This window comes from Streptomyces angustmyceticus (assembly GCF_040701845.1).
Classification (GTDB): Bacteria; Actinomycetota; Actinomycetes; order Streptomycetales; family Streptomycetaceae; genus Streptomyces; species Streptomyces angustmyceticus_A.
Window position 1 is genome coordinate 519,045 of record NZ_JBFBHQ010000003.1, and the last position, 113,840, is coordinate 632,884.

97 protein-coding genes, 3 tRNA genes and 1 other RNA gene (2 of these 101 cut by a window edge) are annotated in these 113,840 nt (G+C 72.0%); 47 read left to right on the top strand and 54 right to left on the bottom strand.

All coding sequences use genetic code 11. From position 1 onward, the window contains the following. The 5 genes from AB0411_RS09695 to AB0411_RS09715 all read left to right on the top strand — a co-directional run. Nucleotides 1-964: the 3' portion of a glycosyltransferase gene (locus AB0411_RS09695; RefSeq protein ID WP_366416707.1), read on the top strand. It extends 359 nt beyond the left edge of the window; only the last 964 of its 1,323 coding nucleotides appear in the window; its start codon lies off the left edge, out of view; its stop codon occupies nt 962-964. Beyond that, entirely contained in the window at nt 961-3,267 is a 2,307-nt protein-coding gene (locus AB0411_RS09700; protein WP_366416708.1) for an ArnT family glycosyltransferase, read from the top strand. The genes AB0411_RS09695 and AB0411_RS09700 overlap by 4 nt, the downstream gene beginning before the upstream one ends. Before the next feature lie 198 nt (nt 3,268-3,465). Continuing rightward, nucleotides 3,466-5,064, top strand: coding sequence for an MFS transporter (locus AB0411_RS09705; RefSeq protein ID WP_366416709.1), 1,599 nt, complete (start codon nt 3,466-3,468; stop codon nt 5,062-5,064). Between the two features lie 46 nt (nt 5,065-5,110). Next, complete coding sequence (locus tag AB0411_RS09710) at nt 5,111-5,236, top strand: hypothetical protein (protein ID WP_366416710.1); 126 nt, start codon at nt 5,111-5,113, stop codon at nt 5,234-5,236. Next, a complete protein-coding gene (locus AB0411_RS09715) occupies nt 5,208-5,978 on the top strand; it encodes a TetR/AcrR family transcriptional regulator (protein WP_366416711.1) in 771 nt (256 codons plus the stop codon). Before AB0411_RS09710 ends, AB0411_RS09715 begins: the two co-directional genes overlap by 29 nt. 98 nt (nt 5,979-6,076) lie before the next feature. Here the strand turns inward: AB0411_RS09715 and AB0411_RS09720 are convergent, their stop codons facing one another. The 3 genes from AB0411_RS09720 to AB0411_RS09730 form a co-directional block, all read right to left on the bottom strand. Then, complete coding sequence (locus tag AB0411_RS09720) at nt 6,077-6,919, bottom strand: YceI family protein (RefSeq protein WP_366416712.1); 843 nt, start codon at nt 6,917-6,919, stop codon at nt 6,077-6,079. Between the two features lie 247 nt (nt 6,920-7,166). Further along, nucleotides 7,167-9,782, bottom strand: a complete 2,616-nt coding sequence (locus AB0411_RS09725) for an MFS transporter (RefSeq protein WP_366416713.1) — start codon at nt 9,780-9,782, stop codon at nt 7,167-7,169. Between the two features lie 11 nt (nt 9,783-9,793). Then, complete coding sequence (locus AB0411_RS09730) at nt 9,794-10,267, bottom strand: MarR family winged helix-turn-helix transcriptional regulator (protein ID WP_366416714.1); 474 nt, start codon at nt 10,265-10,267, stop codon at nt 9,794-9,796. Between the two features lie 357 nt (nt 10,268-10,624). On the opposite strand from AB0411_RS09730, the gene AB0411_RS09735 reads away from it, so the two are divergent. Together AB0411_RS09735 and AB0411_RS09740 are read left to right on the top strand one after the other, a co-directional pair. Then, nucleotides 10,625-10,843, top strand: coding sequence for a hypothetical protein (locus AB0411_RS09735; protein ID WP_366416715.1), 219 nt, complete (start codon nt 10,625-10,627; stop codon nt 10,841-10,843). Nucleotides 10,844-11,227: 384 nt separating this feature from the next. Then, on the top strand, nt 11,228-11,632 hold the full coding sequence (locus AB0411_RS09740) for a hypothetical protein (protein WP_366416716.1): 405 nt from the start codon (nt 11,228-11,230) through the stop codon (nt 11,630-11,632). A gap of 1,069 nt (nt 11,633-12,701) precedes the next feature. Here the strand turns inward: AB0411_RS09740 and AB0411_RS09745 are convergent. After that, the gene (locus AB0411_RS09745) at nt 12,702-14,027 is read right to left on the bottom strand and encodes an amidohydrolase family protein (protein ID WP_366416717.1); all 1,326 of its coding nucleotides are present in this window, start codon (nt 14,025-14,027) and stop codon (nt 12,702-12,704) included. 73 nt (nt 14,028-14,100) lie between these two features. Here AB0411_RS09745 and AB0411_RS09750 point away from each other — a divergent pair, with 73 nt between their 5' ends. Further along, entirely contained in the window at nt 14,101-14,652 is a 552-nt protein-coding gene (locus AB0411_RS09750; protein ID WP_366416718.1) for a MarR family winged helix-turn-helix transcriptional regulator, read from the top strand. Between the two features lie 82 nt (nt 14,653-14,734). Here AB0411_RS09750 and AB0411_RS09755 read toward each other — a convergent pair whose 3' ends face one another. From AB0411_RS09755 to AB0411_RS09780, 6 genes are all read right to left on the bottom strand, one after another. Continuing rightward, nucleotides 14,735-15,208 carry a VOC family protein gene (locus AB0411_RS09755; RefSeq protein WP_366416719.1) on the bottom strand — a complete coding sequence of 158 codons (474 nt, stop codon included), beginning with the start codon at nt 15,206-15,208 and terminating at the stop codon, nt 14,735-14,737. Between the two features lie 268 nt (nt 15,209-15,476). After that, a complete protein-coding gene (locus AB0411_RS09760; RefSeq protein ID WP_366416720.1) occupies nt 15,477-16,316 on the bottom strand; it encodes a hypothetical protein in 840 nt (279 codons plus the stop codon). A 660-nt stretch (nt 16,317-16,976) separates the two neighbouring features. Further along, on the bottom strand, nt 16,977-17,813 hold the full coding sequence (locus AB0411_RS09765) for an RNA polymerase sigma factor SigF (RefSeq protein WP_026169669.1): 837 nt from the start codon (nt 17,811-17,813) through the stop codon (nt 16,977-16,979). A gap of 190 nt (nt 17,814-18,003) precedes the next feature. After that, complete coding sequence (locus tag AB0411_RS09770; RefSeq protein WP_026169670.1) at nt 18,004-18,813, bottom strand: RNA polymerase sigma factor SigF; 810 nt, start codon at nt 18,811-18,813, stop codon at nt 18,004-18,006. 223 nt (nt 18,814-19,036) lie between these two features. After that, nucleotides 19,037-19,330 carry a Dabb family protein gene (locus AB0411_RS09775; protein ID WP_366416721.1) on the bottom strand — a complete coding sequence of 98 codons (294 nt, stop codon included), beginning with the start codon at nt 19,328-19,330 and terminating at the stop codon, nt 19,037-19,039. 131 nt (nt 19,331-19,461) lie between these two features. After that, complete coding sequence (locus tag AB0411_RS09780; protein WP_366416947.1) at nt 19,462-19,602, bottom strand: hypothetical protein; 141 nt, start codon at nt 19,600-19,602, stop codon at nt 19,462-19,464. Between the two features lie 829 nt (nt 19,603-20,431). On the opposite strand from AB0411_RS09780, the gene AB0411_RS09785 reads away from it, so the two are divergent. Beyond that, a complete protein-coding gene (locus tag AB0411_RS09785; RefSeq protein WP_366416722.1) occupies nt 20,432-21,211 on the top strand; it encodes a DUF2127 domain-containing protein in 780 nt (259 codons plus the stop codon). Nucleotides 21,212-21,244: 33 nt separating this feature from the next. Next, nucleotides 21,245-21,730, top strand: coding sequence for a hypothetical protein (locus AB0411_RS09790; RefSeq protein WP_366416723.1), 486 nt, complete (start codon nt 21,245-21,247; stop codon nt 21,728-21,730). 322 nt (nt 21,731-22,052) lie between these two features. Here AB0411_RS09790 and AB0411_RS09795 read toward each other — a convergent pair whose 3' ends face one another. Further along, nucleotides 22,053-22,268, bottom strand: a complete 216-nt coding sequence (locus AB0411_RS09795; RefSeq protein WP_366416724.1) for a hypothetical protein — start codon at nt 22,266-22,268, stop codon at nt 22,053-22,055. Nucleotides 22,269-22,667: 399 nt separating this feature from the next. Between AB0411_RS09795 and AB0411_RS09800 the strand changes: the two genes are divergently transcribed. Beyond that, on the top strand, nt 22,668-23,345 hold the full coding sequence (locus AB0411_RS09800; RefSeq protein WP_366416725.1) for a GAF domain-containing protein: 678 nt from the start codon (nt 22,668-22,670) through the stop codon (nt 23,343-23,345). Between the two features lie 135 nt (nt 23,346-23,480). Here the strand turns inward: AB0411_RS09800 and AB0411_RS09805 are convergent. The 4 genes from AB0411_RS09805 to AB0411_RS09820 all read right to left on the bottom strand — a co-directional run bounded on the left by AB0411_RS09805 (nt 23,481) and on the right by AB0411_RS09820 (nt 25,272). Continuing rightward, a tRNA-Ser gene (locus AB0411_RS09805) sits at nt 23,481-23,567 on the bottom strand. Nucleotides 23,568-23,646: 79 nt separating this feature from the next. Continuing rightward, complete coding sequence (locus AB0411_RS09810) at nt 23,647-24,225, bottom strand: nucleoside deaminase (RefSeq protein ID WP_366416726.1); 579 nt, start codon at nt 24,223-24,225, stop codon at nt 23,647-23,649. A 71-nt stretch (nt 24,226-24,296) separates the two neighbouring features. Then, a complete protein-coding gene (locus AB0411_RS09815) occupies nt 24,297-24,842 on the bottom strand; it encodes a tRNA adenosine deaminase-associated protein (RefSeq protein WP_366416937.1) in 546 nt (181 codons plus the stop codon). Nucleotides 24,843-25,053: 211 nt separating this feature from the next. Then, nucleotides 25,054-25,272 carry a hypothetical protein gene (locus AB0411_RS09820; RefSeq protein ID WP_366416727.1) on the bottom strand — a complete coding sequence of 73 codons (219 nt, stop codon included), beginning with the start codon at nt 25,270-25,272 and terminating at the stop codon, nt 25,054-25,056. Between the two features lie 175 nt (nt 25,273-25,447). Here AB0411_RS09820 and upp point away from each other — a divergent pair, with 175 nt between their 5' ends. Beyond that, the gene (gene upp / locus AB0411_RS09825) at nt 25,448-26,083 is read left to right on the top strand and encodes a uracil phosphoribosyltransferase (protein WP_086715806.1); all 636 of its coding nucleotides are present in this window, start codon (nt 25,448-25,450) and stop codon (nt 26,081-26,083) included. Between the two features lie 67 nt (nt 26,084-26,150). Here upp and AB0411_RS09830 read toward each other — a convergent pair whose 3' ends face one another. The 7 genes from AB0411_RS09830 to AB0411_RS09865 form a co-directional block, all read right to left on the bottom strand. Continuing rightward, nucleotides 26,151-26,801, bottom strand: a complete 651-nt coding sequence (locus tag AB0411_RS09830) for a LytR C-terminal domain-containing protein (RefSeq protein ID WP_403145942.1) — start codon at nt 26,799-26,801, stop codon at nt 26,151-26,153. Between the two features lie 173 nt (nt 26,802-26,974). Further along, entirely contained in the window at nt 26,975-27,271 is a 297-nt protein-coding gene (locus AB0411_RS09835; RefSeq protein WP_030084955.1) for a type II toxin-antitoxin system VapB family antitoxin, read from the bottom strand. 193 nt (nt 27,272-27,464) lie between these two features. Further along, nucleotides 27,465-28,070 (bottom strand): DUF4232 domain-containing protein, encoded by a 606-nt coding sequence (locus tag AB0411_RS09840; protein WP_366416728.1) that lies wholly within the window; start codon nt 28,068-28,070, stop codon nt 27,465-27,467. A 171-nt stretch (nt 28,071-28,241) separates the two neighbouring features. Beyond that, nucleotides 28,242-28,904, bottom strand: a complete 663-nt coding sequence (locus tag AB0411_RS09845) for a hypothetical protein (RefSeq protein WP_366416729.1) — start codon at nt 28,902-28,904, stop codon at nt 28,242-28,244. Continuing rightward, nucleotides 28,901-29,605: an RNA polymerase sigma factor gene (locus AB0411_RS09850; RefSeq protein WP_366416730.1), complete on the bottom strand. Its 705-nt coding sequence runs from the start codon at nt 29,603-29,605 to the stop codon at nt 28,901-28,903. Before AB0411_RS09850 ends, AB0411_RS09845 begins: the two co-directional genes overlap by 4 nt. A 39-nt stretch (nt 29,606-29,644) precedes the next feature. Beyond that, nucleotides 29,645-30,127, bottom strand: coding sequence for an LAETG motif-containing sortase-dependent surface protein (locus AB0411_RS09855; protein WP_366416731.1), 483 nt, complete (start codon nt 30,125-30,127; stop codon nt 29,645-29,647). 407 nt (nt 30,128-30,534) lie between these two features. Next, nucleotides 30,535-31,590: an NAD(P)-dependent alcohol dehydrogenase gene (locus AB0411_RS09865; RefSeq protein ID WP_366416732.1), complete on the bottom strand. Its 1,056-nt coding sequence runs from the start codon at nt 31,588-31,590 to the stop codon at nt 30,535-30,537. Nucleotides 31,591-31,708: 118 nt separating this feature from the next. Here AB0411_RS09865 and AB0411_RS09870 point away from each other — a divergent pair, with 118 nt between their 5' ends. Next, the gene (locus tag AB0411_RS09870) at nt 31,709-32,578 is read left to right on the top strand and encodes a helix-turn-helix domain-containing protein (RefSeq protein ID WP_366416733.1); all 870 of its coding nucleotides are present in this window, start codon (nt 31,709-31,711) and stop codon (nt 32,576-32,578) included. Here AB0411_RS09870 and AB0411_RS09875 read toward each other — a convergent pair. Both AB0411_RS09875 and AB0411_RS09880 read right to left on the bottom strand, forming a co-directional pair. After that, nucleotides 32,533-32,880, bottom strand: coding sequence for a hypothetical protein (locus AB0411_RS09875; protein WP_366416734.1), 348 nt, complete (start codon nt 32,878-32,880; stop codon nt 32,533-32,535). The genes AB0411_RS09870 and AB0411_RS09875 overlap by 46 nt on opposite strands. Before the next feature lie 148 nt (nt 32,881-33,028). Beyond that, nucleotides 33,029-33,592: a PadR family transcriptional regulator gene (locus tag AB0411_RS09880; protein ID WP_366416735.1), complete on the bottom strand. Its 564-nt coding sequence runs from the start codon at nt 33,590-33,592 to the stop codon at nt 33,029-33,031. A 104-nt stretch (nt 33,593-33,696) separates the two neighbouring features. On the opposite strand from AB0411_RS09880, the gene AB0411_RS09885 reads away from it, so the two are divergent. Then, nucleotides 33,697-34,128 (top strand): nuclear transport factor 2 family protein, encoded by a 432-nt coding sequence (locus AB0411_RS09885; protein ID WP_366416736.1) that lies wholly within the window; start codon nt 33,697-33,699, stop codon nt 34,126-34,128. Between the two features lie 47 nt (nt 34,129-34,175). Here the strand turns inward: AB0411_RS09885 and AB0411_RS09890 are convergent, their stop codons facing one another. The 4 genes from AB0411_RS09890 to AB0411_RS09905 form a co-directional block, all read right to left on the bottom strand. Then, the gene (locus AB0411_RS09890) at nt 34,176-34,853 is read right to left on the bottom strand and encodes a TetR family transcriptional regulator (protein WP_366416737.1); all 678 of its coding nucleotides are present in this window, start codon (nt 34,851-34,853) and stop codon (nt 34,176-34,178) included. After that, nucleotides 34,850-36,349 carry an MFS transporter gene (locus AB0411_RS09895; protein ID WP_366416738.1) on the bottom strand — a complete coding sequence of 500 codons (1,500 nt, stop codon included), beginning with the start codon at nt 36,347-36,349 and terminating at the stop codon, nt 34,850-34,852. The genes AB0411_RS09890 and AB0411_RS09895 overlap by 4 nt, the downstream gene beginning before the upstream one ends. 205 nt (nt 36,350-36,554) lie before the next feature. After that, nucleotides 36,555-36,752 carry a ferredoxin gene (locus AB0411_RS09900; RefSeq protein ID WP_366416739.1) on the bottom strand — a complete coding sequence of 66 codons (198 nt, stop codon included), beginning with the start codon at nt 36,750-36,752 and terminating at the stop codon, nt 36,555-36,557. A 104-nt stretch (nt 36,753-36,856) separates the two neighbouring features. Beyond that, nucleotides 36,857-38,113: a cytochrome P450 gene (locus tag AB0411_RS09905; protein WP_366416740.1), complete on the bottom strand. Its 1,257-nt coding sequence runs from the start codon at nt 38,111-38,113 to the stop codon at nt 36,857-36,859. 347 nt (nt 38,114-38,460) lie between these two features. Here AB0411_RS09905 and AB0411_RS09910 point away from each other — a divergent pair, with 347 nt between their 5' ends. After that, complete coding sequence (locus AB0411_RS09910) at nt 38,461-38,958, top strand: MarR family winged helix-turn-helix transcriptional regulator (RefSeq protein WP_366416741.1); 498 nt, start codon at nt 38,461-38,463, stop codon at nt 38,956-38,958. A 46-nt stretch (nt 38,959-39,004) separates the two neighbouring features. Here the strand turns inward: AB0411_RS09910 and AB0411_RS09915 are convergent, their stop codons facing one another. The 3 genes from AB0411_RS09915 to AB0411_RS09925 form a co-directional block, all read right to left on the bottom strand. Then, complete coding sequence (locus tag AB0411_RS09915) at nt 39,005-40,183, bottom strand: SPFH domain-containing protein (protein ID WP_366416742.1); 1,179 nt, start codon at nt 40,181-40,183, stop codon at nt 39,005-39,007. 11 nt (nt 40,184-40,194) lie between these two features. Beyond that, nucleotides 40,195-40,446, bottom strand: coding sequence for a hypothetical protein (locus AB0411_RS09920; RefSeq protein ID WP_350252357.1), 252 nt, complete (start codon nt 40,444-40,446; stop codon nt 40,195-40,197). Nucleotides 40,447-40,630: 184 nt separating this feature from the next. Continuing rightward, entirely contained in the window at nt 40,631-42,094 is a 1,464-nt protein-coding gene (locus AB0411_RS09925) for an MFS transporter (RefSeq protein WP_366416743.1), read from the bottom strand. 164 nt (nt 42,095-42,258) lie between these two features. Here AB0411_RS09925 and AB0411_RS09930 point away from each other — a divergent pair, with 164 nt between their 5' ends. After that, a complete protein-coding gene (locus AB0411_RS09930) occupies nt 42,259-43,188 on the top strand; it encodes a helix-turn-helix transcriptional regulator (RefSeq protein WP_366416744.1) in 930 nt (309 codons plus the stop codon). Nucleotides 43,189-43,215: 27 nt separating this feature from the next. Here AB0411_RS09930 and AB0411_RS09935 read toward each other — a convergent pair whose 3' ends face one another. The 4 genes from AB0411_RS09935 to AB0411_RS09950 all read right to left on the bottom strand — a co-directional run bounded on the left by AB0411_RS09935 (nt 43,216) and on the right by AB0411_RS09950 (nt 46,971). Next, entirely contained in the window at nt 43,216-44,766 is a 1,551-nt protein-coding gene (locus AB0411_RS09935; RefSeq protein ID WP_366416745.1) for an IPT/TIG domain-containing protein, read from the bottom strand. Between the two features lie 337 nt (nt 44,767-45,103). Continuing rightward, nucleotides 45,104-45,562, bottom strand: coding sequence for a nuclear transport factor 2 family protein (locus tag AB0411_RS09940; protein WP_366416746.1), 459 nt, complete (start codon nt 45,560-45,562; stop codon nt 45,104-45,106). Nucleotides 45,563-45,615: 53 nt separating this feature from the next. After that, complete coding sequence (locus AB0411_RS09945) at nt 45,616-46,500, bottom strand: pyridoxamine 5'-phosphate oxidase family protein (protein ID WP_366416747.1); 885 nt, start codon at nt 46,498-46,500, stop codon at nt 45,616-45,618. A 15-nt stretch (nt 46,501-46,515) separates the two neighbouring features. Next, nucleotides 46,516-46,971: a VOC family protein gene (locus AB0411_RS09950; protein WP_366416748.1), complete on the bottom strand. Its 456-nt coding sequence runs from the start codon at nt 46,969-46,971 to the stop codon at nt 46,516-46,518. A 143-nt stretch (nt 46,972-47,114) separates the two neighbouring features. Here AB0411_RS09950 and AB0411_RS09955 point away from each other — a divergent pair, with 143 nt between their 5' ends. After that, the gene (locus AB0411_RS09955; RefSeq protein WP_366416749.1) at nt 47,115-47,660 is read left to right on the top strand and encodes a CGNR zinc finger domain-containing protein; all 546 of its coding nucleotides are present in this window, start codon (nt 47,115-47,117) and stop codon (nt 47,658-47,660) included. A 45-nt stretch (nt 47,661-47,705) separates the two neighbouring features. On the opposite strand, the gene AB0411_RS09960 is transcribed toward AB0411_RS09955, so the two are convergent. Continuing rightward, complete coding sequence (locus AB0411_RS09960; RefSeq protein WP_366416750.1) at nt 47,706-48,386, bottom strand: alpha/beta hydrolase; 681 nt, start codon at nt 48,384-48,386, stop codon at nt 47,706-47,708. A 434-nt stretch (nt 48,387-48,820) separates the two neighbouring features. Between AB0411_RS09960 and AB0411_RS09965 the strand changes: the two genes are divergently transcribed. Beyond that, a complete protein-coding gene (locus AB0411_RS09965; protein ID WP_366416751.1) occupies nt 48,821-49,219 on the top strand; it encodes a hypothetical protein in 399 nt (132 codons plus the stop codon). A 114-nt stretch (nt 49,220-49,333) separates the two neighbouring features. Here the strand turns inward: AB0411_RS09965 and rocD are convergent, their stop codons facing one another. From rocD to AB0411_RS09985, 4 genes are all read right to left on the bottom strand, one after another. Continuing rightward, nucleotides 49,334-50,569, bottom strand: a complete 1,236-nt coding sequence (gene rocD / locus AB0411_RS09970; protein ID WP_366416752.1) for an ornithine--oxo-acid transaminase — start codon at nt 50,567-50,569, stop codon at nt 49,334-49,336. Continuing rightward, a complete protein-coding gene (gene ddaH / locus AB0411_RS09975) occupies nt 50,566-51,390 on the bottom strand; it encodes a dimethylargininase (RefSeq protein WP_366416753.1) in 825 nt (274 codons plus the stop codon). Before ddaH ends, rocD begins: the two co-directional genes overlap by 4 nt. 198 nt (nt 51,391-51,588) lie before the next feature. After that, the gene (locus tag AB0411_RS09980; protein WP_366416754.1) at nt 51,589-52,119 is read right to left on the bottom strand and encodes an Lrp/AsnC family transcriptional regulator; all 531 of its coding nucleotides are present in this window, start codon (nt 52,117-52,119) and stop codon (nt 51,589-51,591) included. A 134-nt stretch (nt 52,120-52,253) separates the two neighbouring features. After that, nucleotides 52,254-53,786, bottom strand: coding sequence for an amidohydrolase family protein (locus tag AB0411_RS09985; protein WP_437041561.1), 1,533 nt, complete (start codon nt 53,784-53,786; stop codon nt 52,254-52,256). Between the two features lie 349 nt (nt 53,787-54,135). Here AB0411_RS09985 and AB0411_RS09990 point away from each other — a divergent pair, with 349 nt between their 5' ends. From AB0411_RS09990 to AB0411_RS10010, 5 genes are all read left to right on the top strand, one after another. Beyond that, nucleotides 54,136-55,182: an ATP-grasp domain-containing protein gene (locus tag AB0411_RS09990; RefSeq protein ID WP_366416755.1), complete on the top strand. Its 1,047-nt coding sequence runs from the start codon at nt 54,136-54,138 to the stop codon at nt 55,180-55,182. Then, entirely contained in the window at nt 55,179-56,147 is a 969-nt protein-coding gene (locus AB0411_RS09995; RefSeq protein ID WP_366416756.1) for an ATP-grasp domain-containing protein, read from the top strand. Before AB0411_RS09990 ends, AB0411_RS09995 begins: the two co-directional genes overlap by 4 nt. 156 nt (nt 56,148-56,303) lie before the next feature. Next, a complete protein-coding gene (locus AB0411_RS10000) occupies nt 56,304-58,604 on the top strand; it encodes a family 2 encapsulin nanocompartment cargo protein terpene cyclase (RefSeq protein WP_366416757.1) in 2,301 nt (766 codons plus the stop codon). A 152-nt stretch (nt 58,605-58,756) separates the two neighbouring features. Next, a complete protein-coding gene (locus tag AB0411_RS10005) occupies nt 58,757-61,018 on the top strand; it encodes a nuclease-related domain-containing DEAD/DEAH box helicase (protein WP_366416758.1) in 2,262 nt (753 codons plus the stop codon). 280 nt (nt 61,019-61,298) lie between these two features. Then, nucleotides 61,299-62,486 (top strand): hypothetical protein, encoded by a 1,188-nt coding sequence (locus tag AB0411_RS10010; protein ID WP_366416759.1) that lies wholly within the window; start codon nt 61,299-61,301, stop codon nt 62,484-62,486. Nucleotides 62,487-62,669: 183 nt separating this feature from the next. On the opposite strand, the gene AB0411_RS10015 is transcribed toward AB0411_RS10010, so the two are convergent. Beyond that, nucleotides 62,670-63,242 carry a TetR/AcrR family transcriptional regulator gene (locus tag AB0411_RS10015; protein WP_366416760.1) on the bottom strand — a complete coding sequence of 191 codons (573 nt, stop codon included), beginning with the start codon at nt 63,240-63,242 and terminating at the stop codon, nt 62,670-62,672. Between the two features lie 126 nt (nt 63,243-63,368). Here AB0411_RS10015 and AB0411_RS10020 point away from each other — a divergent pair, with 126 nt between their 5' ends. From AB0411_RS10020 to AB0411_RS10040, 5 genes are all read left to right on the top strand, one after another. Beyond that, nucleotides 63,369-64,271 (top strand): MBL fold metallo-hydrolase, encoded by a 903-nt coding sequence (locus AB0411_RS10020; RefSeq protein ID WP_366416761.1) that lies wholly within the window; start codon nt 63,369-63,371, stop codon nt 64,269-64,271. A 615-nt stretch (nt 64,272-64,886) separates the two neighbouring features. Beyond that, nucleotides 64,887-65,021 (top strand): hypothetical protein, encoded by a 135-nt coding sequence (locus tag AB0411_RS10025; RefSeq protein WP_366416762.1) that lies wholly within the window; start codon nt 64,887-64,889, stop codon nt 65,019-65,021. Between the two features lie 372 nt (nt 65,022-65,393). Then, nucleotides 65,394-67,238: an ABC transporter ATP-binding protein gene (locus AB0411_RS10030; RefSeq protein ID WP_366416763.1), complete on the top strand. Its 1,845-nt coding sequence runs from the start codon at nt 65,394-65,396 to the stop codon at nt 67,236-67,238. Between the two features lie 302 nt (nt 67,239-67,540). Then, complete coding sequence (locus tag AB0411_RS10035) at nt 67,541-69,196, top strand: APC family permease (RefSeq protein WP_366416764.1); 1,656 nt, start codon at nt 67,541-67,543, stop codon at nt 69,194-69,196. A gap of 278 nt (nt 69,197-69,474) precedes the next feature. Next, complete coding sequence (locus tag AB0411_RS10040; protein WP_366416765.1) at nt 69,475-70,233, top strand: hypothetical protein; 759 nt, start codon at nt 69,475-69,477, stop codon at nt 70,231-70,233. A 90-nt stretch (nt 70,234-70,323) separates the two neighbouring features. Here AB0411_RS10040 and AB0411_RS10045 read toward each other — a convergent pair. Further along, a tRNA-Ser gene (locus tag AB0411_RS10045) sits at nt 70,324-70,411 on the bottom strand. Nucleotides 70,412-70,541: 130 nt separating this feature from the next. On the opposite strand from AB0411_RS10045, the gene ffs reads away from it, so the two are divergent. The 10 genes from ffs to AB0411_RS10095 all read left to right on the top strand — a co-directional run bounded on the left by ffs (nt 70,542) and on the right by AB0411_RS10095 (nt 82,343). After that, nucleotides 70,542-70,640: signal recognition particle sRNA small type (gene ffs, locus AB0411_RS10050), an RNA gene on the top strand. A gap of 45 nt (nt 70,641-70,685) precedes the next feature. Then, nucleotides 70,686-73,259, top strand: coding sequence for a DNA polymerase III subunit gamma and tau (locus AB0411_RS10055; RefSeq protein ID WP_366416766.1), 2,574 nt, complete (start codon nt 70,686-70,688; stop codon nt 73,257-73,259). Between the two features lie 178 nt (nt 73,260-73,437). After that, nucleotides 73,438-73,788: a YbaB/EbfC family nucleoid-associated protein gene (locus tag AB0411_RS10060; RefSeq protein WP_086718527.1), complete on the top strand. Its 351-nt coding sequence runs from the start codon at nt 73,438-73,440 to the stop codon at nt 73,786-73,788. Between the two features lie 51 nt (nt 73,789-73,839). Further along, on the top strand, nt 73,840-74,439 hold the full coding sequence (gene recR, locus AB0411_RS10065) for a recombination mediator RecR (RefSeq protein ID WP_086718526.1): 600 nt from the start codon (nt 73,840-73,842) through the stop codon (nt 74,437-74,439). After that, complete coding sequence (locus tag AB0411_RS10070) at nt 74,432-75,094, top strand: DUF5063 domain-containing protein (RefSeq protein WP_366416767.1); 663 nt, start codon at nt 74,432-74,434, stop codon at nt 75,092-75,094. Before recR ends, AB0411_RS10070 begins: the two co-directional genes overlap by 8 nt. A gap of 571 nt (nt 75,095-75,665) precedes the next feature. Further along, the gene (locus tag AB0411_RS10075) at nt 75,666-76,937 is read left to right on the top strand and encodes an aspartate kinase (protein WP_088799022.1); all 1,272 of its coding nucleotides are present in this window, start codon (nt 75,666-75,668) and stop codon (nt 76,935-76,937) included. Next, complete coding sequence (locus AB0411_RS10080; protein WP_366416768.1) at nt 76,934-78,049, top strand: aspartate-semialdehyde dehydrogenase; 1,116 nt, start codon at nt 76,934-76,936, stop codon at nt 78,047-78,049. The genes AB0411_RS10075 and AB0411_RS10080 overlap by 4 nt, the downstream gene beginning before the upstream one ends. Nucleotides 78,050-78,622: 573 nt before the next feature. After that, nucleotides 78,623-79,285, top strand: coding sequence for a SigE family RNA polymerase sigma factor (locus tag AB0411_RS10085; protein ID WP_366416769.1), 663 nt, complete (start codon nt 78,623-78,625; stop codon nt 79,283-79,285). Between the two features lie 593 nt (nt 79,286-79,878). Further along, nucleotides 79,879-81,135: a hypothetical protein gene (locus tag AB0411_RS10090; RefSeq protein WP_366416770.1), complete on the top strand. Its 1,257-nt coding sequence runs from the start codon at nt 79,879-79,881 to the stop codon at nt 81,133-81,135. A gap of 284 nt (nt 81,136-81,419) precedes the next feature. Then, complete coding sequence (locus AB0411_RS10095; protein ID WP_366416771.1) at nt 81,420-82,343, top strand: SURF1 family protein; 924 nt, start codon at nt 81,420-81,422, stop codon at nt 82,341-82,343. A 56-nt stretch (nt 82,344-82,399) separates the two neighbouring features. Here AB0411_RS10095 and AB0411_RS10100 read toward each other — a convergent pair whose 3' ends face one another. Then, nucleotides 82,400-82,786, bottom strand: a complete 387-nt coding sequence (locus AB0411_RS10100) for a hypothetical protein (RefSeq protein WP_366416772.1) — start codon at nt 82,784-82,786, stop codon at nt 82,400-82,402. A 30-nt stretch (nt 82,787-82,816) separates the two neighbouring features. Between AB0411_RS10100 and AB0411_RS10105 the strand changes: the two genes are divergently transcribed. Beyond that, a complete protein-coding gene (locus tag AB0411_RS10105; RefSeq protein WP_437041624.1) occupies nt 82,817-83,791 on the top strand; it encodes a cation diffusion facilitator family transporter in 975 nt (324 codons plus the stop codon). Nucleotides 83,792-84,304: 513 nt separating this feature from the next. Here the strand turns inward: AB0411_RS10105 and AB0411_RS10110 are convergent. Next, nucleotides 84,305-86,134, bottom strand: coding sequence for a S9 family peptidase (locus tag AB0411_RS10110; protein ID WP_366416941.1), 1,830 nt, complete (start codon nt 86,132-86,134; stop codon nt 84,305-84,307). Nucleotides 86,135-86,386: 252 nt separating this feature from the next. On the opposite strand from AB0411_RS10110, the gene AB0411_RS10115 reads away from it, so the two are divergent. Next, nucleotides 86,387-87,220, top strand: a complete 834-nt coding sequence (locus AB0411_RS10115; RefSeq protein ID WP_366416773.1) for a class I SAM-dependent methyltransferase — start codon at nt 86,387-86,389, stop codon at nt 87,218-87,220. 179 nt (nt 87,221-87,399) lie between these two features. Further along, complete coding sequence (locus AB0411_RS10120; RefSeq protein WP_366416774.1) at nt 87,400-88,491, top strand: hypothetical protein; 1,092 nt, start codon at nt 87,400-87,402, stop codon at nt 88,489-88,491. Nucleotides 88,492-88,641: 150 nt separating this feature from the next. Here AB0411_RS10120 and AB0411_RS10125 read toward each other — a convergent pair whose 3' ends face one another. Both AB0411_RS10125 and AB0411_RS10130 read right to left on the bottom strand, forming a co-directional pair. After that, nucleotides 88,642-89,934 (bottom strand): cytochrome P450 family protein, encoded by a 1,293-nt coding sequence (locus AB0411_RS10125; protein WP_366416775.1) that lies wholly within the window; start codon nt 89,932-89,934, stop codon nt 88,642-88,644. A 251-nt stretch (nt 89,935-90,185) separates the two neighbouring features. Continuing rightward, nucleotides 90,186-90,884 (bottom strand): TetR/AcrR family transcriptional regulator, encoded by a 699-nt coding sequence (locus tag AB0411_RS10130; RefSeq protein ID WP_366416776.1) that lies wholly within the window; start codon nt 90,882-90,884, stop codon nt 90,186-90,188. 815 nt (nt 90,885-91,699) lie between these two features. On the opposite strand from AB0411_RS10130, the gene AB0411_RS10135 reads away from it, so the two are divergent. Further along, nucleotides 91,700-93,796, top strand: a complete 2,097-nt coding sequence (locus tag AB0411_RS10135) for a bifunctional polysaccharide deacetylase/glycosyltransferase family 2 protein (protein ID WP_366416777.1) — start codon at nt 91,700-91,702, stop codon at nt 93,794-93,796. 479 nt (nt 93,797-94,275) lie between these two features. Next, nucleotides 94,276-95,517, top strand: coding sequence for an LCP family protein (locus AB0411_RS10140; RefSeq protein WP_437041627.1), 1,242 nt, complete (start codon nt 94,276-94,278; stop codon nt 95,515-95,517). Between the two features lie 148 nt (nt 95,518-95,665). Here AB0411_RS10140 and AB0411_RS10145 read toward each other — a convergent pair whose 3' ends face one another. After that, nucleotides 95,666-96,115, bottom strand: a complete 450-nt coding sequence (locus tag AB0411_RS10145) for a DoxX family membrane protein (RefSeq protein WP_366416942.1) — start codon at nt 96,113-96,115, stop codon at nt 95,666-95,668. A 189-nt stretch (nt 96,116-96,304) separates the two neighbouring features. Here AB0411_RS10145 and AB0411_RS10150 point away from each other — a divergent pair, with 189 nt between their 5' ends. Continuing rightward, nucleotides 96,305-97,522, top strand: a complete 1,218-nt coding sequence (locus tag AB0411_RS10150) for an amidohydrolase family protein (RefSeq protein ID WP_366416779.1) — start codon at nt 96,305-96,307, stop codon at nt 97,520-97,522. Nucleotides 97,523-97,547: 25 nt separating this feature from the next. On the opposite strand, the gene AB0411_RS10155 is transcribed toward AB0411_RS10150, so the two are convergent. The 3 genes from AB0411_RS10155 to AB0411_RS10165 all read right to left on the bottom strand — a co-directional run bounded on the left by AB0411_RS10155 (nt 97,548) and on the right by AB0411_RS10165 (nt 105,592). Further along, entirely contained in the window at nt 97,548-98,336 is a 789-nt protein-coding gene (locus tag AB0411_RS10155; RefSeq protein ID WP_366416780.1) for a GntR family transcriptional regulator, read from the bottom strand. Nucleotides 98,337-98,709: 373 nt separating this feature from the next. Continuing rightward, the gene (locus tag AB0411_RS10160) at nt 98,710-102,702 is read right to left on the bottom strand and encodes an nSTAND1 domain-containing NTPase (RefSeq protein WP_366416781.1); all 3,993 of its coding nucleotides are present in this window, start codon (nt 102,700-102,702) and stop codon (nt 98,710-98,712) included. Between the two features lie 1,135 nt (nt 102,703-103,837). After that, a complete protein-coding gene (locus tag AB0411_RS10165; RefSeq protein ID WP_366416782.1) occupies nt 103,838-105,592 on the bottom strand; it encodes a DUF262 domain-containing protein in 1,755 nt (584 codons plus the stop codon). 197 nt (nt 105,593-105,789) lie between these two features. On the opposite strand from AB0411_RS10165, the gene AB0411_RS10170 reads away from it, so the two are divergent. After that, nucleotides 105,790-106,572: a hypothetical protein gene (locus AB0411_RS10170; protein ID WP_366416783.1), complete on the top strand. Its 783-nt coding sequence runs from the start codon at nt 105,790-105,792 to the stop codon at nt 106,570-106,572. 1,096 nt (nt 106,573-107,668) lie between these two features. After that, nucleotides 107,669-107,968 carry a LacI family DNA-binding transcriptional regulator gene (locus AB0411_RS10175; RefSeq protein ID WP_366416943.1) on the top strand — a complete coding sequence of 100 codons (300 nt, stop codon included), beginning with the start codon at nt 107,669-107,671 and terminating at the stop codon, nt 107,966-107,968. A gap of 320 nt (nt 107,969-108,288) precedes the next feature. On the opposite strand, the gene AB0411_RS10180 is transcribed toward AB0411_RS10175, so the two are convergent. The 3 genes from AB0411_RS10180 to AB0411_RS10190 form a co-directional block, all read right to left on the bottom strand. Further along, a tRNA-Pro gene (locus tag AB0411_RS10180) sits at nt 108,289-108,362 on the bottom strand. Between the two features lie 12 nt (nt 108,363-108,374). Beyond that, nucleotides 108,375-109,097 carry an integral membrane regulator gene (locus AB0411_RS10185; protein ID WP_366416784.1) on the bottom strand — a complete coding sequence of 241 codons (723 nt, stop codon included), beginning with the start codon at nt 109,095-109,097 and terminating at the stop codon, nt 108,375-108,377. A gap of 1,062 nt (nt 109,098-110,159) precedes the next feature. Continuing rightward, on the bottom strand, nt 110,160-111,086 hold the full coding sequence (locus AB0411_RS10190; protein WP_366416785.1) for a metallophosphoesterase: 927 nt from the start codon (nt 111,084-111,086) through the stop codon (nt 110,160-110,162). Nucleotides 111,087-111,213: 127 nt separating this feature from the next. On the opposite strand from AB0411_RS10190, the gene AB0411_RS10195 reads away from it, so the two are divergent. After that, entirely contained in the window at nt 111,214-111,678 is a 465-nt protein-coding gene (locus AB0411_RS10195) for a GatB/YqeY domain-containing protein (RefSeq protein WP_366416786.1), read from the top strand. Nucleotides 111,679-111,924: 246 nt separating this feature from the next. Here the strand turns inward: AB0411_RS10195 and AB0411_RS10200 are convergent, their stop codons facing one another. Continuing rightward, nucleotides 111,925-113,840, bottom strand: partial view of a transglycosylase domain-containing protein gene (locus AB0411_RS10200; protein ID WP_366416787.1) — the 3' portion only. 283 nt of this gene lie beyond the right edge of the window; the window shows 1,916 of its 2,199 coding nt (coding positions 284-2,199); its start codon lies beyond the right edge, outside the window — the gene reads right to left on this strand; it ends in the stop codon at nt 111,925-111,927.

Below are 113,840 nucleotides of genomic sequence, written 5' to 3' on the forward strand. Positions count from 1 at the left end.
TCTGTCCACCGACCTCAACGCCCTGCTGCCGCTGGTCGCACCGCTGATCTCCGGGCACTCGGATCTGGCGATCGGCTCCCGGCTCAGCCGCAGTGCGCGGGTGGTGCGCGGCCCGAAGCGGGAGTTCATCTCGCGGATGTACAACCTCATCCTGCGCGGCTCGCTCGCCGCCCGCTTCTCCGACGCGCAGTGCGGCTTCAAGGCCCTCCGCGGCGATGTCGCCGCCCGGCTGCTGCCGATGATCGAGGACACCGGCTGGTTCTTCGACACCGAGATGCTGGTGCTCGCGGAGCGGGCCGGGCTGCGGATCCACGAGGTGCCGGTGGACTGGGTCGACGACCCCGACAGCACCGTGCAGCTCGTGCGGACCGCCACCGACGACCTCAAGGGCGTCTGGCGGGTGGGGCGGGCGCTGGCGACCGGCGCGCTGCCGCTGGACCGGCTCGCCCGGCCGTTCGGGGACGATCCGCGGGACCGGGAGCTGTCCGGGGTGCCCGGCGGCCTGGCCCGTCAGCTCGTCGGCTTCTGTGTCGTCGGCGGACTCAGCACCCTGCTCTACCTCGGCCTGTACTCGCTCCTCCGGCTCGGGGCGGGGCCGCAGGCCGCCAACGCCGTGGCGCTGCTGCTGTCGGCGCTGGCCAACACGGCCGCCAACCGGCGGCTCACCTTCGGGGTGCGGGGCCGGGACCGGGCGGTCCGCCACCAGGCCCAGGGGCTGGTGGTATTCGCCATCGGACTGGCGCTGACCAGCGGCTCCCTGGCCGCCCTCGACTCCACCGGCGGCGACGCCTCGCACGGCACCGAACTCGCGGTGCTGGTCGCCGCCAACCTCGCGGCGACCGTCCTGCGGTTCCTGCTCTTCCGCGCCTGGGTCTTCCCGGACCGCGAGCGGCGCGACGACGCCGACGGACCGCAGCCGCAGCCTTCGCACGATCACCACGACCTGACCAGGAGCGCTCGATGACCCCGCACCCGCCCGCTACGCCGGCCCAGCCGTCGTACCGGCCCCCGTCCACGCCGCACGGAGGCCCGCCGGGCCCGGCCGCCGTTTCCCCGGCGGCCGCGGACCCCGCCGCCCCTCCGCGCTGGGCGCGGCCCGCGCTGTTGGCGTTGTTGCTGGTCACGGCCGTGCTCTACCTCTGGAGCCTGTCCGCATCCGGCTATGCCAACCAGTTCTACTCGGCCGCCGTACAGGCCGGCAGCGAGAGCTGGAAGGCGTTCTTCTTCGGCTCCTCCGACGCGGCGAACTCCATCACCGTCGACAAGCCGCCGGCCGCGCTGTGGCCGATGGCGCTGTCCGTACGGCTCTTCGGGCTCAGCTCGTGGGCGATCCTGGTGCCCCAGGCGCTGATGGGCGTGGCGACGGTCGGGGTGCTCCACGGGGCCGTCCGGCGCCGGTTCGGCGCGGGGGCCGCGCTGCTGGCCGGCGGGGCGCTCGCCGTCACGCCGGTCGCGGCGCTGATGTTCCGGTTCAACAACCCGGACGCGCTGCTCTGCCTGCTGATGGTCTGTGCGATCGCCGCCGTCCTGCGGGCACTTGAGGACGGCCGCACGACGTGGTTGGTGCTGGCCGGCGTCTGCTTCGGTCTGGGGTTCCTCACCAAGACGCTGCAGGCGTGGCTGATCCTGCCCGCGCTCGCCGTGGTCTACGTCTTCTGCGCGCCGGTCGCGCTGCGCCGGCGGCTGTGGCAACTGCTGCTCGCGGGGCTGGCGATCGTGGTGTCCGGCGGCTGGTGGGTGGCCGCCGTCGAGCTGTGGCCCGCGGCCTCCCGCCCGTACATCGGCGGCTCGCAGCACAACAGCTTCCTGGAACTGACCTTCGGCTACAACGGCTTCGGGCGGATCACCGGCAACGAGACCGGCAGCGTCGGCGGCGGTGGCCGTCCCGGCGGCGGCGGCGGTGGCGGATGGGGGGAGACCGGCATCACCCGGCTGTTCTCGTCCGACATGGGCGGGCAGATCTCCTGGCTGCTGCCCGCGGCGCTGGTCCTGCTGGTCGCGGCCGTGTGGGTGCTGCGGCGGGCCCGGCGTGCGACCGATGCCGAACGGGCCGGGCAGCAGGCGGAGTTCCTGGTGTGGGGCGGCGCGCTGCTGATGACCTTCACGACCTTCAGCTTCATGTCCGGGATCTTCCACCAGTACTACAACATCGCCCTGGCCCCGTACATCGCGGCGCTGGTGGGGATGGGCGCCGGGCTGTTCTGGCGGCGCGGCGGGCGGGCCGCCTCGCTCGTGCCGGCCGCGGCGGTCGCGGTGACCGCCGGCTGGTCGTTCGTGCTGCTGAACCGGTCGCCGGGCTGGCTGCCGTGGCTGCGCTGGACGGTCCTGGTCCTCGGCGCGCTGTCGGTGCTGGGGCTGCTGCTGTCGGCGCGGACGGGAGCGCCGGTACGGGAGGGAGCCCCGTCCGGGGACGGGGCGTCCGCGCGGCCGACGCTGCGGAAGGGCCCGGGCCTTGCGGTGCTGGCGGCCGGGCTCGGAGTGGTGACGGCGCTGGCCGGGCCGGTCGCGTACACGCTCAACACGGTCGACACCCCCAAGGGCGGGTCGATCATCACGGCCGGTCCCGCGGTGCGGGGCGGCATGGGCGGTCGCGGCGGCTTCCCCGGCGGCCGGCCCGGGATGTGGCGCGGCGCCCAGGGCGGCACCAAGGGCGGCGCGCCGGGCGGACGGGTCCCGGGCGGTCCCCTGGGCAACAACCCGGCCGGCAAGCAGGGCACCAACCAGGCCGGCAAGCAGGGCACCGGACAGGGCAACGGTCCCGGAGCCTCCCGGGGCCGGTTCCCCGGGCAGGCCGCCGGCGGCGGTCGGCGGGGCGGTCGGCAGGGCTTCCCCGGCGGCCCGGGCGGCCTCGGGGAGCGGGGCGCCGGGCGGATGGGCGGCATGGGGGGCCTGCTCAACGGCAGCAAGGTGAGCGCCAAGGCCAAGGCCCTGCTGGAGAAGGACGCGGACCACTACACCTGGGCCGCCGCGGCCATCGGCTCGCAGAACGCCGCGAGCTACCAACTCGCCACCGAGAAGCCGGTGATGGCGATCGGCGGCTTCAACGGGAGCGACCCGTCGCCGACCCTCGACCAGTTCAAGAAGGACGTCGCGGAAGGGAAGATCCACTACTTCATCGCGGGCGGGCAGGGCGGCCCCGGCGGCGGACGCGGCGGTCCCGGCGGCGGCCGGGGCGGCTCGTCGAAGATCACGTCCTGGGTGGAGAAGACCTTCAAGAAGGTCACCGCCGGCAGCGCCACCTTCTACGACCTGACCCGGAAGGCGTGACCCGGAAGGCGTGACCCCCGGGGGCGCGACCGGGGAGCGTGACCCGGCCGGCGCGCTCGCGCCGCCGGCCCGCCGCTCCGGCCGCGCCCCCGCCCCGCTTCCCCGCCCCGCTCCCCCGGCTGGCCGAAAGGGAAATGTACGGCGTATAGCGCGCCCTGTACGGTGTAAGTCACCGCTCGCACCGTACAGGGAGCCCGTATGACCTCCGTGGCCTCCGATGCCACCTCGGCCGGCCTCCGGCCGCCGGGGAAGCCCGCCGCCCGCTGGCTGATCCTCGCCGTCATCTGCCTGGCCCAGCTGACGGTCGTCCTCGACAACACCGTCCTGAACGTCGCCATCCCCTCCCTCACCGGGAACCTGGGCGCGACCACCGCCGACGTCCAATGGATGATCAACGCCTATTCGCTGGTCCAGTCCGGTCTGCTGCTCATCGCGGGCAACTCGGCCGACCGCTACGGCCGCAAGAAGATGCTCCTCGTCGGCCTGGCGCTGTTCGGTGCCGCCTCGCTCGGCGCCGCCCTCGCCCAATCGCCCGGTCAGCTCATCGCCGCCCGCGCCGGCATGGGCATCGGCGGGGCGCTGCTGGTCACCACCACCCTCGCCGTCGTCATGCAGATCTTCGACGACCAGGAGCGCCCCCGGGCCATCGGCATCTGGAGCTCGGTCAACTCCCTCGGCTTCGCCGCCGGCCCGCTGATCGGCGGTGCACTGCTGGACCACTTCTGGTGGGGCTCGCTGTTCCTGGTCAACCTCCCCGTCGCGGTGGCCTCGCTGGCGGCCGTCGCCGTCCTCGTCCCCGAGTCCACCAGCCGCGGCGAGCGCCTCTCCCCGGCGGGAGCGGCCCCGGCGGAGCGGGCCCCCGTCGACCTGCCGGGGGCCCTGCTGTCCATGATCGGCATGGTCGGGGTGGTCTTCGCGATCATCTCCGGGCCGCTCCACGGCTGGCGCTCCGGCCAGGTGCTGGTCTCCGCGGCCGTCGGCGTCGCCGGGCTCGCCGTCTTCACGCTGTGGGAGCTGCGCGTCCCGCACCCGATGCTGGACATGCACTTCTTCCGCAACCGCCGCTTCATCGGCGCCGTCTCGGGCGGCATCCTCGTCGCCTTCGGGATGGGCGGCTCGATGTTCCTGCTCACCCAGCACCTGCAACTCGTCCTCGGGTACGGCCCGTTGGACGCGGGGCTGCGGATGGCGCCGCTCGCCGTCACCGTCGTCCTGGTCAACTTCACCGGCCTGGGCGCCCGGCTGATCCGCCGGTACGGCACCCCCGCGATGATCGTGTCGGGTATGTCGCTGCTCGCGGCCGGGCTCGCCGTCGTCTCCCTGCTGGGCGGCACCGGCTACGGCGGCATGCTGAGCGGCCTGGTCGTGATGGGCGTCGGGGTCGCGTTCGCCATGCCGACGATGGCCAACGCCATCATGTCCGCGATCCCGCCCGCCAAGGCCGGAGTGGGGGCCGGCGTGAACGGCACCCTGATGGAGTTCGGGCAGGGCCTCGGCGTCGCCGTCCTCGGCGCGGTCCTCAACTCCCGCTTCGCGGCGCTGCTTCCGCTGGTCGCCGCGGGTGCCGGGTCGCTGCCCGCGGCGCTCGCCCGGACCCGTACGGACGCCGAACGGTCCGCCGTCCACGACGCCTTCGCGTCCGGCATCGGCACCAGCCAGCTGGTCGGCGCGGCCGCGGTGTTCCTCGGCGGGCTGCTCGCCGCCGTCCTGCTGCGCCGGGCGGAGCGCGACGGCGCGGACGCGGCGCGGCCCGCCCCGCCCGCCGGCGCGCAACCGGCCGCCGCCGCGGCGGAATAGCATCGGCTCGGTATGTGATCGTGAACGGCGCGTACCGGCGGCGCGTATGACACCCGTACGTGCCGTCACCGATGACGACACCTACGCCGACCTCGACGACGGCACCCACGACGTCGAAGACGCTCAGGACAGGGAGGGGCGCCATGGCAGCGACGGACGAGCGCGCCGGTAAGCGGCCGAACAGCGTCTGGCTGACCGAACGGCCCCCGCTCAAACGGAAGGCGGAGCAGCCGGCCGGACTCGACCTCGACAAGATCGTCGCGGCGACGGTCCGGCTGCTCGACGCCGAGGGCCTGTCGAAGTTCTCGATGCGCCGGCTCGCCGCCGAGCTCGGCGTCACCGCGATGTCCGTGTACTGGTACGTCGACACCAAGGACGACCTGCTGGAACTGGCCGTCGACGCGGTGGCCGGCGAAATGGTCCTGCCCGACGAGTCGGACGCGGACGCCGACTGGCGCGACCAGCTGCGCACCCTCGCCGTCGGCTACCGCGACATGCTGCTGGGCCACGCCTGGGCGGCCCGGCTGCTGGGCGAGTTCCTCAACATCGGCCCGTATTCGACGGCCTTCTCCAACGCCACCCAGCGGGTGATGCGCCGCAGCGGCCTGGCCGCGGACCGTACCTCCGGCGCGCTGGCGTCCCTCTTCCACTTCGTCTACGGCTTCTCCACCATCCGGGCCACGCACGAGGCCCGCTGCCGGGCCGTGGGCATGAGCCTGGACGACTACTTCGAGCAGGTCGTCGCCGCGCTCTCGGACCGGCCGGAGTTCGCCGAGATGCTGGAGCCGTCCACCCGGGCCGACCACGTCCGCCAGGGCCGCAGCGCGGTGGAGATGCTCGACCGGGACTTCGCCTTCGCCCTCGACCTGCAGATCGCGGGGATCGAGGCGATGCGGGACCGGCCGGGGCACTGACGGCGGCAGGCCCGGCCGGGACACCGGCACGACGAAGGCCCCGGGCTTCACGGCCCGGGGCCTTCGTCGTGCCCGCCGGTGGGTGCAAAGGAGATGCCTCACCCCATCGGCAGGGTCTCCCCCTGCACCGCCTGGATGTCCAGCTCGACCTTCAGGGTCGTGCCGATCGCCGCGATACCGGCCGCGACGACCTGGTTGTAGTTCATCTTGAAGTCCTCGCGGCGCAGTTCCGCGGTGGCGCGGAACGCGGCGCGCACCCCGCCCCAGGGGTCGGGGCCGGTGCCGAGGTAGCTCAGCGAGAGGTCCACCGGGCGCACCACGCCGTGCAGCGACAGCTCGCCGTGCACCGTCCAGCGGTCCGGGCCGGCCGGCGCCAGGCCCGAGCTGCGGTAGGTGATCTCCGGGAACTCCTCGACGTTCAGGAAGTCCTCGGAGCGCAGGTGTCCGTCGCGCATCCCGTTGCCGGTGTCGATGGACGTGGCCTTGATGGCCGCCTCGACCCGCGAGGCGCCGAGGTCCTCGGCGATCTCGATCCGGCCGCTGAACTCCGTGAACCGGCCGTGCACGCTGGAGATCCCCAGGTGCTGGGCGACCGCGGCCACCGTCGAGTGCATCGGGTCGATGGTCCAGGCCCCGGGCGGCGGCAGCTCGGCCCCGCCCTGCCGCGCCAGGACGACGCTGCCGACGTCCATCCGGCCGCTCTGCGTCACGATCGCGCTGGAGGCGACCGGGGCGTAGCCGACCGCCGTCACGATGACCGTGTACGGCCCGGCGGGCAGCGGCTGTTCGCTGCGGATGGTGCCCTCGTCGTCCGCCGCGGCGCGCAGCACCTGCGCGCCCGTCATGTCGGTGACGGTCAGCACGGCGTGCTGGACCGCCCAGCCGTCGCGTGTGCGGACCTGCGCTCTCAGTCCCGCAGCTCCCGCGCCCGTCGAAGTCATTGCCTCTCCCGTTTCTTGCTGGTGGGTGCCCCGTGCTCGCCGGCTCCCCGCGCCCGGCCGGAGCCGGGAGCGGGGGAGAGCCGGGAGCCCGGGGGTCGGGCTCCGGACGGCGGCGTGCAGGCCGTCCCCTGCCTGTGCGCAGCGCCGCCGCCGGAGCCCTCGGGTCCGGTCCGGGGCGCGTCTCCGCTCAACACGCGCCCCGGTCCGGGGTATTGCTCCCGGGGTGGATCCCCGGGGCCGGGGTGTTTCAGTCCCCGGGGTGCGCGAGTTCGACGTCGTAGCCGTCGACTCCCTGGGCACCGACCGCCAGCCCGGTGGCGACGGGCGGGTAGCCGCTCGCGATGACCGTGTAGTCGCCGGCGTCCAGGTCGGTGAAGCCGTAGGCGCCGTCCTCCCCGGTCGTCGAGGTGGCCACGACGTTGCCCGCCGCGTCCACCAGCGTGACCCGCGCGTCGGGCAGCGGCCGGGCGCCGCCCGGGCCGCCGGCCCGCACGATGCCCTGCACCCGCGCGCCGGACAGCAGCTCGATCTCGATCCGGGTGGTGCCCTGGCCGCCGATCTCGACCGGCAGGGCGGCCGGGCGGTGGTTCGCGGCGTTCACCGCGACGGTGAAGGTCCCGGGCGCCAGCTCGTCGAAGGCGAAGTGGCCCTCGGCGCCGGTCGTTCCGGTGGCCAGCACCTCTCCGCGGACGTCGGTGACGACGACCATCGCGCCCTCGACCGGCGCGCCGGTGGCCGCGCTGCGGACCTGCCCGCCGAGGCCGCTGGTGCCGCTGAGCAGGATGTCGTAGCCGTAGGGCTGGTCGCCGACGACGACCGTGGACGCCTGCGGCTGGTGGCCGTCGGCCGCGGCGATCAGCACGTACGAGCCGGCGCCGGGGGCGTCGAGCACGTACGAGCCGTTGGCCTGGGCGACCGCGCGGCCCAGCTGACGCCCGCCGAGCGAGATCAGCGTCACCGCGGAGCGCGGTACGGGGTGGCCCTCCGCGTTGCGGACGAAGCCGTGGATCGCGGAACCGGCCGGGGTGGCGTCACCGCCGCCCGCCGAGGCGTACGCCGCCAGCGGCCGGGTGGCCGTCGCCGCGGCCGGCTGCGCCCAGGAGGGGGTGTGCGCGTCGTCGTCGGTGGCCACCGACGGGGCGCCCACCAGGGCGGGCTCCAGGTCCTCTACCGGTGCCGCGGCGGCGGCGAGGTCCGGGACGGCGGCATCCGCCGCCGGGGTGGCCGCCGGGGCGTCCGCGGCGGCCGCGGCCTCCGCGCTCTGGGACAGTCCGCCACGCGTCTTCAACGCGACCTCCTTGATGAACAGGGTGAAGAGGAAGGCGAGCAGCGCACAGGGCGCCGCGTAGAGGAACACGTCGCCGACACCGTGACCGTAGGCGCTCTCCATGACGGTGCGCAGCGGCGCCGGGAGGGAGTCCAGGTCGGGGATGCCGCCGCCGCTGTTGCCGGCGCCGTGGGCGGCGGCCTTGGCGGCCTTCGGGCCGAGGTCGGCCAGCCCGTCCTTGACGTAGTGGGTGACGCGGTTGGCGAGCACCGCACCGAGGGCCGAGACGCCCACCGCACCGCCGAGGGAACGGAAGAAGGTCACGACGGACGAGGCGGAGCCGAGGTCCTGGGGTGCCACCTGGTTCTGCGTGGCGAGCACCAGGTTCTGCATCATCATGCCGATGCCCAGGCCCATCAGGCCCATGAAGACCGCGATGTGCCAGTACTCGGTGTCGTAGCGGATGGTGCCCAGCAGGCCGAGACCCGCGGTCACCAGCACACCGCCGGAGACCAGCCAGGCCTTCCACCTGCCGGTCTTGGTGATGACCTGGCCCGAGACGGTCGACGAGATGAACAGGCCGCCGATCATCGGGATGGTCATCACGCCGGACATCGTCGGCGACTTGCCGCGCGCCAGCTGGAAGTACTGGCTGAAGAAGACGGTGCCGGAGAACATCGCGATACCGACGAACAGCGAGGCCACCGAGGCCAGGGTGATCGTCTTGTTGCGGAACAGCCGCAACGGGATGATCGGCTCCTTGGCCTTGGTCTCGACGAAGACGAAGACGGCGCCGAGCACGACCGAGCCGCCGACCATCGCGGCGGTCTGCCACGACATCCAGTCGTACTTGTCACCGGCCAGCGTCACCCACACCAGCAGCAGCGAGACCGCCGCGCTGATGAAGAAGGCGCCCGCCCAGTCGACCTTGACGCCCTCGCGCTTGACGACGGGCAGCTTCAGGGTCTTCTGCAGCACGATCAGCGCGATGATCGCGAACGGCACACCGACGTAGAAGCACCAGCGCCAGCCGAGCCAGTCGGTGTCGGTGATGACGCCGCCCAGCAGCGGGCCGCCGACGGTGGCGACGGCGAAGGTGGCGCCGAGGTAGCCGCTGTACCGGCCGCGCTCGCGCGGCGAGATCATCGCGGCCATCACGATCTGGGCCAGGGCGGACAGGCCGCCCACGCCTATGCCCTGCACCACGCGGCAGGCGATCAGCATGCCGGTGTTCTGCGACAGACCGGCGACGACCGATCCCGCCACGTAGATGATCAGCGCGAACTGCACCAGCAGCTTCTTGCTGAACAGGTCCGAGAGCTTGCCCCACAGCGGGGTGGTCGCGGTCATCGCCAGCAGCGAGGCGGTGACGACCCAGGTGTAGGCGCTCTGCCCGCCGTCGAGGTCGTGAATGATCTCGGGCAGCGCGTTGGAGACGATCGTCGACGACAGGATGGCGACGAACATGCCGAGCAGCAGCCCGGACAGCGCCTCCATGATCTGACGGTGCGTCATAGGGGCTCCGTCGGAGGCGTGGTGTCCGCCTCCGTGCCTGGCGTGGCCGCCCCGCACACCGGCTGGTGTGGTCGTAGCCATGTAGTTCCTTTTCATCCTGCGGGTGTACGGGTGGTGGAGTCGTGATGCGCCCTGGTGCGGCAGTCGCCGAAGCTCGTACGGAGCCTGGCGAGCAGTTCGACGAGGTGTCCGACATCGGCGTCGGACCAGTCGTCCAAGTACCGGGCGAGCGTGGCGGTGTAGCGCTCGGCGAGCTCCTCCAGGAGCGCGGTGCCGCTCGGCGTCAGGCGCAGCAGCCGCGACCGCTTGTCCACCGGATCGGGCTTGCGCTCGATCCACCCGCGCTCGGCGGCGTGGGCGACATGCCGGCTGGTCACCGACATGTCGATGGCGAGCAGCTCGGCGAGCTGGCTCATCCGCATCTCGCCGTGCCGGTCGAGGAGGGTGAGCACTCCGGCCGAAGCCGGCGGGCACTCCTGGGGCAGCATCCGCCCCATTTCGCGCTTGACGGCACCGATGGCGCTGAGTTGCCTGGCCAGCTCCTCGTACTGACTGTGGGCGGCCACGGGTTCCTCCACGCATCCATCGCACATCGCATCAACATCTTTTGTTGCTTCGGGCAACCATAAACAAGGTTGGTTGCTGAAGGCAAACGAATCGTCCAGGCTTGAAGTAAAGGGAGGGGAAAGTCTGCGTCGGCAATTGGTCAATCGGGGCGACGCGGCGCGTAAAGGTGCAGGTCGGCAGCCGGATGGCGGGCCCCGGCCGATACCGGCCGGTAGCGGGACACCCCCAGACGACCCGCCCGCACCCCCGCCCACGCCCCGTACCCGGCCCGACCCCGCTCCGTAGGCGCCGTCCCGGGCGTCCCGTGCGCGCCCCAGGGGTGCCCCCGGGCGCCCGGTTCGCTAGGGTCCTTCCCCATGGCGACCAACCCGCAGAACCAGGCCGGCGGCAACTACGACCCGGCCGGCAGCACGCAGATGTTCCGGGCCTTCGTGGACGAGGGCGGCACCCCGCAGACCGGCAGCCGCCGCGCCCCCGCCCCGCAGCAGTCCGCCGGTCCCCGGGTGGGCGTCATCATCGGCGTGATCATCGCGGTCCTGGTCGTCGCGGGCGCGGCCTGGCTGGCGCTGGCCTGAACCCCTCCTCAACGCACGGGCCCGGCATCGCGATGCCGGGCCCTTACTGGTTTGCACTGCTTTTCCTCCACCTCCTGCGCAGCCCGTGCGCACCGGGTCGGGATTCCTCGGTTGATGCCATTCCGGAGCCGTCTGTGCCGATATCTCCGCCACTTCTCTGTGTCCATCTCGGAATTCCGTGGATATTTGGCGTGCGGAGGTCCGGTGGGAAATAGCGGAGGTGTCAGCAGTGGGTGCGCATGCTGGGGAGGGTCCGTTTTGGCCAAGCGAATGTGGCCAAAAATGCCCCGTCGTGAACTTGCCCGGTACCGGGCTGTCGTGTTGAATTCGAACAGGCTTCCGCGAGGGGGCCGTGACCGTCATTGCTTCATAGGGGGAGATGTAGTGAATTACGCAAGAGTCGTTGCTGTGGCGGCCGGGGTCCTGCTGTCGAGCAGTGTGGGCGCCGGCGTCGCGATGGCTGCCTCGACCGCTGCTCGACCGGACTTGGAAGTGAACGTGGGCCAGCTCATCGACTGGGACCCCACGAAATTCCCGGGTAAGAAGTGCGTCACCAGTCCCGGCGTCAAGGTGTGCTATGACCGTAGCGCCGACCAGGTCTACGTCCTCAACCGAGTGAAATCCGCTCCTGCTGGTTGGTGGAATACTCCGAAGCGTCGGGGTCAGTGCATCAACAACCACGGTAAGGGGAAGTGGGTCGTGTGCCAGAAGGATTTCCCCGAGGGTCAGAACATCACCATTTGGACGCCGTGGGACGGTAAGCACTACAAGGTGACCACGCGCACGTGATCAACGAAAGCGGAATCCACTTCGAGGTTCTGCCTTTCCCCCAGCGGTAATTGCAGCCAGTCAGGTCTGTGTGCCGAGGCTCGGCTCGCCCCGTGCCCCGCCCGATGTGGACGGGGCACGGGGCGGATCCGGTGCCGAGGGAATCGAGGCCGGCCCCGGGCCGGTCTCCTGGCCGCCCGCTCTCCGCCCGTTACGCGAGGCGCTCGCCCGGCCGGCCTCGACACCAGGGCCCGCCGGCAAGACGGCGGAGAGGTAACACCATTGCCCGTCCGGGACGACCCGGGGCAGCAGCCGCATCATTCCCTCACGAGGCCACCGCCGTCTCACGCAGGAATGCCTGCCCGTGTCGCGGCCGGCGCCACCCCGGAGCCCGCGGCCGTAGCCCCAGCAGTCGGCCGGCCCCCGCGTGGGCCTCATCGTCGTCATGCCGGCCGTATGGGGCGCCGCCTGGCCCGCGCTCCTGAGCACTTCCTCCACGCACCGGGCCCGGCATCGCGATGCCGGGCCCTTGGCCTGTCCGCCCAGGTCACGTCGTGCGCCCGGTCCCGCTCTCCGCGCTCGGCGGCGCGCCCCACAGCGCTGCCCACTGCCTGTGGACACAGCGGCGGAGTTCCCGGGCGGTCCCGTCCCCCGGCCCGTTCGGCGGTTCGCTCGGCCGGGTGCCGGAGCAGCTCCTCGCCGGGGACGAGCGGAGCCTCCTCCATGGCGTCGGCGAACCGGCCCGCCGCTGCTCACCGCCCGGCCCGCCAGGCCACCCCTCCAGGCATGCGCCGCCCGCTGGGGATTGGTCCGCGCCACCGACTTCAGCCGCGCCTATCGCGCCTCATCCGGCACCAGGCTCTCCACAGCCACAAGTGAACTCATTGCCAACACAGTTGTGCACGCTGAGCTAACAACTCACCCGTCACATCCGACATCATGGAGGAGCCGCCGGACAGTCCCTAAGGGCTGTCCCGGAATCCCTGGCGGATGCACGACGACGGCTTCGGCAGGTGCCCGGCTCTCGCCGGTAGGAGCCCCCGCGCGGCCGACGCCGTGCGCTGATCCACCAGGGATTACGGGACAGCCCTTAGGGACTCGACGCCCCGAGGCGTTCGGTCGTGCGGTGGGCCTCGGCCAGTACGCCGCCGAGGTTCTCGTACAGCAGCCGCCCGTCGCGCTTGACCGTCCGCCCTGCCACCAGGACCGTGTCGATGTTCCCGGGGTGTGCGGCGGTCACCACCGCGCCGACCGGATCGTGGGTCACCGGGGCGAGGTTGACGGCGTCGGCGCGCAGCAGGACGAGGTCGGCGCGCTTGCCGACGCCCAGTGAGCCCACCTCGTCGCCCAGGCCGAGGGCCGTGGCGCCCTCCGCGGTGGCCATGCGCAGCACGTCGGCCGCCGTGACCGCGGACTCCTCCGCGGCGGTGTCACCGTCGAAGTGACTGCTCATCAACGCGGCGCGCATCTGCGAGAACATATCGCCCGCCGCCGAGGTCACCGCGTCAGCGCCCAGCCCCGTGGTGACGCCGGCCCGGCGCAGCCGGCCCGCCATCGGCGCGCCGAACCGCATCGACGCCTCGATCGCCGGCGTGATCGCCACGGCTCCGCCGGACTCGGCGATCAGCCGCAGCTCGGAGTCCGGCAGCGAGTTCCCGTGGACGTACAGGGTGCCGGCGGTGAGCAGCCCCTGTTCCCGCAGGGCGGCGATCGGCCGCTCGGCCACCGGCCCGGCGCTCACATGGACCGCGACGGGCAGCCCCAGCTCGCGGGCGAGCAGCCAGTCCTCCCGCACCGCCTCCGGCGGCGTGAAGGAGGGGCCGACCGGGGCCAGGGCCATCGTGACCAGCGCGTCGCGCGACGCGAAGTGCGTGGTGCGGGCCTTGCGCACCCAGTCGGCCTGCCGGGCGGTCTCGTCGAAGACGGGGTAGCCGTAGCCGAAGACGGCCCGGATGCCCGCTTCCCGCAGGGCCTCGACGGCGGCCGCGGTGTGCTCCGGCGAGTACTGGACGTGGGAGAAGTCCTGGACGGTGGTGATCCCCGCGTCCAGGCACTCCAGCGCCCCGAGGAGGTTGCCGGTGTACACGTCGGCGGGTGTGAAGCGGCCGGCCAGGTCCCCGAGGATCCGGCTGAAGTAGCCGTCGAGGCTGGCGCCGACCGCGGCGGACCGCAGCACCCCCTGCCACAGGTGCCGGTGGGCGTCGACGAAACCGGGCAGCACGATCATCGTGCGGGCGTCGATCACCGCCAGGCCGGCGTCGGTGTCGTCGAGCGGCAGATCGCGGCCCACCGCGGCGATCCGGTCGCCCTCGACGAGGACATCGGTGTGCGGGTGGACGACGGGGTGGGGGGCGGTGTCGATGACCAGGCCGCCGCGCAGCAGCAGGCGCGGTGCGTGGTGGTGCTCGATACCCATGGCGCATCACCTTCCACACGTTCGGAAGAAAGCTTTATAGAAAGCTATCATGGTGGTGATCTATCCTGCCGAGGTGACTGCGGCATCCGGACCGGCCCCCGACCCCGTCGATGCGCTGCTGAGCGCCTGGCGGGCCGAGCTGCCGGATGTGCTCCGCCCGAGCACGGAACTGTCGAAGCGGATAGCGCAGCTCGCCGCGGCCCTGGACGCGGCCACCCGCGGCGTGCTCCCCGACCTCGGTCTGACCGTCGCCGAGTTCGACATCCTCGTCGCCCTGCGCAGGTCCGGCGAGCCGTACCGGATGAAGCCGAACGAGCTGGTCCGCGTGCTGCTGCTGTCCTCCGGCGGCCTCAGCAACGTCGTCAACCACCTCGCCGGCCGCGGACTGGTGGTCCGCGAGCCCGCACCGGACGACGGTCGCAGCACCATGATCCGGCTGACACCGGACGGGGTGGGCACCGCCGAGCGCGCCGTCCGCGCCCATGCCGACGCCCATGAAGCGGTCTTCGCCCAGGCGTCCCCCGCCGCCGTGCAGGCCGCCGCCCGGGCGCTGCGCGAAGTGGGCGTCCAGCGCCGCTCCGTGCCGCGCCCGCTGCGGGCGGGACGGAACCGCAGCCGGTCCTGAGGCGCCGACGGCCCCGGCCGGCACCCGGGGGGCGGGTGCGGGCCGGGGCCGGCTGCCGGAAGAGTGGCCCGGGGCGCCCGGCCTACGCCTGGTCGGCCGCCGCCTGGAGGGCGGCGATGTCGATCTTCTTCATGCCGAGCATGGCCTTCATGGCGCGGGCCGCGCGCTCCTGGTCCGGGTCGTTGAGCAGCTCCGCCATGCCGCCGGGCGCGACCTGCCAGGACAGGCCGTACTTGTCCTTCAGCCAGCCGCAGGGGCCCTCCTCGCCGCCTTCGGAGAGCTTGGTCCAGTAGTAGTCGATCTCGTCCTGGTCGGCGCAGACGATCATCAGGGAGATCGCCTCGTCGAAGGTGAACTCGGGTCCGCCGTTGATCGCGGTGTACTCCTGGCCGTCGAGCGCGAACTCGACCGTCAGAACGGTCCCCGCAGGGCGCGGGCCTGCCTCGTTGTAATAGGTGACGTTGTTGATCTTCGAGTTCGGGAACACCGAGCAGTAGAACTCTGCGGCTTCCTTGCCCTGGGTGTCGAACCACAGGTTGGGGGTGATCTGGGGCATGGTCTCTCCCTGGGACGGGGTCGCTGCCGGCGGCTGCGTCTGTGCCTCTTCAGACCGTGCCACCGGTCGGAACTCATCGCCCTTCGGGAAATTCTCCGGGGTGGCCGGTTCGGCCCGCTGTCCGGCTCGCCTTCCGGCCGTCTTCGCCGCGTCCGCCGGCTCGTCCCGGGCCTTGTTCTCCAGGGGCGAGTTTCAGCCACTGACGGGCCCGGCTGGCAGGCGGCGCGGGGCGGGCCGGCCCCCTGCCGACCGGGCCGCCCGCGCCCCCTCACTTCCAGGTGAAGGTCACGTCCTCGGTGTCGAGGTGCATGCCCGGCGGCACCCGCCAGCTGTCCACGCACACCCGCCAGGTGCCGGTCTTCTTCTTGCCCGCGGCGAGCGGCAGCGGAAGGGCATGGGTGGAGGTGCGGGTGGCCCAGTCGATGCCGAGGGCACCGATGATGTGGGTGCCGAAGGTGACGGAGCCGGTGGTGACGGGGCGGTCGCCGTTGTTGAGGAAGTCGAGGGTGACCTTCTGGCACCAGCGGACGTCGGTGCCGGCAAGGGCCGGCTTGCCTATCAGGAGGCCGCCGGGGGCGCCCGGACCGGGCGGGATGGTGGGGGAGGGCGGTTCGGGGGCGGGGGAGCCGTGTGGCGGGGTGGAACCTCCGGGGTGGGTGGGGGAGTTGGGTGCACTCGGCGAGGCCGGGGGCGTGACGCCGCCGGGGCCGTGGCCGGTGTGCGCTCCGGCGGGCGGCGCGGAGGTCGCGCGCGGGGCGCCGGACGCGCCGGGCCTGCCGGGATCGCCTGCGCCGTCGGCCTCGTCCGCCGTGCCGGGTCCGGTGGCGGAGCCCGCCCCGGACGAGCCGGCACGCGCACCGCCGCCCTCGCCGTGCCCCTCGCTCCTGCCGTCCCCACTGCCGCTCCCGCGGCCGCCCGCGCCGTCCAGCGGCGTCAGCTCGACACCGCCCTCCGGCGGCACGCCCCGGGACGGCGCACGTCCCCCGGCGGGGCCTGCCGCGCCCACCGCGACATACCCCTCGCCGTCCGCGCTGCCGCAGCCGGCCAGCAGGGAACCCAGGCACAGCACGGCCGCGCAGGCGGCGGCCACAGTCGTCGTCCGTCGCATCGGGCCAGTGTTGCTGACGGTACGTCAGGTGTACAGGGTCAGGGCGCACGGCCGAGGTCTGTCCGGATCGCAGCCCTCACGCGACCGGAAACCGTCCCGTGCAGCCCCGCACCAAGTCCCCGCGCGAAAGGCTGCGTTCAGATCCCGCGAGGCCGTCAGCCGCAGGGAGCCATGACGACGGCAGGGAAGGCGCCCGCGAAGGCGGCCGGAGGAGACGGCTGCACAGGCGGCAGTGAAGGGGGTCGCAAATACGGTGGTCGGCCGACGCCGCGGGCCCGCGCACGGGTCGCCCGCACGAGGTGCGCGGACGGGGCGCACGATTGACGCGCCCGTACGGGCCGTATGAATGATCCGCCCGAAGGGGGCATATGGCCGACGCCGCACGAAGGGCGCCGCATGACCGGCGGGGGGCGTGGCGAACACGAACGACCCTCGCCGCATGACCAACGCCGCATGAAAGGCGGCGGGTCCACGACGACGCGCGCAGGGCAACGCCCGCATGCCCACGCGCGAACGAGGCCGTACGACCGGGCCGTACGACCGGAAACACACAGCTGGGGCGGGCGCCCTCCGCGCCACGCCCCCGCGTCCCTCTCCGCGTCCTTGCAACTGTCCGCCGAGCGGCACGGAGCGCCTTGCGGCCCCTCGGCGGACCGTTCCTCAGTCGGAGATGAGTCCCTCGCGCAGCTGCGCCAGGGTGCGGGTGAGCAGGCGGGAGACGTGCATCTGGGAGATGCCGACCTCTTCGCCGATCTGGGACTGCGTCATGTTGGCGAAGAAGCGCAGCATGATGATCTGCCGCTCGCGGGCCGGGAGTTTGGCCAGCAGGGGCTTGAGGGACTCGCGGTACTCCACGCCCTCCAGCGCGCTGTCCTCGTAGCCCAGGCGGTCCGCGAGGGAGCCCTCGCCGCCGTCGTCCTCGGGGGACGGGGAGTCGAGCGAGGAGGCGGTGTACGCGTTGCCGACGGCCAGGCCGTCGACGACGTCCTCCTCCGACACCCCCAGGCACAGGGCCAGTTCGGGGACGGTCGGGGAGCGGTCCAGCTTCTGGGAGAGCTCGTCGCTGGCCTTGGTGAGGGCGAGCCGGAGCTCCTGGAGCCGGCGCGGGACGCGGACCGACCACGAGGTGTCGCGGAAGAAGCGCTTGATCTCACCGACCACGGTCGGCATCGCGAACGTCGGGAATTCCACGCCGCGTTCGCAGTCGAAACGGTCGATCGCCTTGATCAGGCCGATGGTGCCGACCTGGACGATGTCCTCCATCGGCTCGTTGCGGCTGCGGAAGCGGGCGGCCGCGTAGCGCACCAGAGGGAGGTTCAGTTCGATGAGCGTGTCACGGACGTACGTACGTTCCGCGCAGTCCTTGTCGAGCGAGGCCAGCCGCAGGAACAGGGAGCGGGAGAGCGTGCGGGTGTTGATGGCGTCGTCGTCATGCACGTGTGGTGCGGGCGCGGGAATCGCGGGAAGCACCTTCGAGCTGCCCAGTTCTACGGACATGCCACCCCCTTGAGGTCGCGGTCGGGTCGCTGCGGCGTCCTCGGACCGGGGCGGACCGAGGAGTGATTCCTCCACCTGAATACCGGAGGCAGCGCTACGGCAAACGCGGTTCCTGCAGAATGTCACATGTCGGCAACACGCTGTAGCGCCTTGTCGACATATCTGTGCAGGATCGGGTCGCTCGTCCCGGCTATGCGTCGATCCTGTTTGCGGATCGCAGTCGGGCGAAGCTCCGCGACAGTAGCCGCGACACATGCATCTGCGACACCCCCAGCTCCGCACTGATCTGTGACTGCGTCAGATTGCTGTAGTAACGCAGCAGAAGGATCCGCTGCTCGCGCTCGGGCAGCTGGACCAGGAGGTGCCGCACGAGGTCGCGGTGCTCGACGCCGGCCAGCTCCGGGTCCTCGTAGCCGAGGCGGTCGAGCAGGCCGGGCAGACCGTCGCCCTCCTGGGCGGCCTCCAGCGAGGTGGCGTGATACGAGCGGCCCGCCTCCAGGCAGGCCAGCACCTCGTCCTCGCCGATCTTCAGCCGCTCGGCGATCTCGGCGGTGGTGGGGGAGCGGCCGTGCAGCACCGTCAGGTCCTCCGTCGCGCCGTTGACCTGCACCCAGAGCTCGTGGAGGCGGCGCGGTACATGGACCGTGCGGACATTGTCTCGAAAGTAGCGTTTGATCTCGCCGACGACGGTGGGCATGGCGAAGGTGGGGAACTGGACGCCCCGGTCCGGATCGAACCGGTCGATCGCGTTGATCAGGCCGATGGTGCCGACCTGGATGACGTCCTCCATCGGCTCATTGCGGCTGCGGAAGCGCGCCGCGGCATAGCGGACCAGCGGCAGGTTGGCTTCGATGAGTGCGGCACGGACCCGGGTGTGCTCGGGGGTGCCGGGCTCGAGGTCCGTCAACTCCGCGAACAGCACCTGCGTGAGCGCCCGCGTGTCCGCGCTACGGCTCTCGCGGGATGGAGCCTTGGGCGCAGTACGGGCCGTCACGGTCACGCCACCCTTCACAGTGCATGTATCCGGCAAAAGCGGTCATAGCATCACAAGACATGTGCACTGTGTGCAAGCACCCCATAACGCCGTGTTGAACAGAGAGTTGGGGCGGGTGCGGGCCGGCCGGGGGGCCGGTGGGCGCCGGTGGGCGCCCGGGGGTACGGCGAAGCCCCCCGGCCGCGGGGGACGGGGGGCTCGGCGGAGCGGGGGGCGGCGGTGCCGCGGCTCAGAATTCGTAGTCGGCGATCACCCAGGTGGCGAATTCGCGCCACTGGGCGGCGGCCGCCTGGTGGGCCGGGTGCTCGATGTAGCGCTTGAGGGCGTCCGTGTCGGCGACGGCGGAGTTGATCGCGAAGTCGTAGGCGATCGGGCGGTCGGTGATGTTCCAGGCGCACTCCCAGAACGCCAGCTCCGGAATCTCGCCCTCCAGCGCCCGGAAGGCGCGGACGCCGGCCTGCACCCGTTCCTCGTCGCGGGAGACACCTTCGTTGAGCTTGAACAGGACCAGGTGGCGGATCACTGGGGGCCTCCGTGCGGCGGACGGGGCGCAGCCGGGAGGTGTGCCGGCTGGCCGGATCTGGGGCGCCGGCCGATCGCGGGCCGGTCCGTTCCCCGGGCGGCTCCGATGCCGCCGGCCGGGCCGGGTGGTCCCTACTTGATCAGCTGCGTCATGAACTCGCCGACGCCCTGCGCGGCGGACGAGATGCCCTCGAAGCCTATCTGGACCATTTCGGCGGCCCGCTGAGGGGAGGTGATGATCGTGTACAGCACGAAGACGATGATCATGTACAACGCGATCTTCTTCGCCTGCGCCATCAGTCCCGTCTCCCCTACGCAGTCCCCTACGGCAGTGCCTGCACTTCCCGGTTGCAGTCGGGCGAGTGTAACCACACGTGTTCGATCACGGGAGTCGCGCCCACGGGTCCGCCGCGGCCGCCCGCCGGCCGCGCCCCGCGATCCGGCACTGATCCGGACTTTATGGACCAAAGGCCTGCCAAAGCAGGCCCTTTGCCTGCCTGTTGGGACAGAACACCCAGGCACCATGAACGAGGTGGCCCGTTGGGTCTGGCAGGAATCCACGGGCCCCGGGACCAGGGCCTCACTGCGGGGTCCGCGCCGTGTCCGTCCTCGTGACGGCGGCGCGGACCGGGAGGTCCGGTCCGCATCGGGGGGAGCGGGGTCATCCCCCGACACCGCTCCCGACCGACAGAAGCCCCGCCTCCGCGCCGCCCCTGGATTCCACGGGGGGTCCCAGGACACGGCCGGCGGCGGGGCTCCGTCGTGCGCGACGGCCCGGGCGCGTCGTACCCGGCGGCGGCCGCCGCACGGAATCCTGCCCGGTGCCCGCACGGAGCCCCCGCCGGTGCCCGCACCCCCGCCTGCGCGACCCTCCGCCCCGCGTCTGCAACCACGGGGAAGGCCCGCCGCGTCTCCCACCTCGTACGACTCCTGCGACTGCGGTGCCCGTGACGCCCTCGGACGTCCTGCGCCCCGGAGCGCCCGGCCGGCGTGCGGCGCGGCCGGCCGCGCGGCATGCATCATGTACGCGTCACAACGCGGCAGCGCGCCGCGTCGCGGCATGCGGCCGCGGGGGACGACGAAAGGAACACAGGCGCCAACGATGAAGATCGACTGGGACCGGCGTACCTGCGCGCGCCGCGGGCACATCACCTACCTCCCGCACGAGGAGCACCTCCGGGACAAGCTGCGCGCGGACACCGCTCTCGGCGAGGCCTGGCGCTGCCTGCGCTGCGGCGACTTCGCCCTCGGTGCCCCGCACGGCTCCGGTCCGGCCGCCGACGCCCCGCTGGTCGCGCGCGGCAAGGTCCTGCGCGATCTGTTCGTCCTGCGGTTCCTGGCCGTCGAGCGGGCGGTGCGCGGAGTGTTCATCGTGCTGGCCGCGCTCGGCGTATGGCAGTTCAGCAACCGCAAGGACGCGGTCCGCCGGTTCTTCGACGAGTACCTCGCCGTGCTCCGCCCGGTGGCCCGGCACTTCCACTACGACCTGGACCACTCACCGGTCGTCGGCACCATCCAGAAGACCTTCGGCTACCGCCACTCCACCTTGCTGCTGGTGGCCGCGCTGCTGCTGGTGTACGCCCTGGTGGAGATCATCGAGGGCGTCGGCCTGTGGCGCGCCAAGCGGTGGGCGGAGTACCTGACGGTGGTGGCGACGGCGGCCTTCCTGCCGCTGGAGATCTACGAACTGACCGAGAAGGTGAGCTGGCTCAAGATCGCCACGCTGGTGGTCAACATCCTTGCGGTGCTCTACATCGCGCTCACCAAGCGGCTCTTCGGGCTGCGCGGCGGCCGCGCGGCCTTCGACGAGGAGCGGCACAGTGCCTCTCTTCTGGAGGTCGAGACCTCGGCCGGAGTGCCCGCCACCGCCCATAATGGCTGAACGCTCGATCCAAGGGGGAAGCGAAGGATGCCCATGAACTCCGTACCGCGCGAGTCCGATTCGTCGTACGCGACCGCCCGGCCCGCCCGGGGAGGAACCCCGTCGGCGCGGCGCCGGCCGGCCGTCGTGCTGGCGCTGCTGGTCGGCCTGCTGGCCGCGGCCGTCGCACCGGCCACGGCGGCGAGCCGCGGCGCCGTGGCCGGTGCCCGCGTGACGGCCGCCGCGAGCGCCCCGAGCCGGAGCGCCGACGCCTCCCGGCTCGACGCCGCCCCGGCGCAGGCCGCCGGCTACCGCCACCACAGCGCGCACCACTCGGCCCCGCTCAAGACGGTCTTCAAGTCCAAGAAGTCCAAGAAGTCGAAGTGGAAGTCGAAGGTCAAGAAGAAGGGCGGCTTCTTCAAGAAGCTCGGCATCTTCCTGATCGTGCTGTTCGTCCTCTTCCTCGTCGTCGTGATCCTGGTGATCTGGCTGATCGTGCGCTTCTTCCGCCGCGCGGCGCGGAACCGCCGCAACGTCTAGTCGCATCCCCGGCCGTTCAGGCCCCCGCGGCGCGTCCGTTCCCACGGGCGCGCCGCTTTTGTGCTCCGGGCCCCGCGCGGGCAACAACGCAACGACTTCTCCGGGGAATTGGCGCGGTCCGATGCCGGACGACGACGTGTGACGGCAAAGGGCGGCGAGGGGCCGACGCCGTGGGACGAAAGAAAGGCGACCGGCGACGCGGGACGGCAACGGAACGGCGAACGCCCGGGCCGGCGGCGTCATGGCCACCGGCCCGGGCGGTCCGTCTCTCGCTCATGCGTCGGGCCGCAGCCCGCTCCGGACGATGACGGCCTCGCTCGCGTCACTTGCTGCTCAGGCGACCCAGCAGCGTTTTCAGCGTCAGCCGAAGAGACTGGTTCTTCTGCTTGAGGATGCGGGCCTGCTCCTGCGCCAGGTCACCTGAACGCCACGCTCCGGCGTGCTGTTTCATATAGGCGGCCGGGTCGGCTTGAAACTCCCCGATGCGCGGATCGGTTTCTAATGCCACACCGTTCCAGATACCTGCGGTCGTACTCATGACTGAATCCCCCCCGGATTCTGCGTCGCGTGCGCGTTTGTCGCGGTGGTCGGGCATAAATTCCATCCCTAACCCCCGAGGTGAACACCCGCCGCGAGCTCCCGAAGCGTGCCCCCAGCGAGATCACTGCCACTGGCCACTCGCGTCGTGATCTCGAGCGGCCCCCTCACGACGTGCATCTGTGCAAGCCGAGCACATCGCCCTTATCCGGCATCACACAGTAGCCGAGGGATACCCGAACCACCCCTGAACTAAACGATTTTCGCCCGATGAGACTACTCTGTGTGTATCGTGCGTGACAGCACGGGCAGCCTGGGGTCGGGGACAGGGGAGGGGTTGCATATGGGGTGGGGTGCGTTTTCCGCCGGAGCTTTGGCGGTCCTGGCGTATGTGGCCCAAATGGTCATCGGCCTCGACATGGCCACCTGGCTGTTCTGGGTGATCACGGGCGTCGGGTCGGTCGCCACGGTCGCCACGGTGTGGCTGGCCAGCCGCCGGGTGACCACGGCGAACGAGGCCGCGAAGGCGGCGACGAAGAACCAGCGGCGCGCTTTCGAGGATGTGCTCGTTCCCCTGGCGGCCAACCTCGGCCAGATCGTTTCGAGCTCCAGCAAGGCCGAACGGATCGCGCTGCAGCAGCAGACCAAGCAGGCGATCGTCTCGCTCACGGCTTCCCTGATCGGCCCTCAGGACGTACGGGCCTGCTTTCTCGAGCAGGTTCCCGGTACGCCGCTCGGGCAGCGCGAGGTGAAGTGCCGCAACAGCCTCTGGTCGGGCAGGAATGTGGCTCCGGTGACGACGTTCCGGGAGACCGATCTCCGCGGAAAGGAGTTATTGAAGCTGCTCGACGACGGCACCAGTACGTTCGTCGAAAATGTGGACCAATTGCCGGCCGCGTTAAAGCCCGACAGTGACAGCTACAAGACCTACATCGCCTGCTCGGTGAAAGCCGGGGACGAATCGTTCGGAGTGCTGGCGGTCGACGGTCTGCGGCCGGGAGATCTGCATCAGGACGATGTGACCATGGTCGGTGTTTTCGCCCGCATGCTGGGCGTCGCCCTGGCCGTGAAGAAGTAATTCCCCGACGGGCGCCGCGCCGCGCCGGCGGCGGTCCGTGCCGGACCCGCGCACGACGAGCGCTCCGCGCCTGCGACCAGGGCCCGCAAACGACGAGGGCCCCGATCCCTGAGGATCGGGGCCCTCGCCCTTGAGCGGTAGCGGTGGGATTTGAACCCACGGAGGAGTTGCCCCCTCACGCGCTTTCGAGGCGCGCTCCTTCGGCCGCTCGGACACGCTACCGAGAGAGAGCTTAGCCCACGGGTGGCCGTGCGCCGAAATCGGATTCCGGGAAGGGGCCGGCGCGGAGCCGGACCGCAGGTCAGCGGCCCCGGAAGAAGTCGGTCAGCAGGGCCGCACAGTCGGCTTCGAGGACGCCGGTGATGACTTCGGGGCGGTGGTTGAGACGCCGGTCACGGACGACGTCCCAGAGGGAGCCGGCCGCTCCGGCCTTGGCGTCGCGGGCGCCGTAGACGACGCGGTCGACGCGGGAGAGCACGATCGCGCCGGCGCACATCGTGCACGGCTCCAGGGTGACGACGAGCGTGCAGTCCGTCAGCCGCCACTCGCCCGGCCGCCGCCCGCCGCCCGCCTCGGTGGCGCCCCCTCCGGGTTCCGTCCGGGAGCGCGGGCGCGAGGCTTCCTCGCGCAGCGTCCTGGCCGCCGCCCGCAGCGCGAGGATCTCGGCGTGGGCGGTCGGATCGCCGGTGGCCTCGCGTGCGTTGCGGCCGGTGCCGAGGACCGTGCCGTCCGCGGACAGCACGACGGCGCCCACCGGGACGTCACCGGTCCCGGGGGCGTGGGCGGCCTCGTCCAGCGCCTGCCGCATCGGTGCGATCCACGGATCGCGCAGCGGGTCGGGCGCGGGGGAGGGGTGAGGGGCGGATGGGGGGACGGTCATGTCCCCAGTGTCGGGGACGCGACCGGGGGCGGGGCCCGGGCCCCGAGGACGGGGACCCCGGCCCGGCCGGCTCAGCGCACGGCTTCGAGGACCTCCGTGCAGCCCAGCGAGTCGGCGATGGTGCCCAGCGCGTCGCCGTCGAGGGCCAGCAGTTCCTTCTCGCTGACTCCCAGGTCGGCCAGCAGGGCGGCATCGCCGAGCGGGCCGTGCGGCGGGCCGTCGGAGCCGTTCACCGACTCCAGGGGCTCGTTGTCGTCCACGTTGTCGTCCGGTTCGGGTTCGCCGTCCTCCGTGCCGTCCAGGTCGAGGCTGTCGAGGTCGTCGGCCGCGTCGTCCTCATCGCGGCCGAGCAGCTCGTCGGTCAGCATCGCGCCGTACGAGCTTTTGGCGGCGGCGGCGGCGTTGGAGAGGAAGACCCGTGGGTCGTCCTCGCCGTCCACCCGGACGACGCCGAACCAGGCGTCCTCCTGCTCGATGAAGGCCACCACCGTGTCGTCGTCGACCGCCGCCTCTCGGGCCAGGTCGGCCAGATCGGTCAGCGTCTCCACATCGTCGAGCTCCGTATCGCTCGCTTCCCACCCGTCTTCGGTGCGCGCGAGCAGTGCGGCGAAGTACACCGTGACTCTCCCACTGGTCATAGGCGTGCCGGGCCGGGCGGGGCGGCGCTGCACGCCGTTGGTCCCGCCCCCTTCGGAATCGTGGCAGAAACAACGCGTTCGCGCGGGGTCTTCGGCGCTGCGTCGTGCGGAGGTTGTGAGAGATGTCGCTCACGTGCCGCAGCGCGGGCGGCAGTGCGGCGGTGGTTCGCTCTCAGCGGAACAGGCTCCGCTACCAGCGGAATGTGCGCATCCGCAGGGCCTGGCGCATCCGTTCGGCGCGTGCGCGGCGCGGCTGGACGCGGTTGCGCAGTTCCTTGGCCTCGTGCAGTTCCCGCAGAAATTGTGCGCGGCGGCGTCGGCGCGCCGCTTCCGCCCCGGCGTCCGGGGCGGCGTGGTCGCTGCCGGTGAGGGCGTCGTCCGTGTCGTCGGTCCGCTTGCGGTCGGGCACGCGCACACCACCTCGGGCGGGTTCTTCGCCCGGGGGCAGGACGGCCGATCGGGCGTACGTGCCCACTTTCCCTCCTTTCGGCGGTTTGATGCCGACCCCACCCCGCCGGGGTGCGCGGCTGCCGGGTTCCGCAGGGCGGGCGCCGGGGCCTTCCGGCTCGGTTACTGTCGATGTCATGCGGATCCACGTCGTCGACCACCCGCTGGTGGCGCACAAACTCACCACTCTGCGCGACAAGCGCACCGATTCCCCCACCTTCCGGCGGCTCGCCGACGAGCTGGTCACCCTGCTCGCCTACGAGGCCACCCGTGATGTGCGCACCGAGCAGGTCGAGATCGAGACCCCCGTGACGGCGACCACCGGTGTGCGGCTCTCGCACCCGCGCCCTCTGGTCGTGCCGATCCTGCGGGCCGGTCTGGGCATGCTGGACGGCATGGTGCGGCTGCTGCCCACCGCCGAGGTCGGCTTCATGGGCATGGTGCGCAACGAGGAGACGTACGAGGCGCACACCTACGCCACGCGGATGCCCGATGACCTCTCGGGCCGTCAGGTCTACGTCGTCGACCCGATGCTCGCCACGGGCGGCACGCTGGTCGCGGCGATCCGTGAGCTGATCAAGCGCGGTGCGGACGACGTCACCGCGATCTGCCTGCTGGCCGCGCCGGAAGGCGTCGAGGTCATGGAGAAGGAGCTGGCCGGCACGCCGGTGACGGTGGTCACCGCGGCGGTCGACGAGCGGCTGAACGACGACCGCTACATCGTGCCGGGCCTCGGCGACGCGGGTGACCGGATGTACGGCACGGCCGGCTGAACGCGCCCCGCCCGATCATGGTCCGGGCCCTGCACCACACGGTGGTGCAGGGCCCGTTCGCCTGTGGTCAGCACTTGGCGTCGGCGGCGGGGACCGGGGACGGGTGGGTCAGCAGGGCCAGGGACTTCGCGGCGTTCTGCTGGGTGGTCAGGTCCTTGAAGGCATTGCCGATGATCAGGTCGAGGTCGGCGCCCTTGCGGCCGTCGGTCTTCTGCTGGGCGCCCGTGAGCTGGGTGGCCAGGACCTTCAGCGGGGCGTCGGACGCCTTGGGGCCGAGCAGTATCCCCGCGCCCTTGACCTTCTTGTCGTAGGCGGCGGGGGCGTTGCCCACCTTGCCGATCTTGAAGCCGCGCTTTTGGAGTTCGTCGGCGGTGCGCTTGGCGAGCCCGGAGCGCGGGGTCGCGTTGAAGACGTTGACGGTCAAGGTGGCGGGCGCGGGCATTTTCTGCGCGGCGGCCTTGGCCTGCGCCGCCTCCGTCTTGCCGCCGTCCCGGCAGTGCTGCTTGTCCTGGGAGGAGGCCTGGGCGCTGCTGGTGCGGCCGCCGAAGACGTCGATGAGCTGCAGGGTTCCCCAGGCGGCCAGACCGAGGGCGCAGGCCGTGGCGACGACGGTGAGGACGATCCGGCGGCGGTGGCGGGGACGGCGCATCCGCGGATACCTGTCGCCCGTGATGCGGTACTTCTTACCGCCCATCCCTGGGGGCGTCAGCATGCTCATGGGCGCAGCGTAGTGCGGGAGGCAGGCCGTGCCTACTAGATGATCAACGCGTCGTGCGAGACCCAACCCAAAAGGGTCAATTCGGGCAGGGTGGGTTGGGTGCTGCCGGGCGGTAAGGGGGGTTTTCCGGGCAGTTGGGCCGGCGGGCCGTGCGGCGTCGGCCGGGGCGCGCGTCAGCCCAGTTCGAGCACGCGGGCGTGCAGCACCTGGCGCTGCTGAAGTGCCGCGCGTACCGCGCGGTGCAGCCCGTCCTCCAGGTAGAGGTCGCCCTCCCACTTCACGACGTGCGCGAAGAGGTCGCCGTAGAACGTGGAGTCCTCGGCGAGCAGCGTTTCGAGATCGAGCTGCTGCTTGGTCGTCACCAACTGGTCGAGGCGTACCGGGCGCGGGGCGACGTCCGCCCACTGGCGGGTGCTCTCCCGGCCGTGGTCCGGGTACGGCCGACCGTTTCCGATGCGCTTGAAGATCACACGGAAAGCCTACCGGGCGAGCGGCACCGGGCGCAGCCATGCCGCAGCAACGCAAAAGGATCATTGGCGGCAAATTTGGATCATTGGGGAGGGGTGGCCCACGAGATATGGCCGGATGCGACCCGAACGGGCTACCGCGCGGCGTGTCCCGGACGGGCGGTGCCCGCCGTCGCCGCGGCCCCGCGGCGGGCGGTCACCACTGCCGGGCGGCCACCGAACTGGGCTGCCAGTACGTGACCGTGGCGGTGCGCGGGTCGACGTGGACGGGGGCGCGGCCGTCCAGGCCGACCTGGGTGGGGGCGGCCCGGCCGGTCAGCGCGACGCCGAACTGGGAGATCCGCCGGCCCCGGTGGCCCCGGCCGGCCGGCCCGCCCGCGGAGGTGAGGATCATGGCGTACGCGGTGTCGCCCGGCGCCAGCGAGACCACGGTGAGCGGCCGGCTCGCCCGGATCGCGGGGAGGGCGGCCTGCCGGCCCTCGCCGATCCGCAGCAGGGGGTAGCGCTGGGCGGCGAAGTCGCAGGTCCGGCCGGAGAAGTTGGTGACCTTCAACAGCATCCGGCGGTCCCGGTGCGGCAGGGCGCCGGCGTGGAATCTGAGCATCTCGGGGGTGCAGGCGACCCGGCCGCCGGGGTCCGGGGGGTTGGCGTCGCCGGGGGCCGGGGCGGGGGCCGGCGACACGGCCGAGAGGGGGTTGTCGGCCTTGCTGCCGGGGGTGTCGTGGCAGGCGGTGATCAGGGTCAGTGCGGCGGCGGCGAGGGCGGTCGCGGTGACGGTCCGGCTGGTGGTGGTGATCGGCATCGAGGGGCTCCCCCGGGACGGTGGCGTGTCCACGACCTTCGGCGCGGGTGCTGGTGATCCGCTAACGCCCGGCTAACGCAGGCCGTTGGTTTCGGCCCTTCGCCCGCGGCGGCCGGCGGGCGGGCCGCCGGTGGCCGGGGCCGGACCGGCGCGGGCCCGACCGCACGGTGGTCACCCTCCCGAGGGGGACGGGGAGGTGCCCTTGCCGCCGGGGGCGGAGCGCGCGCCGGTGGGGTCGGCCGACGGGGTGCCGGAGGGCGGCAGGGCGGTCGGCGGGGGAGTGCCGGACGAGGGGTCCGTCGACTGCGGGGTGGGGCTGCCGGAGCCGGGGGTGTGCGACGGCGGGGCCGGCGGCGGTGCGCCGGGCGTCACCGAGCCGGTGGGGCGGGCCGTGCGGTGCGGGCCGTCGGAGGGCTCGCTCGGCGACGGCGCGGGGCCGGGGGCCGTACGGTGCGGGGACGGGGCGGGGACGACGGGGCGCGGTGGGGTGGCGGGTGCGGGCCGGCGGTCCGGCGGGGTGCCGGGGGTCGTCGCCGCATAGCCGATCGCGAGGGCGGCGGCCGCGGCGGCCGCCGCCAGCGGCAGGCCGAAGCGGCGTGGCCACAGGTGCCGCACCCCGGGCAGCCGGGTGCGGCGGAGGTGCGGTCCGGGGGGTGCGGCGGGCCGCAGGTCCCGGACGGCGATGCTCTCGGCGCGCGCCGAGAAGGCCCGGCGCAGCCGGTCCTCCACGGGGCGTCCGGCGCCTCCGGGGCCCGCGCCGCCGCCGGGGCCGCCGCCCGCGCCGCCGCCGGGCCCGCCGCCGGCGCGACCGGTGTCCGTGCCGGGGCCGTTCATGACCGCTCCTCCAAGATCTTCTCCAGCGAGTTCAGTGCGCGGCTGGCGATCGACTTCACCGCGCCGCGGCTGATGCCCAGCGTCGTCGCGATCTGTGCCTCCGTCAGCTCGCCCCAGTAGCGCAGGACGAGCACCTCCCGGCGGCGGGCGGTCAGCCCGCTCAGTGCGGCGAACACCTCCCGGTGCTCCTCGTCCAGCACGATCCGTTCCTCGGCGGACGGGGCGTCCGCCTCGTACGGCGGGGTGTAGTCGCGTGCGGTGCGCCGGCGCCGCAGCACCGAGCGGGCGGCGTTGACGACCGCGGTGCGCAGGTAGGCGAGCGCGTTGTCGACCTCGCCGAGCTGTTCGCCGTGCCGTTTGTAGAGCGCGGCGAACGCGTCCTGGACGACGTCCTCGGCCGTGGCGCGGTCGTCGACGAGCAGGACGGCCAGCCGGACCATGTTCAGCCGGTGGGCGTGGTAGAGCTCGCTGATCGTCGGCCGCGGCTCGGGGGGAGCGGGGGTGCCGCCGGCCGGCGACCGGGAGCCGGCGCCTGCCGGCAGGTCGTGGGCCACGGGCCGGGGCGGGTGGCCGGTGCGCGGTGTCTCGCGGCGGGCGGCCGCCGGGCGGGCGGTGCGCAGCAGCCACCGCCACAGGGCAGGCCGGAGCCCCGGCAGGGCGAACCGTACCGGGGCGTGCTGCGGGCCGGCGGAGTACTCCATCGATACCTCGGGGTGGGGCGGGCGGCCTTGCGCGGTGGCTCAGCCGCGCCGGCGGCGGACCGCGTAGACGGCGCCGCCGCCCACGGCGATCAGGGCCGCGGCGCTGCCGCCGAGCGCCACGGTGGTCGTGGAGGAGGCACCGGTGCGGGCGAGTTCCCGGCCGCCGTCCGCTCCCTTGGCCGGGGCCGGGCGGGGCGTCGCCGGGGGTCCGTCACCGCGTGTGCCGGGCGAGGTCGGCGGGGCGCTGGGAGCGGGGGTGGGGGCGTCGGACGGCTTCGGCCCCGGGCGGGTGGGCGAGGCGCTGGGGGTGCTGGGGGCGGTGGGCCGGGGGCCGGGCGACGGGGGAGCGCTGCTGGCAGGCGTGGGGGAGGGCCGGGCACCGCCGTCGGCGTGCGCGGTGCCGGCGGCGGACAGCGCGGCCAGGGCGAGCGCCGCGACCAGTCCGGCGGCGGCCGCACCGCGCGGCCGGGGGGCGTACGGCCGGAGACCGGCGGAGGTGCGGGAGGTACGGGTGAACTTCACGGTCGGCTGCTCCACGTTCTTCGACGGGGCGGCGCCGGATGGCGCCCTCACCCGTCACGACGTGCGGAGCGGCCGGGGGTTGCCGGGCGGTGCGGAAAATCTTCCGGATCCTGCGCGCCGTCCGCGGGCCGCGCGTCCGACGGCCGGAGCACGGCAGCCGGCAGCCGGCGTCACCGCTCAGCCCTTCGGGTCGATCAGGCCGAGTCGGTACGCCCTCGCGAGGCGGCGCGGCACCTGGTGGACGGCGCCGTCGACGGTGACGGGCACCGGCCGGGAGGCGGTGGCGAACGCCCGGCCCGGCCTGTGGCAGGCCGGGCCGGGCGTGGGCGTCCGCCCCCGTCACCGGGCGCGGAAGCGCTCGCGGACCGGAGTCGTGGGCCGGAGGGCCGGATCGTCGACCGGAGCGGTCAGATCGTCGAGGTGTCGATCACGAAGCGGTAGCGGACATCGCTCGCCAGCACCCGCTCGTACGCCTCGTTGATCTGCTCCGCGCCGATCACCTCGATGTCCGCGGCCAGCCCGTGCTCCCCGCAGAAGTCGAGCATCTCCTGCGTCTCCGGGATGCCGCCGATCATTGAGCCGGCGATCGAGCGGCGCCGCGGGATCAGGGCGAACGGCGCGACCGGCAGCGGGTTCTCCGGGGCGCCGACCTGGACCAGGGTGCCGTCGGTGCGCAGCAGCCCGAGGTAGGCGTTGAGGTCCAGGTTGGCGGAGACGGTGTTGACGATCAGGTCGAAGGTGTCCGCCAGCTCCTCGAACGTGGCCGGGTCGGAGGTCGCGTGGTAGTGGTCGGCGCCCAGCCGCAGGCCGTCGTCCTTCTTGCGCAGCGACTGGCTCAGCACGGTGACCTCGGCGCCCATCGCATGCGCGATCTTCACGCCCATGTGACCGAGGCCGCCCAGGCCGACGATGGCGACCTTCTTGCCGGGGCCGGCCTGCCAGTGGGCGAGGGGCGAGTAGAGGGTGATGCCGGCGCACAGCAGCGGGGCAGCGGCGTCCAGCGGGATGCTCTCGGGGATGCGCAGGGCGTAGTTCTCGTCGACGACGAGGTGGGTGGAGTAGCCGCCGTGGGTGGTCTCGCCGTCCCGGCCGGTGGCGTTGTACGTACCGACGTTGCCGAGCTCGCCGGTGCAGTACTGCTGCAGGCCGGCCCGGCAGTTCTCGCACTCCCGGCAGGAGTCGACGAAGCAGCCGACGCCGACCCGGTCGCCCGCCCGGTAGCGGGTGACCTCGGCGCCCACCTCGGCGACCACGCCGGCGATCTCATGGCCGGGGACGATCGGGAAGGCCCCGCCCTCGCCCCACTCGGCGCGCACGGTGTGGATGTCGGAGTGGCAGATGCCGGCGTACTTGATGTCGATCAGGATGTCGTGGGCACCCAGCTCGCGGCGCGGAATCGTGATCCGCTCCAGCGGTGCTTTCGGGGCGGGTGCGGCGTACGCGAAGACAGAGGTGTGGGTCATGCCACCGAGAATGCGGCGTTCCGCTTGCCGTAACCAGTGCACTCTTGAACGTATGCATGGCGTGCCTAGTACTGACGGAACCACCCTCCGGCCCGGTCCGGGGCCGCAGACCGCGGTCATGGACCAGCGAACGGAGCTGAGCGAGTTCCTGCGCTCCCGGCGGGCCCGGCTGCGGCCGCAGGACGTCGGGCTGCCGGAGTACGGCGGGCGGCGCCGGGTGCCGGGGCTGCGCCGGGAAGAGCTCGCGCAGCTCGCCGGGGTGAGCGTGGCGTACTACATCCGCCTCGAACAGGGCCGCGGCCGCAACGTCTCGTCCGCGGTGCTGGACGCCATCGCCACCGCGCTGCGGCTGACCTCCGCCGAGCGCGATCACCTCATGCACCTCGCCCGCCCGGTCTCCCGCCGGCTGCGCCCACCGGCCCGGCCGCAGCGGGTGCGCCCCGCGCTGCAGCAGCTGATCGACACGATGGAGAACGTCCCCGCCTACGTCATCGGGCGGCGCCTCGACATCATCGGCTGGAACCGGCTCGCCTGCGCCCTCCTCGGGGACTTCGCGGCGCTGCCGCCCGAGCACCGCAACCTGGCCCGGCAGGTCTTCCTGGACCCGTCGTCCCGCGCGCTCTACGAGGACTGGGACGCCAAGGCCGCCGACGTGGTCGGCTATCTGCGGCGCGACGCGGGCCGCAACCCGCACGACCCCGACATGGCCTCGCTGATCGGCGAACTCTCGCTGCGGAGCCCGGAGTTCCGGCGGCTGTGGGCCGCCCACGACGTGCAGGACAAGGGGTTCGGCGGCAAGGTCCTGCACCATCCGCTGGCCGGGCGGCTGGTCCTGGCGTACGAGACGCTGACCCTGCCCGCCGACCCCGACCAGCAGGTGATCACCTACCACGCCGAGCCGGGGTCACCGTCGGCCGCCGCCCTCCGGTTGCTGGCGTCGGGTCAGGAGAAGACCACCGAACGGACCTTGAGCTGCTCCGAGGCGTGACCGCCGTTCGGCCGGAGGCTGAAGTAGTCGCCCGTGCAGTTGGGGCCGGCGAAGACCGTGGCCACGGACGAGGTGTAGTTCTTCGGCGTGTGGGCGGGCTGGACGGACGGGTCGGCCACCTCGGGGAGGGCGAGGCACGCCCGGCTCGGCGGGTCGGCGAGCAGGCCCACGTGCGGGGTGCCGGTCGAGTCGCTGTAGACGTAGGTGAAGGGGCCGGTGGCCGCGCCGGCCGGGGCGGTGGGCAGGGACAGGGCGAGCGCGAGGGCGCCGACGGCGGTGGCAACGGTGTGGCGAAGACGCATGGGATGTTCCCTTTCATTCCGTTTCCGTGCGGAATGTGTGTTGCCCCGTCGTACGTCCGGTGATGTCCCTCGTCACACGAAGGAGTTCGATCTTTAGCCGGTGTTCGGGCCGCCCGGCGTCCGGGGCGCCGCCGCGAGCCGCGCCGCCCTAGGGGTGCACCCGGCTCCGCTCCCGCAGCACGCCGGCGATCCGCTCGCACCAGTCCCGGGTCTCCCGCTCGAAGCCGAGACCGCGCAGGCAGGTCAGATACGGGCCGAGCCGCGCGCCGCGGGCCAGGAACTCCGCCTCGTCCAGGCCGCCGCGCAGCCGCGCCAGCAGCTGGGTGAAGACCTCGGCCTTGGCCGCGGCGACCCGCGCCCGCTCCTCAAGCTGCTCGATCACCGGTGCGGCGTCGATCCGGTCCACGGCCTGCACCTTGACCAGGAGATCGTCGCGGATGAAGGAGGGTTTGGACGCGGCGGCCGCAAACCGCTCCAGCTCGGCCAGACCCTCGTCGGTGACCTGGAACAGCCGCTTGTTGGGCCGGGTCTCCTGGATCACCTGGCGGCCGGAGATCAGCCCCTCCGTCTCCAGTTTGGCCAGCTCCGTGTAGAGCTGCTGCGGCAGTGCGTGCCAGAAGTTGGCGACGCCGACGTCGAACGCCTTGGCCAGTTGATAGCCGCTGTACTCGCCGTCCAGCAGTGCCGCCAGCACCGCGTGCTTGAGCGCCATGTTCCGGCCACCCCTTCCCATACTCAAGAATATGACTAATCATAGTCGCGACTAAGAGGGAACGGGGCCGGGCCGCGGCCCGGCCGAGGCGAGGAGGACGTGGCATGGGGACGACGGCGGACCGCTTCAGGGCGGCGGTGGAGGCGGCGGATCTCGGCGCGGTGGAGGAGCTGTTCACCGAGGACGTGCGCCTGTACAGCCCGGTGAAGTTCACGCCCTTCGAGGGGCGGCCGATGGTGCTCGGGCTCTTCGGGGTGCTGCTGCGCACGTTCGAGGACTTCCGTTACGTCGGCGAACTCGCGGGCAGCGCCCAGACGGCGGCGGGCCCGGACGGCGGCGCTGCCGACTCGACGGTCCTGATCTTCCGGGCCACCGTGAACGGCAAGCAGATCCACGGCATCGATCTGCTGCAGTTCGACGAGGCGGGCCGGATCAAGGAGTTCACGGTGATGGTGCGGCCGCAGTCCGCGGTGCAGGCCCTGGGGGAGGCGGTGCTGGCGGGGCTGGTCGAGGACGGGCTGGTGCCCCGGCCGTAGGGGCACGCGCCGGCCGCCCGTCGAGGGGCCGCGGTCGCCGGCCCGGGTCAGGCTTCCAGGAGCCGCTGGAGGGCCGGTGCGTAGAGGTCGGCGAGGCGTTCGGGCGGGGCCTGCGCGGCGGCGCCGTCGCGGTGGATGCTGAGGGTGGCGCCCAGGCCGATCAGCTGGGCGGCGATCAGCTCGGCCCGGAGGGCGGCGTCCGGGCCGGTGAGCAGGGCGGTGAGCCGGCCGGTGATCTGCTCCTGGAACCGGTCGCGCAGCAGCGAGCGTTCGTCGCTGATGCCCAGCGAGAAGACGACGCGCAGCAGCGGATCGCCCTGCTGGGCGCGCCGTTGTCCGACGAGGGTGCGCACCAGGTGCCGGCCGAGTTCCGGCAGCGGCGCGCCGAACAGCGCGTCGGCCGCCGGGCCGAAGTCGGCCACGGCGGCGAAGAGCTGCTCCTTGCTGCCGAACCGCTTGACGATCAGCGAGGCGCTCACCCCCGCGTCGGCCGCGATGCCGCGCAGCGTGACCTCGGCATAGGGGCGCAGCGCGAAGGCCCGCCGGGCGGCGCGCAGGATCGCGGTGCGGCCGGTGCCGGGGTCGGCCGGGGCGCCCGGATCCGGCGCGGCGTCGGGGGCGGGGCCGGTGTCCGTACCGGTGCCGGGGGTGGGGTGCGGGTCCGTACCGGTGCCGGGGGTGGGGTGCGGGTCCGTACCGGTGCCGGCCTCGGCCTGAGCGGTCATGCGTCCTCCTGGGTGAGCGCCGTCCGCGCCCGGGGGGCCGGCCGGCGGTCTTGTCCGACCGTACCGGCCGGCGGTTCGGCGCGGCGGCCCGGCAGGCACAGGGTGACGGCGAGGGCGAGCAGCGCGGCGGCGCCCGCGATCAGGAAGACCAGCAGATACGCCTGCAGGGTCGGAGCGGTCCGGCCGCCCGTGCGGAAGGTGACATTGGCCAGCACGGCGGCGACCGTCGCGCTGCAGAACGCCTGCCCCACCGAACGCATCAGGGTGTTCAGGCCGTTGGCCGCCCCGGTCTCACCGGCCGGTACCGCGCGCATCACCAGCGCGGGCAGCGCGGAGTAGCCGATCGCGGTGCCGGAGGCCACCACCGTCGCACCGGCGATGATCATCCAGAGCTGGTGGCTGGTGAAGTACCGCACCCCGTATCCCAGGGCCATCAGCCCGGCGGCCAGCGCCAGGGTGACCTTCGGCCCGTGCTTCGCCGAGATCCGTGCGGACACCGGCGACAGGGCCACCATCGACAGCCCGCCCGGCAGCAGGCACAGCCCGCTGACCACGAGGGACGCCCCCAGCCCGTATCCGGTGCCGCGCGGCTCCTGCACCATCTGCGCGGTGGCCAGCGAGTTGGCGTAGAAGGCGAAGCCGATCAGCAGCGCGGCGAGGTTCGTCAGCAGCACCGCGGGCCGGGCCGAGACCCGCAGATCGACCATCGGCGACGCGCACCGCAGCTCGTACCGCCCCCACGCGAGGCCCGTCAGCACGGCCGCGGCCAGCAGCCCGAGGGTCGGCGCCGAGGTCCATCCCCAGCCGGCGCCCTGGGTCACCGCGAGCAGCAGGCAGCCGAGGGCGACGGTCAGGCCGAGCGTGCCCAGGACGTCGAAGCGGCCGCGCGAGCGCAGCGGCGATTCGGGCACGCAGCTCAGGACCAGCACGATGTCCAGCAGGCCGAGGGACGCCGAGACCCAGAACATGGTGTGCCAGTCGGAGTGCTCGATGACCAGCGCGGCGATCGGCAGTCCGACCGCGGCGCCGATGCCCAGCGTGGAGCTCATCAGCGCGACGGAGGACAGCACCCGTGCCGGTGGCAGCTCGTCGCGCATGATGCTGATGCCGAGCGGCACCACCGCGAGCGCCGCGCCCTGCAGGGCACGCCCCGCGATGAGCACCCCGATCTGCGCGCTGACGGCGCACAGCACGGACCCGAGCACCAGCACGCCGAGGGAGGCCAGCAGCACCCGGCGCTTGCCGTACATGTCGCCGACCCTGCCGAGGACGGGGGTGCAGATCGCGCCGGTGAGCAGGGTGACGGTGACCAGCCAGCTCGCGGCGGCCGGGGAGGCGCCGGTGAGCCGGGGGATGTGCGGCAGCAGCGGTACGACGAGGGTCTGCATGACGGCCACGACGACACCGCAGAAGGCGAGCACGCCGACGAGTGCGCGGGGGTGGGCGGCGTCGGCGGGGCGGTCGGCCGCCGTGGGCTCGGGTATCGCTGCGGGCATGGCTCTCCGTAGGGCGCGGCGGAACGGCGGACAGGGGTGCACAGGCGTTCACCCCAGGGTAAACGCCTGTGCACCCCTGTGTGGGCCGTATGCCGCGGGCGGAGGTCCGGGGGCCGGGGGCGGGGGCTGCCGGCCGGGTCCGGGTCGGCAGGAGTACCTGCCTGCTCGCCGTACCCGCCCGGTCCCGGACCCGCTCCGCCCGCTCCTAGACCCGCTCCACCGAGATCGCCGCGGCCGGGCAGATGGCCACTGCCTCATGGACCGCGTCATGGAGCCCGGCGGGCGGTTCGGCATCGAGCAGGACGACGATGCCGTCCTCCTCGCGCTGGTCGAACACCTCCGGCGCGGAGAGCACACAGCTCCCGGCGCCGCAGCACTTCTCCTGGTCGATGTGTACGCGCATGGTTCTCCCCAGGACGGGCCGCCCGGCCCCGGGGGCCGGGCGCGGACGGACGGGAACGGGACGACGGAACAGGCCGGAGGGGGTCCGGCGGCGGAAGGGGAGGGTCACCACGCGACCGGCAGGGCGTGGACCCCGTAGATCCCCATGTCGTGGCGGAACCGGACGTCCTCGAAGGGGACGTCGAGCCGCAGGCCCGGCAGCCGGCGCAGCAGCGTCTCGACGGCGATCTGCAGTTCCACCCGGGCGAGCGGCTGGCCCAGGCACTGGTGGACGCCGAAGCCGAAGGCGACATGGCGGCGGGCGTCGCGCCCGACGTCGAGGGCGTCGCCGCCGGGGAAGACGTCCTCGTCGCGGTTGGCGGAGTTGAGGGTGCACAGCACGCCCTCGCCGGCGCGGATGGTGCGGCCGCCGAGGGTGACGTCCTCGGTGGCGATCCGCGGGAGACCGTTGTGGACGATCGTCAGATAGCGCAGCAGCTCCTCGACCGCCCCCTTGATCAACGTGGGCTCGGCCCGCAGCCGCTCCAGCTGGCCGGGGTTGCGCAGCAGGGCGAGGGTGGACAGCGCGGTCATGTTGGCGGTGGTCTCATGGCCCGCGATCAGCAACAGCCGCCCCATGGAGGAGACTTCCTCGTCGTCGAGCTCGCCGCGGGCGACCAGCCGGCTGACGATGCCGTCGTCCGGCTCGCGCCGTTTGGTCTCGGCGAGCCGGCACAGGTAGCGGTGCAGGTCGTCCTGTGCGGTGCGCACCTCCTCGGGCGTCGACCGGAGGCTGAGCAGGAGCCGGCTGCGGTCCTGGAAGAACTCGTGGTCGTCGTACGGGACGCCGAGCAGCAGGCAGATCACCAGGGACGGCAACGGCAGCGCGAATTCGGCCACCAGGTCCGCCGCGTTGCGCCCCGCGGTCATCCGGTCGAGCAGGCCGTCGGCGAGGCGCTGCACCTCGGGGCGCATCGCCTCCATCTTCTTCACCATGAAGTCGGCGGTGAGCATCCGGCGCAGCCGGGCGTGCTCGGGGTCGTCCTGGCGGATGAAGGTCGGTTTGGAGGTGGCGAGTTCGCGGCCGCCGGCGGTGAGGAAGGGGAAGCCGGGGCGGGCCGCGTCGGCGCTGAACCGCGGGTCGCCGAGCACCGCCCGGACGTCCTCGTGGCGCGTCACCAGCCAGCAGGTGGAGCCGTCCCACAGCGTGGCCCGGGTGACCGGTTCCTCCCGGCGGGCCCGTTCGACGCCGGGCGCGGGATCGAAGGGACAGCCGTCGGCCCGCGCGGCCGGGACGGCGAGGGGAGTGGGGGAGGCGAGCGGGGCGAGGTCCTCGGCCGGGCCGGTGCCGCGCTCCGCCTCGGTGCGTTCTGCAGTCGTCATACGGCTGGTCCTTCCACGATCGGGACACGGCACTGCCGTGGCGAACGGTGCGGGTGGCGCCTTTCCTCGACGAACTCTGCGCACGCGGCAACCCCCTCGGCAGCCGCCGTGACCAGCGGGGTCACGGTCACCGGGGGCCGGTTGCCGCAGCCGGCCGGTGGGTCCGGCCCGGAGCGGGCTAGTTACCTAACTTAAGCAACTAAGTGGACGCTAACGCACCGGGAGCGGGGGAGGGAAGGGTTGATCACGAGGGACCCGAGGTTGGCTCAAACCGAGTGTGCGCCCGCCCCCGGGCCGGCGTGCGGGAGCGAGGATCCCGGTTCCTCAAGTGCCGCTAAAGTGCCTGCATGCCGGACCCCGCGAGAGACCAGGACCCCACCGCCGCACTGCAAAGAGTGCTGGCCACGCTGTCCTATCTGCTCACCCGATCCCGGGCGCACGAACGCCAGGCGGCCGAGGCGGGCGTCACCGCGGCCCGCTCCGACCTCTGGCTGCTGATGGCGCTGGAGGACAGCGGAGGCGTCAGCAGGGTCGGCGATCTGGCCGCGCTGCTGATGGTCGAACCGCCTCATGTCACGCGCCAGATCAGCCAGTTGGAGTCCCAGGACCTGGTCGAACGGACCCCGGACACCCTCGACCGCCGCGCCCGGCAGGTGGCGATCACCCCGCACGGCAAGGCCGTCCTGGGCCGCCTCCAGCGCACCAGCCAAGCCGGACTGCACGACGCGCTCGCCGGCTTCGACGACGCCGACATCGCCACCACCGTCGCCGTGCTCAACCACCTGGTGGCCCACGCCCGCCGCAAGCACACCGCCGAGGAGCGGCCGCGGGGGCGCGGGGTGTGAGCGGGGCGGGACACCCTTGGGGCCCCACCCCGTCCGGTGGCCGTTCCTATTCGATCTCGACCCGGCCGCTGTGGCCCTGTCCGCCGCCGCTGCCGCCGTTGCCGCCGTTGCCGCTGCTCTTGCCGGCCGCGCCGTCCTGCCCCTCGGGGGTGCCGAGGTTGCGACGGACCGAGTCGAGGATGGTCAGGCCCTGGCCGACCAGGCCCGCGGCGATCTCGCCCAGGCCGTCGGTGCCGTTGAGGACATTGACATTGGCGTTGGCCAGGCCCGCGGAGGCCTCCTTGACGATCTGCGGGAGCTGGTCGATCAGCATCCGGTCCAGGGCCACCCGGTCGTGCGACGCGGCGGCCTCGGCCTGGATCTTCATCCGCTCGGCCTCGGCCAGGGCCAGCAGCCGGATGCGCTCGGCCTCCGCCTCGGCGGGCTTGACGACCTCGGCCACCAGCTCCTGCTGACGCAGTTGGGCCGCCCGCTCGGCGAGTTCGGTCTGCGCGGCGAGCACCTCCTGTTGCGCATGGGCCTGGGCGAGCGGGCCCGCCTGGGCGGCGCGGGCCTGGGCCCGGTCCACCTCGGCGGAGTACTCGGCCTGGACCACGGCGGTCTGCCGGGAGTACTCGGCCTGGTTGCGCGCGGCCTCCTGCTGCGCCTCCACCGAGGCCTGGGTGGCCTGCGCCTGGGCGATCTGGGCCTGACGCTGGATGGCCGCCTTGTGCGGGGCGGACATCGCCTCGATGTAGCCGGTCTCGCCGTCGTCGATCGACTGGATCTGCAGCGAGTCGACGATCAGACCGATCTTCGCCATCTCGGTCTTGGAGGTCTCCAGGACCTCGGTGGCCAGCTTCTGCCGCTCGGTGACGATCTCCTCGACCGTCATCGAACCGATGATGGAACGCAGATGACCGGCGAAGATCCGGCCGGTCAGCACCGACATCTGGTCCTGGTCGGACAGGAACCGCTGACCGGCGTTGACCACGCTCTCGGTGTCGTTGCCGACCTTGAAGGCGATGACGGCGCGCACCGTCAGTGCGATGCCCTGCCGGGTCACGCAGGTCTCGGCGACCTCCGCCTCGCACATGGCCAGCGTCAGAAATCGGACCTTGCGGAAGACCGGCAGCACGAACTTGCCGTGCCCGGTGACCACTCGGAACGGCGCGCCCCCCTGTCCACGCCTGCCTCCCGAGATCAGCATGGCTTGATCGGGGGCAGGAACGCGGTAACCGAACATGCTTTGTCTCCTCAACCGGCGTCGCCGGCATTGCCGGACAACGCGTCCAACGGATCGGCCCACTCCATGACGTCGACCTGACGACTGCCACGCGACTCGATCACGAGCACGGTCGCCCCTACCGGAAGGGGCTCGGCGGACCAGGCGAGAAAGGCCTCGCTACCGCCTCTGATCCGTACCAGGACCTCACCGGGACCGGCAGTCCCCCGCGTGCCGATCAGCAGCACTCCCGTACAGCCGATCACGGCATCGTCCTGTGCCATCCGCGGCTGCCTCCCCCGTTACGTTCCTGGAAAATCGACCATAGCGCTCCCGAACCCGGCGGCCCATGGGGGGTTGGCGGCGAGTTGGGAACCGGACCGCGGCGGTCGGTCCCCCCCCCGTGCGGAGACCCGCGGACGCGGTGGGTCGTTCCCCGCCGCGGGGGGCGGTGGGCAGGGCCGTGCGTCACGCGGCGCCGGCGGCGTCCGGAAGCCGGGGCAGCAGCGCCGAGATCGCGGCGGCGAGCACGACGTTGAGGACCAGCGCGGCCGCGAACGCGTGCCCGTAGGCGGAGACGTCGTGGTGCGCGGCGCCGCCGAGTGCGCCGTAGTAGAGGATGCCGACGAGGGCCACCCCGACCGCCCCGCCGACCTGCTGGCCGGTGGAGAGCACCCCCGAGGCCATGCCCACGTCCTCCGGGCCGACGGTGGCGAGCACCGCGCCGAGCAGCGGGGTGACCAGCAGGCCGTTGCCCGCGCCCACCAGGAGCAGCGTCGGCACCAGCTCCCAGGCCGTCAACGAGGCCCCGGCGCCCAGGGTCAGAGCAATGGTGCCGAGGAAGCCCGCGGCCCCGGTCAGGGCGCCGAGCCGCAGCACCCGGCGGCCGTGCCGGGCGAGCCGGCCGGCGAGCAGGCTGGTGGCGAAGAAGGCGACGGCGAACGGCGTGTAGACGAGGCCGGCGCCGAGCGCGTCCCTCCCCAGCCCGTCCTGCAGCGTCAGCGACAGCACGAGGAACAGGGAGTTGATGCCCGCATAGGTGAGGACGACCAGGCTCATCCCGACCGCGAAGGGGCGCTCGCCCAGCAGCCCCAGCCGGACGAGCGGGGCGCCGCCCGCGGCCGCCACCCGCCGCTCCACCAGGCAGAACACCGCGAACGCCGGGACGCAGGCGGCCAGGCCGAGCCAGGTCCACAGCGGCCAGCCGTACGCGCGGCCCTCGACCAGCGGCACCACGAGCAGAAAGAGCGCCACGGTCAGCGCCGCCGCACCGGGCAGATCCAGCCGCCGGGCCCTCGGTGCCCGCGTCTCGGGCAGGAACGGCCCGGCGAGCAGCAGCGTCACCACACCGACGGGGACATTGACCCAGAACACCGGCCGCCACGAGGAGCCGAAGAGGTCGGCGGAGATCAGTACGCCTCCAATCAGCTGGCCGGACATGGTGGCCATGCCGATGACCGCCCCGAGCGCACCGAACGCCCGCGGGCGCCGGCCGGCCGGGATCAGCACCTGGATCACCGCGAACACCTGCGGGAACATCGCGGCCGCGCCGAGGCCCTGGACCAGTCGTGCGGCGATCAGACTGCCGGATGCGGGCGCGAGCGCACAGCCCACGGACGCCAGGGTGAACAGCGCCATCCCGGCCATGAACAGCCGCTTGCGGCCGTACCGGTCACCGAGCCGGGCGCCGGTGATCAGGGCGAGTGCGTAGGTGAGCTGGTAGCCCGCCAGGACGAGCTGGACGTCGGCGGCCGAGGCGTGCAGATCGGCCTGGACGGCAGGGGAGGCGACCAGCACGATGAACGTGTCGAGCACGGCCATGAACGCCCCGACCAGCACGAGGGACAGGGCCCGCCAGGGTGCCGCGGCGCTTGTCGGGCCGTACGGCGTGGGGCCCGCCGCGGTGGCTTGCGAGGGTGGGGTCTGCGTCATGCGGTAAGGGTCGATCGGCCCCGGCCGGACATACAGAGACCGATTATGCTGGTGTCCCCACCACCCCCAACGGCCCCTCACCGCACCGCAATCCGTCCGCGCCCGGATGTGCGCGGCGGTCGTGGCGGCCGGCCCTCCGCGACCCGCGGCGAACGGGAGCATCCATGGCTGACCTGCAGCGGCGGCGGAGCCTCGCGGAGTTCCTGCGCTCGCGGCGCGAGCGCCTCACCCCCCGGGAGGCGGGCATCCTCCCGGGCCCGCGGCGGCGCACCCCCGGGTTGCGGCGCGAAGAGGTCGCCCAGCTGTCCGGGGTCAGCGTGACCTGGTACACCTGGCTGGAGCAGGCGCGCGACATCACCGTCAGCCGACAGGTCCTGCTGAGCCTGGCACGGGCGCTGATGCTCAGTTCGGCCGAGCGCCGGCACCTGTTCGCGCTGGCCGGGGTGCCGTTGCCGGAGCGGCCGCCGGGCCGTGGTCCGGGTCCCGCCCTGCAGCGGCTGGTGGATGCGCTGGAGCCGCACCCGGCGTATCTCCTCGACGCCAACTGGGACCTGGTGGGCTGGAACCGCGCGGAGGCAGGGCTGATCGGGGACCCCGGGCAGCTGGAGCCGGCCGAACGCAACCTGCTGTGGCTGGTGTTCACCGATCCGGCCGTCCGGACGCTGCTGGTCGACTGGGAGGGACAGGCCCGGGATCTGATCGCCCAGTTCCGGGCCGATGCCCGGCAGCGCTCGGGGGACGCGCGCTACGAAGAGCTCACCGGCGGACTGCGGGAGGTGAGTGCGGAGTTCCGGACCTGGTGGGAGGCCCATGACATCGCGGAATTCGGCACCACCCGGCGGGAGTTCCGCCATCCCGGGGTCGGGCCGCTGACCTTCGACTATGTGAAGCTGGCGGCGCTGGACGCCCCCGGCATCAAGCTGTTCGCGTGTATGCCGGCCGATGCCGCGACGAGGGAGAAGCTGCCCGCGCTCCGGGAGTGGGCGACGGGCAGGACGGCGGGGGGCCTCGCAGAGCCCGCGGGAGCCGAAGAACCCCGAGGACCCGGAGAAACGGACGCCGTCGGCCCGGGTGCCTGGTGGACCGGCCCATGAGCGGGAGGCCGGTCACCGGGCGGGGGATCAGGGTTCGACGACGCCGGCCGTCGCGCTGGACGGGGACAGGATGGCCGTCGGGGTGACCGCGCCGGCGAAGCTGACCTCATAGCCGTGGTTGAGGAGGATGAGGGTCAGGGTGAGGGTCTCGTTGACCCGGGCGACGCCTTGGGCGTCGGTGTTGGCGATGCCCAGGACGTTGCTGCCGGCCTTGAAGAGGATCGGCTGGCCCGGCACCGGAAGGCCGGTGACCTGGTCGGTCAGGGTGGCCGTCAGGAACGGGAAGTACACGTGCGGCGGGAACAGCTTCGTCAGCGCCGGGGTCGCGGTCAGCGAGGTGGCGTGGACGGGCAGCAGGTAGGTGAAGCCGCCCACCAGCGTGGCGCTGCCGCCGGGCGTGGTGACGGTGACGTCCGCGGGACCTGCCGCCCCGGGCGGGGTGATCGCCGTGAGCTGCGTACCGGTGGCGTTGACCGTCACGCCGGTGGCGGGGTTGCCGCCGATGGTGACGCTCGCCCCGGTCAGGTTGGTGCCGGTGATCGTCACCATCGTGCCGCCCGCGATGGGACCTTGGTTGGGGACGATGCTGGTCAGCGTCGGGTCGAACTGGATGACGCTGACGTTGCCCCCGTTGATGTTGCTGACGTAGACCTTGTTGTTGGGAGCGACCACCACGGCGATCGGTCCGGCGCCGACGGGGATCGGGGCGCCGACGACGGTGTTGGTGGCGGTGTCGATCACCGTCACGCTGTTCGCCGCCCGGTTGGCCGTGTAGGCCATCCCGTCGGCACCTACCGCGATTCCCCACGGCTGGTTGCCGACGGCGATGGGGGCGCCGACGACGGTGTTGCTGATGGTGTTGATCACCGTCAGGGTGTTCGACCCGATGTTGGCGACATAGGCGTTGCCGTTGGGCGCGATCGCCACGAAGTTCGGCTGGGCGCCGACGGGGATCGGGGCACCGATGACGGTGTTGGTGGCGGTGTCGATCACCGTCACGGTGTTCGATCCCCGGTTGGTCACGTAGGCGTTGCCGTTGGGGGCGACCGCGATCCCGACCGGCTGGGCGCCGACGGCGATCGGGCCGCCGACGACGGTGTTGGTGGCGGTGTCGATCACCGTCACGGTGTTCGCGGCGAAGTTGGTCACGTAGGCGTTGCCGTTGGGCGCGACCGCCACCACGGCCGGCTGGGCGCCGACGGCGATCGGGCCGCCGACGACGGTGTTGGTGGCGGTGTCGATCACCGTCACGGTGTTCGACCCGCTGTTGGGGACGTAGGCGTTGCCGTTGGGGGCGACCGTCAGCCAGACCGGCGTACCGCCGACGCCGATCGGGCCGCCGACGACGGTGTCCGTGGTGGTGTTGATCACCGACACGTTGGCCGAGCCGGAGTTGGCGACGTAGAGGTTGCTGTTGGGAGCGATGGCCACCCCGACCGGGTTGTTGCCGACGGGGATCGACGTGACGGCCAGGAAGAGCTGCGCCGCGGCTGCCGCCTGGCTCACCTGCGCCGCCTGGCCGGGGAGCGGGACTGCCTGCAGCAGCTCCTGCGTCGCTGACTGAAGAATCGTGCTCATGCGGGACCCCTTCGGTGGGGGCCGCCCGGCCGCTGCGGTCCCTGCCACCGAGCCGTCGTGCGGCATCGGCACAGGTCCGCAGATCCCGCTCCGGGGCACCAGACCCAAAAAGACCACACGTCGCAAAACGCGACAGGCTGCGCATCCCCGAGGAGGGATGGGCAGCCCGTTGGTTCGGTAGTTGCCTTCATGCCCATGCCGCCGGGGACCGAAACGTTGGCACGTACCGGCCGCCCGACCCGCACGGCTCCACCGCTGCCGGTCGCCATCCGGGCGGCCGCTACGGGCAGTTGACTGCTCCTGCTGCTCCTGCTGCTCCTGCTGCCCCCAAGACGCCTCAGCGGAACGGGAGCGGGCGGCCCCGCTCCTCCTCCGGGCGCGGGCCGACGATGCGCCGTTCGTCGCCGGTGATCGCGACATCGTGGATGCCGGCCTCCCGGCGCCGCATCAGCCCTTCCTCGTCGAACTCCCACAGTTCGTTGCCGTAGCTGCGCCACCACTGGCCGGTCGCGTCATGGCACTCGTACTGGAAGCGCACCGCGATGCGGTTGCCGCTGTAGGACCAGAGCTCCTTGCGCAGCGCGTAGTCCAGCTCCCGGGCCCACTTCCGGCGCAGGAACGCGACGATCTCCTCGCGGCCGGTGAGGAAGGTGTCGCGGTTGCGCCAGACCGAGTCCTCGGTGTAGGCGAGGGCGACCCGTTCGGGGTCGCGGGTGTTCCAGGCGTCCTCGGCCGCCTGCACCTTGCGGAGCGCGCCCGGCTCGTCGAACGGCGGGAAGGGTGGGCGTGGTGCCATGACGTTCTTCCTCTCTCGGTGCCGGGAGAACGTCGGCCGTTCCCCCGGCAGGTTCATGCGGGCTCCCGCAGGGGCGGGTTGGCGGGGGAGTACTCGGGGGCGGACCAGCGCAGGGGGCTGGCGTGCGGGGTCTCCACGGACTCGGCGATCGTGAAGCGGGTGGTGCGGCCGCGGGCGCCGTATGTGGCCTTCGCGGTGCCGGTGAGCTGGAGCGTGGTGCCGGTGCTCCAGTCGAGGAACAGCAGGCCGGCGCGCGGGTCGTGCTCGAGGTTGCCCAGGGTCAGGTACATCGAGTTGCCCGGGTAGTCCTGCCAGGTGAGTTCGGTGGGCGAGGTCACCTCGATGAATCCGGGGTTGCCGCCGCGGTGGCTGGCGTCGGCGCCGTCGGCCGCCGTGGTGGCGATGAAGAAGGTGTCGGCGGAGCGGATGAGCGTGCGCCGGCCGGGGGTGAGTTCCCGGCCCCGGCGTACGGCGCCGGCCGGGGTGGGGGCGGGTGCGTGGAGTTTTCGTCTTTGCAGATACCTCGGGCAGTTGGAGAAGACCTGCTCGGCCTCCACCGCGAACCCGCGGGGTGTCGGTGTGGCCGTGCCGTTGAGGCGCATACGGCGGCGGGTGCGCGGGTCCAGGGCGAGGGTGCCGACCCGGGTCCCCTCGGTGGCCAGGGCCTCGGCGAGCGGGTCGCCGTCGGGCGGGCCGCCCGTGACCGCGATCCGGTGGGGGCCCGTGGCCCGTACGAAACCGGGCGCACCGGTGAGCAGTGAACTCCACATCCGGCCGGCCCGGTCCGCGGCGCCGACCACCAGCATGGGCTGCAGGCCGAGGAAGGCCGCGGCCACCTCGCGGATGCCCCGCCCGATGGAGCGGCCGATGTGGTCGGCCGTCGTGCGCTCGCCGAGGCGGTCCTGCACGGCGCGTGAGCCGTCGTGGTACGGGTCCACGGTCCTCCGCTCCCCTCAGAAGAATCCGCAGGTCGGTGCGGCTGCCGCCGGGGCGGGCGCGCCGAGTGCGCCGGTGGGTACGGAGATCTCCAGGCGGGTGCCGTCCGGGTCGTGGAAGAAGATCCCGCCGGAGGCCGCGCCCTCGCCGTGGGCGACGACCCCCTCGTACGCGAAGTCGACGTCCCGCTCGCGGAGCCGGGCCTCGAAGGCCTTCACCTCGTCGATCGTCCCGGCCTGCCATGCCAGGTGGTGCAGCCCGGCCAGGTGCGGGGCGTACCCGCCGTCCGCCTGCTGCCACAGGGTGAGCATGAGCTCGCCCTCCTGGCCCAGGAAGGCGAAGCGGCGGCCGTTCTCGTCGCCCTCCCCGAGGACGTCGAACCCGAGCACCTCCGCGTAGAAGCCGAGCGAGCGGTCGAGGTCGGTGACGTTCAGGCCGGTATGGCCCGGCCGCAGTGTGCTGGTCGCCGTCATGGGCGGACACCTTTCCGTTGGATCGATTCTCTCGATCTAACTTCTGAATTTGACTTTAAGGGTTATAGATGGCGTGGTCAACCGATCACGTACGCTTGAGTGGTTAGCCCCTCGGGGAGCACGGACACGAGAAGGAGGCGGCGATGTCCGCGACCGACCCGCGCCCCCTGACCGGAGAGCCCGTCTCGCTGGATCTGCTGAACACGCGCTGGATGGCCGACGGGGTGCGCGCCAGGGATCTGCTCACCGACCCCGACGGGCTGCGCGTCTGGCTCGCGAGCAACGGCCTCGACCGCCGCTTCCCGGCCGACGCCGCCGCGCTGGAGCATGTGCTGTTCGCCCGCGAGGCGCTCGCCGCTGCCGTCGACGACCCCGGGGACGGGGCCGGCATCGAGCGCGTCAACGCCGTACTCGACCACGGCCGGATCCGCGCCACCCTGACCGCCGAAGGCCCCGGCGAGGAGCCGGAGTTCGAGGACCCGTCGTGGGGCGCGGCCTGGACGGCGGCCCGCGACTACCTGGACCTGCTGCGCGCCGCCCCCGGCCGGATCCGGCGCTGCGCGCACCACGCGTGCATCCTGCACTTCTTCGACACCTCGCGGAACGGCACCCGCCGCTGGTGCTCGATGGCGGCCTGCGGCAACCGGGCGAAGGCCTCGCGCCACTACGCGAAGACGCGCGAGGCCTGAGCGGCGTTCCCCGTGCCCGGCGCCCGCCGTGCGGGGACGGGCGGATCAGCGGCCGTTCGTGAGGGAGTCCAGGTAGACGGCCAGCTCCTTGGGGCGGGCGTACATGGGGCCGTGGCCGGTGTCCCATTCGGTGGTCCGCGCGCCCATGCGGGCGGCCATCTCGCGCTGGGTGGCGGCGGGCAGCGCGCGGTCCTGGGCGGCGACCAGGTAATGGGAGGGGACGGTGCGCCAGGCCGGGACGCCGGACGGGGCGGAGTCGATGCCCAGGCGCGGGAACTTCTGTACGGCGGCGGCGAGCGTGGTGCGTTCGGCGGGGGCGTCCGCCGCCACCACCGCCCCGTAGGCCGACCGGTCGAGGTAGGAGTGGCCGTCGTCGGTGACCTTGAGGTGCTCGGGGAGCAGGCTGCCCGGGCGGCGGTGTGCGATGTCCCTGACCGACTCGCCCTGCTCGGGGGCGAAGGCGGCGATGTAGGACAGCACCTCGACCTGGTCCTGTCCGACAGCCGCATTGGTGATCACCGCGCCGCCGTAGGACCAGCCCACCAGCACCACGGGTCCGTCGACGGTGGACAGGACCCGGCGTACGGCCGCGATGTCGCCTTCCATGGATTCCAGGGGGAGTTGGGCGGCGACCGGCTCGTGGCCCAGTGCGCGCAGTTCGGTGAGGGTCTCGCTCCATGCGGAGCCGTCGGCCCACAGGCCGTGGACGAGGACGAGAGCGGTCATGGCGTAAGCCTCCGGGAGGGCGGGAGGGGGGCGCGGAGCGCAGGACGGCGACGGGGGGGCGCGCGGAGCGGCTCACCCGACGTTCTAACCACTGAATGTAATGTAAAGGGTTATGAAGGTCAACCGGTCACGTGCGCGTGAGTGGTTAGGCTGACGGGATCGCCCGTGAGACCTGGCGGGTCGCCCATGGGAACGACCCCCGACCGGGGGTGCCGGGTCGAGGGTCGGGGGCGGCGTCGGTGAGGGTCGGTGACGGGGCGAGCCGGATCCGTGGGGGTCGTGGCGCGCCCGTGGCCGCCAACGGGGAGCCATGGCACATGAGTTCGAGGGACTGGGTAAGATCAACTAGGTGATCGCGGTCCCCGCCACGCCCCATTCGTGGCGGGGCTTTCGCGTCTTTTACCGGTACTTCGAGGAGAGGACTCCCCCCACAGATGACCCGTTCACAGCTGCTCCGCGCGCTGACCGTCGCCGGAACCCTCGCACTGAGCGCCGTCGCCACCACCCCGGCAGCGCACGCCGCGGCGTCCTCCTGCACCCACGACTGGTCGGGGCCGCAGATCTGCATCTCGGCCGACGGCCGGAACGGGACGGCCAACCCCGGTCACGTCACCGCGTCCTGGACCAACCCGTCCAAGAGCCGGAAGTCCGCGACCGTCTACCTCTACCAGCCGGACGGCTACAGCTACTCGTTCAAGGCCAAGCGGTCCGGCGGCCAGATCGTCGGCCACACCGTCCCGGGCATCCAGTCCGACGGGAATCTCTGCGTGCGGTTCAAGGGCAGCTCGCACAGGGCCTGCATCGACATCCGCAACCGCAACGGCTCCTTCTAGAGGCGACGGAGGGCGGACTCCGGAGGCGTCGGAGGCCCGGTTCCGGCAGTGACGGCGGCCGGAGTGCCCGGGGCGTGGTGACACGACCGCCCGGGCGCTCCGGCCGCCGACCGGTCAGCCCAGCGCCCGCTCCAGGCTGCCCAGCGCCGCGTCCAGTTCCTCGCCGGTGATGGTCAGCGGCGGGGCGAGCCGGATCGTGGAGCCGTGGGTGTCCTTGACCAGGACGCCTTCCTTCAGCAGGCGTTCGCTGATCTCGCGGCCGGTGCCGAGCGCGGGGTCGATGTCGACGCCCGCCCACAGGCCGCGGGCGCGGAAGCCGGTCACGCCCTTGCCGGTCAGCGCGGCCAGGCCGCTGCGCAGCCGCTCGCCCAGTTCGGCGGCGCGGCGCTGGAACTCCCCGGTGGCGAGCAGCTCGACGACGGCCGAACCGACCGCGGCCGCCAGGGGGTTGCCGCCGAACGTCGAACCGTGCTGGCCGGGGCCCAGGACACCGAGCACCTCGCGGCGGGCGACCACCGCGGAGACCGGGACGATGCCGCCGCCGAGCGCCTTGCCGAGGAGCAGCACGTCCGGCACGACGGACTCGTGCTCGACGGCCAGGGTGGTGCCGGTGCGGCCCAGCCCGGACTGGATCTCGTCGGCGATGAACAGGCATCCGGCCCGCCGGGTCAGGTCGCGTACGCCGGTGAGGTAGCCGTCGTCGGGGATGACGACGCCCGCCTCGCCCTGGATGGGCTCGATCAGCACCGCGGCCGTCGTCTCGTCCACGGCCGCTTCGAGCGCGGCGAGGTCGTTGTAGGGGACGGTGCGGAAGCCGGGGGCGAAGGGCCCGAAGCCGACGCGGGCCGAGTCGTCGTCGGAGAAGCCGACGATGGTCGTCGTCCGGCCGTGGAAGTTGCCGCCGGCCACCACGATCGTCGCCCGGTCCGCCGGGACGCCCTTGACGTCGTACGCCCACTTGCGCGCGACCTTGATGCCGCTCTCCACCGCCTCGGCGCCGGTGTTCATCGGCAGGACCATGTCCTGGCCGGTCAGCTCGGCGAGGCCCTCGGCGAAGCCGGCGAGGCGGTCGTTGTGGAAGGCGCGGGAGGTGAGGGTCAGCTGGTCGAGCTGGCGGTGCGCGGCCTCGACCAGGGCCGGGTGGCGATGGCCGAAGTTGAGCGCGGAGTAGCCGGCCAGCATGTCGAGGTAGCGGCGCCCCTCGACGTCCTCGACCCAGACGCCCTCGGCGCGCGCGACCACCACGGGCAGCGGGTGGTAGTTGTGCGCGAGGACCGGGCCCTCGGCCTGGATCAGCTCCGCGGACGAGCGGGGGGCGTGCACGCGGGCGGTACGGGTGGGAGCGGTCATGAGCGAATCTCCTGGGTGCAGCACTTGATGCCGCCGCCGGCCTTGTGGAACTCCGAGAGGTCGACGGGGACGGGGACATAGCCGTGTGCGCCGAGCCGGTCGATCAGGCCGGTGGCCTGCGGGGCGACGAAGACATGGCGGCCGTCGGAGACGGAGTTGAGGCCGAAGGCCATGGCGTCGTCGCGGGTGGCGAGCAACGCCTCGGGGAACAGCCGCCGCAGCACCTCGCGACTGCCGGTCGAGAACGCCCCGGGGTAGTACGCGATGTTCGCCTCGCCCGTCTCCGGCGTCTCCTCCAGGACGAACAGCGCGGTGTCCAGGTGGTAGAAGTACGGGTCCACCAATTGCAGGCCGATGGTCGGGACGCCGAAGAACTCCTGCACCTCGCGGTGCGCGGCCGGCGTGGTGCGAAAGCCGGTGCCCGCCAGGATGTAGCGGCCGGCCGGTACGAGGTCGCCCTCGCCCTCGCACAGCGACTCGGGCCGGTAGACGTCGTACCCGGCGGCCTTGAACCAGGTCTCGTACTCCGTGGACTCCGGCCGGCGCTGCGGCGCGTGGAAGGACGAGCCGAAGACCCGGCCGCCCACGACGAGCGCGGAGTTCGCCGCGAACACCATGTCGGGCAGCGTGGCCACCGGGGGCACGGTCTCGACCGTGTGGCCGTGGGCGCGGTAGGCGTCCATCAGCGTCTTCCACTGGCGCCCCGCGAGGGCGGTGTCCACCGGTGCGTCCGCGCTCATCCACGGATTGATCGCATAACGCACGTCGAAGTGTCTGGGCTCGCAGACCAGATAGCGCCGGGGGCGCGCAGTACGGCTCATCGGCACGGGAGGATCCCTTCGCTTCTCACGGGACGTACGGGGCGACCGGATGTCACAGACGGTCACCCGTGGTCCTTCCACGGTAAGGAGCGACGGTTTTGGGCCACAAGCGGCGAATGCTGCTCAATGGCGCAGGAATGCTGCGTACAGAGCCCGGCTCACGCCGGATTACTGCGCGAGAAGCCCCGCGCGGGCACCTCAGGGGGCGGTGCCGCCGGTGGGGTGGCGGGCGCCCGAGGGCCGGCCGGCGCCCGAGGACTGGCTGGCGCCCGCCTCCGGGCTGTCCGGCAGGAGGTGGGACAGCACCATGAAGCTGATCGTCTTGCGGATGAAGGGTTCGGTCCTGATCCGTTCGAGCACCTCCTCGAAGTGCTCGACATCGGTCGCCCGGACGTGCAGCAGCGCATCGGCACCACCGGTCACGGTCATCGCCGCGGCGATCTCCGGATGGTTGCGCACCACCTCCGCGAGCCGCCGGGGCGGCGCCGCGCTGTCGCAGTACACCTCGACATAGGCCTCGGTCAGCCAGCCCAGGGCGGCCGGCCGGACGGTCGCGGTGAACCCCGTGATCACGTTGTTCTCCCGCATCCGGTCCACCCGCCGCTTCACCGCGGTGGACGACAGCCCGACCGATGCGCCGATCTCCGCGAAGCTCGCCCGGCCGTTGTCGATCAACGCCGCAACGATCTTGCGGTCGAGGTCGTCGAAGGGCGCGGCCTTGTTGGTCACTGGGCCTCCCGATGCTTCCCGGTCCATCCCGGTCCGTCGTGGTCGCGGTCGCCTCACGGTAGCGAGGGCGGGCGTGTGGCGGAGAGGGGCCGACCGGGTGCGGCGCCGCCCGCGCGGCGTCGGACGACAGGGCCTTAAGCCGGCCGAGCCGGCTCCACGCGGTGCAGGCCGGCCCGGCGGACGACCTCCGGGCCCAGCTCCGCGGCCCGGGACACCAGGGCGGGGCCGTCCCAGTCCGGGGGCCAGCCGTGCCACAGGCGGAGCCTGCCGCCCACGACGACCGCGGTGATCTGGTCGCGGTGCGCGAGGCGGACGAGTTCCCAGCGCAGGTCGTAGGAGGGCGTGAGCTCGGGGACGTCGAGGTCCACGACGAGGAAGTCGGCGGCCTTGCCGACCGCGATCTCGCCGGTCACCGAGCCCAGGCCGACCGCATCGGCGCTGTGCGCGGTGGCGTGCTCCAGCCACATCCGGCCGGCACCGCAGGACGAGTCGCCCGAGGCGATGCCGTACGCCAGGCGCTGTGCCGTCTCGCCCGCGTCCATCAGCCGGAAGCCGTCGCCCCGGGTGCCGTCGGTGCCCATGCCGAAGCGGACGCCCAGCGCGGCCAGCAAGGTGGCGTGGGCGACGCCGTTGCCCTTCCAGGCGCTGGCCACCGGGTTGTAGCTGATCGCCGCGCCGGAGTCGGCCAGCAGCCGCATCTCGGACGGGGTGAGGAGGGTGGCGTGGGCGCCCAGGGTCTGCGGCCCGAGGGCGCCGAGGTGGTGCAGGTACTCCAGGGGGCGGCGGCCGACGCTCTTCAACGAGCGTTCCACGGAGGCCAGATGCTCGTTCACATGGATCTGCAGCACCGCACCGGCCTCGGCGCACAGGTCGGCGGTCCGCTTGATGACCTCGCCGGGCGCGTCCTCGGGGACGGCGATCGCCAGCGAGGGGTGGACCAGCGGACGGCCGTCCCACCGCTCCAGGTGCGCCGTCCCGTCCGCGCCGTGCGAGACGATCTCGGACAGGACGCAGCGCAGACCGGCCTCCTCGGTGGCCCGCGCGACCACCCGGACGTCCACGGGGGCACGGGTCCCGGCGTCGGCGACCGTGGTGAAGCCGCCGCGCAGGGCCTCCAGCGCGGCCAGCTTCGCCGAGACGTAGGCGCTCTCCTCGTCCAGCGCGTGTTCCAGCGGCTCCCAGACGGTCTTGAAGATCTCCGACGGTTGGCCGAAGGACTGGGCCTTGCCGAAGCTCTGGGTCAGGTGGTGGTGCGCGTCCACGAACCCGGGCATCAGCAAGTGGCCGTTCAGGCGCACCGGGTGGAGGTCGCGGTGCGCGGCGACGAGCTGCCGGGCCGGGCCGATCGCGCGGAACGTTCCGTCACGGACCAGGACGGCCCGGTTCCGTACCGGCCCGTCCGGCAACAGCAGCAGCTCCGGGACCAGCAAGTGCGCGCCGCCGTGGGACTGTTCGGGCCGCACCGCGCCCCTGCCGCGCGGGCCGTCGGCCGCGGCCGCCTCCCCGCCGCCCAGGCCCGCCGCGCCCAGGAGCCCGCCCGCACCGGTCAGGCCCATGCCGACCAGCAGACCCCGCCGCCGCACCGTGCCGCTCCCCGGTTCCCGTTCCGGGTCCGGCCGGCCGCCCGGGGGGATGCCGTTGCCCTGCTCCTGCCGCTGGTTCGCCAACCCGCTCGCCTGCTTCCCGTGCTTCCGTACTCCGGTACGTGTGGGTCCGTTCGCCGCCTGTCCCCGGGGTGGCCCGACCTTAGGGCCGCGCCAGAACTGGAACAAGGGTTCCGGCATACGGGATTTGCTGGAGCGGCGCGCAGGTGGCGGAAGTCCCGCGGAGGGCCGGCACGCTCCTGGTCACGGCATCCGGCGTGGGCGTACGAGGTGGCGTGACCTCGCCGAAATCCGGGCCGGAGCCGGGCCCGTGGGCCCGCGGCCCCCGCCGGGACCCGCATGGGATCCTGGAGTGTCATGGATCTGCCGGACGGACGGTGGACGGACGTGCGGCGATGACGAGGGTGCCCCGATGAGACTCTGCTTCCTGGTGGAGGAGCAGTACCGCCACGACGGCATGCCGCTGGACGTGATCCGCCAACTCGGCGCCTGGGGCCACCAGGTGGACGTGGTGTGGCCCGGCCGCTCGCTGATAGCCCTGTCCGACGCGATACGGGCGGGCAGTCACGACGCCTGGGTCCTCAAGACCGTCTCCGGCGGCCCGGGCCTGACCCTGCTGGAGGCCGCGGCGAGGGCCGGACTGACCACGGTGAACGACGTGCGGGCGATCCGCGGGGTGCGCGACAAGGCGCTCGCCGCGGTGATCGCCCGCGGCGCGGGCCTGCCCGTCCCCGTCACGTACGCGGCGGCCCGGCCGGAGGAGTTCGCGGCGATACCCGAGGCGGAGTTCCCGATCGTGGTCAAGCCCGCGGACGGCAGCTCCGGGCGCGCCGTCCGGCTGGTGGCCACGCCGGACCGGCTGCGGGACCCCGCCGGGCCGGCCGGCGCCGGGGGCCCGGGAGCGCCGGACGGCGGGCTGCTCATCGCCCAGCCCTATGTGCCCAACTCCGGTACGGACCTGAAGGTGTACAGCGTCGCCGGTGAGCTGTACGCGACCGAGCGGTGCTCGCCGCTGCACCCCGCGCACGCCGTGCGCGAGCGCCAGGTGCCGCTCACCCCCGAGATCGCCCGGATCGCCGCCGACATCGGCACCGTCTTCGGCCTCGACCTGTACGGGGTCGACATCCTGCTCGGTCCCGACGGCCCGGTGGCGGTCGACATCAACGACTTCCCGAGCTTCCGTCAGGTGCCGGACGCCGTCGCCCGGGTGTCCGCCGCCATCGTGGACCTCGCCCGTAACGGGTCGTCAGGGGATGGTGCGGGGGCGAGTGCCGACCGGGCGGCGGGCGCTCGGCCGGCGGTCGGGCAGCCGGCGGCGATACCCGGGGCGGCCACGACCGCCACCCCCACGGCGGCCTCCGCACCCCCGTTCGCCGCCCCTCCCGCACCACCGACGCCTCCCGTCCCTGCCGCCCCACGCGCCGACCGGCCCGCCGCCTCGATCGGCGGGGGCCGATGAGGATCGGGCTGGTCACCGCGGATCCCGGGCATCCGCTGCTGGCCGGGGTCGCCGAGCTGCTGACGCCCGCGCACCGGGTCGAGTGGCTCGACCCGGGCGTCGAGCTGCCGGACCTCGCCCCCTCCTCGCTCGCCGATGTCTACCTCCTCAAGGCGCGCACGCCGCGGGCGCTGGCGCTGGCCGCCCGCCTGGAGGAGCACGGCGCCCCGGTGCTCAACTCCGCGGCGGCGACCGCGCGGTGCCAGGACCGTGTCGAGATGGCCGGGGTGGCCCGCGCGGCGGGGCTGCCGTTCGCCGCCACCACCGCGGTGGCCACGCTCGGCCGGCTGGCCGCGGCCGGGGAGCCGGACACGCCGCTGGTGATCAAGAGCCGGTTCAGCCGCCGCCAAGACCTGGTGGCCCGCGCCGACAGCGCCGCCCGCCTGCGCGAACTGGCCGCCGACTGGCCCGACGAGCCGGTGGTGACCCAGGAGTTCACCGCGAACAGCGGGTGGGACCACAAGCTGTGGGTGGTCGACGGCCGGCTCTTCGCCGGGCTGCGCCGCTCGGAGCTGGCCCCGGACGGCCGCGGGCCGACGCTGCCGCTGCCGGTCGGTGAGCTGCCCGCGAGCTGGACCGGCGCCGCGCTCCTGGCCGGCGAGGTCTTCGGCCTGGACGTCTACGGCGTGGACGTCCTCGACGCCGGTGGCGGCGCGCCGCTGATCGTGGACATCAACGCCTTCCCCGGGATCCGCGGCCAGGCCGGCGCCCCGGAGGCCCTCGCGGAACTCGCCCTGCGTACGGGGGAGCGCGGCCGGACGGCCGCCCCCGGGGGACAGCCGGACGGTCCCCCGGGGGAACGAGAGGCGGCCACCCCGGACGACCGGCGGACCGCGACCCCGGGTGAGCGGAAGACCACCACTCCGGGCGAGTCCAAGACGACCACCCCGGGCGAAAGAAAGCTGCCAGAAGTCAGCCGCAAATAGGCCCCGTTCGAAGCCGTCCGGACCGAAGAGGCGCGGAGGCGGAAGCTCGCCCTCCACAAGGCCTAAGCCGCCGACCGCCGGGGTAGCGCTGCCCCCGTCCAGGGGGGCGTGGATCGGCGCGTCCTCCTTCCGTACGCAGGGAAGAGGCCGCCACCGGTGACGCAGCAGCCATTCGAATTGCCCACCTTCTACACGCCCCATCCGGCGCGGCTGAACCCGCACCTGGAGGCGGCCCGTACGCACTCCACGGCATGGGCGCGCCGGATGGGAATGCTGGAGGGCTCCGGCATCTGGGAGGAGAAGGACCTCGCGGCGCACGACTACGCCCTGCTGTGCGCCTACACCCACCCGGACTGCGACGCGGACGCGCTCTCGCTGGTGACCGACTGGTACGTGTGGGTCTTCTTCTTCGACGACCACTTCCTGGAGAAGTTCAAGCGGACGCTCGACCGGAAGGGCGGCAAGGAGTACCTCGACCGGCTGCCCGCCTTCATGCCGATGGACCCGGCCGCGCCCGTCCCCGAGCCGGCCAACCCCGTCGAGGCGGGACTCGCCGACCTGTGGGCACGCACGGTGCCGCACATGTCCGTGGACTGGCGGAAGCGGTTCGCCGAGAGCACCGAGCACCTGCTCAACGAGTCGCTGTGGGAACTGTCCAACATCAACATCCACCGGGTGCCCAACCCCGTCGAGTACATCGAGATGCGCCGCAAGGTCGGCGGCGCGCCCTGGTCGGCGGGCCTGGTGGAGTACGCGGCCGGCGCGGAGGTGCCCGCGGCCGTCGCCGGCTCCCGTCCGCTGCGGGTCCTGCGGGACACCTTCTCCGACGCGGTGCACCTGCGCAACGACCTCTTCTCCTACCAGCGCGAGACGGAGGAGGAGGGCGAGCTGAGCAACGGTGTGCTGGTGCTGGAGACCTTCCTGGACTGCCCCACCCAGGAGGCCGCCGACGCCGTCAACGACCTGATCACCTCCCGGCTGCAGCAGTTCGAGAACACCGTGGTCACCGAACTCCCCGCGCTCTTCTTGGACGAGGGGCTGGACCCGAGGTCCTGCGCGGACGTGCTGGCGTACGCCAAGGGGCTCCAGGACTGGCAGTCCGGCGGCCATGAATGGCACATGCGCTCCAGTCGTTACATGAACGGCGGCGGGTCCGCGGCCGGCACCGCGCAGCCCTGGTCGCCGTTCGCCCGCGGCGGCCTCGGTACCTCGGCGGCGGACCTGAGGACCGCGCTGACCACGGCCGGCGCGCTCCGGCTGCGCGGCTCCACCCATGTGCCGCACCAGAAGGTCGGCCCCTCCCGCATCCCCGACCTCTCCCTGCCGTTCCCCACCACCCTCAGCCCGCATCTGGAAGGCGCCCGCCGCCGGGTGGTCACCTGGGCACGCCGGATGGGCTTCTTCGGCCCGCAGCCCGGCGTGCCGCTGTCCGACGTCTGGGACGAGCCCGCGATGGTCCGCTACGACCTGGCGCTGTGCGCGGCCGGCCTCCACCCGGACGCCACCGCGGAGCAACTGGACCTGGAGGCCGCCTGGCTGGCCTGGGGCACCTACGCCGACGACTACTACCCCCAGGTCTTCGGCCGGACCCGCGACATCGCCGGGGCCAAGGCGTGCACCGCGCGGCTGTCGGCCTGCATGCCGCTCGACCTCGCGGCCGCCGTGCCGGAGCCGGTCAACGCGATGGAACGCGGCCTGGCCGACCTGTGGGCGCGGACCGCGGGACCGATGACCCCCGAGGCGCGGCGGGCGTTCCGCGAGGCCGTCGACGCGATGACGGCCGGCTGGCTGTGGGAGCTCGACAACCAGGCACTGCACCGCATCCCCGACCCGGTCGACTACATCGAGATGCGCCGCGCGACCTTCGGTGCCGACCTCACCATGAGCCTGAGCCGCCTCGGCCGCGGCCGGCAGGTCCCTCCGGAGGTGTACCGCACCGGGACCCTGCGTGCACTGCAGAACGCCGCGGCCGACTACGCCTGTCTGCTGAACGACGTCTTCTCCTACCAGAAGGAGATCGAGTACGAGGGCGAGGTCCACAACGGCATCCTGGTCGTCCAGAACTTCTTCGACTGCGACTACCCGACCGCGCTGCACATCGTCCATGACCTCATGACCTCGCGCCTGGACGAGTTCCAGCACGTCGCCGCCCATGAACTCCCGGTCGTCTGCGACGACTTCGACCTGGGGCCACAGGCCCGCGAGGCGCTCGCCGGCCATGTCCACGAGCTGGAGAACTGGCTCGCCGGCATCCTCACCTGGCACCGCGACTGCCTGCGCTACACCGAGCCCGAGCTGCGTCATCCGGTCGGTTCGCCGGGGCGGCTGGGCGCGCCGACCGGGCTCGGGATGTCGGCGGCGCGCCTCTTCCGGTCGTCGGTCGCGGGGAAGGCCGCGGGGACGGTCGGGGGCACCGGGACGGGCGCGGGGACGGCGGCCGGGCTGGGAGCGGGGTAGGCGCCGGCCGGGCCCGGCCGACGCCGTCGGGCCCGCGGGCTCCCCGCGCCATGCCCCCGTGCCCCTTCCGTGCGCGGTACCACGTCATGTGCCATCGGCCTATGGTTCGTGACCCCGTGCCTACGGGGCCATGAACGGTGAGGGGGCGGGCCATGGCGGCAGGGAGTTCTCCGGGCGGTTCGGCAGGCGGTTCGGCGTCCCGGCGGGCGCAGGAGGCCCGCCGCCAGGAGCGGCTGCTGCGCGAACAGTGGCAGGCCGCCCGGCAGCGGGCCGAGCGCTGGGAGGCGGCGAGCGAGGGGGAGCGGCGGGTCGCGGCCCAGCTGCTGATGCTGGCCGGCCGGGGCTGGCGGCTGCTGGTGGACCGGCGCTGGCCGGGCACCCGTGCGGCCAATGTCGACATGCTGCTGATCGGCCCCGGCGGCGTCTTCGTCATCGACGTCAAGAACTGGCGGGCCGCGCCGGAGACCTCGGGCGGCCGGCTGCGGGCCGGCGGGTTCTCCCGCGACGAGCACCGGCGCAAGCTGCTGGCGGTCACCAAGGCCGCCGAGAGCGCGGTGGCCTCCCTGGGGATGTCCCCGGTGGCGGTGCGCCCGCTGCTGGTCTTCGCCGGCCGGCGGACCGACACGGAACTGGGCCGGATACGGCTGCTGGGCGAGTACGAGATCGGCCCGGCGCTGCTGTCGGAGCGCACCCGCCTGTCCGCGGCGTCGGTCCGCGCCCTCGCCGACCACCTGGCGCGGGTCTTCCCGGAGTACGAGGACCCGGCCGCCGCCCAGGACGGGGCCGCGGCACGGAACGGAGCCGCCGCACAGGACCGCGCCGCCGGTCGGGGCCGGGCCGCCGCCCGGGATGCGGTCTCCGCCCCGGCCGCCCCCGCATCGCCCCGGGGCGGCCGGGGCGGCCCCGCCCGTCCCCCGGCCGACGAGGCCGACGGTCTCTTCGACCTCGACGGCCTGCGGGAGGCCGCCCTCGACGAAGCGCGCCGCGCCCCCGTCGAGCAGTGGATGACCTTCCTCGACCCCGCACAGCTCGCGCTGGTGCGCCGCAACTGGGCCGGCCCCGCGCGGATCAGCGGCCCGGCCGGCACCGGCAAGACCGTCGTCGCCCTGCACCGTGCGGCCTACCTCGCCCAGCGCACCAACGGCCGCGTCCTGTACGTCACCTTCGCCAACAACCTGCCCCGGGTCCAGGCCACCTTCCTGCGGACCATGGCCCCCGCGGTGGCCGACCGGATCGACTTCCACAGCCTGCACTCCTGGGCGCGGGACTACCTGCGCGGCCGGGACGTCCCCGTCCACCTGCACAGGGAGAAGGCGGAGACGGCCTTCAGCCTCGCCTGGAAGCACGTCGGGCGGAACAGCTGCCTGACGGAGATCGATCCGCTGCCCCGCTACTGGCAGGAGGAGATCAACTACGTCATCAAGGGCCGCGGCATCACCTCCTTCGAGGAGTACGCCGGGCTCGCCCGTCGCCGCCGCCGCGCCGGCCTGCGCCGCCCGCACCGGCAGGCCGTCTGGTCCCTGTACGAGGCGTACGAGGCCCAGCGCACCGAGCGCGGCGTCCACGACTTCAACGATGTGCTCTCCCTCGCGCTCGCCGAGGCGTCCGGCCGCATCGGCCACAGCGACTACACCGCCGTCGTCGTGGACGAGGTCCAGGACCTGACGCTGGTCGGGGTGCGGCTGCTGCACGCCCTGGTGGGCGAGCGCCCCAACGGGCTGCTGCTGGTGGGGGACGGCCAGCAGGCCGTCTACCCGGGAGGGTTCCGGCTGTCCGACGCGGGCATCGACATCCGCGGGGACCGCGGGCAGGTCCTGCGGGCCAACTACCGCAACAGCAAGGAGATCGTGGACACCGCGCTCTCCGTGGTCGCCGACGACGCCTTCGAGGACCTCGACGGGATGCGCACCCCGGGCCGCCGGGACGTCGACCTGACCTACCTCGACGGTCAGGTGCAGCGCGCCGCGCTGCCCACCCCCGCCGCCCACGACGAGGCGCTGGTGACCGCGCTGGGCGCGCTCTCGCCGCAGGAGCTGGCCGACTCCGCGGTGCTCTGCCCTTCGAAGCGCGCCATCGAGCACTACCAGCGCCTGCTCACCCGCGCGGGCCTGCGCGTCTGCCTGCTGGAGCAGTACGACGGACATCCGGTCGGGGCCGTGAAGCTGGGCAGCTACCGCCGCGCCAAGGGCCTGGAGTTCAAGCGCGTCTACCTGCCCCGGCACGACACCTGCCTGCCGCTGGGGAAGCCGGACGACGGCCCGGCCGGCGAAACGGCCCACGAGCGCGGTGAGCTGGCCCGCAGTCAGCTCTTCGTCGCCATGACCCGCGCCCGGGACGTCCTGTGGCTGGGCAGCGTCCGGCCGCAGGACGGGGCCGACCGACCGCCGACGCCCGGCCCGTCGGGCAGCGGCTGACCGACCGCCGTCGCCCGGTCCGTCGAACAGAAGCTGACCGACCGCCACCGCCCGGCCACCGGAGGGGCGCTGACCGACCGTCGCCGGCCGGGCCGTCCCCCGAACAGCGGTCTCGGACCCCGCAGAGCCTCCTGCGGGGTCCTGCTGGCTGGTGAATATCCCGTCCGGGGTGAATAGTCCGATATGTCACAGGGAACCCCACATGGCGAAATCCCGCACGGGGTGTGACCGAGGGCCGGACCGCCGCCCATGCTGACGAGGAGTTCCGACTGTGCGACGCATGATCGCTTTGCTGGGCACCGTGGCCATCACCGGGGCGTCCGCCGCGTTCGGGCCGACCGACGCGGAGGCCGTCTCCGGCGTCATCACGTACCACATCCGGCAGGGCAACCGGATGTACCGGATCGAGGACCCCGGCGACGACCACTGCTACGGCGTGGGCGAGGGATACGGCGAGGTGGACAACGACACCCCCACCGACCTCGTCCTCTACAACGGCCGCGACTGCACCGGCTCCGTGGTGACCACCGTGCGCGCCGGCTCCTGGCTCAACGCACGGTTCGGAAGCCTGCGGCTGAGCGCGAAGGGCCCCCGCTACCCGCAGCCGGACGACCGCGACAACCCGGCACTCTCGAACAACCCGGACGACCGCGACAACCCGGCACTCTCGAACAACCCGGACGACCGCGACGCCCCGGCGCGCTCGGACGGCCGGGACGACCGGTACGACGGGGATGACCCGGCGCGCTCGGACGGTCGCGATGACCGGTACGACGGGGACGATCCGGCGCGCTCGGACGGTCGCGATGACCGGTACGACGGGGACGATCCGGCGCGCTCGGACGGTCGCGATGACCGGTACGACGGGGATGACCCGGCGGGCTCGGACGGTCGCGACGACCGGGATGACCGCGACGACCCGGCGCGCTCGGACAACCAGGAGGAGCCGGAGGGCCGGGAGTTCCCGGACGGTCCGGGGAACTCGGACAGTGCTGATCGGCCGACGAAGTCGGAGCGCCCGGCCAACTCGGACCGGCCGACGAAGTCGGAGCGCCCGGCCAACTCGGACCGGCCGACGACGTCGGATCGGCCGTCCGGCTCGGAGCGCCTGTCGAAGTCGGAGCGCCCCGTGGATCCGGTGAACGCGGCGGATCCGGTGAATGCGGCGGGCTCGGTGTACGGGGCGCATCCGGTGGGTTCCGGGCGTCCGGTGAACACGGCGCGTCCGGTGCACACCGCGCACTCGGTGAACCCCATGAAGACCGCGCATCCCAGACGCCCCGTGCACACCGCACACTCGGCGCACTCGGCCCGCCCGGTGAACACTGTGCGCCGGACGCACCCGGGGCACCCGGCGGGCCGAGTGAACACCGGGCATCCGACCAACCCGGCGTACCGCCTGAACCTCGCGGACCGGATGCGTCCGGGAAGCCCCGGCAGCCCCCTTCGCCTGGGATCCGGCGGCTGAGGTTCCCCCTCTCTCGGGCGCGTCACCGTGCCGCCGCGAACGCCCGCAAGCCGGGCGGCGGGCGACCGGTGATGCGCCCGACGGCGTCTGTGACCAGGTCGCGGGCGCCGTCGGCCAGAGCGCGGCCCGGGCCCGCCCACGGGGTGGCGAAGGCGGTGGGCGGCGGGGCCGAGGCCCGGGCGGTCAGTGCGGCGGCATCAGCCCGGAGAGCGTCGCCTCCACGAGGCCGCGGGCGTACGACGCGTCCATCGGGCCCGGCCGGAAGACCAGCCGGTAGATCATGGGGGCGACGATGTGGTCCATCACGATGTCGGCGTCCGGCACCTGCTCACCGCGGTCGGCGGCGCGGGCCAGGATCACGTCCACCTGCTCGGCGGCGTAGGCCGAGCACCGGCCCGCATGGCTGCCGTCCGGATCGCCGGCGAGCGCGTCACGGAGATAGGCCCGCCCGGGGGGCGAGGCCATCTCCTCCAGGAACTGTTCGGCCCAGGTCTCCAGGTCCGTGCGCAGCGCGCCGTGGTCGGCGGGCGGTGCCTCCGGGCGGAGGCGTTCGACGGCGACGTCGGACAGCAGCTCCTGGAGGTCTCCCCACCGGCGGTAGATCGTCGACGGCGTGACACCGGCGCGAGCGGCGACCAGGGGAACCGTCAGCGCCGCACGGCCCTGTTCCGTTTCGAGTGCGCGCACGGCTGCGTGCACCGATTCCTGGACGCGGGCACTACGCCCCCCGGGGCGGGTCATCGGCCTGGGGCTCATGGCTCCACTTTAAGGGCTCCCGACGGCGCACGCAGCCATAAACGCGAACTGTTTGCGTTAGCGCGGTGGGCGAGTTACCGTGGCGTAACGCAATTATTTTGCTTTTGGCTCGTGAGAGGACAGCTCATGCATGCCGTCAGTGACGTGGCCCCCGCTTGGACGGTCGGCGACCTCACCGTCCACCGGATCGACGAGGTGGCGCTCCCCGCGCGGACCGGCCGATGGCTGCTGCCCGACGCCACTCCGGACGTGGTGGCCCAATCCCCGTGGCTGCAGCCGGACTTCGCCGACCCCGAGGGCGCCCTCCGCCTGGTCACGCACAGCTTCGCCCTGGAGGTGGCGGGCCTGCGCATCGTCGTCGACACCGGAATCGGCAACGACAAGCCCCGGGAGAACCCCGCCTGGGACCACATGAACAGCGACTACCTCCAGCGCCTGACGGCGGCCGGCTTCGCCCCCGAGACGGTGGACCTGGTCCTCCTCACCCACCTGCACACCGATCACGTCGGGTGGAACACCCGCTCCGACCAGGGCGAATGGGTCCCCACCTTCCCCCGTGCCCGCTATCTGACGGCCCGTGCGGAGTGGGACCACTGGGCCGGCGTGGAGCTGGACGCGGCCCGCCGCCAGATGTTCCGGGACTCCGTCCACCCGATCCGTGACGCCGGTCTGCTCGACCTGATCGACGTGCCCGCCGAGGGAACCGCGGTCGCCCCCGGCGTCCGCCTGCTGCCCACCCCGGGGCACACACCCGGCCAGGTCGCCGTGGAGCTGCGCAGCGCCGGACAGACGGCCCTGATCACCGGCGACTGCGTCCACCACCCGGTCCAGCTCTCCCGCCCCGCCATATCCAGCTGCGTGGACGCCGACCCCGCACAGGCCGCACACACCCGCCGCACCCTGCTCGCCTCGCTCGCCGGCACCGACACCCTGCTGCTCGGCAGCCACTTCCCACCCCCCACCGCGGGCCGCGTCATCGCCGACGGCGACGCCTACCGCCTCTCGGCCGTGGCCCCGACCCGCCCGTGACCCGGAGGGGAGCGGGGGCCGGCTGACGTGGGTCGTGGCGCGGGCCGAGGGGCCGTCATGGCGCCGGTCATGGCGCGGGCCAAGGTGCCGTCATGGCTCGCGCGGGGGCTGCTGCGGCATCGCCAACTCGGGCCGTACGCCGCCATGTTGCCCGTTGCCGAGCCGATGGTCAGGCGGCGTGCCGGCCAGGTGGGGTGACGGGGCGGCAGTGTGACGGCTCGGCGGTGGGAGACCCGACGGCTCGATGGGCCGGCGAACCGGTGGCGCGCCCGTTGTCGCTCCGCTTCTCGCTGCCGGGGCCCCGCGGCCCGTCTGTTGCCGCAGGCCGCCCGCTCCGTAAGTCCCGCTCCGCCCCGCCGACTCCGCCCGCCCCATTGCCCCGAGCATTCGGCCTGCTCAGCCCACCGGCTGCCCGCCCGGCCGCCCCGTCCACCCCATGAATTCGGTATCCGGAGAGTCACCTTTCGCCACTTTGCGGCATGTTTAAAAAGAATATTGGCTTATGTCTGAATTTTCACGCAATTGCCCTTGTTGGAGACAGGTGAGCGTCGTAGCTTGGGAGTTGTCGAGCCGGTAACGGTCCGACAACAAGGCAAGAACAACAAGGAGGCGAGAATGAGCTTCCGCAAGGTCTTCCCCAGAAGGCGCAATCGCGACCACGACGACTGGCACGACCACGACCGTAACCGCCGCAGGCGCCGCAGGAGGTTCAACCGCGGGCGCCGCTACAGGTTCGGTTACCGCTACTGACGCACACCTCTGAGTTCGAGGCTGGCTCGCGTACGCCGCGGGTCCGCCTCGTCGTTTTAGGGGGCGGTGCCACTCGGTCCCGCTCGACAACCGACCAGCGACGAGATGACGTAGATCATGAACCTGCGCAGCTCACGCCGGCGCGGAGAGCGCCCTGAAGCGTCGCCTCGACGAGGCGAGGAAGCATCGCCCGTTGGACAGGGCTCACCCCTGCCGCACGATGCCGGCGAAAGTTCCCCCGACTCCTCCGATTCGCCCGACCCTCTCGAACCTCCCCGTCCCCTCGAATCCCCTGATTCGCCCGATCCACCCGACCCCGCGGACGGTGTGCGCTCACGGCGGGCCCGGGGCCCGCGGCCACCGGACGCCGCCATGGACCGCGTGTTCCGCGAACTCGTCGCGGACACCTCGATCCGTACCAGGCGGGTGGGCTTCAAGGAGGCGGTGCGGCGTTTCTGGCCGCTGACCCGCGGCGACCGGCGATGGATCATGCTCGTCATCCTGAGCGCCATCGTCGCCGCGTTCGCGGAGACCGTCGCGATCCTCCTCTTCGCCCAACTCACCGACAACGCCCTGCAGAAGGGCTCGATCAGCGCCTTCTGGCAACCCGCCGGACTGTGGCTCACCGTGGCCGTCGCCGGCGCGATCGTCGGATACCTGGGCAGCTCGCTCGCCGCCTGGACGGCGGAGCGCTTCGTGATGCGGCTACGAGCCCGCGTCTTCGCCCATCTCCAGACGCTGCCGCCGCACTTCTTCCAGCGCAACCGCCGCGGTGACCTGGTCGAGCGGCTGACCGGCGACGTCGACGCCATCGAACAACTCGTGGTCTCCGGCCTGGTCCAGGCGGCCACGGCCCTGTTCGGCGTCATCTTCTACGCCGGAGCCGCGCTCTGGCTGCGCTGGGACCTGGCACTCGCCACCTTCGCGCTGGCCCCGCTGTTCCTCGTCGCCACCACCCGCTTCACCCGCCGGGTCAAGGAGGTCTCCCGCCGGGAGCGCTCGGCGGACGGCGCCATCACCTCGGTCGTCGAGGAAGGCCTGGTCAATGTCGTTCTCACCCAGGCCTACAACCGTCAGCGGGACGAACAGGAGCGGCTGCAGCGCGAGGCCCGCAAGTGGCTGCGGGCGTCGGTGACCAGCGCCCGCATCAACGAGCTGTACGGACAGCTGGTCGAGGTCCTCGAAACGCTCTGCGTCCTGGCGATCATCGGCCTGGGCGTCTGGGAGATCTCCTCGGGGCGGATGACGCTCGGGCAGCTCCTGGCGTTCGCCGCGTTCGTCGGCTACCTCTACCCGCCGATCCGCGACCTCGGCCAGCTCGGACTGACGGTCACCGAGGCGACCGCCGGCGCCGAACGACTGCTGGAGATCCTCGACGCCCCGCCCGCCGTCACCGACCCGGACCCCGCGACCGTCGTCCCGGCCCCGAGCCGCGCCGTCGGCGCAGTGGAGGTGTGCCAGGTCGGCTTCAGCTATCCGGGCGGCAAGGAACAGGTGCTCCATGACTTCTCGTTCACCGCGGTGCCCGGGGAACTGGTGGTCATCACCGGCCCCAGCGGCGCGGGCAAGTCGACCCTGGCGGCCCTGCTGCTGAGGTTCTACGACCCCGACACCGGCAGCGTCCGGCTGGACGGCATCCCCGTGAACCGGCTGCCGCTGGCCCAGCTCCGCCGCAACATCACCCTGCTGCCCCAGGACACCCTCGTCCTGCACGACACCGTGGAGGAGAACATCGCCTGCGGACGCGACGACATGACCCACGCCGACGTGGTCGGCGCAGCCCGGGCCGCCGACGCCGACGGGTTCATCTCCGACCTTCCCGAGGGCTACGACACGGTCATCGCGCCGGGCACCTCCCGGCTCTCCGGCGGCCAGCTCCAGCGCATCGCCATCGCCCGCGCCATGCTGCGCAACGCCCCCGTGCTCATCCTCGACGAGCCCACCACCGGCCTGGACACCCTGGCCACCCAACGCATCCTCGATCCGCTGCGGCGCCTGGCCGAAGGCCGCACCACTCTCGTGATCACCCACGACCTGGACCTCGCCACGGACGCCGACCGCATCCTGGTCCTGGACGAGGGACGCCTGGTGGAGTCGGGCCGTCACGACGAACTCCTCGCCCGCAACGGCCTGTACGCCACCCTCTTCCACGCCCACCCACCGCCCCGCAACGGCTCCGCACACCCCCTCGCCCGCCCGTCGGGCAGCAGCCACTGACGGTCACCGCCGGCGGAGGCCGCGGGGCGGACACCGGCACCGAGACCGACACCTGAGGCATGCCCGAGGCCCGCCCCCGGCCATCCGGGGCGGGCCCGCAACCAGATCCGCAACCTCCCGACCAGGGCCGTACGCCGTCCGGGCCTGGCGCGCCGCCACCCCCTGCCCGGCCCGAGCCTCCGCCCGCACTTCTCCCGCTTCTCCCTCCCCGATCACTCTCGGTGCGCACGGCGACACGCAAGGCGCATACCCGTCCGGCCCGCTTCCCGGGCCCAAGATGGTCCCGTGATCCAGGAGCACGCGTGACCAGGCCGGCCGCAGCGGGAAGCAACAGCGCCACCGGAGCCCACCACCTCCACCGGGCGGTGGGCTTCTGGGGGCTGATGTTCATCTCCCTGGGATCGATCATCGGCTCCGGCTGGCTGCTGGGCGCCCTGACCACCGCCGTCATCGCCGGCCCGGCCTCGCTGGTCTCCTGGGTGCTGGCGTCGACGATGCTCGCCGTACTCGCCCTCGCCCACGCGGAACTCGGTGCCACCTACCCGATCGCGGGCGGCACCGCCCGCTTCCCCTTCTTCGCCTTCGGCCCGTTGGTCGGCTTCACCGCGGGCTGGATGTCCTGGCTGCGGTCGGTCCTGATCTCGCCGATCGAGGTCGAGGCCACCCTCTCGTACATGGACCGCATCGGCTGGGTCCACGACCGGGTGCGCGTCCTGCACCCGAACGGCACCCTCACCTGGGCCGGACTGGTGATCGCCACCATCTTCATGATGATCTTCACGATCATCAACGTGCTCGGCGTGCGCCTGCTGTCCGGGATCAACTCGGTGACCGCGGTGGTGAAGACGGCCGTACCCCTGCTCACCGTGGTGGTCCTGATGACGCTGGCCTTCCACGGCTCGAACTTCACCGCGGGCGGCGGCTTCGCCCCGCACGGGGCACACGGCGTCTTCGCGGCCCTGCCCGCCGGTGTGGTGTTCGCGCTGCTGGGCTTCGAACAGGCCATCCAGCTGGCCGGTGAGGCGCGCGACCCGCAGCGCGACGTCTCCCGGGCGGTGATCGTGGCCATGGCGGTCGGCACCGCGCTCTACCTCCTGCTGCAGATCGCCTTCATCGGCGCCCTGGACCCCGACGCCCTGACCCGCAGCTGGGACAACCCGGTGGGGGAGGGCAACTTCGGCCCCTACGCCACGCTCGCCACCGCCGTCGGGGCCGGCTGGCTGGCGACCATCCTCTACGTCGACGCCGTCATCTCCCCGGCGGGCACCGGCCTGGTCTACATGGCCGGAGCCGCGCGTCTCTCCTACGCCATGGGACGCGAGCGGGTCCTGCCCCGACCCCTCACCCAGGTCGGCCGCAGCCGGGTGCCCGTCGTCTCGATCCTCCTCGCCTTCGTGGTCGGCGAGATCGCGTTCCTGCCGTTCCCCAGCTGGCAGGCGCTGGTGGGCGTGGTCACCTCGGCGGCGGCCGTGATGTACGCCTTCGCCCCCGTGGCGCTGCACGCCCTGCGCGTACAGGACGGCGGCCGGAACCGCCCCTACCGGCTGCCCGCCGGACCGGTGCTGGCCCCCGCCGGCTTCGTCTTCGCCAACCTGATCTTCTACTGGTCCGGCTACGAGGCGGACTGGAAGCTCGGTATCGCCGCCCTGCTCGGCTTCCTCGTCCTCGCGCTCACCCGCCGCGGCATCCCGGCGGCCGAACGCAGCGGGCTGCGCGCCAAATCGGCCCTCTGGGTGTGGCCCTGGCTCGGCGGCATGATCCTCATCGGCCGTTTCGGCCGCTACGGCGGCACCCGCGCGCTCCCCGACTGGTGGGACCTGGTCATCGTGATCGTCTTCAGCCTCGCCGTGCACTACACCGCCGTACGCCTGGCCATGCCTCCCGAGGAGGTGGACGCCGCCGTACGCCACGAGGAGGAGGGCGAGTCGGTCCCGCCGGCGCCGGGTGCGACGCGGTGACGGACCTGCCGGGGCGGCGGCGGTACGCGTCACCCACCTCCGCGAGCGGCAGCAGAGCATCGCGGATGAGTGCGATGCGTTCGTCGCCTGGGTACGGGATCACGGCGACGTCGGACTTCACTCCTGCGCACTGACAGTCGAGGACGGCTCGATCAATACCAGTCGGTTGTGGACGGGAGCGCTGCACACCTCCACGACCGCTGACTACCAACCACGTTGATGAGGCGCCCTGTCGGAGCGCCAGTGGCCGTCTCTATGGTGGAGAGACGGCAAATGGGGTGTGGCACACCGGATATGGCATAGAGGTCGATCTGTCCCTGCCCGACCTCGGCCACCCGGGGCGTCCCGATCGGCTGCGGGAGATCACCGCCAGGGTCACCGACCGCGACCCGCGACTGCTCGAATGTCTCGCACACCACGACGGACGGGAATGCGTGTCGGAGACCGGTGGGAAGCCGCCGTGGATGTTCATCCGCCGAGGCAGGGCCGGGGGACGGCGGCCGCTCGTGGCCTCGCACCTCCCGATCACGCACCGGGCGACCCCGGCGGAGAGCGCCCGGCACAAGGCCACCAAGGAGCGGATCGTCGAGACCGCCGGGCGGTACGGCCTGGACGCGGAGGCCGAGGTGCCCATGGCCAACCGGCGGAGCATCCCGGATGCCGTCGTCACCGGTTCCGGCGGTCCCGCCCCGGCCGGCGAAGATGACGACCTGGTCACCTTCGCCGAGCAGGAGATAGACCGCACCTGCCGGGCAGGCGAAGGCAACGGGTTCCCCAGTGACGCCCGGCCTCTTCGCGATCTCGGCCGACCGACAGGTGGCTTCACCCTCCCCTGCCTGCCTGCCTGCCTGCCGGCTCGACGCTCCAGCGACCCGACGCGGATCACTCCCGTCGAGCGGGCGGCAGCCTCCGCGGCGCTGGGCTGCCCGCCATGGGAGCTCGGGCCGTGTGCCGGCTGCACCCAGATGATGCGGCGGTACGGGCAGAACGCGGCCATGTGCTGCAACGTGTGCCGGGCCGTCCTCAACGGGCGGTAGGCGGGAACTGCGACCAAAACTGCGACCACTACCGCGAAGGGCCCCACCGCAAGCGGTGGGGCCCTTCAACGTTGTGCCCGGTGAGAGCACTGGCGGAGGATACGAGATTCGAACTCGTGAGGGGTTGCCCCCAACACGCTTTCCAAGCGTGCGCCCTAGGCCACTAGGCGAATCCTCCGCCGCAAACAATACAAGACGTTGGGGAGTGCTCGCGACCATGATCGTGGGGAGGGGTTCGGAGGGGGAGGGAAGTGGGTCGGGGTGAGGGTCCGGGTCGTTTCCCGGGCGGGGGATCCGCTACTGTGGTGCGCAGCCCCTCACGTGGCGCTATCTGACTGAACTCCCCCAGGGCCGGAAGGCAGCAAGGGTAGGTCGGCTCTGGCGGGTGCGTGGGGGGCGCTTGCGTTTACGGGGCCGGTCGGTTGTCGGTGCGGCCCGATATCGTCGTATGCGTGTCGTCCCTTGCGCTGTACCGCCGCTACCGGCCCGAGACCTTCGCCGAGGTCATCGGGCAAGAGCACGTGACCGATCCGCTGCAGCAGGCATTGCGGAACAACCGCGTCAACCACGCCTATTTGTTCAGTGGGCCGCGAGGCTGCGGCAAGACGACCAGTGCGCGGATCCTGGCGCGCTGCCTCAACTGTGAGGAAGGTCCCACCCCCACGCCCTGCGGAAAGTGCCAGTCGTGCCTGGACCTGGCCAGGAACGGCCGGGGCTCGATCGACGTGATCGAGATCGACGCGGCGTCGCACGGTGGCGTGGACGACGCCCGTGAGCTGCGGGAGAAGGCCTTCTTCGGGCCGGCCAGCAGCCGCTACAAGATCTACATCATCGACGAGGCGCACATGGTGACCTCGGCGGGCTTCAACGCCCTGCTGAAGGTCGTCGAGGAGCCGCCGGAGCATCTGAAGTTCATCTTCGCGACGACCGAGCCCGAGAAGGTCATCGGGACGATCCGGTCGCGTACGCACCACTACCCGTTCCGGCTGGTGCCCCCGGGGACGCTGCGGGAATACCTGGCCGAGGTGTGCGGGCGGGAGGAGAGCCCGGTCGAGGACGGGGTGCTGCCGCTGGTGGTGCGCGCCGGCGCCGGGTCGGTGCGTGACTCGATGTCCGTGATGGACCAGCTGCTCGCCGGTGCCGGTGCGGACGGTGTGACGTATGCCATGGCGACGGCGCTGCTGGGGTACACCGACGGGTCGCTGCTGGACTCGATCGTGGAGGCGTTCGCGGCGGGGGACGGCGCGGCGGCTTTCGAGGTCGTGGACCGCGTCATCGAGGGCGGCAACGACCCGCGGCGCTTCGTCGCGGACCTGCTGGAGCGGCTGCGGGACCTGGTGATCCTGGCGGCCGTGCCCGAGGCCGGGGAGAAGGGGCTGATCGACGCCCCGGCGGATGTCGTGGAGCGGATGACGGCGCAGGCGTCCGTCTTCGGGGCCGCGGAGCTGAGCCGGGCCGCCGATCTGGTCAACACGGGCCTGACGGAGATGCGCGGGGCGACCTCGCCGCGGCTGCAGTTGGAGCTGATCTGTGCGCGGGTGCTGCTGCCCGCGGCGTACGACGACGAGCGGTCGGTGCAGGCGCGGCTCGACCGCCTGGAGCGCGGCGCGGGTGCGGCGCTGCTGGGCGGGGCCGGCGGCGGCGCGGGGTCCGGGGCGGGCCCCGGGGCCGGGGCGCCGGTGGTGGCGTCCGGTGGCGGGCCCGCGGCCGGATACGTACCGGGGCCGGAGGCGCATCCGGCGATGCCGGCCGGCGGACCGTCCGGGCCGGCGGCGGCGCGTGCCGCGGTGCGGGGCGCGGTGAGCGGAGGTGCGAGTGGCGGCGCGGGGGCCCCTGGTGCCCCGGCGCCCGCTGCCCCGGCGCCCGCTGCCCCGGCGCCCGTTGCCCCGGCTCCCGCCCAGGCCGCGCCGCCCGCCGGGGCGCCCGGCGGGCCGGCGGCCGCGCCCGGCGATGAGCAGCAGCAGGGCGACGGCGGCGGTGCGGCGGCGCCGCAGGGCGGTCCGGCCCAAGGCGGTCCGGCGCAGGCTCCGCCGGCCGCGGCGCCGGGCGGGGGCCAGGCTGCGTCCGCGCGGCCGGGCGCCTGGCCCGGGAGCACGGGCCGGGGCAACGGCGCCGGCGGAGGCGCCGCGGGCGGCAACGGCCCCGGTGCCGGACGGCAGCCCGGTGGCTGGCCCACGGCCGTGGCGCCGGGGCAGGGCGGCCAGGCGCCGCAGGGCGGGGAGCCCGCTCCGGCGCCCTCGCCGCCGTCTTCGCCCGGCCCGGCGGCCGGTCCGGGCGCGCCCGTGGCCCAGCAGCCGCAGGCCGGGGCGGCCCCGGGGGCGGCACAGGGCGCCGCCCAGGTGCGGCAGATGTGGCCGGACATCCTGGAAGCGGTGAAGGCCCGCCGGCGTTTCACCTGGATCCTGCTGAGCCAGAACGCCCAGGTCTCCGGCTTCGACGGCACGACCTTGCAGATCGGCTTCCCCAACGCCGGTGCCCGCGACAGCTTCGCCAACGGCGGGAGCGAGGACGTCCTCAAGGACGTGCTGGCCGAGCGGTTCCAGGTGCAGTGGCGGGTCGAGGCGATCGTCGACCCGTCGGGCGGCGCCAACCCGCCGGCCGGCGGCGCGCCCCGTAGTGGCGGTGGCGGATTCGGCGGCGGCGGTGGCTTCGGCGGCGGGGCGCCCGCCGCGCCGCAGCAGGGCGGGCCGCAGTCCCCGCCCCAGCAGAGCGGCCCGTCGGCGTCCTCGTCGTCCGGGGGCCCGTACGGACAGGGCAGTGGCGGATCCGGAGCCTCCGGCAGCGGTGGCGGCCAGGGCGCGCGGATGGCGCGGGAGGCCGTCGCCCCGTCGGCGTCCGCGGGCGCCGGGCCGTCAGGACCCGCGGCGGAGGCCTCCTCCACCCCGCCCGAGCCCCCGCCGATGTCGATCGAGTACGACATGCCGGCCGAGGACGACCCCGACCTCGTCGACTCCGCGCTCAGCGGCCACGACCTGATCGTGCGCGAGCTCGGCGCGACGGTCATCGAGGAGTTCAACAACGAGTAGCGGGCGACGCGACACCGCGTAGGCAGCGCGTCGGCAGGTCGGCGAGGGGGCGGAACGGTAAGCGGACGTACACCGGACGTACACCCGTGCTCCTCCCTCCGGCGTAGGGCGCCGGGCCCGTGAAACACGTAGGCTCGGGCTACCGCACCAATCGTTGTCGTATGGCAGGAGTCACGTCGTGATCCCCGGTGGTCAGCCCAATATGCAGCAGCTGCTTCAGCAGGCCCAGAAGATGCAGCAGGACCTCGCGGCCGCCCAGCAGGAGCTGGCGGAGACGCCCGTCGAGGGTTCCGCGGGCGGCGGTCTGGTCAAGGCGACGGTGACCGGCTCCGGTGAGCTCCAGAGCCTGGTCATCGACCCCAAGGCAGTGGACACCGACTCGGCGGAGGAGACCGCCGAGACGATCGCCGACCTCGTGCTGGCGGCGGTCCGGGACGCCAACGCCAGTGCCCAGCAGCTGCAGCAGCAGAAGCTCGGTCCGCTCGCCCAGGGTCTGGGCGGTGGCGGAATCCCGGGTCTCCCCTTCTGAGGAGTAGCCAACTAGCGTACGCACCACGGCAGAAGAGAAAGAAGACGTTCCGTGTACGAAGGCGTGGTCCAGGACCTGATCGACGAGTTGGGCAGGCTGCCCGGCGTCGGTCCCAAGAGCGCGCAGCGGATCGCCTTCCACATTCTTCAGGCCGAGCCGACCGATGTCCGCCGGCTCGCGAACGCGCTGATGGAGGTCAAGGCGAAGGTCCGGTTCTGCGGTACCTGCGGCAATGTGGCGCAGGAGGAGCAGTGCCGGGTCTGCCTGGACCCGAGGCGTGATCCGGCGGTCATCTGCGTTGTGGAGGAGCCCAAGGACGTCGTGGCGATCGAGCGGACGCGTGAGTTCCGCGGCCGCTACCACGTCCTCGGCGGGGCGATCAGTCCGATCGAGGGCGTGGGCCCGGACGACCTTCGGATCAGGGAACTGCTGGCCAGGCTCGCGGACGGCACCGTCACCGAGCTGATTTTGGCCACCGACCCGAATCTCGAGGGCGAGGCCACGGCCACGTACCTGGCGCGCATGATCAAACCCATGGGCCTGAAAGTGACGCGACTGGCGAGCGGTCTGCCGGTCGGCGGCGATCTGGAGTACGCGGACGAGGTCACGCTCGGGCGGGCCTTCGAAGGGAGGAGACTTCTCGATGTCTGATGCCACGCTGCACAACGCGACCCAGGACCCGGACGACTTCGCCGTATCGATCTCCGACTCGGTCGAGAGCTTCATCGTCGCGGTGACCGAGGTCGCCAAGGGCGACGAGCCGGACAGCGCGGTTCCCTTCCTGCTGCTGGAGATCTCCCAGCTGCTGCTCACCGGCGGCCGCCTGGGCGCCCACGAGGACTTCGTCCCCGACGAGCGGTACGAGCCGGACACCGGCCCGGAGCCGGACGTCGACGAACTCCGCGAGCGCTTCGCGACCCTGCTCGACCCGGTGGACGTCTACTCCGAGGTCTTCGACCCGTACGTACCGCGCAGCGAGCCGGTCGCCAGCCGCATCTCCGACGACCTGGCCGACATCATCACCGACCTGCGGCACGGCCTGGCGCACTACCGTGCGGGCCGGGTCAGCGAGGCCCTGTGGTGGTGGCAGTTCTCCTACCTGTCCAACTGGGGCCCGACCGCCTCGGCCGCCCTGCGCGCGCTGCAGTCGCTGGTCGCCCATGTCCGCCTCGACCAGCCGCTGGTCGAGCTGGACGGTCTGGACACCGACAGCGACGTCACCGGCGGTGAGGACCGGCTCGCCGAGGAGGCCGGCCGGGTCATGGCGGCGGAGATCGCCGGGCCGCTGGGGCTGCGCAGGGTGTGAGCGACGGGCCGGCCGCGGTGTGAGCCGTGAGCCGGCCGGCCACGGGGCCTGCGGAGAAACCCGCGGGCCGGCCCGCGCCGGGCTCGTGGCGGGCTGCCCTGAGCCGCTGCGGGGGCGTGTGACCGTGCCTGTGCGCCGCCACCGCCGAATGCGCTCGCCTGTGTGCCGCCGCTGCCGCAGTGCGCTCGTCCGCGCGCTCCGGCCCCTGTGACGCGCCCGTCGCGCGCCGTCACGCTTCGCGAGACGATGCGCCCGTGCCGTCCGTCCCGTGGGCCTCTCGCCGCGCCCGGACCTTGTGACCTGGGTTACGTTTTCGTGTGTACCGCCCAGGAGCGGGCATGTGCTCGCCGGGCAGGCGCAACGGTGCGCCTTGTGGAGCCGCCTCGGGACGTGAAACTCACGGGACAGGTGATCACGGTGAGAACCCGTGATCAACCAGTGAGTCTCACGTCTCACGATGTGGTATCAGCAGGGCGGACTCCGCTTGCTCGTTAGACTGAGCCGACCGCAGTACCCCCATTTCCGGGGGTCCGGGAGGAAACTCCCGAAGAGACAGTTGCGAGGAGCGCACGTGGGCCTTGTCGTGCAGAAGTACGGCGGCTCATCCGTTGCGGATGCCGAGGGCATCAAGCGCGTTGCCAAGCGAGTCGTCGAAGCCAAGAAGAACGGCAACCAGGTTGTCGTGGTGGTTTCGGCGATGGGCGACACGACGGACGAGCTGATCGATCTCGCGCAGGAAGTGTCCCCGATTCCGTCGGGGCGCGAGTTCGACATGCTGCTGACCGCCGGAGAGCGGATCTCCATGGCCCTGCTGGCGATGGCGATCAAAAACCTCGGCCATGAGGCGCAGTCCTTCACGGGCAGCCAGGCCGGCGTCATCACGGATTCCGTGCACAACAAGGCACGGATCATCGACGTCACGCCGGGCCGCATCAAGACCTCCGTCGACGAGGGCAACATCGCCATCGTCGCCGGATTCCAGGGCGTGTCCCAGGACAAGAAGGACATCACGACGCTGGGGCGCGGTGGGTCGGACACGACCGCCGTCGCGCTGGCGGCCGCCCTGGACGCCGACGTCTGTGAGATCTACACCGATGTGGACGGTGTCTTCACCGCCGACCCCCGGGTCGTGAAGAAGGCCCGGAAGATCGACTGGATCTCCTTCGAGGACATGCTGGAGCTGGCCAGCTCCGGATCCAAGGTGCTGCTGCACCGTTGCGTCGAGTACGCACGCCGTTACAACATCCCGATCCACGTCCGCTCGTCCTTCTCGGGACTGAAGGGCACCTGGGTCAGCAACGAACCGCAAGGGGACCAGCCGATGGAGCAGGCAATCATCTCGGGCGTCGCACATGACACCTCCGAGGCGAAGGTCACGGTCGTCGGAGTCCCGGACAAGCCGGGCGAGGCCGCGCGCATCTTCCGTGCGATCGCGGACTCCGAGGTCAACATCGACATGGTCGTGCAGAACGTGTCCGCCGCGTCGACCGGTCTGACCGACATCTCCTTCACGCTGCCCAAGGCCGAGGGCCGCAAGGCCGTCGCGGCCCTGGAGCGGACCCGTGCCGCGGTCGGCTTCGACTCGCTGCGCTACGACGACCAGATCGCCAAGATCTCGCTGGTCGGCGCGGGGATGAAGACCAACCCGGGGGTCACGGCGACGTTCTTCGAGGCGCTGTCCAACGCGGGCGTGAACATCGAGCTCATCTCGACCTCCGAGATCCGCATCTCGGTCGTCACCCGTGCCGACGACGTCAACGAGGCCGTGCGCGCCGTGCACACCGCCTTCGGTCTCGACACCGACAGTGACGAGGCCGTGGTCTATGGCGGCACCGGCCGATGATTCCGGCCGAGGCGGGCCGTCCGTCCCTCGCTGACACGGCGTGGGCGGACGCCCGTACGGCCGCCAAGCCGCATCTCGCCGTCGTCGGCGCCACCGGCGCCGTCGGCTCGGTCCTGCTCGGCATCCTGTCCGAGCGGGCCGACATCTGGGGCGAGATCCGGCTGATCGCCTCGCCCCGTTCGGCCGGCCGCAAGCTGACCGTGCGGGGCGCACAGGTCGAGGTCGTCGCGCTGAGCGAGGAGGCCTTCGACGGCATCGACGTCGCGATGTTCGACGTCCCCGACGAGGTCTCCGCACAGTGGGCGCCGGTCGCGGTGTCCAAGGGCGCGGTGGTCGTGGACAACTCCGGCGCGTTCCGGATGGACCCGGACGTGCCGCTCGTCGTGCCCGAGGTCAATGCGCACACCGCGCGGGTGCGTCCGCGCGGCATCATCGCCAACCCGAACTGCACGACGCTCTCGATGATCGTCGCGCTGGGTGCGCTGCATGCCGAGTACGGAGTGAGCGAGCTGATCGTCTCCTCGTACCAAGCCGTCTCCGGGACGGGGAAGGCCGGCGTCGACACCCTGCGGGCGCAGCTGTCCGCGGTGTCCGGCACGGAACTGGGCACCACGCCCGGTGACGTGCGGCGGGCCGTCGGGGACACGCTGGGCCCCTTCCCGGCACCGATCGCCCTCAATGTCGTGCCGTGGGCCGGCTCGCTCCAGGAGGACGGCTGGTCCTCCGAGGAACTCAAGATCCGCAACGAGTCCCGCAAGATCCTCGGGATGCCGGACCTGCCGGTCACCGCGACCTGTGTACGGGTGCCGGTGATCACCACGCACTCCCTGACCGTGCACGCCCGGTTCGAGAACGAGGTCTCGGTCGCCGGTGCGCACGAGATCCTGGCCGCCGCCCCCGGGGTCGTCCTCTGCGACGACCCGGCCGAGGGCGAGTACCCGACCCCCGCCGATGTCGTCGGCACGGACCCGACCTGGGTCGGACGGGTGCGGCGCTCGCTGGACGATGCGCGGGCACTGGAGTTCTTCGTGTGCGGGGACAACCTGCGCAAGGGAGCGGCCCTGAACACGGCGCAGGTGGGGGAGCTGGTGGCGGGGGAACTCCGGGGGTAGCGGCCGCCGGTGGCGCCGGGGAGGGGCTGCGGGGGCCGGGGGTGCGACGCGGGCGCTCTCCCGTTCCGGCCCGAGCGTTGTTGCGGGCGCTTCCGTGTGTCTGGCCGGAATGGTGCTGCGGGCTCACTCCTCCGTCCGGCCGGGATGTCGATTCCGGCTCTCCGGTGCGTCCGTTTCCGGGATGCTGATGCGGGCTTCGGCCCTCTCCTGTGGGGCGACTTGGCGGGATCGGTCTCCTGTGGCGACCGCCTGGGAGATACTTTGTGGGGCGTGTGAAGATTCTGTGAGCGGATTGTCGGCCCGGGCCTCTTGAGCTGGGCTGACGGCCTGTTCGGCCATTCGCTCCCCGCCGTGCTGCAACCGGCAGTTGGGCGGGGAGCGTCTTTGTGGCCGCCCTCAGGGGTGGCCCGGGATGTCCACGGGCCGCAGGGTGAGGCCCCGGCTGCCGGGGAATTCGCGTCGGGGTAATCAGGGCATTCAGGAAGAGCTGGTACGCATGAGGGCATTGGATGCATCGTCAAAAGCGGTGCCTTGCGCGTACAACCCTTACAGGGGGAAGCGTGTCCAACAGGCGTGGCAGAGGTACTCGGATTCACCATCGCCCCAGCAGGGGCCGCGGGCGCAACAGTGCGCCCGCCGCGTCCCCTTGCGTCCGGGGGCATGCCAGTGATCGCGCCCTGGCCCACCACGCGTCCCGCACAGATTCCTCCGCAGCGTGGGGACACTGACGACGCGATGGCAGCGGGCACCACAGTCGACCACCTCACCGAGACCTACCGGGCGCACTACCGCTCCCTGCTCGGTCTCGCCGCGCTGCTCCTCGACGACACCGCCTCCTGTGAGGACGTCGTCCAGGAGGCCTTCATCCGCGTGCACTCCGCGCGCGGACGGGTGCGCGAACCCGAGAAGACCCTCGCCTACCTCCGGCAGACGGTGGTCAACCTCTCGCGCTCCGCGCTGCGTCGCCGCATCCTCGGGCTCAAGCTGCTCTCCAAGCCGATGCCCGACATGGCGAGCGCCGAGGAAGGCGCCTACGACCTGCTGGAACGCGACCAGTTGATCAAAGCGATGCGCGGGTTGCAGCGCCGGCAGCGCGAGGTGCTGGTGCTGCGCTACTTCGCCGATATGACCGAGGCACAGGTGGCGCAGACGCTGGGCATATCGCTCGGCTCCGTCAAGGCCTACGGGTCGCGGGGCATCGCGGCGCTGCGCGTCGCGATGGAGGCTCCGGCATGAGTGGCACAGCGTTCGGCCGGTACGACCCGCTCGATCCCTGCGGCCCGTCCGGGGCGGCCCGTCCGGGGCACCCGGACCGCCCGGGCCCTCCGGGCCGTTCAGGCCTCCCGGTCACGTCGAGCGGTCCGCTCCACCCGAACTCCCCGATCACCTCGAACACCCTGAACACCCTGATCACTCCGAACACCCCGAGCAGGCCGGCCGCCCCGGGCCGGGCCGGCGACATGAGCAATGCGATCCACCCGATGAACCAGAGCGGCGCACGCGGCAACGGGCTCGGCCCGCTCCCCGCGGACCACGAGACCGCCCCGCACGGCCGTCACCACGACGCGGCCGGAGCCCGTGGTGCTCCCGGCGAAACGGCGCGTGGGACGTATGCGGCGCGTGAGGCACAAGGGCACCCGGGAGGCCGGTCGGGCGAAGGCCGCCGGTCGGGCGAACCGTGCGAGCAGGGAGCGAAAACCGGCCAAAATTCCGGCGACGGCGCTGACATCGGTGTCGGGGCGGCTGGGGCTGGTGATACGGAGCGGGTGCCCGGCGGTACGGAGCGGGCACCTGGCGGTGGCGAGCAGCGGCCCGGCAGCGGCGCGCAGGTGCCTGACGGCGCGAGGCAGACGGCGGGCGCCAGGGATGACGCCTCGGGCGGCGCCTCGGCTCGTACGGCTGCCGCATCGGCCGGTGCGGAGGACCCGGCCGACGGGCACAGCGACGGGCGCGACGGCCACGGCGACGGGCCCGACAACCACGCGTACGGCAGCGAGGCGCACGCCATTGCCGCCTTCGGTGGCGGCGGCGCGGGCGACGGCCACGGCCGCAGCCACCCCACCGGCGGCTTCGGCGACGAGGACGACCTGAGGCGGCTGCTGCAGTCCCGTGTGGGCGCCCTCGAACCCTCGCCGGACGCGTTGGACCAGCTGCGCCGCGCGGTGCCCGCCCGCCGTCAGCGCCGTCGGCATGTCGTCCTGGGCGCGGCCGCCGCGCTGCTCCTCGGCGGCACCTCCATCCCCGCCATGGTCCACGTGGTGAACCTCGGCGACAGCTCCGAGGAACGCGCCGCCAACGCGGCGAGCAACCAGCGGGCCCAGGGCGGTACCGGCGGCATGCACGGCGAGGGCACCGAGCAGGCCGGCCCGCGGCCCACCCAGAAGGGCGGCGAGACGCCGGGCGAGGGCAAGCCGGAGGGGCCGGGCAAGGCCAAGGGGAAGGGCGGTGTGGGCCCCGGGACGGGCGACGGCACGCCCGCCCCGGACGAGACCATGGACGTCACCTCGCCGGCCTGCGGGCGCGACCAGCTCGGGCAGGGCAGCAGCAAGGTCGACCCGGCGGACTCCTCGGGCCGCATCTACGGCACGTTCCGGGTGGTCAACACCTCCGGTGCCGCCTGCTCCGTCGAGGGCGGCGGCGCTGTCGGCCTGGTCGCCCAGGGCTCCACGAACCCCGACCGCATCCACGTCGTCGACCACACATCGGGCGACGAAGCCACCGGCCTGCCCGACCCGGCCACCACCCCTGACCAGCTGGTTCTCAAGCCGGGGGAGGCGTACGAGGTCAAGTTCGCCTGGATCCCGAAATCCGGCGGCGGCGCCACCGGATGCGTCAGCCCCGGGCCCTCGCCGACCCCCGACGCCTCCAAGGACCCGGGGCAGTCCCCGGACGCCGGGACCACGGCGGCGGGCGACAGCGGCGGTGGCCAGGCGGGCGGCGACGAGGGCGCCGGAGGCGGCAGCGCGTCCGGTGGAATCGTTCTCAGCCATACGCCGGAGGCCGGCGAGCCCGCCGTGGCCGATGCGAAGATCACGGACGCCTGCGCCGGGACGGTGTACCGGACCGAGGCGCTGTCGGGCTCTTAGAGGCTTGGGTGTTGGGGCCTGCCCTCCCGCCTGATGCCCTCCCGCCTGATGCCCTCCCGCCTCTTGCCTGGTGCCCGCCGTCCGTCGGGCGCCGCTCGCCGCTCGCTGCTCGCCGCCTGGCGTCCGGCGTCTCTGCTGTCGTCCCCGCAGGCAGCCGTCCGCGGCCTGAGGCCCTGTGAGGGCAACCACCGGGCCCCCAGCGCAACCGCCCAGGTCCTGAGGGCGGCGGCAGGGCCGGGAGGGGGCGGTGCGGCCCCGCGGCATCGGCCCCGTACCGTTGTGGTGTGTACCGGTTCCTGCTGACCCCGCGGTGGTGGGGAATCAACGTGTTCGCCGTACTGGCGATTCCGCTCTGCATCTTCATGGGCAGCTGGCAGCTGAGCCGCTTCGAGGACCGCGTCAACACCCATCAGCAGCAGGAGGACCGCTCCGCCCGGGCCGAGTCCGCCGCGGCCCGACCGCTGGCCGACCTGCTGCCCGTCGACATGGTCACCTCCGGCCGGCAGGCCAGCGCCCGCGGGCACTACGACACCCGGCACCAACTGCTCGTACCGGACCGCACCTTGAAGGACAAGCACGGCGAGCAGCAGGGCTTCTACGTCCTCGACCTGCTGCGTACGGACGGCGGCAAGGCGCTGCCGGTCGTACGGGGCTGGCTGCCCGGCGACGCCGGCACCAAGGCGGACACGGCACGGGTGCCCGCGCCGCCCAAGGGCGAGGTGACGGTCACCGGGGCGCTGCAGGCCTCCGAGAACCAGGGCACCGACGGTGTCCAGGCCGGTGGCGGGCTGCCGCAGGGGCAGCTCGGCATGATCAGCGCGGCTTCGCTGGTCAACATCGTGCCGTACGAGGTCTACGACGCCTGGATCACGCTCACCGACGCCCAGGCGCCGCTGCACGCCGTCCCCCCGGCCGCCGCCGAGGGCAGCGGCCTGGACCTCAAGGCCTTCCAGAACCTCGGCTACACCGGCGAGTGGTTCGTCTTCGCCGGCTTCGTCGTCTTCATGTGGTTCCGCCTCTTCCGCCGTGACGCCGAGGCCGCCAAGGACGCGGCGCTGGGGATCGTGCCGGAGGAGGACGGGGGCGCGTCCGGGGACGTGTCCGCTGCGTCCGCCCGGGCTGCGACTCCGGCGGCGTCTCCGGCCGACGGGCGGGGTGCCGGCGAGGGCGAGGAACAGGGCGAGGCGGCGCGGGCCGGACGGGCCTGAGCCCAGCCGGTCGCCGACCGCTACTGCAACCATGTTGCACCTGGTCAGAGGCCGTATCACGGCAGTAGCCGCAATCGGGTCGGCGTGCCACGGTAGGCCATATGGCAGGCAACCGCACCCATGCGCACGGTCCTGAGCATGACCACGATCCCAGCCATGATCACGACCATCACGACCATGACGATCAGCGCGACCATGACGATCATCACGATCAGCGCGACCATCACGATCAGCGCGACCATCACGATCAGCGCGATCAGCGCGACCGCAGTGATCGCAGTGATGGCCGTAACCGCCGCGACCGCCCCGAGCGACGTGGGCAGGACCACCCGGCCGTGGACGCAGCCGGACCCGTACCCGTGGACGTAGGCCTTGGGGTCGGCGTGGCCGGTCACGGCCCGGTGGACACCGAGCACCCGCGGCACGGCCATGTGCACGTCCACGACGCCCACGGTTCCGGCCGCCGGCGGCGGATCCGGCACCGGATCGCCCACCTCGTCACCCCGCACAGCCATGCCGCCATGGACAAGGTCGACACCGCGATGGAGACCTCCCGCGAGGGCCTGCGGACGCTCTGGCTCTCGCTCGGCATCCTCGGCCTGACCAGCGTGATCCAGCTGGTGGTCGTCGCGCTGTCGGGGTCGGTGGCGCTGCTCGGCGACACCATCCACAACGCCGCCGACGCGCTCACCGCCGTTCCGCTGGGCATCGCCTTCGTCCTCGGGCGACGGGCCGCGAACCGGCGTTACACCTACGGCTACGGCCGGGCCGAGGACCTCGCGGGGGTCGCCATCGTGCTGACCATCGCCGCCTCCTCGGCGCTGGCCGCCTACGAGGCCGTGGACCGTCTGCTGAACCCCCGGGACATCACCCACCTGTGGGCCGTGGCAGCGGCCGCCGTGGTCGGGTTCCTCGGCAACGAGTGGGTGGCCCGCTACCGCATCCGCACCGGCCGCAAGATCGGCTCGGCCGCGCTGGTGGCCGACGGTCTGCACGCCCGTACCGACGGCTTCACCTCGCTTGCCGTCCTCCTCGGCGCGGGCGGCGCGGCGCTCGGGTGGCGGGCGGCCGACCCGCTCATCGGGCTGGTGATCACCGCCGCGATCCTCATGGTGCTGCGCGACGCCGCCAGGGAGGTCTACCGGCGGCTGATGGACTGCGTCGACCCCGCACTCATCGACGCCGCCGAGACGGCACTACGGGCGGTGGACGGTGTCCGCGGCGTCGGGCAGGTCCGCATGCGCTGGATCGGCCACACCTTGCGCGCCGAGGCCGACATCGTCGTCGACTCGCGCCTGACCGTGGTGCGGGCCCATGCCCTCGCCGTCGCCGCGGAGCACGCCCTGATCCACGCCGTCCCCCGGCTCACCGCCGCAACCGTCCACACCGACCACACCAGCAACGGCACGGACCCCCATGCGGTGCTGGCCCATCACACTCCCGCCTGACCGGGCCCCGCCCCGCCCCCGCCCCCTCCCACCCCACCACCCACCTCCGGCCGGTCATCAGAGGCCGCCACGACGGGTGCCGTGCACGGACACCCAACAGGCGTCGTGCTCGGACGTCGTGCTCAGGCGTCGTGCTCAGGCGTCGTGCTCAGCCGTCGTGCTCAGACGCCGAGTACAGACGTCGTGCTCAGGTGCCGTGCACACGTCGCGCTCAGGTGCCGGGCACAGACGTCGTGCTCAGCGCCGCGCACAGGTGCCGCGCCGCGCACAGGTGCCGCGCACAGACGTCGGCTGCCACGCTGGGCTTCCCCGGCTTCGGCCGGGGAAGCACCCCCGCCCGAAGCCCGGGCCGGACCCCGCCCGAAGCCCGGGCCGGACCCCGCCCGAAGCCCGGGCCGGACCCCGCCCAAAGCCGGGGCCGGACCTCGCCCGAAGCCGGGGCCGGGCTCCCCGCCGAAGCCGGGAAGAACCCCCGGCGGGGCGCCCCGGCCGGGTGGGTCCTCCTCTCCGCCTCTACCTCTTCTCGCTCACATACCGCTGTGCGAAATCGAGCTCCAGGCGGACCTGCTTGATGCGCTCCTCCACGACCAGGGAGCCGTGGCCGGCGTCGTAGCGGTAGACCTCGTGCGGATGGTTGCGGCTCTCCAGGCGCTGGACGTAGTTCTCCACCTGCTGGATCGGGCAGCGCGGGTCGTTGACGCCGGCGGAGATGTACACCGGTGCGCGTACCGCGTCCACGTACGTCAGCGGGGACGACGCCTCGAAGCGGTCCGGGACCTCCTCGGGGGTGCCGCCCAGCAGGGTCCGGTCCATCGCCTTGAGGGCTTCCATCTCGTCGTTGTACGCCGTGACGTAGTCCGCGACCGGGACCGCCGCCAGGCCCACCGCCCAGGCCTCCGGCTGGGTGCCGAGGCCCAGCAGGGTCAGATAGCCGCCCCATGAGCCGCCCGACAGCACCAGCCGCTCCGGGTCGGCCAGGCCGGAGGAGACCGCCCACTCGCGCACCGCGGCGATGTCCTCCAGCTCGATCAGCCCGACGCGGTGCTTGAGCGCATCGGTCCAGGCGCGGCCGTAGCCGGTCGAGCCGCGGTAATTGACGCGTACGACCGCGAAGCCGTGATCCACCCAGGCCGCGGGGGACGAGGCGAAGGCGTCGCTGTCGTGCCAGGTCGGGCCGCCGTGGATGTCGAAGACCGTCGGGAAGGGGCCCTCACCGGCCGGCTGCTGCACCAGCGCATGGATACGGCCGCCGGGGCCCTCCACCCACACGTCCCGCACGGGCACCGACCCGGGCGCCTTCATACCGGGCGGGTCCAGGACGACCTCGCCGTTCGTCGACCGCACCTCCGGGGGCTGGGCCGCCGACGACCACAGGAACTCGACCGTGCCGTCCGGCCGCGCCGTCGCGCCCGAGACCGTGCCCGCCGGGGTCTCGACCCGCGTCAGCCGGGGCCGGCCGCTCGCGGCAGCCGCATCCTGGGCACCGGCCGGAGCCCCGGTGCCGCCCGGCTCACCCAGTTCGTAGCGCCACAGCTCGCTGCGTGCCTGGTACTCGTGCTCCACCAGCAGCGCCGAGCCGTCGGGATACCAGTCGGCACCCACGTCTCCGGGCAGGTCTATGTCCAGAGCCGTCTCGGTTCCGGTCAGCGGGTTCCAGATCATCGGCTCCCAGCGGCCCCGCCGCTGGTGCCCCACCAGCAGCCGGGCGTCCCCGTCCACCGGCGCGAAACCCATCACCGACAGGCCCAGCTCCTCGGTCCCGCCGTTGGTGTCGTCCAGCTCCGCGACGGTGGAGCCGTCGGGCCGTACGACACGGATCGCGGAGTGCATCGCGTCGCCGTGCTCGGTGTGCTCCAGGGCGATCAGCGAGCCGTCGTGCGAGAGGTCGCCGACGCCCGCCGACTCGCGGTGCCGGTAGATCTCCACCGGCTCCTGACCCGGCCGCACGACATGGACCGTCGAGCCCTCCTCGTCCGTGGAGCAGCCGACGACCGCCGTCCCGTCCCGGCCGATCGCCAGGCCGCCCCCATAGGAGGGGGCGATCCCCGGGGTGGCCGGCTCGTCCGGGCCGCCGGCGAACGGCTGCCGCATCCAGACGCCGAACTCGTCCCCGTCGGTGTCCGAGAACCACCAGATCCACTCGCCGTCCGGCGACAGCGTCCCGTCCGTCGTGCCGTTCGGCCGGTCCGTGGCCTGCCGCTGAGCGCCGGTCGCCCGGTCCCAGGCGTACAGCTCGAAGGTGCCGGTGGCGTTCGAGACGAACAGGGAACGGTCCGGGGCGTCCTCCGCCCAGTCCGGCAGCCCGATCCGCGGCGCACGGAAGCGCTTCTCCCAGTCCGGCATCGCGGCTTCCGCGCTGCCGGAGCCCGCCGAGCCCGCCGAGGCGCCCAGATCCTCCCGCGCCCCGCCCGTCACCGCTATCGGATCGGCCGAGGCCGTCCCCGCCCCGGGTGCGGGATGCCAATCGGTGGTCGAAGGGTGCGGAGCGGTGGAGTGGCCTGGGCCTGCGGTCGTCTCGTCAGTCATGGGCCCATTCTGCGCCCGGCGCCGGAAATCCGTTGGCGAGGGCCGTCAGGCTGTGGATAACTTCGCCGAATGCGACAACACACCGCCCCCGACGACTGGCGTCGCACCAATCGCTCGATGTGGGACGAACGCGTCGCCCTCCACACCGCGAGCGACTTTTACGACCAGGAGGGGTTCCGCCGGGCACGCGACGTGCTGCGGGACTTCGAGACGGCGGAGGTGGGGGATGTCACCGGCCGGTCCCTCCTCCACCTCCAGTGCCACTTCGGCCAGGACACCCTCTCCTGGGCCCATCGCGGAGCGGCCCGCGTCGTCGGCCTGGACTTCTCCGAGCCCGCCATCGACACCGCCCGCGAGCTGGCCGCCGAACTCGGCTACACCCCGGACCGTGCCGCGTTCGTCGCCGCCGACGTCTATGACGCCGCCGAAGCCGTCCCCGACAGCGCGTACGACATCGTCTACACCGGCATCGGCGCCCTGAACTGGCTCCCGGACCTGCAGCGCTGGGCCGACACCGCCGCCTGTCTCGTCGCCCCCGGCGGCTTCCTCTACCTCGCCGAATTCCACCCGCTGTGCGACGCCCTGGACGACGAGACCGGATCGCGCATCGTCCACGACTACTTCAGCCGGGACGCCTGGGTGGACGAAACCCCCGGCACCTACGCCGATTTCGGCGCCCCGACGGTCCACAACCGCAGCGTCGAATGGCAGCACCCGCTCGGCGATGTCGTCTCCGCCCTGGCCCGCACCGGCCTGCGCATCGACTTCCTGCACGAGCACGACATGACGATGTTCCGGCGCTTCACCGCACTGCGCCGCGACGACGACGGCTACCACCGGTTCCCCGGCGACCGTCCCCGCATCCCCCTCATGTATTCGCTGAAGGCGAGCCGCGGTCGCTGAGGACGGCGCGGGCACCCGCCCGGCCCCGCGCTGCACCCACCCCGGCCCCGCCGTGCCCCCACCCCAGGCACCGCCCGGCCCCCGCAATCCGACCGCCCCTCACGGCGGCTAACCTGTCGCACCGGCCGCACGGTGGGCAGCGCGCCGGCCTGCGGCACAGATCAACGGGGGTAATTTTCGTGCGCGTTCCCATACGGATGGCCGGTGCCGCGGGCGTCGGCGCGCTGATGCTGCTGGCCGCCGGGTGTGCCGGCGGGCCAGGGGCAGGAGCGGCGAAGCCGGGGGCCTCGGAGGCCGTCACGCCCGCCGAAGCGCTGCCGATGAAGGCCACGCCCCGCCCGGCCACCTGGACCGGCTCCGACCACCAGGCGCACCGGCTGCGGATCACGCCCACGCGGCTGGCCCGCGGCTCGGACTCCGACCTGGCGCACATCCAGCTGGACGACGACCTCAAGGGGATGGTGCCGTACTACCTCACCTTCTCCTACACCAACACCGGCAAGGCCCCGGTGAAAAACGCCTCCCCGGAGCGGAACTTCTCCGTCAACGGGGCCGCCGGGCAGGCCGCCGAGCAGGTCTCGCTGTTCCGGAGCAACCCGATGGCCACCGGCTCGGGCCTGCCGCCCGAGTGCCGCGAGAGCGGAAGGGCCGAGCTGGCGCCCGGTGCCACGGCGGCGCTCTGCCGGATCTTCATGCTGCCGAAGGACGACCGGCCGGCGACCGTCTCGTACCAGGACGACGGCGGTGAGACCCTCCTCTGGCAGGTCGGCGGCGGCAAGGGCGGCGCGTCCGCCGGGGTACTGCCCGCCGGCGAGCCCGCCGACGGCGTCACCACGGACAGCCGCGGCCGCCCCGTATCGCTGCGCATCACCCCCGAGAGCGTGCGCACCGGCTCCCTCGCCGACTTGAGCCGCTTCGACCTGGACGCGGACGAGAAGAAGCTGATCCCGTATTACGTGACGGTGCGGTACCGCAACAGTGGCAAGTACGACCTGCTGCCGAGCATGAGCGACGGGGTGACGCTGCGGACGGTGGGCGGCCGGACCGTGAAGAAGCTGACGCTGATCGACATCGGCGGCCCCGGGGTCGGCCGGTGCCCCGAAGCGGTCCCCCACGCGATGGTGAAGCCCCACGGCGCCGTGACCGAGTGCTCCATCCACCTGCTGCCCAAGGGAGACGCCCCGGCTGCCGTCATCTTCCAGGGCGACGCCGAGGGGGACGGTGGCACACCGGTCGTCTGGCAGGCGCCGGCGCAGGGCGGACGCAAGTAGCCGACGGCGAGGGAGCCTCGGGCCGGCCCGAGGCGGCGTCCCCCCCGTTCCTCCGGCCTGGCCAGGCCAGGCCACCCCCGCCCGAACTCCGCCGAGGCCCGGCGGCAGGTCACCGGCACGACCTGCCGGTGACCTGCCGCCGGACTGCGGTCACCCCAACCGCACCGGCAGCGCGTTCAGCCGCCAGTTGCCCGGCAACGGCGTCCGTTCCAGACGTTCCGGTGCGATGCCCAGCGACAGGTCCGGGTAGTGCGTGAGCAGTTTGCCGAAGGCGACTTCGCCTTCCTGTTTGGCGAGGGTGGCGCCCAGGCAGTAGTGGGCTCCGTGGCCGAAACCCACATGGTTCTCGGCGTGCCCCGCGGGGTGCCGGGTCAGATCGAGGCGGTCGGGGTCGGTGTAGTGGCGGGGATCGAAGTTCGCCGACACCAGGATGAGTTGGACGGCGTCCCCGCGGCGTATCCGGGTGCCGGCGAGGTCGACATCGGTGGTGGCGTAGCGCAGCTGGGTCATCTGCACCGGCCCGCACCAGCGCATCAGCTCGTGGACGGCGCGGGGCAGCAGGGCCGGATCGTCCTTGAGCAGGCGCAGCTGGTCGGGGTGGGTGAGCAGCGCCGCCGTGCCGTTGCTGATGAGATGGGCGGTGGTCTCGTGACCGGCGAGGACGAGCGTGAGGATCATGGTGACCATCTCGACGTCGCTGAGCCGGCCGCCGTCGTCGTCATGGGTGCGGATCAGTTCGCTGAGCAGGTCGTCGGTGAGCGCCCCGCGCCGTTCCCGGACCAACTGGTGGATGTGCTCGATCATCGCCGGGAACGAGGCCCCGAGCCGTTCCGGATCCAGCGAGATGAGGTCGGCGCCCCACTCCCGCCACTGCGGACGGTCCGCTTCGGATATGCCGACCAGTTCGCAGATGACGGTGATCGGCAGGGGGTAGGCGAAGTGCTGGATGAGGTCGACGACGCCGTCCTCGGCGTGCTCGGGCAGCCGGGCCAGCAGCGCGTCGGCGATCTGCTCGACCCGCGGCCGCAGGTCGGTGATCTTGCGGGCCGTGAAGGCCCGCGACACCAGACGCCGCAGCCGGGTGTGATCTGGGGCGTCGTAGTTGAGGATCGATCCGAGCAGGTAGCCGCGGAGGTGCTCGGGAAGGCCCAGCATCTCCATCAGCCTGGTCAGCGGGTTGTCCTCGGGCGGGCAGTTCAGGGCCGGCGAGGACGGGTTGTTCACGAACCGCTGGTCGCGCAGGACTTGGCGGACCTCCTCGAACCGCGTCACCAGCCAGACGGGCGAGTCGTCCATGAACCGGCCCCGTAGGACCGGGCCCTGCTCACGCAGCGCGCCGTAGCCGGTGAACGGGTCGGTGATCAGTTCCGGGTCCATCACATTGGGCTCGCCCGGGTGCTTCCCGACGTGCGCAGCGAGCGGAGAGGTGGTTAATTCCGACATCGTTCGTTCTCCTCCGGGTTGGGAGTCGGTCTGAGAATCGGTTCGGGAGTCGGGGAGGGGGGCGACGGGGCGGGCGGGGCCTGGAACCGGCGCCGCCATGCGGCGTATCGGCGCCGGCCGCCGCCCTGCGACGTGGATCGGGTCGGCCGGGTCAGGCGGATCGGTTGGTCGAGCCGGGTCGGCCGCCGTATCAGGAGGTGGGATCACCGGGCCGGCGGCTCACCCGGCCACAACCCACCGGCCCAGGAGCCTCAATCACGTACCTGGCGCCGGATCTCGTGCAGGGTGAGCTCGCTGAACTGCTCGTAGAGCGCGATGACCTCGGGCGCCGCCCGGGCCGCGGCCCTCGCGGTGGCCTCCTCGCCGGGGGAGGTCTCCAGGGCGCTGTGGACCGTGTGGGCGAGGATGTCGGCGCGCACCTCCGGGGCGACCGGGGCGCGGCCGTCGAGCAGGGCCTCGCCCGTGAAGAAGCCGGTGGCCATGGCCATCAGGGCGTACTGCTGGTGGTGCACATCGAGGTCGTCGCGCACCAGGCCGTGTTCGCGCAGCACTCCGAGATGGCGGCGCAGCATCCGGTCGCCCTCGCCGATCAGCTCGGTGAGTTCCCGCTTCGCGGTGTCGTTGAGCCGGCCGAGGACATCGGCGTCGTCGGTGTACATGGCCCGCAGCACCGGCTGGCCCAGGAAGTCGCAGAACAGTCCGCGCAGCATCCTGCTCGGCAGGATCTCCGGCGGGTCGGCCCGCATCCGGACCAACTGCCGTTGGTGGCTCTGGAACTGGACCTGCAGGACGACCGCCAGGAACAGGGCGTCCTTGGTCTTCCAGTGGAGGTAGACCGTGCCCTTGCCGACCTTGGCGCGCCGGGCGATCTCATCGATCGTCACCCGGTCGTAGCCCCAGGCGAGGAGCAGCTCCCCGGCCACTTCGAGGATGCGTGCACGACGCTCCACCCGGTCCACGGTCAGTCCCCCTCTGACTCCGTGACCAGATTTCATATCTGGTCACGGAGTCAACGCTAGATCCGCCGGAACGGTGGGATAAGGGCTATTCCGGCCAGGAGTCGGCGGGGGCGGACCTTCGTGCGGGTGCCGGGGTGAGTCGGTGTCAGGTGTTAGAACACTCTCAAAACGGGGTGGCATGGCGCCGCGGGGCGAAGCGCGCCATGTCACGCCAGGTGCGCCCGAGACCGCCTGTGACCTGGTCATATGCGTGCGGAGCGCCAGGGTGGGGGTGGCGGGGCGGGGCCTTGTCAAGGTGACGAGAGATGTTCGAAGTTCTCCACTGCTGAGGGTGACTGGTGAGTACACTCGCCGACCATGTGTGAGGCCCGCCGGAACACAAAACGGCAGAATATACCCGTTTCTCAGCCATGTGCCGACGCTTCGGTCGCGCAGGGAAACGCTGTGCGGAACCCGGCCGCCGCTGACGGATGCGCTCCCCTGCGGGCGTTCGCCGCCGGCGACGGGCGGGTTCCGAACGGGCGGGTGGCCGTGACGGGCAGAGCGGCCAAGGTCTCGGCCGCCGACGGCCTTGCGCCGTCTTCCCCCTATGTCACGGCCGCCGCCCCGACGGAAGCCGCCGGCACCCGCAGCGCTCGCACTTCCCCCACATCCCCCACCCCCACACCCTCCATGACCCCCACATTTGGCATAACCCCCCATACCCCTACATTCCCCCACACCCCCACACTCCTCCACACCCGCACCACCGCGTCCCTCTCGAGACACCGCACCCCGGCCGCGCCCGAGACCGTCACGGGCGCGACATGAGGGGCCGGGCCAAACGGCGCAGGCACGCCCAGTCCCGTGACCCGCGCGGCCATTGGCTGCTGCTGAGCGTTTTACTGCCCCTGGCGTTCGGCGCCCTGCTCTTCGAGGGCTGGACCACCCACGAGGTCGATGCCGCCAAGATCCGCAGCGACTGCACCCAGCCCGTTCCGCGGGCGGTGGAGAAGGGTGGCCCGGTGGTGGACCTTCGTGGCGGCACCGTGCGGACCGCCGGGATGCCCGCCCGTACGGTGGCGCTCACCTACGACGGCGGACCCGACCCGGTGTGGACGCCGCGGCTGCTCGACCTGCTCCACAAGCACCATGTCCACGCCACCTTCTTCCTGTACGGCGCCAAGGCCGCCCAACACCCGGACCTGGTACGGAGGATCAGGGACGAGGGTCATGAGATCGGCTCGAACACCTACACCGGTGCGGTCATGGGCGAGGCCTCGCCCCTCCGTGCCCGGATGGAGCTCTCGCTCACCCAGAAGGCGCTGGCCGGCACGGCGGGCATCCACACCAGGCTGCTGCGGCTGCCGCAGACCACCGCGTCGGACACCATGTGCGGCCCGGAGTGGAAGGCCGCCAAGAAGGCCGGCGCGGAGGGCTACACCCTGGTCGCCGCCGACCGGTGGTACCGCAAGCCGTCGCAGGGCCTGATCCGGCAGTTCAGCCAGAACGACACCGCCTACAAGGACACCGAGCGGCTGCTCGCCAACCGGAACGTCGACAAGTTCACGACGGTGACGGCCGGGGCCGGGCTGGCCCCGGCCGAGAAACCGGTCGACGGCACCGAACGAGCGCTGGGCACGGCCCTGGTCTGGGTCAAGGTCGCCGGCTACACCTTCGTGCACGGCATGACCTGGGTGCTGGGCATCGCCGGCGCCCTGGGCGTGCTGCGGCTGGCCTCCCTCGTCGTCTTCGCCCGGACGCACGTCCGGCGGCTGACCCGCTTCCGGCCGGGCTCCCCCTGGCTGCGGGAGGTCATCGACCCGGTGACGGTGCTCGTCCCCGCCTTCAACGAAGAGGCGGGCATCGAGTCCACCGTCCGTTCGCTGCTCGCCTCCACCGACGTGCAGCTGCAGATCATCGTGATCGACGACGGGTCGACGGACGACACGGCGGACATCGCCGTCCGGATCGGCGATCCCCGCGTGGAGGTGGTCCGCCAGTACAACGCGGGCAAGGCGGCAGCGCTCAACACCGGCCTGGCCCATGCGCGGTACGACATCGTGGTCATGGTCGACGCCGACACGGTCTTCGAGCCGGATGCCGTCTACCGGCTGATCCAGCCGCTCGCCCACCCGGCGGTGGGTGCGGTCAGCGGCAACACCAAGGTCGGCAACCGCAGCCGGCTGCTGGGTCAGTGGCAGCACCTGGAGTACGTCTTCGGGTTCAACCTCGACCGGCGGATGTTCGAGGTGCTGGAGTGCATGCCGACGGTCCCCGGCGCCATCGGGGCCTTCCGCCGGGACGCGCTGATGGGCGTCGGCGGCGTCAGCGAGGACACCCTCGCCGAGGACACCGACCTCACCATGGCCCTGTGGCAGGCGGGCTGGCGGGTGGTCTACGAGGAGTCCGCGATCGCCTGGACCGAGGTGCCCACCTCGCTGCGGCAGTTGTGGCGGCAGCGCTACCGCTGGTGCTACGGGACGATCCAGGCGATGTGGAAGCACCGCCGGGCCGTCATCGAAGTGGGCCCGTCGGGGCGGTTCGGACGGCGCGGGCTGAGCTACCTCGCGCTCTTCCAGGTCGCCCTGCCGCTGCTCGCTCCGGTCGTCGACGTCTTCGCGCTGTACGCGGCGCTGTTCCGCGGCCCGGTGCTCGCGGCCACCGTCTGGATCGGCTTCCTCGGACTCCAACTGGCCTGTTGTGCCTATGCGTTGAAGCTCGACCGGGAGCCGGTGAAGTCGCTGTGGGCGATGCCGCTCCAGCTCTTCGTCTACCGGCAGCTGATGTATCTGGTGGTCATCCAGTCCGTGGCGGCCTTCCTGCTCGGCACCCGCCTGAAGTGGCAGCGCATGCACCGCTCCGGCACCGCGGCCCAGCAGATCGGCCAACCGGTCGCGTACCAGAGCCTGACGCCGAGATGACCCCGTAACGGGCCCTGCGGGGCGTCCGCACGGCCGTGTGCCGTGCGGACGCCCCGGGGCACCGGCCACCGGCCGCCGGCCCGATCTCGCACCTGCCCGTTCACTTGTGCGGATCTGGGCACCCTTAGGTGAAGAGAACATGACATTGGAGGCTTCCGCGCATGACCGATTGGCTGGACGGGCCGCCCGATACCCGGTGGGGCGGCGAAACGGAGGCGACATACCCCGGCCCCGGGCAGGTGTGGCCCCCGGAGGAGCACCCGCCCCAGATGTATCCGCCCCAGGGACCCTCGCCGCAGGCGTACGCGCCCCAGGGGTCCGAGTCGCAGATGTACCCGCCGCAGGCGTATCCGCCCCAGGGGCCCGAGTCCCAGATGTACCCGCCGCAGGCGTATCCGCCCCAGGGGCCCGAGTCCCAGATGTACCCGCCGCAGGCGTATCCGCCCCAAGAGCCTGCGACCCCGACGTACCCGTCCCAGATGCCGCCGCCCCAGGGGCCTCCGCCTCAGATGCAGTGGCCCCGGATGGATGACCCGGCAGGGTCCATGAACCGTCCGCTGCCCGACGTCGTGGCGCCCGTGCCCGCACCGGTGCCCCCGGTCCGGGCCGACGCCCCCGGAGGGAACGACGGGCGGGCGCTCCGCCCCGGGCGCATGGGCCCCGGCGGCGGGCGCATGGGCCCCGAAGGCGGGCGTACGGGCCGCGGCCGGCGCGCCGCCCGCTCCTCCCCGCGCCGCCGCCGGATCAGGCGGACGGCGATCCTGCTGGCGACCGTCCTGCTCAGCGGCTCCCTCGGCAGCTACGTCTGGGCCGACACCCAGCTCAACCGCGAGGTCGACCTGAGCAAGATCGCGGACCGGATGCCGGAGGGCAAGGGGACCAACTACCTGATCGTGGGCTCCGACAGCCGGGTGGGCCTGTCCGAGCAGGCCAGGAAGGATCTGCACACCGGTGGTTCGGCCGACGCGGGCCGCCGCACCGACTCGATGATCCTGCTGCACACCGGCGCCCACGGCACCACGATGGTGAGCCTGCCGCGCGACTCGTGGGTGACCATCCCGCCGTACATCCGCCCCGACACCGGCAAGCACTACCCCGCGGCGAAGAACAAGCTCAACGCGGCGTTCTCGTTCGGCGGCCCCGATCTGCTCGTGCGGACCATCGAGCAGAACACGGGCCTGCACGTCGACCACTACACGGAGATCGGGTTCGCCGGCTTCGTGGGCATCGTCAACGCCATCGGCGGCGTCCCCATCTGCCTGGACAAGGCCGTCAAGGACAAGAAGTCGGGCGCGAACCTCACGAAGGGCTGCCACACCCTCGACGGCCGCATGGCGTTGGCCTTCGTCCGCCAGCGCCACCAGGAGGCCCAGGGCGACCTCGGCCGGAGCCAGAACCAGCAGAAGTTCCTGGCCGCCCTCGCCCGCAAGGCAGCCGAGCCCGACACCCTGCTCGACCCGGCCAAGGTCTACCCGACCATGAGCGCGGGCCTCGGCACGCTCATCGTGGACGAGGACACCGGCCTGACCAACCTCACCTCGCTGTTCAAGGCGATGAAGGGCGTCACGGCGGGCGACGGCAAGCGGCTCAACGTCCCCGTGTCGAACCTCAACCTCCGCACCCCCAAGGGCAGCGCCGTGCAGTGGAACGAGGCGAAGGCCAAGGAGCTCTTCAACGAGCTGAACGACGACCGGCCGGTGACGGTCGGGGAGAAGGGCTGACCCGCCGCGCACGGGCCTACGGCCGATCAGCCTCCCGGGCCACCCCACGCCCGGGGAGCTGAACGACCGGGGGCCCGTGCGCTCCGGGCACCGCTGGGCGACCCGCCGTTCCCGCCGGGGTCCGCCGCGCGGGCAGGGCGTGTCCGCCCTAGCCGAACAGGCCCAGCGCGCTGTCGAGCGACCAGCTCTGCCAGCTCATGGCGAGCAGCCCCGTGAGGGAGATCAGGGCCATCATCAGGTTCTGCCCCTGCTCCGCCCAGTCGTGGATCATCAGCACGAGGTAGACCAGGTTGAGCACCACCCCGGCGACCAGGGCTATCGGCGTCAGGAACCCCGCGATCAGTCCGAGGCCGAGGGCCAGTTCGGCGTAGGCGACGAGGTACGCCATCGGGCGGGGGCGGGGCTTGACGAACCGGTCGAAGCCCCTGCGGACCACGGGCCAGCGGTGCTCGGCCGCGATGCCGCCGGCCCAGGTGATGCCGCCGCCCGCGAACCAGGTCTTCTTGTCCTTGTGGCGCCAGCTCTCCAGCCACCACAGCCCCAGGCCGATACGGAGGACGGCGAGCCACTCGGCACCGCTGAGCCAGATCGTCTGCATGCTGTCCCTCGATTCGTCCACCTGATGTGACGATGCGTCAGTTCAGCGGATGCGGCGCCATCCCGCAAGAGGCGCAGTTCTCCCAGCTCGCCTTGTCGTCGCCGGGGCGAGCCCATAACCTCAAAACTGATGGGTCGTCAGAATCCGGGTTCCGGTGGGTGCCCACCGGCGGGCAGTTGGGGGTACAGCGTGAGCAGCAGCGAGAGCGGCACGGCGGAGCTTCCCAGGGTCATCAGCGTGGACGATCACGTGATCGAGCCCGCGCACCTCTTCGAGACCTGGCTTCCGCGGAAGTACCGCGACAAGGGGCCGAAGCCCTTCACCGCCGGGATCGGTGAGCTGGCGTACGTCGGCGGGAAGTACCGGTTCACCACCGACCCCGAGGGCCAGATCACCGACTGGTGGGAGTACGAGGGCCAGTTCTTCCCGTACAAGCGCATCATCGCCGCCGTCGGCTTCTCCCGCGACGAGATGACGCTGGACGGGATCACCCGGGAGCAGATGCGCCGCGGGTGCTGGGACCCCAAGGCCCGGCTGGCGGACATGGACGTCAACCACGTCGAGGCGTCGCTCTGCTTCCCGACCTTCCCGCGCTTTTGCGGGCAGACCTTCGCCGAGGCCGCCGACAAGGAGGTCGGGCTCGCCTGCGTCCGGGCGTACAACGACTGGATGGTGGAGGAGTGGTGCGGGGACAGCGGCGGCCGGCTGATCCCGCTGTGCCTGATCCCGCTGTGGGACATCGACCTGGCGGTCGCCGAGATCCGGCGCAACGCGGCGCGCGGCGTGCGTGCCGTGACCTTCAGCGAGATCCCCACCCACCTGGGCCTGCCGTCGATCCACTCCGGGTACTGGGACCCGTTCTTCGCGGTGTGCGAGGAGACCGGGACCGTGGTCAACATGCACATCGGGTCGTCGTCGCAGATGCCGGCGGCCTCGCCGGACGCGCCGCCCGCCGTGCAGGCGTCGCTGAGCTTCAACAACGCGATGGCGTCGATGATGGACTTCCTGTTCAGCGGCGTCCTCGTGAAGTTCCCGCGGCTGAAACTGGCCTACAGCGAGGGGCAGATGGGCTGGATCCCGTACGCACTGGAGCGCGCCGACGACGTCTGGGAGGAGCACCGGGCGTGGGGCGGGGTCAAGGACCTGATCCCCGAGCCGCCGTCGACCTACTACTACCGGCAGATCTTCTGCTGCTTCTTCCGTGACCGGCACGGCATCGAGGCGATCGAGACGGTGGGGGTCGACAACGCGACGTTCGAGACCGACTACCCCCACGTCGACTCGACCTGGCCGCACACCGAGAAGGTGGCGGCCGAGCACGTGGCCGGGCTCCCGGCGGACGTGACGTACAAGATCCTGCGGGGCAACGCCATCCGGATGCTGGACCTGCCGTTCGACCGGGGGTGAGGGCGTGCGCGGCGGCGCGCGGCGCTCACCACCTCTCCAGGTACGTGGTGAACAGCATCTCCGTGCGGTCGCCGGGCAGGATGACGTCGGAGACGTCCACGACCCGGTCGTCGATGCCGATCGAGGTCTTCCGGAGCACGAGCACCGACGACCGGGGCGGCAGCGCCAGCTCCGCCGCCTCGTCGGGCGTCGGCGGGCGGGCGGTCACCCGTTCCTCGATGTGGCCCAGCTCGATGCCGACGGTGTGGAGCTGCGCCTGCGACCCGCCCGGCCACGGCTCGTTGGTCTCGTCCAGCAGCTCGGGGTTCCCCGCGATCGCCTCGCGGACGAGGTAGGAGGTCACCAGGCTGAAGGGCGTGCTCTCGGCCGCGTACCGCGTGCGGTAGCGGCGTTCGAGCAGGGCGGTGCCCTCCGGCAGGGCGAAGGCCCGCGCCAGGCCCTCGTCCGCCTCGATCTCGCGGTACGACGCGTGAAAGACCAGGTCACGGCCCTGCAGGCCGGTCTCGTACTCCGTGGTGCCGTTCCGGGCCCGTTCCTCCAGCGGCCCGCGCGCCCGGCCCTTCTCCCACTGGTGGCGGAGATTGGTGCGCACGGCAGTGGTGTGCGGGCGCCGGACGACGTTGCCGCGCCCGGGCCGCCCCTCGATGAGGCCCTCGTCGCGCAGGATCCGCAGGGCGTCGCGGACGGCGGGCACGCCCTGTCCGAACTGCTCGGCGAGCTGCGCCTCCGGGGGCAGGGGGTCTCCCGGCTTCAGCCGGCCCGCCCGGATCGACCGCCGGAGCCGGTCCGCGATCCGCTCGTGCGCCACTGCCATGCGTGCTCACCGTTCCGTGCTCCGTGCGCCGGCCCGCCGGCCCGGCCGGACGGGATCAGCGTAAGAGCCGGGGAGAGGCACCGACGAGCGGAGGGCGTCCGTCCGGTGTCCGGCCGCCCGCGCACGGTGCCGGGCATGGAAATGCCCGATCGCTGGCGACGGGGGATGCACCAGCGATCGGGCTGACACCAAGATTAACAAGGCTGCTTGTCCGGTGGGAGCCAACTGCCCGGCTCCATCGGGGGTTTGTGAGCGGGATCACGCAGCGTGGTGCATCAAGGGGTGGAATCCGGGAGCAAAGGGTGCCCGCGGAGCCGGCCGGGGCCGCTCGCCCGGCGCCCGACGGCACGCGGCGGGCGGCGCCCCGGCTCCGTCACCCGTCGCACGACGGCGTGTACGGGAGGCGGGGCAGGTACTCGTGCCATTTCTCCGGCGTCAGGACGCCCCGGGTGGTCGCGCAGATGCGGTGGATCGCCTCGTCGGCGTCCAGGTTCCACAGCCGGACCGTATCGGCGCCGCTCGACACCGTGAGCATGTGGCTCCTGGGGCGGAACGACAGGAAATTGCCCGTTGTGGATTTGGGGCTCATCGACTGGCCGATGGGAGCCGCCTTGGCGGGCTGGGTGACGTTCCAGAGCCGGACCGTGTCGTCGTTGCCGCCGCTCGCCAGGGTGCGGCCGTCCTGGCTGAACGTCAGCGACACGATCGCCTCGGTGTGGCCCGTGAGGGTGGAGAGGCGGGTGGTTGTGCGGGGGTCGGCGACGTTCCAGAGCCGGACCGTGTTGTCGTCGCTGCCGCTGGCCAGCGTACGGCCGTCGGGACTGTAGGCGAGCCGGTTGACGGGGCCCAGGTGCCCCTTGAGCGGTGCGCCGAGCCGGCCGACGTGACGCGGGTCGGCCACGTTCCAGAGCCGGATGGTGCTGTCGGCACTGCCGCTGGCGAGCGTGCGGGCATCCGGGCTGAAGACGAGGGAGTTGACATAGCCCTTGTGCCCGGTGAGGAGCCCGCCGCGCCGCAGCGGACGGGACGGGTCACGGACGTCCCACAGCGCAATGGTGCGGTCGTCGTAGGCGGTTGCCAGGGTGCGGCCGTCCGGGCTGAAGGCGAGGGCGTCCGAGTACCTGGTCCGCAGCGTGACGGGCGGCCCGTAGGGGACGGGCCGCGCCGGGTCGGTGACGTCCCACAGGCGCAGGGTGCGGATTCCCGTCCGCACCGCGAGCGTGCGGCCGTCGGGGGAGAACGCCATCGCCCGCGCGTCCCCCTTCCCGGGCCGCAAGGGCCTGCCCAGCAGGGCGGGCCGCCGGGGAGCCCGCACGTCCCACAGCCGGATCCGCTGGTCGCGCGCGGCCGTGGCGAGCACCCGACCGTCCGGGCGGAACGTCCCGCTGCGACCGGTCATGTCCGACGCCGGTACGGACCAGAGGCGGGCCTTGTTGTCGCCGCTCCCGGTGGCGAGGGTCCGCCCGTCGGGGCTGAAGGCCAGGGTGTACATCTCGCCGCTGCTGCCGGCGAGCGGCTCGCCGACCTGCGACGGGTAGGCCGGATTGCCGACGTTCCACATGCTGGCCGTGTTGTCCGCGCTGGCGGCGGCGAGCATCCGTCCGTCCGGCCGGAAGGCCACCGACCACACGGGGCCGGTGTGGCCGGTGAGCGCCGCACCGAGGGGCGCGGCGTGCCGCGGGGCGGCCACGTCCCAGAGCCGGATGGTGGTGTCGTCGCTGCCGCTGGCGAGGGTGCGGCCGTCGGGGCTGAAGGCCACGGAGTGCACCGTGCCCTTGTGGCCCTTCAGCACCGGGCCGACCGGCGCCGGATGGCGCGGATCGGCCGTGTCCCACAGCCTGATCGTGTTGTCGTCGCCACCGGACGCCAGCGTCCGCCCGTCGGGGCCGAACGCCACGGCGCGCACGGCGGCGGTGTGGCCCTTCAGGACACCGAGGCTCCTCGGCCGGCGCGCGTCGGCCACGTTCCACAGACGGACGGTGTGATCTTCGTTGCCGGTGGCCAGCGTGTGCCCGTCCGGACTGAAGGCGAGCAGGAAGACCGTGCCGTCGTGGCCGGTCAGGGGCGCACCGATCGGGCGCGGCCGGCGGGGGTCGCGCACGTCCCACAGCCGGATCGTGCCGTCGTCCGAAGCGCTGGCGAGGGTGCGTCCGTCCGGGCTGAAGACGGCGGTGCTCACCCAGCTCGTGTGCCCGGTGAGGGGCTTGCCCAGGGGTGTGGGACGCGTCGGGTCCGCCACGTCCCACAGCCGGACCGTGCGGTCGTAGCTCGCGGTGGCCAGGATCCGTCCGCCCGGGTGGAACGCGGTGAGGTAGACGGCGCCGGTGTGGCCGGCCAGCGGCGTGGCCAGCGGCGCGTTCGCCGTCGAGATCAACCGGTTGCGGGTGCCCTTGTCGTCCGGCCGCAAGCGGTGTGCCACCAGGTCGAGCTGGGCGGACAACGACGGATCCGTGCCCTGGACGCGATCGGCCTCGGCGAGCACCTGCGAGAACACCGCGTCGTCCCGCTGCTGCCACGCGACCACCGCCGATCCGGCGGCCACGACCGCCAGCACGGCCAGCGCCGACACCGCGCCGCGGCTGATCCACGCCGTGCGCTTGCGCAGCTTGGCCGAGGCGGCCAGGAAGTCCACCGCGCTCCGGGTCAGATAGGTGTCGCCGGCGGACTTCGCCCAGGTACGGGCCTGTTCCAGACGCGAACCCCGGTAGAGGAGCGAGGCGTCGCGGTGGGAGTTCTCCCAGGCCCTGCCGTCCTCCTCCAGCCGCTGGCGCAGCAGATTGCCGCTCCGGTCCTCGTCGATCCAGTCGCGCAGCCGCGGCCAGGCGTGCAGCAGCGCCTCATGGGTGATCTCCACGGCGTCCGCGTCGAGCGTCACCAGGCGGGCGTGCACCAGCGCTTCGAGCGATTCCTCCGTCTTGTGGGGGTCCGTCGACTCCTCCGCCAGCTGGCGCCGCGTCCCCCGCCGGCGGGTGGCCTGGGTGTCCTCGCCCAGCCGGACGAGCCGCAGGAGGAGCAGGCGCGCGGCCGTGCGCGCGGTCGGGTCGAGACCGGACCAGGCCCGCTCGGCGGTGGCCGCCACCGCTCCCTGGATGCCGCCCGCCGCGCGGTAGCCGGCCAGCGTCAGCCGTCCCGCCTTCCGGCGCTGCCAGGTGGCGAGCAGGGCATGGGACAGGAGCGGCAGCACCCCCGCGTCATGGGTCCCGCCGGAACGGTCGGCGCTCACCTCCCGGACGATCAGCTCGGCCAGTCCCGGTTCGAGTTCCAGGCCCACGGCCTTGGCCGGCCCGGTCACCGCCTCGCGCAGCTCGGCGGTGGTCAGCGGCCCGAGCACCATGTGCCGGTGCTGCAGCGCGTCGGCGAGTTCGGGATGGCCCAGGCACTGCTCGTAGAAGTCGGCGCGTATGCCGAGGACGACGAGCACGGGGGCCGGGGCGCCCGGCTCGGCGGGCGTGCACGCCGCGTGGAGGACCTGGAAGAGGGTGCGCCGCTCGGCCTCGTCGGAGCAGAGCGTGAACGCCTCCTCGAACTGGTCCACGATGATGACCGGCCGGGCGGCGGCGGGCGTCCCGCGCCCCGCCCAGGCCGCGACGGCCTCCCGCACCGCATGCGCGAAGTGCCCGGTTCCGGGGTCCTGCGCGGCTGATTCCCCCGCGGCGGCGAGGACCTGCGCCAGCTCCGGTATCCGGGAGGTCAGCTCCGCGAGCGGATCGCCTCCCGGCACGAGCTGCAGCACCCTCCGCCCCCGGCCGTCCTCGCCGCCGGGTGCGCCGTTCCGCAGGGCGGGCACCAGGCCGGCGTTCAGCAGCGAGGACTTCCCGGCCCCCGAGGCGCCCACGAGCATCACCAGGCCCCCCGTCCCCTCCGTCGCGCGCAGTTGGGCGACGAGGGCGGCGGTGCACCGCTCCCGGCCGAAGAACCACCGGGCGTCCTGCTGACGGTACGAAGCCAGCCCGCGGTACGGGCACACGACGGGGGTCGCCGGCTCCTCGGCCGGCGGACGCCCCTCCTCTTCCGCCGGGGCCGCGGCACGGTCGCCGACCGCCCGCTCCCACAGACGCTGCCACTCGGCCACGTCGTACAGACCGGCGGACACCGGAGCGGGCCGCAGCCGCCGGGCCTGCGGGATCAGGATGTGCAGCACCGCGGCGAGCGCGGTGAACTGGGCGGGCACGTTTCTGGCCCGGCGCCAGTCGCTGATCCGCTGCACGGACACCCGTACGGGCCGCCCTCGTTCGTCGACCCGCTGCAGCCGGACGACCGACTCGGCCACCTTCTTGAGCGGAGGGTTGCCGGCCTCCTTGTACAGCAGCGCGAGACGCTCCGCGAAGGCTGTGCGCGCCCCTGAGTCGGAACTCAAGGTCTCCACCCCTTACTTCCCCCGCACCTGGACATCCGGACCGGAAAACTCACCTTAACGGCCTGACCTGCGGCGAAGCCGTCCGTCCGGCACCGGATCCTCCTCGCCCGGAGCCATAGCTGGCAGGATCACCGAGCAGCAGCGCAGCAACCGGGCACCACCCGGACAGGCCACCGGCTCACCTCTCCGACCGACGACTTCCGACGCATCTTGTCAGTCGCCGTCCGCCGAAGTCACGAGCCGATGCGAGGCCCGCGGCCCGGCACCCGAGCCGGGAGCCTCGCGGAGCCGCCCGTCCGGACGGCACCCGCGCCGACCACGGCTCCGGCCGTTCCCGCTCCGCGCCCACCGGCGCGGACCGACACCGCCCGCGCCGTTCGGCACCGGTCCCCACGTGGGGAGGGACCGGTGGCGAATGGCGCGGCGGGGGGCGGGGTGGTGGAGCCGGCGGGGCGCTGGCCGAAGAGCGAGTGCGCGCCGATGGGCCGCCTGGCACAAAGATCACGCAGCCGCACACCACGGACCGCCGCGATCCCATACGCTGACTCCCGCCCGCGCCGCGCAGCCCACCTCAACTCTCCACTCCGCGACCACGACCCGGCCCCTTCCGCACAGAGGCACCGGCCTGTTGCCGCCACTCAACGGATGCGGGAGGACCTGATGGCAGGTCTGACACGGGAACACGAAGAAGCGTTGGACGCCCACCTGGAGATGTGTTCCGCGTCACGCACCGCCCGATGCGGCAGGGGAGATACGACAAGGGCCTGATCCTCAGTGAGGATCAGGCCCTTGCCTGTGTTCCTTCAGTCGGGGTGGCGGGATGTGAACCCACGACCTCTTCGTCCCGCATCAGGTTCGGGGGTGAGCCCACCTTGCCTTCAAGGCGCTTCTTGCAGGTGACGGCGGTACAGCTGCACGAGAGGGCGGGAGAAGAACTCCTCCTAGGTGTCTCCCAAGTGAGAAGCGAGCTCATCTGGTCCGAGCCGGGTGCCGGCCCAGCCTGCGACTGTCCGCGGGAGCTCGGAGGTCACCGTGCAGCCTGTCTGGTATCTGCCGGCGTGCGCTCGCCTTGATGTCAGTCGCTGGAGCGAGTCTGGCGCTAGCCCTTGCAGCTTGGAGGTCACGGAAGTCTGCGCAAGCAGCTTCACAAACTACCGAAGCTTGGCCAGACGTTGAGCGCGACGCTTGCCAGATTCATCTGCCGCGCTTCGATGCCCTCCACGCGCCACTCGGCCTTGGCACGGTCCCAGAGCGACTCGACCTTCGTATGGGAGGACACCAGTAGCGCAGAACCTGAATAAAGGTGCTCCTTTTCCGGAAACGGCTGGTTGCTCAGATCACTTTTCTTCTTACCTGCCAAAAGTGTCAGGTTGCCCAGTCGCCCCACCCAGGCATCGTGATCATCTAGCATCGACCCCTTTTCTGGCTTGTGAGGGTAAATGTTTTCTACGTACACTTTCCCGTCACCCAGAACCACTTCTTCGCTGACGTCATTTTCCGCACGCAAGAAATGTTCGATCTTCGCGAGCAGGTAACGTGCCTGAGACTGCTTGGAAATCGAAGCTTCAGAAAAGTCGGACTTGAATGTCTCATCGTCCGGAATCCAGGCAACAATTTTCTGCAACGCTGACTCTATAGAATCACCCCTATACAGCCCTTTAGCTATGTCGAATATGTTTTCCTCGAGAAGAGTGGACTCCCGGCGGCCAACCATCGTCCATCGAACGTAGTAACTGATCGCGGCATCCACTAGCTGCTGAAGGCCGTCGTATGAAGTGCTCTCGGAGGCGGACAGCAAGAGCGGATATAGCGCGTCGGCACCCATTGCTTTGATCTCACCAAGGGAGGCATCAAATTCTCCGTGGCCAGTACTTCCCGTGATGAGTTCTGCGTACCTTCCAGCGGCACCTTCAAGCTCAGCAGAAAAGGCCCCGACCCCATAGCGCTGAGGGCGCTTATCGAAATGAACCGTTAGGTCTTTTCGGATTGTTGTATAGAGGCTATGCGACTTGACATCGCCATGCCTTGAAACCCAGAAGTGGCGCAAGAATTTCTCGATTTCCTCGCGCCGCTCAAAGTCGTCAAGCAGTGACCGCCACGCATCATTCACGCGGTACTTTTCATGGTCCCCAGTGCTCTTTTCCATCAGGAAGTTGCGGACTAGGTCTACCGTTGATAGGTCTTTCCCGCGGGAGTTAATCGTTTCGAATACTTCGTTTGCGTCGCTCGAATTGGGAGTCTGGATCTCAACGAAAACCAGACCATTGATCAAACATTCACGCAAAGAATCCAGGAAGTCCAGCCGGGAGTCGTCTTCTGGGTGGCGCTGTAGGAGGAAAGTGATCTTGTTGTGGAAGTTGCTGTACGCGTCCTGAATTAGTTTATGAGAGGGGCGAGTGGCGCCCTCAATTTTCGAACATTCACCTGTAATTTCACTCCAGTCTTGAATGTTGTCGCGAAAAAAGTCGCGATCGAAAAGAGAGAGAACGAGGAAGTACTCCATGGGCTCCTTGCGGCCAGACTTGCGCGCGATGTAGTCCCTCTGGATGTTATTTGCACTTGACATGCTTTCGGGGGATTTCATCTGCCACAAGATGTCTCGAATTGCCGCCAGCAGGATCGTTGACGTAGTCAGCCGCTGCTGACCGTCGAGAAGGGAGCGCCCCTGAACGGAGTCTGCCGTGATTGTGACTACCGGGCCAATGAAGTATTCAGAAGCCGATTCCTTGCCACTGTCGCGAGATTCCTTGAACTTCATGATGTCTCCCCAATAGACATCAACCTCCTTCTTGGTCCAGGAATATTGACGCTGGCTATCGTCAGGCACAGTGACGACTGGGTTGTTCGCCCCAATCAGTTGCCCCAGGGTCTGGCGCGCCGCCTGCTTGATGATGGCCATTCGCGTTCCTTTGCTAGCTAGGCAGGGAGGTCGAGCGTACCGCTCGAGCCACGTCGGCACGCGAGATAACAGAGATCCGTAGAGAACGGCTTGGGAATGCCTGCCGATACGCGAGAGTGTGGAGGCAGGCGCCGGCCGATGGTACCTTGGCCCGCACGCAGCGTTACCAAGGGTGCGGGATCAGCAAGGGGGAATGGATGAGCTTCTCGAACGAAAACACCGCGGCACATCACCTGTACACGCTCCTTCGCGATGTGCGCGATTCGGGGAAGACCTCATATGCGGCAGGGTGGGCTCGGGTACTCGACGCCCCTTGGGACAGTCCTGAGTTTGCGCGACGACATTCAGAGGTCGTTGCGCTTTTGCAACTCACTCTTCGGCAACTCAATGCACTACCGGAGCGATCGAGGTTGCGATCAGAACGCCACATCAATGCGTGGTGGATCGCCGTGATGCAGCCTCAGGCTGCCTGGACGGACACTAATCGCCCCGCCCATGGCCTGATAGACCAGAACGCCCTCGATCACCTTGAATCAACAGCGGAGCTCATCTCGGGAAACCTTGTGGGCTCCGACGCTGCGCCTCGGAGCGGTGACCTTGATGAGATGGCGAAGCAATGTCACGAATGGGTTGACCTGCTTAGTGCGATGAGTGAAGAAGAGCTTAACGGGCCGATGAGGGACGGCCTGATTTCTCAAGTCCGCCACCTGATTTGGCTAATCGAGCATGTCGACCTATTTGGCGGCGCACGAGTCGCACAAGAGGCCAACGGGGTGATCGGGTCCCTGACTCAGGCATCGGCAGTGCTGGTAGATCCGCGCCCGGAGTCGGCGAGCCGCTGGAAGTCCGGGTTTCTGGCATTGCTTGCGGCGTGCGTATTCTTCAATCAGGCAGCGCCAATCGCAACGGAATCCATCAGCTCAGGCGCCGATCTGGTGAGGGAAATTTCCTCTGTTGTAGACCAGGTCGGGGGCGAGTGACGCCGGCAGCGCAGCAGGGATTCGCCCTACTGTGCTGACTGGCTGGATTAAGATCGTCTGCCAGCGTCTGAGTGTCGGAGCTGCTGGCAGACGCCGCGTCATAGACAGAGCAGTGGCTCTTCCCTGGTTGCTGGCGAAGCAGTAGGGGGCAAGACGGGTCGTTACGGCCCGAAGAGGGCGAATGCTGACCTCCACAGGGAAGCAAGCATGCATAAAGGTGCCGGTGTCGGTTCGCGTGGCCCTTTTCCTCTGTGTGACTGAATGCATCAACAGTTCCCCAAGTGACCATGCGGAGACGCATCTCAGCGTCTGGCGATTGCTGAGTACGTAGGGGAACGAAGAGCGACGCCGACGCAGCTTTGTGTCCCAGGGTGACCTTGAGTCCGTATAAGGACGCGGCCACGCAGACAGAGCCCATCGCTGCCAAGTGCGAGACGTGGACTGTGTGCAGCAGAAGGTTCATGGCGCAGGCTCCGTGGTGTTCTCCCTGGCGGTCAGCGGCGAAGCTTGCGGATTCCCTGAATCCTCGGGACCAAGAGCCCCATCACTGGAGGCGTCCGACGCTGAAGGAATGCCCTCAGCGCCCTCCAAGGCTGAGTGCTCCGCAAGTGCTGGTGAGGGGCTGGCACCAGAACTTCCACATGCTGCGGACGCCTACCTGGAGTTCAAGAGCAACTTGAGCGCACCGGGTGGGAGTCTGGCGCGAGTCCGAGGAGCGTGCTCAAGATCATCCAGGCTGCCCACCTTGGAGAGAAAGGCCTCGTCCCCGTGATTGAGGCGCCGCCAATTGCGGCCCCTCTCATGGGGCCAGCGTAGGCGCTGTGTTGATGTAGCTGAAGGCCCGTTAGTTCAGACATATCCTCTGGAACCATTCGTGGCTATGGCGCTGCTTTCATGGGGCTTGTCCATAGTCACCTTCGACGCACGGGTGGCTCGGGGGCTCAGGGAAGTCCGGTGTCAGCGGCCGGCGTCCATCGTGAGCACGTACCTGCGGCCCACCGGCATCGAGTGCGTCGTTAAACGCGCACCGCGCACGTCGGGTGGCGACCGACGGCCTGCCCGCGCCACGGCAAGACCTATGCCACCCGGGGCGGTTATGCCGTGTACCGGAGAGGCCGAAGCGAAGCCGATCGATGCGGCAAGGCGTGCTGGCGTCTCCACCGGCACGGTGTCCAACGTTCTCAACCGACCCGCCGCCGTGAGCGAAGTGAGAAGAGTAGCGGTTCAGGAAGCAATCACCGCGCTCGGATTCACCCGAGGCGGGGCGCCGTGGACTAGGCGGCCCATTGGTGGCGAAACGGGTTCGCCACCTGGCCGCTCACGTCGGCCGCCTCGGGATGGAAACCGAAGAAGGCGCCGCAGGAGCGCGTCCCGTGCCGCTGCTTGCCAGCCGTAGCCGCGAGGTCCGGTACGGGGGCACCTGGACGGCTCGGTGCAGGTTCGCTACACCCACTTCACACGGCGGATGTGTGAAGAGCTGATGGCAGGTCTGACACGGGAGTGGGGGAGGTACTGGACGCGCGGCTCGCAATGTGTCCTACGTCACCCGTCGCCGTGGTCAATGAGTTGCTACAGGCCCGCTTGGCGGGGTGGCGATAGGCGCCGCTCGGAGACGAATTCCAAGATCTTCTCCCAGGTTTCTCCCAAGAGGGCAGGGAGAAACAGCAACGGCCTGATCCTCAGTGAGGATCAGGCCGTTGACCTGTGTTTCTTCAGTCGGGGTGGCGGGATTTGAACCCACGACCTCTTCGTCCCGAACGAAGCGCGCTGCCAAGCTGCGCTACACCCCGAAGCAACGAGCTCTACTTTAGCGGACTGATCCCCGTAGGTGAAATCCGGTTGTTGTGGAGCCGGGGAGCGGGCCTGACCTGGTCGACCCCGATGGCGATCAAGGGGAGGGCGCAGATGGCCACGGCGAGGGGGAGGGCGGTGGCGGCGGTGGGGGAGGGGGCGCCGGTGGCGGCGGGGAGGGCGAGGGCGAAGGCGAGGTGGAGCAGGGGGTAGGCCGGCCACTGCCAGGCGTACGACAGGTGGAAGCCGCGAGGGGTGGTGAGCAGCAGCCAGTCGGCGAGGGTGGCGAGGGGCGTGAGGGTGTAGAGGAGCTGGTGGGAGACGGCTTGGGCGGCGCCGGGAGTCGTGGCGGGCAGCGTGAAGGCGGTGTGGGCGGCCGGGAAGGCGTAGTGGAGGAGGGCGGGGAGGAAGAGGAAGGGGAACAGGGCGCCGGTGACGCGGGGGCTCACGGGGCGGCGGCCGGTCCAGGCGCGGTGGGCGGAGCAGGCGGCGACCACTGCCGCGGCGAGGTTGGCCTGCACGGAGAAGCGGGCGAGGAGCTGGACCGGGACCGTGGTGCCGAGGGCCGCCAGGACGAGCCCGGTCAGGGCGGCGGCGGTGATCAGGAGGCGGAAGGCGGCGGCCAGGGGGTGGCGGCTCGTGGGGGCGACGGCCGCTGCCGGGGTGCGGGCGGCGGCGCCGGCCGGGTCGGTGGCATGGCGCGTGGACTGCGAGGTCCGGGTGGGATCGGACATCCCTCCACGTTACGGGGATGATCAACAGCGGTGGGAGACCCCGTTCGGCAAAGGCCCCGGCCGCTTTTGCGTACGGCGGCCGCGCCCGCATTCTCGCGGGCGGAGCGCTTCGGCGGTCCCGCGGGCAGCCTCACGGGCAGCCCGTCGGCAGCCCGTCGGCAGCCCTCCGGCAGCCCTCCGGCAGCCCTCCGGCAGCCCTCCGGTGGGGGCCCAGTGGGGGTGATTGGGAGCGGACCGGAGTGCGGTGAAGAGTGGGGCCGGGGTGGGGTCGGAGCGCTGTCCGGACCGGGGTCAGGCTGGGGCCTTCCGAAGGGGCGAAGCGCCCGGGGGGACGTGTTCGTTCGGGGCCGAGTCCCGAGTCCCGGGTCCCGAGTCCCGGGTCCCGGGTCCCCAGGCCCGGGTCCCCAGGCCCGGGTCCCGAGTCCCAAGGCCCGCGGGCGCAGTCCAGTCCGGACGGGGGTGCCGCCCCCAGGCCGTGGACCGGCTCGGAGCTGCCCCCGGAGGCGCAGCCCGGGGGAGCTACCCCCCGGCTCGCGGTCCGAGGAACCGCCCATCCGAGGCCCGTAGCCCGGGGGAGCCGGGGGTCGCAGTCCGGGAGTAGGGCCACCCCGAGGTCGCAGTCCCGAAGCACTGCCACCCGGGGCCGTAGCTCGGGAACCGCCCGTCCGAGGTCGTAGCCCGGCGAAGCCGCCACCCGAGGTCGCAGCAGGGATACCGCCCCCCGGCCATAGCCCCAGGGGCCCGCACTCCGGCGACCTCCTCGCTCGGGACGGCAGCAGCCCGCTCGACCGAGGACCGCTCGACCGAGGACCGCTCGGGCGAGGACCGCTCGGGCGAGGACCGCTCGGGCGGGGATGCCCGAGCCGGAACCGGGCCGGCGGGAATCAGGCGGAGCGATGGCTTCCGGAAGGCCAGGGACCCGTGGCCCCCCGGAGCGATGCCTCCAAGAGGACCCGGAGCCCCAGCCCGCCGGACTGAGGAAGAGACGGGACCGGGGAAGAGACGGGACCGGGGAAGAGACCGGACCGGGGAAGAGAGGGGACGCCCCGCGCCCCCGCCCCCTCAGTCCCGCGCCGTCAGGGTGAGCAGCGTCGCCTCCGGGGGGCAGGCGAAGCGGACCGGGGTGTAGCGGTTGGTGCCGCAGCCTGCGGAGACGTGGAGGTAGGAGGTGTGGCCGGCGGCGGTGTGGGTGGAGAGGCCCTTCACCCGGTCGGTGTCGATGTCGCAGTTGGTGACCAGGGCGCCGTAGAAGGGGATGCAGAGCTGGCCGCCGTGGGTGTGGCCGGCCAGGATCAGCGGATAGCCGTCGGCGGTGAAGGCGTCCAGGGAGCGCAGATAGGGGGCGTGGACCACGGCCAGGGAGAGATCGGCGCCGGATTCCGGGCCGCCGGCGACCTCGGCGTAGCGGTCCCGCTTGATGTGCGGGTCGTCCAGGCCGGTCAGGGCGATCTCGATGCCCTCCAGCTTGAGGCGGCCGCGGGAGTTGGACAGGCCGACCCAGCCGGCCGCGTCGAAGGCGTCGCGCAGCTCTTCCCACGGGTTGTGGACGACGCCCACGGCGGGTGCGTTGCCGTTGAGGCCGTGGCGGCCCTGGGCCCGCTCGATGAGGTAGCGGGCGGGATTGCGCAGCTTGGGGCCGTAGTAGTCGTTGGAGCCGAAGACGTAGGCGCCGGGGAACTCCATCAGCGGGCCGAGCGCGTCCAGTGTCTCGGGGACGCCCTCGGTGTCGGAGAGGTTGTCTCCCGTGTTGATGACGAAGTCGGGGCGCAGCCCGGCGAGCGACTGCAGCCAGCGCTGCTTCTTGCGCTGCCCGCTGACCATGTGGATGTCGGAGACCTGCAGGACGCGCAACGGCCGCATGCCGCGGGGCAGTACGGGCACGGTGACGCGTCGGAGGCGGAAGGAGCGGACTTCGAAGCCGGCGGCGTAGGCCAGGCCGGCCGCGCCGACTGCGGTCAGGGTCAGGGGTACTCCGTATCGCGCGCGCATGCACCCATCGTCGCAGAGTGCGGGGGGTGGATGCAGCGGGTGGGAGCCGCCCGGCGCGGTGGCGGCATGGCGGCGCCGGGGGGAAAAGGCGCGGCGGTTGTCGGTGGGTGGGGGCATACTCGACGGCATGACCACGCTCAAGTCCAAGCTGCAGGACGACCTCACCGACGCGATCAGGGCGCGCGATGAGCTGCGCTCCTCCACCCTCCGTCTCACGCTGACCGCGATCCAGAAGGAGGAGGTCGCGGGCACCGAGGCGCGCGAGCTGTCCGACGGCGAGGTCGAGAAGATCATCACGCGGGAGGCGAAGAAGCGCCGGGAGGCCGCGGACGCCTTCGAGAAGGGCGGCCGCGGGGAGTCGGCCGAGCGGGAGCGCGCCGAGGGCGAGGTGCTCGCCGACTATCTGCCCAAGCAGCTGACCGACGAGGAGCTGGAGCAGCTGGTCGCGGCGGCCGTGGCGGAGGCGAAGGGCGCCGGTGCCGAGGGCCCGCGGGCGATGGGCGCCGTCATGAAGATCGTCAACCCGCAGGTGGCGGGCCGTGCCGAGGGCGGCCGGGTCGCCGCCGTGGTGAAGAAGCTGCTCGCCGGCTGACCCGCCGGACGGAGTCCTTGCGGGAAGAGTGAGGGGCGCCCCCATGGTGGGGCGCCCCTCATCGTCCGTGGTGCGGGCCGGTGCCCTGCGGCCGTAGTGGCCGGCGTCCTTCGCCGTACGGGCGGGCGCCCTTCGCCGTGCGGGCCGCCGTCCTTCTTCGTCGTACGGACGGCCCGCGCGGGCCCGGGCGGCGCAAGTCGCCCCGCGCCGGAGGCCGTTCGCCGGCCGCCGCGCACCGGCGACCGCTCACCAACCCCCGTTGCCGCCGCCCAGGATGTCCGGGAAGCCGGGGATGTGCCATCCGCCGCCCGGCTTGTTGTCGCCGCCGCGGCCGGGCTTGTGCTTGCCGCGGCCCTTGCCGCCCTCGTCGCCCTGGGCCTTGTCCTTGGCGGGATCGTCGATCGCGACGGTGGGCAGGGTGGGCGCGGGCCGGTCGGCCAGCGCGCCGGACATGGCGTCGCGCCAGATGGGGCCGGGGGTGTCCGCGCCGTAGACCTTGTCGTGGGGGACGCCGCCGATGGTGATGTCGTACATCTTGCGCTTGTGCTGCGGGTCGCCGACCCAGACCGCGCCGGCCGCGTTGGGCGTGTAGCCGACGAACCAGGCGGCGTAGCGGCTGTCGGTGGTGCCGGTCTTGCCCGCGCTGTCGCGGCCCTTGAGCCCGGCCTCCTTGCCGGTGCCGTCCTCGACCACGCCCTTGAGCAGGGTGTTGATCGTGTCCGCGGTCTTCTTGGACATCGCGGTGCGGCAGCTGGTCTGCGGGACCTTCAGCGACCGGCCGCGCGCGTCGGTGATCGACTCGATGGCCACCGGCGAGCAGTACCGGCCGCCGCCGGCGAAGGCGGCGTACCCGGCCGCCATCGTGAGCGGCGACATCTCCTGGGTGCCGAGCGTCATCGACGGGACCTGCTGCAGCGGCTTGCCGTCGGCCCGCTCGATGCCCATCTTCTGCGCCATGCTGACCACGGGGCAGACGCCGATGTCGCTGATCAGCTGCACGAAGTAGGTGTTGACCGACTTCGCGGTCGCCTCCTTCATGGCGTACGGGCCGACCTCTTCCTTGTTCTCGTTCTCGACGTTCTCGGAGCCGTTGCCCTGCCATGCGCCGTCGCAGGTCTGCACCGGGCTGGGATACGGCATCCGGTACGGCGACGGGTACTCCTGCTCCGGATCCGTCCCCTGCTCCAGCGCGGCGGCCGCGACCACCGGCTTGAAGGTCGAACCGGGCAGGTAGCCGGCGCCGCCGCCCATGTCGTGGTTCACCGAGAGGTTGATCACGGTCTCGTTCTCGCGGAAGCCGTACGGGCGCGACTGGCCCATGCCGAGGATCTTCCCGGTGCCCGGTTCGACGATGGTGGCCGCGGAGGCGACCGGGTCGTCCTCGTAGACGTGGTCCTTGAGCGACGCCTGTACCGACTTCTGGGTCTGCGGATCGAGGGTGGTGCGGATGGTCATGCCGCCCTCGTTCCAGCGCTTCAGGCGGACCTTGCGGCTCTTGCCGAACGACTTGTCGCCGAGGAAGGCCGTGCGGATGTAGTCGCAGAAGAAGCCGGCGCCGTGGGTGGCGGTGATGCAGCCGTTCTTGGGGCGGCTGACCGCGAGCTTGATCGGCTTCTTGGCGGCCGCGTCGGCCTGTTCCCGGGTGATGTCCTTCACGTCGGCCATCCGCTGCAGCACGGTGTTGCGCCGCCGCGTGGCCTCCTGCGGGTCGTTGAGCGGGTCGTAGCGGCTGGGCGACTGGACGATGCCCGCCAGCAGCGCCGACTCCCCCAGGTTCAGGTCCTTGGCGTGCTTGCTGAAGTAGCGCTGGGCGGCCGCCTCGATCCCGTAGGCCTGCTGCCCGAAGAACGTGATGTTGAGGTAGTTCTGCAGGATCTTCCGCTTGCCGAGTTCCTTCTCGACCTGGATCGCGTACTTGAGCTCCTTGACCTTGCGGCCGAGGGTCTGCTGGGTGGCCTGCGCGACCTTGTCCGGGTTGTCGCCCGCTTCCTCGATGAAGACGTTCTTCACGTACTGCTGGGTCAGCGTCGAGGCGCCCTGGGAGACGGCTCCGGACTGGGCGTTCTTGTTGAGCGCCCGCAGGATGCCCTTCAGGTCGATGGCGCCGTGCTGGTAGAAGCGTGCGTCCTCGATCGCGACGATCGCCTTCCGGATGTACGGCG

What these genes read in the sequence shown, in the direction of transcription:
- AB0411_RS09760 (WP_366416720.1), bottom strand. Translation starts at nt 16,316, where the DNA reads ATGCGACGGACGACGACTGTGGCCGCCGCCTGCGCGGCCGTGCTGTGC.
- AB0411_RS09795 (WP_366416724.1), bottom strand. Translation starts at nt 22,268, where the DNA reads ATGAGTACGACCGCAGGTATCTGGAACGGTGTGGCATTAGAAACCGAT.
- AB0411_RS10110 (WP_366416941.1), bottom strand. Translation starts at nt 86,134, where the DNA reads ATGCCGGACTGGGAGAAGCGCTTCCGTGCGCCGCGGATCGGGCTGCCG.
- AB0411_RS09790 (WP_366416723.1), top strand. Translation starts at nt 21,245, where the DNA reads ATGAACTCCGTACCGCGCGAGTCCGATTCGTCGTACGCGACCGCCCGG.
- AB0411_RS09900 (WP_366416739.1), bottom strand. Translation starts at nt 36,752, where the DNA reads ATGCGCGTACACATCGACCAGGAGAAGTGCTGCGGCGCCGGGAGCTGT.
- AB0411_RS09705 (WP_366416709.1), top strand. Translation starts at nt 3,466, where the DNA reads ATGACCTCCGTGGCCTCCGATGCCACCTCGGCCGGCCTCCGGCCGCCG.
- AB0411_RS09735 (WP_366416715.1), top strand. Translation starts at nt 10,625, where the DNA reads ATGGCGACCAACCCGCAGAACCAGGCCGGCGGCAACTACGACCCGGCC.
- AB0411_RS09960 (WP_366416750.1), bottom strand. Translation starts at nt 48,386, where the DNA reads ATGACCGCTCTCGTCCTCGTCCACGGCCTGTGGGCCGACGGCTCCGCA.
- AB0411_RS09850 (WP_366416730.1), bottom strand. Translation starts at nt 29,605, where the DNA reads ATGGAGTACTCCGCCGGCCCGCAGCACGCCCCGGTACGGTTCGCCCTG.
- AB0411_RS10025 (WP_366416762.1), top strand. Translation starts at nt 64,887, where the DNA reads ATGAGCTTCCGCAAGGTCTTCCCCAGAAGGCGCAATCGCGACCACGAC.
- AB0411_RS09720 (WP_366416712.1), bottom strand. Translation starts at nt 6,919, where the DNA reads ATGACTTCGACGGGCGCGGGAGCTGCGGGACTGAGAGCGCAGGTCCGC.
- AB0411_RS10030 (WP_366416763.1), top strand. Translation starts at nt 65,394, where the DNA reads ATGGACCGCGTGTTCCGCGAACTCGTCGCGGACACCTCGATCCGTACC.
- AB0411_RS09920 (WP_350252357.1), bottom strand. Translation starts at nt 40,446, where the DNA reads ATGGCACAGGACGATGCCGTGATCGGCTGTACGGGAGTGCTGCTGATC.
- AB0411_RS09995 (WP_366416756.1), top strand. Translation starts at nt 55,179, where the DNA reads ATGAGGATCGGGCTGGTCACCGCGGATCCCGGGCATCCGCTGCTGGCC.
- AB0411_RS09885 (WP_366416736.1), top strand. Translation starts at nt 33,697, where the DNA reads ATGGGGACGACGGCGGACCGCTTCAGGGCGGCGGTGGAGGCGGCGGAT.
- AB0411_RS10185 (WP_366416784.1), bottom strand. Translation starts at nt 109,097, where the DNA reads ATGTCCGATCCCACCCGGACCTCGCAGTCCACGCGCCATGCCACCGAC.
- AB0411_RS10195 (WP_366416786.1), top strand. Translation starts at nt 111,214, where the DNA reads ATGACCACGCTCAAGTCCAAGCTGCAGGACGACCTCACCGACGCGATC.
- AB0411_RS09990 (WP_366416755.1), top strand. Translation starts at nt 54,136, where the DNA reads ATGAGACTCTGCTTCCTGGTGGAGGAGCAGTACCGCCACGACGGCATG.
- AB0411_RS09965 (WP_366416751.1), top strand. Translation starts at nt 48,821, where the DNA reads ATGACCCGTTCACAGCTGCTCCGCGCGCTGACCGTCGCCGGAACCCTC.
- AB0411_RS09870 (WP_366416733.1), top strand. Translation starts at nt 31,709, where the DNA reads ATGGACCAGCGAACGGAGCTGAGCGAGTTCCTGCGCTCCCGGCGGGCC.
- AB0411_RS10155 (WP_366416780.1), bottom strand. Translation starts at nt 98,336, where the DNA reads ATGGCAGTGGCGCACGAGCGGATCGCGGACCGGCTCCGGCGGTCGATC.
- AB0411_RS09910 (WP_366416741.1), top strand. Translation starts at nt 38,461, where the DNA reads ATGCCGGACCCCGCGAGAGACCAGGACCCCACCGCCGCACTGCAAAGA.
- AB0411_RS09725 (WP_366416713.1), bottom strand. Translation starts at nt 9,782, where the DNA reads ATGGCTACGACCACACCAGCCGGTGTGCGGGGCGGCCACGCCAGGCAC.
- upp (WP_086715806.1), top strand. Translation starts at nt 25,448, where the DNA reads ATGCGGATCCACGTCGTCGACCACCCGCTGGTGGCGCACAAACTCACC.
- AB0411_RS10070 (WP_366416767.1), top strand. Translation starts at nt 74,432, where the DNA reads ATGTCTGATGCCACGCTGCACAACGCGACCCAGGACCCGGACGACTTC.
- AB0411_RS10015 (WP_366416760.1), bottom strand. Translation starts at nt 63,242, where the DNA reads ATGAGCCCCAGGCCGATGACCCGCCCCGGGGGGCGTAGTGCCCGCGTC.
- AB0411_RS09880 (WP_366416735.1), bottom strand. Translation starts at nt 33,592, where the DNA reads ATGGCGCTCAAGCACGCGGTGCTGGCGGCACTGCTGGACGGCGAGTAC.
- AB0411_RS10140 (WP_437041627.1), top strand. Translation starts at nt 94,276, where the DNA reads ATGCCGCCGCCCCAGGGGCCTCCGCCTCAGATGCAGTGGCCCCGGATG.
- AB0411_RS09765 (WP_026169669.1), bottom strand. Translation starts at nt 17,813, where the DNA reads ATGTCCGTAGAACTGGGCAGCTCGAAGGTGCTTCCCGCGATTCCCGCG.
- AB0411_RS09800 (WP_366416725.1), top strand. Translation starts at nt 22,668, where the DNA reads ATGGTCATCGGCCTCGACATGGCCACCTGGCTGTTCTGGGTGATCACG.
- AB0411_RS09925 (WP_366416743.1), bottom strand. Translation starts at nt 42,094, where the DNA reads ATGACGCAGACCCCACCCTCGCAAGCCACCGCGGCGGGCCCCACGCCG.
- AB0411_RS09755 (WP_366416719.1), bottom strand. Translation starts at nt 15,208, where the DNA reads ATGCCCCAGATCACCCCCAACCTGTGGTTCGACACCCAGGGCAAGGAA.
- AB0411_RS09905 (WP_366416740.1), bottom strand. Translation starts at nt 38,113, where the DNA reads ATGACGACTGCAGAACGCACCGAGGCGGAGCGCGGCACCGGCCCGGCC.
- AB0411_RS09895 (WP_366416738.1), bottom strand. Translation starts at nt 36,349, where the DNA reads ATGCCCGCAGCGATACCCGAGCCCACGGCGGCCGACCGCCCCGCCGAC.
- AB0411_RS09940 (WP_366416746.1), bottom strand. Translation starts at nt 45,562, where the DNA reads ATGGCACCACGCCCACCCTTCCCGCCGTTCGACGAGCCGGGCGCGCTC.
- AB0411_RS09830 (WP_403145942.1), bottom strand. Translation starts at nt 26,801, where the DNA reads ATGAGCATGCTGACGCCCCCAGGGATGGGCGGTAAGAAGTACCGCATC.
- AB0411_RS10115 (WP_366416773.1), top strand. Translation starts at nt 86,387, where the DNA reads ATGCGACAACACACCGCCCCCGACGACTGGCGTCGCACCAATCGCTCG.
- AB0411_RS10080 (WP_366416768.1), top strand. Translation starts at nt 76,934, where the DNA reads ATGATTCCGGCCGAGGCGGGCCGTCCGTCCCTCGCTGACACGGCGTGG.
- AB0411_RS10125 (WP_366416775.1), bottom strand. Translation starts at nt 89,934, where the DNA reads ATGTCGGAATTAACCACCTCTCCGCTCGCTGCGCACGTCGGGAAGCAC.
- AB0411_RS10190 (WP_366416785.1), bottom strand. Translation starts at nt 111,086, where the DNA reads ATGCGCGCGCGATACGGAGTACCCCTGACCCTGACCGCAGTCGGCGCG.
- AB0411_RS09865 (WP_366416732.1), bottom strand. Translation starts at nt 31,590, where the DNA reads ATGACCCACACCTCTGTCTTCGCGTACGCCGCACCCGCCCCGAAAGCA.
- ddaH (WP_366416753.1), bottom strand. Translation starts at nt 51,390, where the DNA reads ATGAGCCGTACTGCGCGCCCCCGGCGCTATCTGGTCTGCGAGCCCAGA.
- AB0411_RS10175 (WP_366416943.1), top strand. Translation starts at nt 107,669, where the DNA reads ATGCCGTGTACCGGAGAGGCCGAAGCGAAGCCGATCGATGCGGCAAGG.
- AB0411_RS09955 (WP_366416749.1), top strand. Translation starts at nt 47,115, where the DNA reads ATGTCCGCGACCGACCCGCGCCCCCTGACCGGAGAGCCCGTCTCGCTG.
- AB0411_RS10170 (WP_366416783.1), top strand. Translation starts at nt 105,790, where the DNA reads ATGAGCTTCTCGAACGAAAACACCGCGGCACATCACCTGTACACGCTC.
- AB0411_RS09875 (WP_366416734.1), bottom strand. Translation starts at nt 32,880, where the DNA reads ATGCGTCTTCGCCACACCGTTGCCACCGCCGTCGGCGCCCTCGCGCTC.
- AB0411_RS09890 (WP_366416737.1), bottom strand. Translation starts at nt 34,853, where the DNA reads ATGACCGCTCAGGCCGAGGCCGGCACCGGTACGGACCCGCACCCCACC.
- AB0411_RS09710 (WP_366416710.1), top strand. Translation starts at nt 5,111, where the DNA reads ATGACACCCGTACGTGCCGTCACCGATGACGACACCTACGCCGACCTC.
- AB0411_RS09785 (WP_366416722.1), top strand. Translation starts at nt 20,432, where the DNA reads ATGAAGATCGACTGGGACCGGCGTACCTGCGCGCGCCGCGGGCACATC.
- AB0411_RS10135 (WP_366416777.1), top strand. Translation starts at nt 91,700, where the DNA reads ATGAGGGGCCGGGCCAAACGGCGCAGGCACGCCCAGTCCCGTGACCCG.
- AB0411_RS09810 (WP_366416726.1), bottom strand. Translation starts at nt 24,225, where the DNA reads ATGACCGTCCCCCCATCCGCCCCTCACCCCTCCCCCGCGCCCGACCCG.
- AB0411_RS10005 (WP_366416758.1), top strand. Translation starts at nt 58,757, where the DNA reads ATGGCGGCAGGGAGTTCTCCGGGCGGTTCGGCAGGCGGTTCGGCGTCC.
- AB0411_RS09935 (WP_366416745.1), bottom strand. Translation starts at nt 44,766, where the DNA reads ATGAGCACGATTCTTCAGTCAGCGACGCAGGAGCTGCTGCAGGCAGTC.
- AB0411_RS10020 (WP_366416761.1), top strand. Translation starts at nt 63,369, where the DNA reads ATGCATGCCGTCAGTGACGTGGCCCCCGCTTGGACGGTCGGCGACCTC.
- AB0411_RS09715 (WP_366416711.1), top strand. Translation starts at nt 5,208, where the DNA reads ATGGCAGCGACGGACGAGCGCGCCGGTAAGCGGCCGAACAGCGTCTGG.
- AB0411_RS09930 (WP_366416744.1), top strand. Translation starts at nt 42,259, where the DNA reads ATGGCTGACCTGCAGCGGCGGCGGAGCCTCGCGGAGTTCCTGCGCTCG.
- AB0411_RS09700 (WP_366416708.1), top strand. Translation starts at nt 961, where the DNA reads ATGACCCCGCACCCGCCCGCTACGCCGGCCCAGCCGTCGTACCGGCCC.
- AB0411_RS09745 (WP_366416717.1), bottom strand. Translation starts at nt 14,027, where the DNA reads ATGGGTATCGAGCACCACCACGCACCGCGCCTGCTGCTGCGCGGCGGC.
- AB0411_RS09950 (WP_366416748.1), bottom strand. Translation starts at nt 46,971, where the DNA reads ATGACGGCGACCAGCACACTGCGGCCGGGCCATACCGGCCTGAACGTC.
- AB0411_RS09915 (WP_366416742.1), bottom strand. Translation starts at nt 40,183, where the DNA reads ATGTTCGGTTACCGCGTTCCTGCCCCCGATCAAGCCATGCTGATCTCG.
- AB0411_RS10165 (WP_366416782.1), bottom strand. Translation starts at nt 105,592, where the DNA reads ATGGCCATCATCAAGCAGGCGGCGCGCCAGACCCTGGGGCAACTGATT.
- AB0411_RS10145 (WP_366416942.1), bottom strand. Translation starts at nt 96,115, where the DNA reads ATGCAGACGATCTGGCTCAGCGGTGCCGAGTGGCTCGCCGTCCTCCGT.
- AB0411_RS09840 (WP_366416728.1), bottom strand. Translation starts at nt 28,070, where the DNA reads ATGCCGATCACCACCACCAGCCGGACCGTCACCGCGACCGCCCTCGCC.
- AB0411_RS10010 (WP_366416759.1), top strand. Translation starts at nt 61,299, where the DNA reads ATGATCGCTTTGCTGGGCACCGTGGCCATCACCGGGGCGTCCGCCGCG.
- rocD (WP_366416752.1), bottom strand. Translation starts at nt 50,569, where the DNA reads ATGACCGCTCCCACCCGTACCGCCCGCGTGCACGCCCCCCGCTCGTCC.
- AB0411_RS09845 (WP_366416729.1), bottom strand. Translation starts at nt 28,904, where the DNA reads ATGAACGGCCCCGGCACGGACACCGGTCGCGCCGGCGGCGGGCCCGGC.